Genomic DNA, 115,343 nt, shown 5'->3' with positions numbered 1-115,343 from the left:
CAGCGTGCGCGGTACGGCGGGAACCGGCAGGATCACATCGGGCACGTGGCGCGGGGACAGCCGGCGCTTGATGGCCGTGGTGATCCGTTCCCGCAGCCCGTCGTCGAGTGCCGTTCCCCCGGTGGTGACGACGAACAGCGGCATGAAGTACCCGCCGTCCTCCTGCTCGACGCCGACGACGAGGCTGTCGGCGATCTCCGGGAACTGCTCCACGACGGCGTAGATGTCGGCGGAGCCCATGCGTACGCCCATGCGATTGAGCGTGGAGTCCGAGCGGCCGGACACGACGACCGACAGGTCCGGATCGACGGTGACCCAGTCACCGTGCCGCCACACCCCGGGGTAGGTGTCGAAGTAACTGGCGCGGTAGCGCCGGCCATCGACGTCGTCGACGAAGTACAGGGGCATGGACGGCAGCGGGGCGGTCACCACCAGCTCGCCCCGCGCGCCGGTCGACGGCTGCCCCGAGTCGTCCCATGCCGCCAGCGCGACGCCCAGTGCGGGGCACTGGATCCGGCCCGTCCGGACCGGAAGCAGTGCGGAGCCGCCGGCGAGTACGGAGCAGATGTCGGTGCCGCCGCAGATGGACTGCACCCAGACACCGGGCGCGAGCCGGTCGTGGACCCAGCGCCAGGTGCTCGGCGCCATGGCGGATCCGGTCTGAAGGACGGAACGCAGCGGACGGAGGTCGAACTCGGCGGCGGGATGGGTGCCCGACTTCTCCACGGCCGCGAGGTAGGCCGCCCCGACCCCGACCATGGTCGCCCGCGTCCGTTCGGCGATCCGCCAGGCGCCGCCCACATCGGGGAACGTGGGACTGCCGTCGTAGAGGACGATCGTGCTCCCGTGCAGCAGGCCACCGACGAGGAAGTTCCACACCATCCAGCTCGTGGAGGTGATGAACAGGTACCGGTCCTCGGGGCGCAGGTCGGCGCCCAGGCCGAGCGCCTTGAGGAGTTCCACGACGATGCCGCCGTGGCCTTGCACGATCCCCTTGGGAACCCCTGTGGTCCCGGACGACCACAGGATCCACAGCGGATGGTCGAAGGGCACGTCGGCGGAGACGAGCGCCTCACCGGCCGCCGGCAGCGTCGACCAGACGTGCTGCTCGACATCCGGCCGGGTGGACCGGGCATCGGTCGGCGCCGGGAACAGATGATCCACGGTGAGAAGGTGACGGACGGTGGGAAGTCCGTCCAGGAGTTCGGCGACCGTGGGGCGCCGGTCGTACTCCTTGCCCCCGTAGCGGTACCCGTCCGCCGCCACGAGGACCGTGGGACGGGCCTGTCCCAGCCTGGCGAGGACGCTGGGAGTGCCGAAGTCCGGCGAACAGGCCGTCCACACGCCGCCGACGGCGGCGGTGGCCAGCAGAGCCACCACCGCCTGCGGGATGTTGGTCAGATACCCGGCGACACAGTCACCGGGCCCCACCCCCATCCGCCGCAGGGCCGCGGCGACGTCCGCGACCTCGCGGCGCAGCTGCTCCCACGAGATCTCGACGGGTGTGCCGCCCTCGGCCACGGCGACCAGCGCGGGACGTACGTCGGTGGCCTGGGCGAAGCACCGCTCGGCGAAGTTCAGCCGGGCGCCGGGGAACCAGGAGGCTCCCGGCATCGATGCGTCGCCCAGTACCTCGTCGTAGGCGGTGACGGCGTCGAGCCCGTAGAACTCCCATACCGCCGACCAGAATCCGGGCAGGTCGGTGGAGCTCCACCGCCACAGCTCGGCGTAGTCGGTGAAGCACAGCCCCCGGACCTCTCCCAGCCATTCCATGAAGACCGCGACGTTGGAGTCCTCGAGCTCGCGGCGACCGGGTGACCACAACAGGTCGGTGTCAGTGTTCATCGTCGCCTTTCCGGGGCAGCGCGCGGTGGACGGGAGTGCTACGGGACTACGGACTACGGGCTACGGGCTACGGGCTACGGGCTACGGGACTTCGGAACCTCGGAACCTCGGGACTACGAAGCGGGCCGTGGCGCCGTCGTATGGCACCAGCCCAGTTCGAGCGCCTCGACGAGTGCCTCGGACTGGGGCCACGGACCGTGCCCGGAGGCGGGGTTGAGGTGTCCGACGGGGCCGATCTCCACGAGACGGCTTCCCCAGTCCCGGGCGAGCTCGGCGACGCGCCCCAGGGATCCCAGCGGATCGTCCGAACTGGCCGCGACGATGCTGGGGAAGGGCAGCGGCTTCCGTGGCACCGGTGTCCATCCGTGCGTTGCCAGCTCGTCGGGAGCGGGGTAGCCGTCCGGCAGCGGCGTCTCGAAGTCCGGGGGTACGGCCAGCAGGGCGCCCCGGACGTCCGTGCCCCGGACGTCCGCGTCGTGGCACTGGGCCCAGTGCACCGTGGTCAAGACGCCCGCGCTGTGGGCGACGATGACGACCGGCCCGGTGATCCGCGCCATCACGTCGACCACGTTGGCGACCTGGGCGTCGCGGCTGAGCCGGTCGCGCACGAGCGGTGGAACGACGCGGACGGTGCGGCCCGCATGGCCGAGCCGCTCGGCCAGAATGGTCTGCCAGTGGTCCTCGACGTGTTCCCGCATGCCGGGAACGATCACGATCGTCGACTCCGCGTCGCCTGTCATGAAGCCGGCTCCGGTTCCTTGGGCTCCACCGTGTCGCCGGGAGCGCCCGGTGCGCCAGGTGTGATGGGTGCGGTGAGGCGGCGGAGATCGTGCTCGTACCGGCTGCGGCCGATCAGGAAGGCCGCGGTGGCCGCGATGGCCACGAGCGGGACGAGCTGGAGCGCGCCGAGCAGACCGAACCGGTCCGCGAGCATCCCCGTGACCGCCGGGCCGGGGGCCAGTCCGAGCAGGCTCTGGGCCAGCGTGAGCGTGGCGAACGCCGTCGCGGCGATGGCCGCGGGCGTCAGGTTCGCCACCATGGCGGCCCCCGGCCCGGCCGTTCCGGCGCACAGCAGGGTTCCGAGCCCCAGCACCAGCAGTTGCGCCGGGCCGGCCGGAAGACGGAACGCGGTCATCAGCAGCACGAGGGAGCCCACGCTGCAGCCGATGGCGACGGCCCACTTGCGGATCGGGGCGCGCCGGCTGATCCGGTCCGAGACGATGCCGCCGACGATCATGCCGACACCGATCACCAGAGCGAAGAGGCCCGCGGTCGCGCCGGCCTTCGCGGTCGGCATGTCGTAGGAGCGGTTGAAGTAGCTGGGCAGCCAGGCGATGAGCGCGCCCGCGATGAACAGCTGCAGACCGCTGCCGACGTAGGCACTGATCACCGAGACGGAGGAGAACAGCTTCGGCAGAAGTGCTCGGAGCTCGCCGCGCGTCCCGGCGTCCGCCGTGCCCGGCGCGGGGGCGGGGCCCGATCCGGGAGACAGGCGCTTCTCGGTGACCACGATCGCGTAGATGCCGGCGAGCACGAGGCCGAAGACGCCCATCACGCCGAACGCCCAGCGCCAGCCGTACGCCTGGGCCACGGCACCGCCGATGGATATGCCCAGGACCGAGCCGAAGGCCCCGCCGGCGATGAAGGCCCCGGAGAGGGTCGCCCGCAGGGCCCGCGGGAAGACGCTCAGGACCACGGCGATGCCGACACTGCCGTACGCGGCCTCACCGACACCGACCAGGAGCCGGCCGATGAACATCTGGCCGTAGGTCGCCGCCACCGCGCAGCCAAGGGTCGCCAGGCTCCACATCGTCGCCGCGAGGACCAGGGACTTCACCCTCCCCCATCGGTCGGCCAGCAGCGAGAGGGGGAACGTGAGCAGACCGACCATCAGTGCCACGATGCCGCTGAGGGAGCCCAGCCGGGCGTCGGAGAGCAGCCATTCGGCCTTCAGCATCGGGAAGACGGCGTTGAGCACCTGCCGGGACATGTAGTCCGAGAGCAGGAGTCCGAAACTCAGTGCAAAGACCACCCAGGCGTAGCGCCGGGAGACGGGCCACTCGGAGGAGCCGGAACCGGAACCGGAGCCGGTTCTCCCCGGAGCGGATTCCGCAGTGGTGAGAAACCCCATTGTCATCACCTCAACTGCTCTTGCTGGAAAGGGAACTTCGGATGGAGGGAGATGGAGGGAGAAGGTCAGAAGGGCCGGTCGCCGACGATCCCGGCGCGCTCCATCCTGCGGACGCCGGGCCAGTAGTCCTGGACGGCGTAGTGCTGGGTGGAGCGGTTGTCCCAGATGGCGACGCTGTTCTTCCGCCAGCGCCAGCGGACCTGGTACTCGGGGACCGCGGCCTGGCTGATCAGGTAGTTCAGCAGGTGGCTCGCGCCCGGTGCGTAGTCCTGGCCGAAGCGCACGTTCGCGGGCGTGTGGTAGTTGACGAAGTGCGTGGTGAAGGCGTTGACGAAGAGGATCTGCTCGCCGGTCTCCGGGTGGGTGCGCACCACCGGGTGCTCCGCGTCAGGGAACCGCGCCTTGAGCGCGTGACGCTGATCCTCGGGCATGACCGCGCCGAAGGTCGCCTCGATGCTGTGCCGGGCGCGCAGGTCCTGGATCTGCGCCCTGATGTGCTCCGGGAGGCGGCGGTAGGCCTCGGTCATGTTGACCCAGATCGTGTCGCCGCCCACGGGGGGAGACTCGACGCAGCGGAGTACGGCTCCCATGGACGGGTTCTCGCGCCAGGTGCCGTCGGTGTGGAGCGCGTTCTCGTAGTGCTCGGGCGCGCTGTCCAGGTCCTTGTAGATACGGACGAGGCCAGGGTGGTCCGGGTCGCTGCCGGCCACCGGGTGGTCCTCCAGCGCGCCGAAGCGTTCGGCGAAGGCGATGTGGTCGGCGCGGGTGATGTCCTGGTCGCGCAGGAAAAGGACCTTGTACTGCAGGAGCAGGCTCTTGATCTCGGCGAAGAGGTCGTCGTCACGAGCGGCGTCGGCGAGGCTCACGCCGGAGACCTCGGCTCCGATGGTGCAGGTCAGCGGCTCGACGTCGAGGGAGCTGCGGAGCGCGCCGGGGCGCGGTGGGGCGGGTGGGGCCGGGGGGAGTTCCTTCGGGCGGAGGGTGTCGGGCATGGTGCACTCCTGGGGTGAGGTGTGGCGGGGTGTGCTCGGAGGGCCGTCCTCGGAGGCCATGGAGGCCACGGAGGCCGCGGAGGCCATGGAGGCCACGGAGGCCGCGGAGGCCATGGAGGCCATGGAGGTCTCGGAAGCCTCGGAGACTCAGAGGACGAAGACGGACGATCCCGTGGTCCGTCCGGCTTCCAGATCGCGATGTGCCTGCGCCGCGTCCTCGAGGGAGTAGCGCTGGTTGATCTCGATCTTGATGCGTCCGGAAGCGACGTGGCCGAACAGCTCGCCGGCCAGGGCGTCCCGCTCCGCGGGGTCGGCGATGTAGTCGGCCAGCGCCGGTCGGGTCACGAACAGCGAGCCGTTCATGGCCAGTTGCATGGCGTCGATCGGTGGCACGGGACCGGAGGCCGTTCCGAAGCAGACCAGCAGGCCGCGGCGCGCCAGCGAGGCCAGTGAGCCGGCGAAGGTGTCCTTGCCGACGCTGTCCAGGACGACCGGCACCCCGGCGCCGTCGGTCAGCTCGCGCACCCGCTCGGCCACGTCCTCGCGCCGGTAGTGGATGATGTGCTCGCAGCCGTGTGCGCGTGCGAGCTCCGCCTTCTCCTCGCTGGACACCGTTCCGATCACGGTGATGCCGAGGAGTCTGGCCCACTGACTGACGATCAGGCCGACGCCACCCGCCGCCGCGTGGAGCAGCACGGTGTCGCCGGCCTTCAGCGGATGGATCCGGCGGAGCAGGTACGCCGAGGTGAGACCGCGCATGGTCATCGCGGCGGCGGTCTCGCAGCCGATCTCGTCCGGCAGCTTGATCAGGTGCGAGGCGGGCATGACCCGCTCCGTGCTGTACGCCCCCAGCGGGCTGCCGGTGTAGGTGACGCGATCGCCTTCGGCGACGTGCGTGACGCCCTCGCCGACGGCCTCGACCACACCGGAGGCCTCGACGCCGATTCCGTCGGGCAGCCGGACCGGGTAGAGACCGGTACGGAAGTACGTGTCGGCGAAGTTGAGTCCGACGGCGACGTGCCGGATGCGCACCTCGCCCGGACCCGGGTCGCCGACGGTGACCTTCTCCCAGGTCAGGACGTCGGGGCCACCGGTTTCGTAGAAGCGGACGGCGTGTGCCACAGGGGTGCTCCGATTGCTCGTGTACGGGGGCGTGCGTGTGGGGCTTTTTCGTGGGGCTCGGCTACGGGTACGGGCGCGGGCGCGGGTACGCGTACCGGCGTGGGCGGCCGGATCAGCTCGCGGCGTCGCGCAGCATGAAGCCGCGCTGCCCCGGCCGGCGGTTCGGGACCATGCCGAGACGGGCGAGGGTCTCGTCGGCGTCGGCGTAGTACTCGCCGATCTTGTAGATCTCCTTGGCCTCCGCGCCGGTCGCGATGTCGCGGCCGAGGGCGTTCGCGATCTGGACCATCTGCTCGACCTGCTCGACGGAGGACATCCGCTCGCCCTTGCGGCGCCACAGGTTGTCCTCGTTGCCCACCCGGACGTGCACGCCGAGGGCGATGGCGATCGCGTTCATCGGCGCCACGGCACGCATGGAGCTCTCGATGGTGAGGACGGCGCCGTCCGGAACGCGGCGCACGAACTCGATGAGGTCGGCGGGGTGCCGCCCGGCGAAACCGCCGCCGATCGCCACGTAGTTGAGGATCAGCGGGCCGGTGTAGATGCCGGCGCGGATGAGCCGCTCGACGGTCTCGAGCTGGGCGAGGGTGGCGAGCTGGAAGTGCGGCTGGATGCCGTTCCCGCGCAGGCGCTTGAGGTGCTCGAGGTAGAACTCGGGGCCGGCCTCGACGACCATGTCGCGGTAGGCCCGGTAGTAGTCCGGCTTCGCGATCGAGGTGCCCTCCAGATCGTCGTCGGTCATGATCTCGACGATGTTCATCTGGCTCGTGTTGATCGCGATGGTCACCTGGTCCGGCGCCGGGGTGAGGTCGGCCAGCAGGTGGCGGGTGTCGTAGGCGAGCCACTTGGCGTCGCCGCCCTCCCCTTCGGGGGCGAAGGAGATCGAGCCGCCGATCTGCAGGACCATGTCCGGCACGGCCTCGCGCAGCCGGGCAAGGAGCTCGTTGAACATGGACATCCGCTTGGAGCCCTTGCCGTCGAGCTCACGCACGTGGATGTGGAGCACCGTGGCGCCGGCGTTGTAGCAGTCGACGGCCGCCTGCACGTGCTCGTCCATGGTCAGGGGCAGGTCGTCGGCGTCGCCGGGCAGCCACTCCGGCCCGTACGGGGCGGCCTGGATGACCAGCTTCTCCTGGTTCTCGGGGAAGAGCGAGTCGTCGTGGAAGTGCACGGTCTTTCTCCTTCGCGTAGGGATGATCACCTGCCGCGGCCGTCGGCACCTGCGGTGTCGGAGCTGCCGGCGGCCGCGGCGGGAACTGGCGCGGGTGGGTCGGGGAGAACATCGGGCGCATGGGCCCGGCTGCGATCGGCTGGTCCGGAGGGGAGCGTCCTGCGGGGGAGCGGTGTGGCTCCCGTCCGGCAGCCGACCACCTTGAGCGGTGCAGCCAAGGTAGGGCCGGGTGAACACGGCTGCTTGACCCGTGGTGACGGGCGACTTGTCATTTGGGGACAGCGGGCCGACCCGGTGGGCGGTGCGAGGCGCCGCCGCCGCCCGCATCAGGCCCCGGGGCCGCGTCGGGGGCGGGGTCAGCCCCGGTCGGACTCCTGCTCCTGCTCCTGCTCCCGTTCCCGCTCCTGTTGGCGGCCCTGCCGCTTGCGCCACTCCCTCGGGCTGCACCCGAACTGCTCGCGGAACCACCGGGAGAACGCGCTCAGTGAAGAGAAGCCCAGGACATCGGAGATCTCCGTCAGTGACCGGCGCGGATTGGCCACGAACTGCTCCGCGAGCCGCATCCGGGTGGCGTTGAGCAGCGACGAGAACGTCTCTCCCGCGTGGGCCAGGTGACGGTGGACGGTGCGCCGGTCGACGCCGAGGCTGCGGGCGACCTGCTCGATCGAGCATCGGCCCGTGGACAGCAGCGCTTCGATGAGCTCGCGCACGCGGTCCACCTCCGAGGTGTCCCTGGGCACGGCGATGGCGTCGAAGTACTGCCGGGCGTAGTTCCGCAGCTGCGGGTCCGCCATCGCGTTGGGCGCGTCGAGATCGTCGGCGTAGAAGACGATTCCGTTGAACTCGCGGTCGAACTCAAGGCCGGGGCCGAACAGGCGGCGGTGCCTTCCGGAGTCCGCCGGAGCGCTGTGGGCGAACCACACGGAGACCGGTTGCCACCGCGGGTCGAGGAAGCCGCGCAGAATGCGGGCGAAGGCACCCACGGCCAGTTCCGTGGCCTGCCGGGCCGACGGCGCCGTCTCGCCGAGCCGGAGATCCACCTTGATCGTGGCCAGGCCGTTCCGCTCGGAGAGGCGCGCGTGCAGGAGCTCGTTGTACATGTGCTCGTGGCGGAGCAGCAGCCCCAGCGCACTGCGTACGTCGGGCTCCTCCCGGACGACCAGGCTGATGGGGCCGAGATTGGAGAAGCGGCGCAGCTCGGCCATGCGCAGGCCGAAGTCGTCGTGGTGCGAGGCGGCCGCGGAGAGCTCCAGGAGCCGGACGACGTCCGGGCCGGAGATCCACCGGTCCTGGACGGCGAGGTCCGCGGTGTCGAGACCCACGCGCTTCATCAGCGTGTGCGGGTCGACGCCGAGTGAGCGGCTCAGTTCGACAAAGCCGCTCAGCGCTGCGGTACGGACGAGGGGCCTCATGGGACGCTCCAGATGCGAGAGTCCCCAGAAGTTAAGTTTCCCGCCCCGTCACGTCAAGCATCGAGGGAGCGCGCACCCTAGCATCCGGGGCGTCGGCCAGTGCCTCTCCGCTCGGCCCGCTCTGCTGCTGGTCGACAACGCAAGCGCCACCTCGAATCCCGTGACCGCTGCCCGCACCGTACCGACGACTGAGCCGAGCCGAACAGAAGGAGACTGCCGACATGACCAACCTCGCCACGTTTCTGGTGAACTCCGCGGCGGCACGCCGCGATCAGATCGCGGTACGCCACGACGACACCACCCTGACGTACGGAGAACTGGACGACGCGAGCGCCAGGTTCGCCGCGGTGCTGCGGGACCGTGGTCTGCGGCCGGGCGACCGCGTCGCCATGACCATGCCCAACGTGCCGCTGTTTCCCGTCGTCTACTACGGGATCCTCCGGGCCGGGGGTGTGGTCGTGCCGATGAACCCCCTGCTCAAGGCCCGTGAGGTCGCCTATGTCCTGCGCGACTGCGGAGCGCGGGTCGCGGTGACGTTCCCGCTGTTCGCGGAGGAGGTCGCGAAGGCCGCCGCCGAGGTCGGGACCGAGTGCCTGGTGACGGAGCCCTCGGCGTTCCACGCCCTGCTGGCGGCGGCGGAGCCGCTGCCCGGCGCAGTCGAGCGGGCGGACGACGATCCCGCGCTGATCCTCTACACCTCGGGCACCACCGGCACGCCCAAGGGAGCCGAGCTGACACACCGCAACCTGGTCTCGAACACGGCCACCACCGCCGAGACGCTGCTCCACGTCGGCCCCGACGACGTCCTGTTCGGCGGTCTTCCGCTGTTCCACGCGTTCGGGCAGACCTGTGCGCTCAACACCGCCGTGGCCGCGGGGGCGACGCTGACCCTGCTGCCACGGTTCGATCCGCAGCGGGCGCTGGAGGTCATGCACCGTGACGGGGTCACCGTGTTCCTCGGCGTACCGACGATGTACTCCGCGCTGCTCCACGCCGAGTTGCCCGAGGGCTACGACGCCTCTTCGCTGCGGCTGGCCGTCTCCGGCGGCGCCGCGATCCCCGTGGAGGTGCTGCACGGATTCGAGCGGCGCTTCGGCGCGACGGTACTGGAGGGCTACGGGCTCTCGGAGACGTCGCCGGTGGCCGCCTTCAACCACCCGGACCGCCCGCGCAAGGCGGGCTCGATCGGGCAGCCCGTCCGCGGAGCCGAGATGATGCTCCTCGCCGAGGACGGCTCCGTGGCGGGGCCGGGCGAGGTCGGCGAGATCGCGATCCGCGGCGAGAACGTGATGAAGGGGTACTTCAACCGCCCCGAGGCGACCGCGGAAGCGATCCGCGACGGATGGTTCCACACCGGCGACCTGGCCCGCGTCGACGAAGAGGGTTTCTACTTCATCGTCGACCGCAAGAAGGACCTGATCATCCGCGGCGGCTACAACGTGTACCCACGGGAGATCGAGGAGGTCCTGTACGAGCACCCCGCCGTCGCCGAGGCCGCGGTCGTCGGCGTGCCGCACGACGTGCACGGTGAGGAGATCGCCGCGGTGATCACCCTCCGCGGCGGCGCCCGTGCGACGCCCGACGAGATCCGCGCGTACGTCAAGGAACGGGTGGCGGCGTACAAGTACCCGCGGATCGTCACCTTCACCGCCGAACTCCCCAAGGGCCCCACGGGAAAGATCCTCAAGCGCGAGATCACCGTCGACACCCCCTCCTGAGAACCTGCCGACCCACCGGCGGACCGCACCCCTCCCGGACGCGCTCCGCCGGGCGAGGCCGTGGCCCCACCCGGGAATCGCCCTCGCATTCACTGCCAACGGCGCGCCGGCGGTCCAGCTGCGCACCTACGCAGAGGAACGCGCACCGGAGCCCTCGTTCCCGTCTGGAGAGTGGCCGTCGGCACGCGGGGAGCGATGAGCAATGCTCTGCGTGTTCGCGCTCAGAGGGAGGAAAGATACTCCTCGCCCTTTTCCGTGATCCGCATGGCGTTGTCGATCACTGACCTGTTGGCGAGGCCGTCGCGATGCAGTCCCTTGAAGTGCGCTGTGATGTCGCGGGAGATGATGGCGTCGCCGAGTTTGTCGGTCAGCCAGGTGACGTCGGTGCTCTTCAGCGCGGGGACGCCCAGTTCCTTCGCCAGCTTGATGGCCCAGAGGAGCCGGTCGCGCTTGAGCTTCACCTGCTGGTAGGGCGGTACGCCGTCGATCGACGCCGGGATGTGGTCGACCTCGGCGAAGTCATCGGGCACGGGAATGGAGCGTGGTTTTCTCCGTGCCGCCGTTGCAGGTGCCTGTGATCTCCGCGTGCGCTTTCCTCGGTGGCCCGCGTAGCCGTCTTCAAGGAGGTTCCGCAAGGAGTCCGAGAGGTAGTACGCCCCCTTGGTCGTCCCCTCGTGAATCCAACCGGCCCGTACGGCCTTGTCGAAGTCGCGCGAGAAGTGCGTCGGTATGCGCTCGCGGGCCCGCTCGAAGAGTCTTCGAAGGTCTTGGTGGCCGAACGTCTCATGGCCTTCGACCAGCGTCAGGTACGCGGCGAAGGCAGTGATCTTCTCCGGGATGGTCTTGGCGCCGGAGGAGTCGAGCGCATGGCGAGGGCTCTCCAGGAGCGGCTGCCGCGTCGGCTCGTCGTTCGAGGGAAGCTCTCGGGTGCTCTCTTCTCTCGTCAGGGCGAGTTCTGGGAGCAGGCGGGGCGGCTCGGGGCCGGGAGTGGCGCGAACCAGTCCTGCGGGTGCCTGGATGATGGCGATTACTTGGGCGCCCTGAGCCACAGAGATGTCCTGTTCGAACGTGATGCGACCAGAGAGCGCCAGATGGACTTCATTGGGCATTTCGGTCATACGAAAAGGGTAACTCGCGGGGTGAATCTGGCACAGATCTGCCCCGAATCGGATATAGAGGTCCTCGGTGGACGTCTGGTGTTCTCTGTGTGTAGCCCTCTTTGTTCGATGGGTGGCGAGAACGCAAAGACCCGGGCCCTTTTGGCGCACATCATCGGGGTCTGTGTGCGCTCTGCGGCTGGAGCGAGTTGCGAGGGGGGCCGACCCGAGCCCAAGAGCGGGAAGACGGGTCTTACGTCGCCCGCTCGGACCGAAGGTGCGCCGAGGGACGTGGCGAGTACGCGCTGGAGGAGATCCCGCTGACCATGGAGGGGCTCGACGGCATCGACCTCAAGCCGGAGGAGATCGCTCACGTCCTACGAGGAGCCATCAGCGCCGGAAACCTCTGAGCCGAGGCATCGCTCTGAGCCTCCAGGTGCGTCAACCCGCCACCCAGGGCCGGCACTGAGATGAGCCGACCCTGGCGGCGTTCCGGCGTCAGCGAGCGGAGCCCGGACGGGACTCCTCGTCCTGCCCCGGCAGCAGCCGCAGGGCGAAGACCGAGCCGTCGGCGTGTACGGAGACGGGGCCGCCCCAGTCCTTGTCGAAAGCGAGGCGGGGACGGGTGTGCCGGCTGGCGTGGACGAGGGTGCGGTACTCCTTGATGTCACCACCGGAAAGGAGGTCGAAGAGGTCCACGGCCACGCCGGAGAACGCCTCGACGCGGGGGCCGTTGAGGCGGAAGACGTGGTCGGTGCCGGCGTACTCGGTGCCGAGGAGGGTGTGGGCAGCGTCCTGGACGCTCGTGCTGGCCGCGTGCTCGAAGCCTGTGAAGCGTTTGCGGCCCTGCCGGTCGGTCAGGTGGCGGGCGGTGGCCAGGCCGGAGCCGGTGAAGGCCATGAGGCCTGCCGCCGTGGTGTGGGCCAGGGACTCCTGGAACCAGGCGTAGTCCTTCGGTTGCACGTGGCAGCCCCGTACGGGCTCCGGCGCCACCAGGCCCTCGGCCGGCGGGTGGATGTCCGGCATCACGTTCGCCTGGACCGGTGGGGCGTTCAGGTTCGCCTCACGGCCCTCCGCCGGGAACAGCCGGCCGCCGCTGCCCGGTGCCTGCAGCGCGTGGACGGTCATGGTGCCCTCGTCCGTCGGGAGCTCCGTGCTGAACAGCAGGCTGGGAGTCTCGTTCCACGCCCCGATGTGGACCGCTTCGGCGTGGACCGAGGCGGAGGCCAGCTGGTCGGCGGAGGTGGCGGAGTTGCCGTGGTTGCCCTTGCAGGCGAGGGGGATGGCGAGGGACGGCTCGCCCGGGCGCCAGACCTCGGCGAAGTACGGGGGCCGATAGCGGTACTTCACCTTCTCGCCCTTGTCCCTGCTGGTGAGGGCCCAACCCGCGCGTAACGCCGTGTCGGCGGGGACGATCGTCACCGAATGGTCGGGGAAACGGCTGCGCAGCATGTGCTCGGCGAGGGTGAGGGCGAAGCCGACGCCGAGCTCGCCGGACTGCAGCGACTTGTAGTGGTCCGCGATGCGGTGGCCTTCGTCGGTGAGGCCGAGGAAGGAGTCGCGACCGCCGGCCAGGGCCTGGGTGTACTTGAGGGCGCCCCAGTGCTCCGCCAGCCCCCGTCCCGCACCGCGCCACGACAGGGCCGTGGCCCGGGCAAGGGTGTGGAGCACGTCCCAGAGGGTCACTTCGAACTGCCGGGGCAGCTCCGCACGCTGGATCGGGACAAGGTCGGGCTTCCTGCGGAGCGGCTCGTCCTCGTTTTCCTTCCGCTTCTCGTCGTCCGCCGCGATGGCGGCCTCCACCTTGCCGACGAGCGCGTCGTCGGAGTGGACGGAGATGTTCGAGGGCTGGGTCAGGTCCTGGAGCACTTCCTCGGTCGGCTTCAACAGCTCTCCCTCATGGTGTGCGCGGGCGATTCACCATCGGCTGGACCGTACGGAAGGGGACGGCGGCGCACGCAAGTGCGCACGGGCGCGTGACCTGGACTTCGGCCCGGACGTCGGACGGCGCCGGCAATGGCGGGGAGGCCCCCGTCGCCGGCCGGCTGCTCCTGTACGGGCTCGGGCCGGTGCCCTCGGTTCTCGTGGATCATGCATCGGCGCCCGCGGCGACGATGCCGCACGGTCCACTACGCCCGCTTCTTGCCCGAGGCCGGCGGCAAGGGGCGTGCGCAGTCGACGCGCTGCTCGGTGTGGTCCCCGAGTACGTCCCGGAGAACCTCACCTTGGCGTGAGTGAGCGGGGGCACAGCACACGCTGTGCTCCCGTAGTCGTTGGGCTGCCTGCCGGATTCAGCCAGTGAGGCTCTTGCGACGGACCCGTACCCCGTACGTCGTTCCCTCAGGTCCCCTGCTGCTGCCCCAGCCGACGCTGGTGGCGACGTCCCATCCCCTCTGTGCCTTCATCTGGGCGGCGAAGGTTCGGATGTTGTGGATCGTGCAGCCACAGTCCAGCGAGACATCGATACTCAGGTACGGGCTGCGAGGGTTGTCGTTTCCGTACGAGCTCTTCTCCCACCGCAGCTCGTGGACGTGTTCCTTGAGGCCGGTCCGCTCCTCGTCGTGGTTGATGCCGTGGGCCTTGGCGTACTCGTCCAGGTCGTCGATCACGAACAGGTGGCTGGTCCACTCACCGGGCCAGACCGCGAAGAGCCGCGAACTGCCTGCCAGGGCCCGTTCGTAGGCGGCTCGGTCAGCCCCGTGTGTCACCTGCCGTCTTCGTGGACCTCGATATAGCACGTCGTAGGCGCGGTGTACGGGAAGTCAGGGGATGGCCCGCAGGGATTCGTTCGACACTCTCGGTGACCACCGACTCTCAACCTTGCCTGTGGGATCGTTCCCGTGGTGGCCACAGAACTGCAGGCGGGGCAGCAAGCGTCCACTCCCCAGCGCCGCGCATTCTCCCCAGATTCTCCCCAGGGGTACGAAACGCCTTCTCCGGAATGTTCGCGCTTGTGAAGTTGATCAATTGGTCCTGGGGCTCTGCTACAGCCAGTCCCGCCGCTTGAAGATGAAGTACAGGCTCGTGCATACCGCCGCCATCAGAAGAATCGCGAACGGATAGCCGAAAGCCCAGTCCAGCTCCGGCATCGCGTCGAAGTTCATTCCGTAGATCGTTCCCACCAACGTGGGTGCGAAGAGAATCGCCGCCCAGGAGGAGATCTTCTTGATCTCCTCGTTCTGCTCGAAGCCCGCCTCCGCCAGTGCCCGCATCTCCGCGTTCTGCTGCTGCGTCACCAACGTCGCGTTCACCGTCAGGATCTCCGTCAGGGCCTGGCGGAAGCCGTCCACGCGTTCGCTCGTGTGGGTCACGTGGTCGGCCACGTCGCGGAGGTAGCGCTGGAGTTCCTCGTCCGTGCCGTACTTGGCGAAGCCGGCCATCAGGCCGTGGAGCATGCCGACCAGGGGGCGGGTCGCGCGTTGGAACTCGACCATTTCGCGGGAGAGTTCGTAGATGCGGCGGGAGACCGCGGGGTCGCCGCCGAAGACCTCGGTCTCGATCTCGTCGATGTCGTTCTGGACGCCCTCCACCACCGGGGCGTAGCCGTCGACGACCGCGTCGAGGATCGCGTACAGGACCGCCTCCGGGCCGAGCGCGAGGAGGTCCGGGTTCTCCTCCATGCGGTGGCGGACCGCCGAGAGGTCGGGGGCCGCTCCGTGGCGGACCGTGATCACGAAGTCCTGGCCCACGAAGATGTGGAGCTCGCCGAAGTCGACCTCCTCCTGGGCGTCGAGGTAGCGGGCCGCACGCAGGACCACGAAGAGGGTGTCGCCGTAACGTTCCAGCTTCGGGCGCTGATGGGCCTCGAGCGCATCCTCGATCGCCAGCTCGTGGAGGTCGAACTCGCGTGCCAGCGAGTGGAGTTCCGGCTCCGTCGGGCGGTGCAGGCCGATCCATGCCATGCCGGCCGGGTGCTCGCGCAGCTGGCGGAAGGTATCGGCCAGCGATTCGGGGGAGGCGACCCTGCGGCCGTCGCGGTAGAGCGTGGCCTGCACCACGCTCGGCCGGTCGGCCGGTACGGCGCCGGGTCCGGAGCGCTGTGGCTCCGGCGGTTCCGGCTGGCGGCGCCAGGCTGCGCGGGGGCGGCGCTCCGACATCGTGGGTCCATCTCCGTGGGCATGATCGGCATGATCGGCATGATCAGGATGATCAGGATGATCGGGACGATCAGGGCAGGTCAGGGTCTCCGGGCAGGATATACGGGGCGAATCACGGCAGCGCGCCGGCCCGTGGCGCGCTCGTACGCCACGGGGCGAATCACGGCAGCCCGTCGGCGCGTGGTACGCCCGTACCCGATTGCGGACCGTATCTGTCCGCAAGCCCGAGTAGCGTGCCGCGCATGGCCTCCAAGACGACGAACCCGGTCCTCCCCACCCGCGCCCTGGGCCGCGCCACGCTGGCCCGCCAGCTCCTCCTGGCCCCCGCCGCGATGTCCGCCAAGGACGCCGTCTCCCACCTTGTCGGGCTCCAGGCGCAGAACACCAAGCCGCCGTACTACGCCCTCGCCGCCCGGCTCGACGGCTTCCGGCCCGAGGATCTCTCCACGCTCATGGAGTCCCGCGAGGTCGCCCGGATCGTCACCATGCGCTCCACCATCCACACCCACACCGCCGAGGACGTGCTCACCCTGCGGCCCCTCGTCCAGGCCGCCCGGGACCGCGAGCTCAAGCTGTTCCGCAAGGGCCTCGCGGGCGTCGACCTCGACCGGCTCGGCGCGCTCTCCCGCGAGCTCGTCGAGGAGCGGCCCCGCACCCCCAAGGAGATCCGCGAGGCGCTGCTCGCCCACTGGCCCGACGCCGACCCGCAGGCCCTCAGCGTCGCCGCCCGCTGCCTGCTGCCGCTCGTCCAGGTCACCCCGCGCGGCCTGTGGCGCAGGAGCGGCCAGGTCTGCCTGACCACGGCCGAGACGTGGCTCGGCCGCGCCCCCGGACCCGTCCCCACCCCCGACGGCACCGTGCTCCGCTACCTCGCCGCCTTCGGCCCCGCCTCCGTCAAGGACATGCAGACCTGGTGCGGCCTCACCCGCCTCCGGGAGGCCTTCGAGCGCCTGCGGCCACGGCTCGTCACCTTCCAGGACGAGCACGGCGTCGAGCTCTTCGACCTGCCCGACGCCCCGCGCCCCGACGAGGACACCCCCGCCCCGCCGCGCTTCCTCCCCGAGTACGACAACCTCCTCCTCTCCCACGCCGACCGCACCCGTGTCGTGGCCGACGAGGCCCGGGTCCGGATGTGGACGGGGAACCAGGCGCACCGCGTCTTCCTGCTCGACGGCTCCCTCGCCGGGCTCTGGCGCCTGGACGAGGCCAAGGAGCGCACGACGATGACCATCCAGCCCTTCGGCCGTACGACCAGGGCCCAACGCGCCGAGCTGGAGGAGGAGGCGGAGCGCATGCTGCGGGTGATGGCTCCGCAGGGCGTTCCGTACGAGGTGGGGTTCGGGACCGTGGACGCGTGAACACCCCTGGGTCCTACGGCAGCACACCCGCCCTCCGCGCCGCGACCACCGCCTCCAGGCGCGTGTGCGCGCCCAGCTTCCGCATCGTGGAGCGGAGGTAGCCCTTCACCGTTTCCGGACGCAGCCCGAGGCGGTCCGCCACCCTCGCGTTCGTCGCTCCCGACGCCACCGCCGCCAGCACGTCCAGCTCGCGCGGTGTCAGTGCCACACCCGGCGCCACACTCAGCGCCACGCCCGGCGCCACACCCGGCGACTCACCCGGCGGGCGCTGCGGCCCGCCCGCGCCCGCCGACGCCGTCTCCAGGCGGCCGCACACCGCGAGCAGCCGATCCCGAAGCTCCGGGTCACCGACCCGGGGGGCCAGCTCCCGCAGCTCGCCGTGGGCCTCCCGGACCGCCTCCCACGACGGGCCCGGCTCCGGCACGTGCCGCCGCGCCTCGTCCCGTACCGCCAGGGCCTGCTCCACGTCCCGCGCCGCCGCGACCGCCGCGTCGAAGACGCGCTCGCCCAGCGGCAGCGCGTCCCGCAGCGCCCCGTACAGCACCCCCCGCACCTTCCGCCGTACGACGACGGGCACGGCGATCACCGAACGCAGCCCCTCCGCCGCCACCGGCCCGTCGTACTCGTGCGTGATGTGCCGCGCCGACGGATAGTCGACGACCGCGCAGGGCCGGGACAGGGCCAGGCACTTCCCGCCCAGGCCGCTGCCCGCCGAGATCGCGAGACCGCGCAGCGCCGGGGTCACCGCCCCGGTCAGCTCCGCGATCCGCAGCGGCCTGCCCTCGTGCAGGAGACCGCCGAAGGCGACCTCCAGGCCGGTGGCGCGGCGCAGCCGCAGCAGCGCCGCACGCAACTCCACCGCTTCCGTCTGCTCGGGCACGCGACTACTCCTTCACCCCCGAACGGGGGTAGTGAGACCTGGGTCACTGATTACACGATGGCGGGGACCGGTCCCGCAACGAGGAGGACACATGACGGCAACCACGGCGACGGAGAGGTTCCGGGCCGCCCGCGACTTCCTGCTCCAGCACCGCGAGGACTACGAGACGGCGTACGAGGGCTTCGCCTGGCCCCGCCCCGACCGGTTCAACTGGGCGCTCGAATGGTTCGACGTCATCGCGGCCGGCAACGACAGGACCGCCCTCCACATCGTCGAGGAGGACGGCAGCGAGACGAGGCTGAGCTTCGCCGAGATGTCCGCCCGCTCCAACCGGGCCGCCAACTGGCTGCGCGCCCAGGGCGTGCGCGCCGGGGACCGGATCATCGTCATGCTCGGCAACCAGAGCGAGCTGTGGGAGACCGCGCTCGCCGCCATGAAGCTGCGCGCCGTCGTCATCCCGGCCACCCCGCTCCTCGGCCCCGCCGACCTGCGCGACCGCGTCGAGCGCGGCCGCGCCCGGCATGTGATCGTGCGCGCCGAGGACACCGCCAAGTTCGACGACGTACCGGGGGAGTACACCCGGATCGCCGTCGGCGGAGCCGGCGTCGGCTGGCTCGCCTACGAGAAGGCGTACGGCGAGTCCGAGACCTTCGAGCCGGACGGCGTCACGCTCGCCGAGGACCCGCTGATGCTGTACTTCACCTCCGGCACGACCGCCCGCCCCAAGCTCGTCGAGCACACCCACACCTCGTACCCGGTCGGCCATCTCGCGACCATGTACTGGATCGGCCTCAAGCCCGGAGACGTGCATCTGAACATCTCCTCGCCGGGCTGGGCCAAGCACGCCTGGTCCAACCTCTTCGCCCCGTGGAACGCCGAGGCGACCGTCTTCATCCACAACTACACCCGCTTCGACCCGGCCCGCCTCATGGCCGAGATGGAGCGGAACGGCGTCACCAGCTTCTGCGCGCCGCCCACCGTGTGGCGGATGCTGATCCAGGCCGACCTCACCCAGCTGAAGAACCCGCCGCGCGAGGTCGTCGCGGCCGGCGAGCCGCTCAACCCCGAGGTCATCGAGTCCGTGCGCCGGGCCTGGGGCGTCACCATGCGGGACGGCTTCGGCCAGACCGAGACCGCCGTCCAGGTCTCCAACAGCCCCGGCCAGCGCCTCAAGGAGGGCTCCATGGGCCGGCCGAGCCCCGGCTTCCGGGTCACGCTCGTCGACCCGGTCAGCGGGCGCCCGGACGTCGAGGAGGGCGAGATCTGTCTCGACCTGTCCACCGACCCGGTGGGCCTGATGACCGGCTACCACGGCGACCCGGAGCGCACGGCCGAGGCGATGGCCGGCGGCTACTACCGCACCGGCGACATCGGCTCCCGCGACGCCGAGGGGTACATCACCTACATCGGGCGGAGCGACGACGTGTTCAAGAGCTCCGACTACAAGGTGTCCCCCTTCGAGCTGGAGAGCGCGCTGCTCGAACACGAGGCGGTGGCCGAGGCGGCCGTCGTCCCGGCCCCTGACCCGCTGCGGCTCGCCGTCCCGAAGGCGTACGTCGTCCTCGCGGACGGCTGGGAGCCGAACGCCGACACGGCGAGGGCGCTCTTCGCCCACTCGCGCGCGGTGCTCGCCCCGTACAAGCGGCTGCGGCGCATCGAGTTCGCCGAGCTGCCGAAGACGGTCTCGGGGAAGATCCGCCGGATCGAACTGCGCGAGCGCACGGCGAACGGCGAGGGCACGGAGTACGCGGAGGGCGACCTCTCATGACCCGCTCGGACATGACCCGCTCGGACATGACCCGCTCGGACACGACCCTCTCGGACATGACCCGCTCGGACACGACCGTCTCGGACGCGACACTCTCGTACGCGCACGGGGCAAGCCCCGTCGAACTGCTCGGCGACACCATCGGCGCCAACCTCGACCGCGCCGTCGCGGCATGGCCCGAGCGCGAGGCGCTCGTCGACGTCCCGACCGGCCGCCGCTGGACGTACGCCGAATTCGGCGCCGACGTCGAGAAGTTGGCCGGCGCACTGCTCGGCAGCGGGGTCGCCAAGGGTGACCGGGTGGGGATCTGGGCGGTGAACTGCGCCGAGTGGGTGCTCGTCCAGTACGCGACCGCCCGCATCGGCGCCATCATGGTCAACATCAACCCGGCCTACCGCGCCCACGAGTTGGAGTACGTGCTCCAGCAGGCCGGCGTCTCCCTGCTCTTCGCCTCCCTCGCGCACAAGACGAGCGACTACCGGGCGATGGTCGAGCACGTCCGCGGAAACTGCCCGGAGTTGCGGGAAGCCGTCTACATCGGGGATCCGAGCTGGGACGAGCTGATCTCCCGTACGGCGGGGGACCGGCGCCCGGCGGAGCTGTCCTGTGACGACCCCATCAACATCCAGTACACCTCGGGCACCACGGGCTTCCCCAAAGGAGCCACGCTCTCCCACCACAACATCCTCAACAACGGTTATTTCGTGGGCGAGATGATCGCCTACACCGAGCAGGACCGCATCTGCGTCCCGGTGCCCTTCTACCACTGCTTCGGCATGGTCATGGGCAATCTCGCCGCGACCTCGCACGGCGCCTGCATGGTCGTCCCGGCCCCCTCCTTCGACCCGGCGGCCACGCTCCGCGCCGTCGAGCAGGAGCGGTGCACCTCCCTGTACGGCGTACCGACCATGTTCATCGCGGAGTTGAACCTCCCCGACTTCGCCTCGTACGACCTCTCCACGCTTCGCACCGGCATCATGGCGGGCTCGCCCTGCCCGGTGGAGGTGATGAAGCGGGTGGTCGCCGAGATGAACATGGCGGAGGTGTCGATCTGTTACGGCATGACGGAGACCTCGCCCGTCTCCACGCAGACCCGGCGGGACGACGACCTCGAACGCCGTACGGGCACGGTGGGCCGGGTCATGCCGCACGTCGAGGTGAAGATCGTCGACCCGGTGGACGGGACCACGAAGCCCCGCGGTCAGGCCGGAGAGCTGTGCACCCGCGGCTACAGCGTGATGCTCGGGTACTGGAACGAGCCCGGGAAGACCGCCGAGGCCGTCGACGCGGGCCGCTGGATGCACACCGGTGATCTCGCGGTCATGCGGGAGGACGGTTACGTCCAGATCGTCGGCCGGATCAAGGACATGATCATCCGGGGCGGCGAGAACGTGTATCCGCGCGAGATCGAGGAGTTCCTCTACGGGTACGAGAAGATCGCCGACGTCCAGGTCGTCGGCGTCCCCGATGCCCGCTACGGGGAGGAGATCCTCGCCTGCGTGATCCCGCGCGACCCCGCGGACCCGCCGACCCTGGACGAGATCACGGCCTTCTGCCGGGAGCGGCTCGCCCACTACAAGATCCCGCGACGGGTCGAGATCGTGGGCGAGTTCCCGATGACGGTGAGCGGCAAGGTACGGAAGGTGGAGCTGCGCGAGCGTTACGCCACGGGGTAGACGCCGACCAGCTCGCGGCGCATGCAGACGCGGGGCCAGGTCGCCAGACCGTGGGCGGCCTCGTCCTGCTGGATGGCGCGCAGGCCGGAGGTCAGGTGCGGGTCGGACTCGGCGAGGGCGCGGAAACCGAGGCGCGTGTAGTACGGGGCGTTCCACGGAACCTCGGTGAAGGTGGTCAGGGTCAGCGCCGTCAGCCCGCGCCTCGCCGCGTCCGCGGCCAGGTGCTCGATGAGCGAGCGGCCGATGCCCCGGCGGGCGGCGGCCGGGTGCACCGACACCTGCTCGATGTGGGCGGCCCCGTCCACCGTGTCGGTCAGCAGGTACGCGACCGGGCGGTCGGCCTCGTCGGCGGCCACCCAGGCCCGGCCGGCCCGCCGGTAGGCGTCCAGGACGTCCAGCGGAAGGGGTTCGTCGTCGGCGATGACCGCCATGCCCAGGGAACGGAAAGGTTCGCCCGCGGCTCGCTCGATGTCCTGGAGCAGCGGGAGTTCGGCCGGTGCGGCCGCTCGGATGCGCATACGACGAGTATGGCGCGAGGTCAGTCCGAGCCGCCGCCCCCACCGCCCCCACCGCCCCCACCGCCGCTCCCGCCTCCGCCGCCGCCGCTCCCGCCTCCGCCGCCGTCCGCCAGGCCGTGGCCGCCGCCGTGGAACCAGCCTCGGCCGGTCGCGTAGCCGTCCTCACGGCCGCCCCGGCCCAGCAGCCCGCCGTCACGCGAGAAGCGGGGCAGGAACAGGGCGAGCGCGGGGTCACCGTAGAGAGCGACGTACAGCAGCACCAGATTGCCGTCCGTGACCTCGCGGCGATGGGCGGGCAGCGGGTGCCGCTCGCGCAGCCCGGCCAGCAGCCGGCGCGCGGCGCGGGTCGTCGGCGGCAGGAACAGCAGGGCGAGCGCGGCGCCGGCCGGCACGGCGCCGGCCCCGAGCGCGAGGGCGAGCTCCGTGCCGGAGGGGGCGGTGAGCACGAGACCGGTCGCCACCGTCGCCGCCGCGCAGACGAGCAGCACCCGCGCGGCCCGCAGACGCCCGTACGGGCGCAGCAGCCCCGCCCTGCCGAGCTCGGTCCGCAGCGCGTCGACGGCCCGCCGCGCCTTCGGCTGGGAGGCCAGCACCCGCAGACCCAGGGCCCGGCGCAGCGAGCTGTGCACCCCCAGCTGGACGGGGTCACGGGTCCGGCCCGGCCCGCCGTTGGCCCGAATCGTTCCCCTGCGCCCGGCGGCCACCGCGCCGCGCTGGTGCAACGCGACGAGCGCCACGACGACGACGGCCCGCCGCCCGCCCCGGAGCAACGCCAGTGCCTGCGGGGCGAGTTCGGTCCGCTCCGGGCTGCGGGTTCGCAACAGCGCGACCGCGCACAGCAGTTGCGCGCAGGACGCTCCGATGAACCACCACGTGTCCGCCCCCATGACGCTCCACCCCCCGAGGGTGTTGTGCCCGGGGGAGCGTGATCGTCACGCGTGAATGGCTGAATTCTGAGGTTCTTTTGAGGTGCGGGTCGTTCCCTAGAGCTTTCCCCACACCCGGACGACGCGGTGGCCGCCGAGCGCTGTGCCGAAGGCGTCGAGGAAGCGGGGGTCGAACTCGTCCCAGTCCCAGAACTCGAAACCGAGGTGTCCGAAGGCGTAGAAGTCGTCGGCCCAGGCCCAGGCGGTCAGATCGCCGTCCCGACCGCAGTGGGTGCGGGTGACTGCGGCCGCGCCCGTGTCGTGCCAGGCGGATATCGCCCTGTCGAAGGGCTCACGGGCGCCGTCCTCGATGTACTCCCAGTCCTCCGTGCAGAACCGGGTGCGCGTGGCACAGTGCGGGCACACCGCGTACTGGGCGTCGCCCTGCCCGCCGTGGAACACCGTGCGCCCGACCTCGATCCTCAGCCCGCCGCCGGGCTCCCAGTCCTCGACGGCGACGGCCGACGCCCATCGCGGGCCGGGCGGATGGCCGAGCGGCGCGCCGAGCACGCAGTCGGTGCGCTCGTCGCGCACGATGCCCTGCGCGACGAGCCAGTCGAGGGCGCGCGCGGCGAGCGCGGGCGCGTCCTCGGCGGTGGCGTCGAGGTCGACGACGGTCTGGAAGTGGCTGCCCATGCTCGTGACGGTGGAGGGCGCCACTGACAACCGCCCTGGGCGCACGCCCTAGGCGCCGGTGGTGATCAATTCGTCCGCCGGGGTGTTCACGGGCTGGGGCGTGCCGGTGAGGTCGAGGGTGAAGAGGGGGATGCCGAGCTCGTCGGCGCGGGAGCGGGCATCCGGGGTGTAGCCGGCGAGGGAGAAGAAGACGCTGGTCGCCGAGGTGCTGAGCCCGTTGAGCCAGAGACACTCGACCGCCCGCAGCGGGGTGGGGCGCGTGCTGGGGTCGACCTGGGCGACGAGGCCGGGGGCCCGCAGGTCGACGCCGGATGCCGACCGCTCCTCGGGCTGGACGACGTTCCGGAAGCCCAGCCAGCGCAGATACCCGGCGGACGCGGCGACCGCGTCGCGGGCGGTACGGATGGTCACGGGGCGGAACGAGGGCCGTGGGGGTGCCGGGGGCGGCGCGGTGGGTGGCAGCGGGATGTGCGTGGGGTAGCGCTCGGCGAAGGTCCGGCGCCCGGCGCTCGCGGGCGGCCCGGGGACCTGGTGCGCGTTGTCCGGTGCCCCGGCGCCATCGGCGAACCACCAGCCCGCCTCCGCGCCGTCACCGGACTGTGTGCCGGTCCCGCCCCCGCCCGGCCACCGGTCCGTGTCCGCCGCGGCCGCCGCGGAGCCCGAGCCGCGCCCCTGGTCGTCCGGGGCGGCCTCAGGTCCCGGCCCCGCCCCCGGCCCCGCGCCCGGCCCCGCGCCCGGCCCCGCGCCCGGCCCGGGCAGGTCGGGTGCCGGTGCCGGTGCAGGTGCCGACGCGGGTGCGGGTGCGGGTGCCGCGCTCGTACCGCCGTCGGACGGCCCCGGCCCCGCCTTCCGGACCGGTACGCGCAGGACCGTCCCGCACGCGCAGCCCAGCTCCGGGTGGGGCCACTCGTCCTCGCGGCCGCAGGAGACACAGCGGACCGTGACCCACTCGTCCGTCCAGTTGCGGTGCGTGACCGGCTCGCCCGTCGCCCCGGGGATCACCGGCGGCACGACCGGGGTGCCACAGGCGCACGGGAAGACCGGCGCCGCGTATGTCTGCGTACGGAGGCATTCCGGGCAGCGCACCGGTACCGACTCACCCACACCGAACCCCACGCCGAACCCCCTGTCTTCCCGACCCCATCGTCCACCAATCCGCCACGGGAGGGGAGGGACTTCGGCCAACGGCCGAGCCCACTCCCTTGACGGCCCTCGACCCCCCGACCTACATTGCTTCCGTATAGCAGAACAATACTTCCGCAATACGGAAACAGGCCGCCCGAGAGGGTGCCGCGCCTGATTCCGCCTGGCCGAAGCAGGAGCCCTCCCATGCCCCGTATGACCGCCGCCGCAGCGGCCGTTGAGATCCTCAAGCGCGAAGGCGTCACCAACGCGTTCGGCGTGCCCGGCGCGGCGATCAACCCCTTCTACCGCGAGCTCAAGAACGTGGGCGGCATCAGCCACACCCTCGCCCGCCACGTCGAGGGCGCCTCCCACATGGCCGAGGGCTACACCCGCGCCAAGGCCGGCAACATCGGTGTCTGCATCGGCACCTCCGGCCCCGCCGGCACCGACATGATCACCGGCCTGTACTCGGCCATCGCGGACTCGATCCCGATCCTGTGCATCACCGGCCAGGCCCCGGTCTCGAAGCTCCACAAGGAGGACTTCCAGGCCGTCGACATCGCCGCGATCGCCAAGCCGGTCACCAAGAAGGCCACCACGGTCCTCGAGGCCGCGCAGGTCCCGGGCGTCTTCCAGGAGGCCTTCCACCTGATGCGCTCCGGCCGTCCCGGCCCGGTCCTCATCGACCTGCCGATCGACGTCCAGCTGACCGAGATCGAGTTCGACCCGGAGACCTACGAGCCGCTGCCGGTCTACAAGCCGCAGGCCACCCGTGCCCAGGCCGAGAAGGCCCTCCGCTTCCTGCTGGAGTCCGAGCGCCCGCTGATCGTCGCCGGCGGCGGCATCATCAACGCCGACGCCACCGACCTCCTGGTCGAGTTCGCCGAGCTCACCAACATCCCGGTCATCTCCACCCTCATGGGCTGGGGCACCATCCCGGACGACCACGAGCTGGCCGCCGGCATGGTCGGTGTGCAGACCTCGCACCGCTACGGCAACGCGACCTTCCTCGAGTCGGACTTCGTCCTCGGCATCGGCAACCGCTGGGCCAACCGTCACACCGGGTACAACCTGGACGCCTACACCAAGGGCCGGAAGTTCGTCCACGTCGACATCGAGCCCACCCAGATCGGCAAGATCTTCGCCCCGGACTACGGCATCGCCTCCGACGCCAAGGCCGCCCTGGAGCTCTTCATCGAGATCGCCAAGGAGCTCAAGGCCGCGGGCGAGCTCCCGGACTTCACCGCCTGGGCCGCCTCCGCCCAGGAGCGCAAGGCCACGCTGCAGCGCCGTACGCACTTCGACAACATCCCCCTGAAGCCGCAGCGCGTCTACGAGGAGATGAACAAGGCGTTCGGTCCGGAGACCCGGTACGTCACCACCATCGGCCTCTCCCAGATCGCCGCCGCGCAGTTCCTGCACGTCTACCGCGCGCGCAACTGGATCAACTGCGGCCAGGCCGGCCCGCTCGGCTGGACCATCCCGGCCGCCATCGGCGCCGCCACCGCGGACCCGGAGACCCCGATCGTCGCGCTCTCCGGCGACTACGACTTCCAGTTCATGATCGAGGAGCTGGCGGTCGCCGCGCAGCACAAGGTCCCCTACGTCCACGTCCTGGTGAACAACGCCTACCTGGGCCTGATCCGTCAGGCGCAGGGCGGCCTGGGCATCAACTTCGAGGTCAACCTCGAGTTCGAGAACATCAACACCCCGGAGATCGGCGTCTACGGCGTCGACCACGTCAAGGTCGCCGAGGGGCTGGGCGTCAAGGCCATCCGCGTCACCGACCCGGACAAGCTGGGCGAGGCCTTCGAGGAGGCCAAGAAGCTGGCGCAGGAGTTCCAGGTCCCGGTCGTCGTCGAGGCCATCCTGGAGCGCATCACCAACATCGCGATGAGCAAGACGGTCGACATGAGCGACGTCACCGAGTTCGAGGAGCTCGCGACGGAGCCCGGCCACGCGCCGACGGCGATCAAGGCCCTGAAGGTCTGATCAGCCGCCCGAAGTGACGGCCCCCGCCCCGAGAGCACCGGAGCGGGGGCCGCTCTGTGCCCGTATCTGTGCCCGTACCAGAACGGCTCCCGCCTCCGTCCAGTCGTACAGGACCGATCTCCCCGCCCGCCGCCTGCGCACCAGCCGCGCGTCGAGCAGCACCTTCAGATGCCGCCCCACCGAGCCGAGACCCTGACCCGTCAACGCCACCAACTGGCTGGTGGACTTCGGGGATTCGAGCCGTACGAGCACCCCGGCCCGGGCCGTTCCCAGCAGCGCTCCCAGTGCCTCGGGGACGACCGGGCCCTCCATGTCGGCAAGGGCTCCCGCGCACGGGTACACGATCGCGTAGCGCTCCGTCCCCTCCCACGACACCCACCCCCGGCTCGGTGTCACCGGCACGAAGAGCAGCCGTGCCCCGGCGACCGATCTCGGCGGATGGTCACGGGTGTTGATCTGGAGCCGGCCGTCGCCGAGCCAGCGCATCTTCCCCGGGCACAGCTCGTCGAGGGCCGCCGCCCAGCCGCCCTGCGTCAACTGCGCCGTACGCGCCAGCACATCGGCCTCCAGGATCCGCCGGCGCCGCGGCCACGTCGGCAGGACCGTCTCCCGCCACACCCAGGTGAGCAACTCGGCCATCCGGCGCGGCAGATCGGTCGCCGAGCGCAACGGCTCGGGGACCGGCCCGCCGAGCGAGACCGACAGATCCGCCACCGCCACCGCGGGCGGGGTCTCCCGGATCCGGGTCAGCTCCTCCTCGAAGCTCTGCTCGCGCTCGCCGAGAGGGGTGGGGGTGACGAAGTCGGCGTTCCACGCGGTCCCGAGCGCGGCCCTGACCAGCAGCGCGTCGACCGGTTCGTCCGCCAGGCGTGCCCGGTAGGCGGGCAGATGGTCCGTCAGCCACGCGCTCTCGCCCGGGTGGGCGGTCTTCCTCAGGTCCAGGGTCTGCAGCGCGGCGGCCGCCTCGGCCAGCGGGGACAGCAGGAACCGGCTGCCCGCGAGCGCGTCCGCGTCGATCTGCCACCAGCCCATGTTTCGCCTCCCCGCGAAACGATAACGGCCGTGCCGCACGCGCTCGGAGACTCCCGCTCATGCGCCGCTACAAGGACCTTCTCCGCACGCCCGAGTTCACCCCGTTCTTTCTCACCTGCTCCGTCCAGGTCGCCGCCCAGACGGTGGCCGGCCTCGGACTGGCCACGCTCGTCTTCCGGCAGACCGGCTCCCCGCTCCTGTCCTCCCTCGCTCTCTTCGGGCCCGCGCTCGCCCAGCTCGTCGGCGCCGCCACCCTGCTCTCGGCCGCCGACCGGCTCCCGCCGCGCGCCGCACTCGCCGGCATCGCGCTGCTCCTCGCGCTGGGAAGCGCGGCGACGGCCGTCCCCGGGCTGCCCGTCTGGGCCGTCTTCGCGATCCTGCTCGCCCAGGGGCTCGCCGGCTCGGTGGGTGGTGGGGTGCGGTACGGCCTGCTCGGCGAGATCCTGCCCCGCGAGGGGTATCTGCTGGGCCGCTCGGTGATGAACATGGCGGTCGGCGTCTGCCAGATCGGCGGGTTCGCGGCCGGCGGTGTGCTGGTCGCCCTGCTGTCGCCCCGTGGCACGCTCCTGACCGGCTCCGCCCTGTACGTCGCCGCTGCCGCGCTCGCCCGGTGCGGGCTCACGGAGCGACCGCCGCGCGCCTCCGGCCGGGCCTCGGCCGCCGAGACCTGGCGCACGAACGCCCGCCTGTGGTCCTCCCGTGCCCGCCGCCGCGTGTACATCGCGCTGTGGGTGCCGAACGGGCTGATCGTCGGCTGCGAGTCGCTCTTCGTGCCGTACGACCCCGAGCACGCCGGACTGCTCTTCGCCTGTGGCGCGCTCGGGATGCTGGCGGGGGACACCGCGGTCGGCCGGTTCGTCCCGAGCAGGCTCCGCGGCCGGCTCGCAGCGCCGCTGCAGGCGCTGCTGGCAGCCCCGTTCCTGCTTTTCGCGCTGGATCCGGGGCTGCCCTTCGCGCTCGCGGCCGTCACGGTCTCCGCCGTCGGCTACGGCGCGAGCCTGCTGTACCAGGAGAGGCTCCTCGCCCTCGTACCGGACGAGACGAGCGGTCACGCGCTCGGGCTGCACACCTCGGGCATGCTCGCCCTCCAGGGCCTGAGCGCGGCCCTGGCCGGCGCCGTCGCCCAGCACACCTCGCCGCGTACGGCGATGGTGGCGCTGGCCGTCGCCTCGCTCGCCGTCACCGTGACGCTCGTCCTCACCGAGGGGCCTTCGAACGGACGACGACCGTCTCCTCGCAGGGACCGTCAGCGAACAGCTTGAGCGCCTCCATCTCGTCCTTGTCGACGCTCAGCCCCCAGCGCAGCTTGGTGCCCACCCACTCGGCGACGTAACGGCAGTACTGGGTGGAGGACGACGGCACCCAGTCGGCGGGGTCCCGGCCGGCCTTGTCCTTCTGGCTGCGGGCGGTGACGGCGACGAGCGTGCCGGCCGCGCCCTGGTCGTTGGCGTACTTCTCGCGTCGGGCGGCGGTCCAGCCGGAGGCGCCCGACCTCCAGGCCTCGTCGAGGGAGACGGCATGGTCGACGCGGAGCGCGGCCGGGTCGGTGACGGTCTGGCCGTCGTAGTACGAGGTCCAGCGGCCACCGGTCAGGACGCAGCCGGGGCCGGTCTTCGGGGCGTCGACGGCCTCCTCCAGGAGGACCTCGGCGCGGGTGTCGCAGCCGTCGGCGGGGTCGAGCCCGGCGTTCCAGTGGCGGAAGGCGGACACCTTGTAGCCGTCCGGGTCCTCGGACGCCTCCGTGAGGTCGGCGAGGGCGTCGGGGAAGAGGACGACGGCCGCCGACGCGGTGGGGGAGGGGACGGCGAGCGGGGACAGGATGAGCGCGAGCGGGGTCAGGCCCCGCACCAGGTTCTTGATCATGTACGAGTGGATAGTGACGGCGGAGGGGCGCACGGAGGGCGAATCACGGTGCGCTCGCCCGAGCGGGTGTGGATCTTCACCGCAGAAACGATGCGCTGTCCGTGGTGGGCCGCGGCACAAGGAAAGAGCGCGGAACCAGGGACCGTAAACCTGGTTCCGCGCTCTCGTCTGTGACCGCCCGACGGTGCGAGGCTGGCGCGACAGGACGTTCGCGCCGCCGGGCGGGGTCTTGGGGGAGGTTCGGGCGTTGGGACCGCGGCGGCGACGACGGGCTGCCCGGGATTCCTTCCTTCAGGTCAAGAAGGGTCCCGCTTCGCCCTTACCACCGCACTGGCTCGTCGCCGCCGCGGTCCTCACGCTGTCCGTTCCGCCGGCCACCCCTCATCCGGGCCGTCGGTCCGGACGGCGTACGGCAGCTGACCTCCCGTCAAGTGCCGTACGCGGTCTGGATACCGCCTCGGTCAGTCCTCGCGCAGGGCGCGGACGGCCTCGGCCACGCGCTTGCCGTAGTCCGCGTCGGCGGCGGCGAAGTGCGCGATGTTCTTCTCGATCACGTCCTCGCGGGAGACCTGGGACAGGCCACCGGCGATGTTGGCGATCAGACGGCCCTTCTCGTCCTCCGACATCAGGCGGTAGAGCTCACCGGCCTGGAAGAAGTGGTCGTCCTTGGCGTGCTCGGGCGCCGCGTGGGTGCCGGTCCAGCCGTGGATCGCCAGCGGGGCGGAGAGCGCCTCGTCGGTCTGCGAGGGACCGGCGTACGAGTTGGGCTCGTAGTTCTTGTCGTGGCGCGAGCCCTGACGGGTGGCCATGAAGCCGTCGCGGCCGTAGTTCTCGGCCACGGTCGCCTTCGGCGCGTTCACCGGCAGCTGGGTGTGGTTGACACCGAGGCGGTAGCGGTGGGCGTCCGCGTAGGCGAAGAGACGGCCCTGGAGCATCTTGTCCGGCGAAGGACCGATGCCCGGGACGAAGTTGTTCGGCGAGAACGCGGCCTGCTCGACCTCGGCGAAGACGTTGTCCGGGTTGCGGTCGAGGACCAGCCGGCCCACGCGCTGCAGCGGGTAGTCCGCGTGCGGCCACACCTTGGTGAGGTCGAACGGGTTGAAGCGGTAGTCCGCGGCCTCGGCGGCCGGCATGACCTGGACGTACAGGGTCCACGAGGGGTTCACACCGCGCTCGATGGCCTGCAGCAGGTCGGTCTGGTGCGAGTTCGCGTCCTGGCCGACGAGCTCGGCGGCCTGCTCGGCGGAGAGCGAGCGGATGCCCTGGTTCGTCTTGAAGTGGTACTTGACGAAGAAGGCCTCGCCCGCCTCGTTGGTCCACTGGTAGGTGTGCGAACCGTAGCCGTTCATGTGACGGTACGAGGCCGGGATGCCGCGGTCGCCCATGAGCCAGGTGATCTGGTGCGTGGCCTCGGGGGCGTGCGCCCAGAAGTCCCAGACGTTGTCCGGCTCCTGCTTGCCCGTGAAGGGGTCGCGCTTCTGGGAGTGGATGAAGTCGGGGAACTTGATCGGGTCCTTGATGAAGAACACCGGGGTGTTGTTGCCGACGAGGTCGTAGTTGCCCTCTTCGGTGTAGAACTTCAGCGCGAAGCCGCGCGGGTCGCGGACGGCGTCCGCGCCACCGAGCGAGTCCGCCACGGTGGAGAAGCGGATGAACGTCTCGGTCCGCTTGCCGACCTCGGAGAGGAAGGCGGCCTTGGTGAAGCTGGTGACGTCGTCCGTCACCTCGAAGTAGCCGTACGCACCGGAGCCACGGGCGTGCACCACGCGCTCCGGGATCCGCTCACGGTTGAAGCGCGCGAGCTTCTCCAGCAGGTGCTGGTCCTGGAGGAGGATGGGGCCACCGACGCCGGCGGTGGCGGAGTTCTGGTTGTCGGCGACGGGGGCGCCGGACTCGGTCGTAAGCACGCGCTTCGACATCGTGACCTTCCGTACGGGAGCTGCACTGCTGGGGGGTGGCTGGAGCGTAAGTACGCCACGAAGCCAGCGTCAACAGTTTGTTGAAAATGAAGTGTGGTGTTCCGGACGGCGACGACGCCTGGGCGCGACAGGACAGGTGTCAGCGCCGCCGCCGTCCGGAAATCTGGGGCCCCCTCGCAGGGGCGGAGGGTCAGACCTGCTGGCCGGAGAGGCGCTCGACGGCGCGCAGCAGGGCCGAGTGGTCCAGGCCGCCGTCGCCCTGCGCACGCAGGGAGGCGACGAGCTGGGCGACGACGGCACCGACCGGGAGGGCCGCGCCGACGTTGCGGGCGGCGTCGGTGACGATGCCCATGTCCTTGTGGTGCAGGTCGATCCGGAAGCCGGGCTTGAAGTCCCGGTTCAGGAAGTTGTCCTTCTTGCGGGTCAGGACCGTGGAGCCGGCCAGACCGCCGTTGAGGACGTCCAGGGCGGCCTGGAGGTTCACGCCGGACTTCTCCAGGAAGACCACGGCCTCGGCGCACGCCTGGATGTTGACGGCGACGATGAGCTGGTTGGCGGCCTTCACCGTCTGGCCGGAGCCGTGCGGGCCGCACAGGACGATGGTCTTGCCGAGGGCCTCGAGGATCGGCAGGGCCGCGTCGAAGTCGGCCTGCTCGCCACCCACCATGATCGACAGGACGGCCTCGATCGCGCCGGCCTCGCCGCCGGAGACCGGGGCGTCCAGGACGCGCAGGCCCTTCTCGGCGGCGTTCTTGGCCAGGTCGACGGAGGTCTGCGGGGTGATCGACGACATGTCGATGATCAGCGCACCCTGCTTGGCGTTCTCCAGGATGCCCTCGGGGCCGTAGGAGATGGCCTCGACCTGCGGGGAGGCGGGCACCATCGTGATGACGACGTCGGCGTCCTTCACGGCCTCGGCGATCGAGCCGGCCGCGGTGCCGCCGGCCGCCGCGAGGCGGTCCAGCTTGTCCTGCTCCAGGGTGAAGCCGGTGACGGAGTAGCCGGCCTTGATCAGGTTCTCGGACATGGGGGAGCCCATGATGCCGAGGCCGATCCACGCGATCGCCGGGCGGGTGGGCTGGGAGGAATCAGCGAGATTGCTCATGGTGAGGGTGCCTCTCGAAAACAGGTGGTACGGGGAGGAAGTCAGCGGGCCGCGCGGGCCTCGGCCGGGAGCCACTCGAAGGACGCGGCGGCGTCGGCGGCCTTGTACTCCAGGCCGACCCAGCCGTCGTAACCGGCCTTCCTGAGCTCGTCGAGCAGCTGCTCGAGCGGCAGGTCGCCGGTGCCCGGCGCGCCACGGCCGGGGTTGTCGGCGATCTGCACGTGACCGGTCTTGTCGGCGTACCGGGCGATGACCTCGCCGACGTTCTCGCCGTTCATCGACAGGTGGTAGATGTCGAGCAGGAACTTGGCGTTGCCGAGCCCGGTGGCCGCGTTGACCTTGTCGACGACCTCGATCGCGGAGGGGGCGCTCACCAGCGGGTAGAGCGGCGACTCCGGCTTGTTCAGGGTCTCGATCAGCAGGATCGCGCCGATCCGGTCGGCCGCGCGGGCCGCCAGGACCAGGTTCTCCAGGGCGAGGGCGTCCTGGATCTGCGGGTCGACGCCGTCCACGCGGTTGCCGTAGAGCGCGTTGAGCGCCTTGCAGCCGACCGAGGCGGCGAAGTCGGCCGCCACGTCGATGTTGGCGCGGAAGCGGTCCGACTCCTCGCCGGGCACGGAGAGCGCCCCGCGGTCGGGTCCCGGCAGCTGTCCGGCGTAGAAGTTCAGGCCCACCAGCTGGGTGCCGGCGTCCTCCAGGGCCCTCTTCAGAGCGTCGAGCTCACTCTGCTCGGGCGTGGCGGTGTCGATCCAGGGCCACCACAGCTCGACCGCGGTGAAGCCCGCCGCGGCGGCAGCCGCGGGGCGCTCCAGGAGCGGGAGTTCCGTGAAGAGGATCGACAGGTTCACATCGAAGCGCTGGTCCGTGTATCCCATGAGGGGCGGCGCTCCTTCCGTATTGCGGAAGTAAGTTTCTGTCTGACGGAATGCTGCACGCAGGGACGGCGAGGTGTCAAGAGGACCTCGCAGGTCCGGGGCTGCCGCCGCGCCGCTTCGGCCCAGTAGCGTGGGGCCATGGTGCGTTTGAGAGTGGAGTTCACGACCGAGCCGTTCGACCTGGACGAGGCGCCGGAACACGCGGTCGTGGCCCGAGAGGTCATCCAGTCGGCGGAGCTGGACGCCGTGGACGTCGGACCCTTCGGCAATACGGCGGAGGGGGGCGCCGACGAGGTGCTGACCGCCGTCGACGCGCTGCTGCGCAAGTCCCTGGCGGCCGGCGCGACCCGCGTCTCGCTCCAGGTGAACGTCATCGGTGCCGCGGGGGAGGGCGAGAAGTGACCGAACACCCTCTGATCGCCGCGGTGAAGCCTCTGGTCGACGCGATGGGCGCGGAAATACTGGGCCCGGAGCAGGCCGGCGCCGACGACGTCGTGCTCGCCTGGGAGGGCGAGGACGTGCTCGCCGTACGCCTGCCGCAGCTCTCGGACTCGCTGGACCACATTCTGGCCGCCATGGAGCGACGGCACGGGATGCCACTGTCCGAGCTGGACCGCAAGGCCAAGCAGGAGGCCGTCCGGATGCTCGAGGCGCGCGGTGCCTTCTCCGTGCGTCATGGGGTGGAGACGGTGGCGGGTGCACTGGGTGTCAGCCGTTTCACCGTCTACAACTACCTGAACAGGGAAACCGCCCTGAACAGGGAAAAGAACGCCAAGAACGGTTAGTTGATCATGAGTTGCCGGAAGCCGTCGTCCAGATGTCGGGACGACGGCTTTTGTGTGCCCGAGTTTTCAACAAAGTGTTGACGTGGTGTTGCGGAGGGCGTTAGCTATCCGCAGCCCGTCCGACGCACAGCGAAAAACAGCCACGGAGGCTTCCCGTGACTTCAGGTACGACACCGGGCCTCGCCCGGTTCAACACCTCGGCGGACAGCGAGGCTGTCGCCGCGCTCCACGAGGTGTGCTCCAGCTCGGCGTGGGGGAGCAAGGTTCTCGCCCAGCGCCCGTACGCCACCACCGAAGCCCTCTTCCTCGCCAGCGACGCCGCCATGGCCGAACTGACCGCGGAGGATCTGGCCGAGGCGATGGCGGGCCACCCGCCGATCGGTCGTCCGAAGGCCGGGGACCCGACCTCCTCCCGCGAGCAGAGCGGGATGGCCGGTGCCTCCGAGGAGCTCAAGGCCGAGATGCTCGAACTCAACCTGGCCTACCAGGACAAGTTCGGCCATGTCTTCCTGATCTGCGCCACCGGCAAGACCGGCGAGCAGATGCGCGACGCGGTCCGCGAGCGGATCGAGCACTCGCCCGAGCAGGAGCGGGAGACCGTCCGCACCGAACTGGGCAAGATCAACCGCATCCGCCTGACCCGTCTCGTAGAGGAAGAGAGCGCCGCATGAGCACCGACACCACGGCCTCGGTGTCCACGCACATCCTGGACACCAGCATCGGCCGCCCCGCCGAGGGCGTGGCCATCACGCTCGCGGCCCGCAGCGGCTTCGACGCGGAGTGGGTCGCGCTCGGTGGCTCCGCCACCGACGCGGACGGGCGCTGCAAGGACCTGCCGGCCCTGCCGGAGGGCACCACCCACGTACGTCTCGACTTCGAGACCGAGGCGTACTTCTCCAAGAAGCAAGCCGAGGCGCAGCAGGACGCCCCCCGCGTAAGGGACAGCGGTGCGTTCTTCCCGGAGGTGGCGATCACGTTCGCCGTCGAGCCGGGTGAGCACTACCACGTACCGCTGCTGCTCAACCCGTTCGGCTACTCCGTTTACCGAGGGAGCTAGCAGACATGCCCACGATTCTCGGCCAGAACCAGTACGGCAAAGCAGAGAACCGCGTCGTCAAGATCACGCGGGACGGCGACACCCACCACATCAAGGACCTGAACGTCTCCGTCGCCCTCTCCGGCGACCTCGACGACGTCCACCTCACCGGCTCCAACGCCCACTGCCTGCCCACCGACACGACCAAGAACACGGTCTTCGCCTTCGCCAAGGAGTACGGGATCGAGTCGGCCGAGCAGTTCGGCATCCACCTGGCGCGTCACTTCGTGACCAGCCAGGAGCCGATCCACCGGGCCCGGATCCGGATCGAGGAGTACGCCTGGGAGCGCATCGCCACCTCCGACGCCAACTCCAAGTTCATCGGCGCCGACGAGGTCAACCACTCCTTCGCCCGCAAGGGCCAGGAGACCCGCGTCACCCAGATCACGTACGACGGTGAGAAGTGGGAGGTCATCTCCGGCCTCAAGGACCTCATCGTCATGAACTCCACCAACTCGGAGTTCTGGGGCTACATCAAGGACCAGTACACGACGCTCCAGGAGGCGTACGACCGCATCCTGGCCACGCAGGTCTCCGGCCGCTGGCGGTTCAACTGGACCGACGACGAGCAGCGGATGCCCAACTGGGAGAAGTCCTACGAGCAGACCAGGAAGCACATGCTCCAGGCCTTCGCGGAGACGTACTCGTACTCGCTGCAGCAGACGCTGTACCAGATGGCCACGCGCATCATCAACCACCGCTCGGAGATCGACGAGGTCCGCTTCTCGCTCCCGAACAAGCACCACTTCCTGGTGGACCTGGAGCCCTTCGGGCTCAAGAACGACAACGAGGTCTACTACGCCGCCGACCGCATGTACGGCCTGATCGAGGCCACCGTGCTGCGTGACGGAGCCACGGCGCAGATCCCGGTCGACATGACCAACCTCTAAGCGACACCGTGTGGTCGCCCCCGCCCGCCCGCAGTCGGACGGGGGCCGCCACCACCGGAGGGCCGGCACCGGCGCCCTCGCTCGTCGCGGTCACCCTCCCTCTGTTCTTCCACCCCCTCGGCACCCGGAGCCGTCACACGGTCCCGGCACTCAAATCCTCCTAGGGTCCTGCCGTGCCCACACCACCCCAGAGGAATGAAGGAACCACCGCCATGGCAGCACCTTCGGCAGCAGCCCAGCGCATCGTCATCGAGAACTGCGCGATCGCGACCGTAGACGCCAACGACACCGAGTACGCCTCCGGGTACCTCGTCGTCGCCGACAACAAGATCGAGTCCATCGGAGCCGGCAAGGCGCCCGAAGGCCTGGAGAACGTGGTCCGCCGGATCGACGCCACCGGTCATCTGGTGACGCCCGGTCTGATCAACACCCACCACCACTTCTACCAGTGGATCACCCGGGGTCTGGCCACCGACCACAACCTCTTCAACTGGCTGGTCGCGCTCTACCCGACCTGGTCGCGCATCGACGAGTCGATGGTCCGCGTCGCCGCGCAGGGCTCCCTCGCGATGATGGCCCGCGGTGGTGTGACCACCGCGATGGACCACCACTACGTCTACCCGAAGGGCTCCGGCGACCTCTCCGGCGCCATCATCGGCGCGGCCAAGGACATGGGCGTCCGCTTCACCCTCGCCCGCGGCTCGATGGACATGAGCGAGAAGGACGGCTTCCTGCCGCCGGACTTCGCCGTCGAGACCACCGAGGGCGCGCTCGCCGCGACCGAGGAGACCGTCAAGAAGCACCACGACGCCTCCTTCGACGCGATGACCCAGGTCGCCGTCGCCCCCTGCTCCCCCTTCTCCATCTCCACCGAGCTCCTCCGGGAGGGCGCGGCGCTCGGCCGCCGCCTCGGTGTGCGCATGCACACCCACGGCTCGGAGACCGTGGAGGAGGAGAAGTTCTGCCACGAGCTGTTCGGCATGGGCCCGACCGACTACTTCGAGTCCACCGGCTACCTCGGCGAGGACGTGTGGATGGCGCACTGCGTCCACATGAACGACTCCGACATCGCCGCCTTCGCCCGTACCGGTACGGGCGTGGCGCACTGCCCCTCCTCCAACGCGCGTCTCGCCGCCGGCATCGCCCGGGTCCCGGACATGCTCAAGGCGGGCGTCCCGGTCGGCCTCGGCGTCGACGGCACCGCCTCCAACGAGTCGGGCGAGCTCCACACCGAGCTGCGCAACGCGCTCCTGGTCAACCGCCTCGGCGCCCACCGCGAGGCCGCGCTCAACGCCCGTCAGGCCCTGCGCCTCGGTACGTTCGGCGGCGCCCAGGTCCTCGGCCGGGCCGACTCGATCGGTTCGCTCGAGGCCGGCAAGCTCGCCGACTTCGTGCTCTGGAAGATCGACGGCCTCGGGCACTCCTCGATCGCCGACCCGGTGACCGCGATCGTCTTCGGCGCTGCCGCCCCGGTGACGGCCTCGTTCGTCAACGGCAAGCAGATCGTCGAGAACAACCGCCTGCTCTTCGCGGACGAGGAGCAGATCGCGCGCGACGCGCGCGCGGAGGCCCAGCGCCTGGCCCGCATCACGGCCCAGGGCTGACCTCCCCAAGGAGTCCGACCGAGGGGGACGGCCCTCGGTCGGTCGCCACGGACCCGAGCGGGGCCCGTGGCCGGCCGGACGGGGGGTGCCCGTACGAAAAGAGGTACGGCGCCCCCCGGACGGTCGACTGTGTCCACCCCTCCCAGGGCACACCCGTCGCGGACCCCCCAAGCCCGCGTGACGTCCCCCCACCCATGTCCTCATGAGCCGCACACCGTGAGGCGCTCGATCTGCACCACTTTGCACCACCTCCTTGACATCCTCGTCATCGCCGACGTGTAACCGACCGGAGGAACCGCCGTGGCCGCCACGCCCAGGGTTCGCAATGATGCACACGACGAAAGCGCCACCGACACGGAAGACCGGAAGCATCCGGTCGACGAGACGCTGCCGCCCCTGAAAATGTTCACCAGCGGCCTGCAGCACGTGGCCGCCATGTACGCGGGGGTGGTGGCCCCGCCCCTGATCGTCGGCGCGGCCGTCGGACTCTCCGGCACCGAACTGACCTTCCTCACCGGAGCCAGCCTCTTCACCGCCGGGCTCGCCACCTTCCTCCAGACGCTCGGCATCTGGAAGATCGGCGCCCGGCTGCCGTTCGTCAACGGCGTCACCTTCGCCGGTGTCGCGCCCATGCTCGCGATCGTCGACACCACCGACGACAAGGCCGACGCCCTCCCGGTCATCTTCGGCGCGATCATCGTCGCCGGCGTGCTCGGCTTCATAGCCGCCCCGTACTTCTCCAAGCTCGTCCGCTTCTTCCCGCCGGTCGTCACCGGCACCGTGATCACCCTCATCGGTGTCTCGCTCCTGCCCGTCGCCTTCGGCTGGGCCCAGGGCCCCAATCCGGCGGCGGAGGACTACGGTTCGACGACCTATCTGACCCTCGCCGCGATCACGCTCGTCGTCGTGCTCGTCCTGCGCCGCTTCACCCGCGGCTTCCTGAAGCAGATCGCCGTCCTCGTCGGCCTGGGTCTCGGCACCCTCATCGCGATCCCGTTCGGCGTCACGGACTTCAGCCCGGTGACCGAGGCGTCCGTCGTCGGCTTCCCGACGCCGTTCCACTTCGGCGCCCCGCAGTTCGCGCTCGCCGCGATCATCTCGATGTGTGTGGTCATGCTCGTCTCGATGACCGAGTCGACCGCCGACATGCTGGCGCTCGGCGAGATCGTCGAGCGGCCGGCCGACGAGAAGACGATCGCGGCCGGACTGCGCGCCGACACGCTCGGCTCGGCCCTCAGCCCGCTCTTCAACGGCTTCATGTGCAGCGCCTTCGCGCAGAACATCGGGCTCGTCGCGATGACGAAGATCCGCAGCCGGTTCGTGGTCGCCTGCGGTGGCGCCTTCCTGGTCCTGATGGGCCTCTCGCCGATCGCCGCCTCGCTGATCTCCGTCGTCCCCCGGCCGGTGCTCGGCGGCGCGGGCGTGGTCCTCTTCGGCTCGGTCGCGGCGAGCGGCATCCAGACCCTCGTCAAGGCCGGTCTGGAGAAGGACAACAACGTGCTGATCGTCGCGGTCTCGCTCGCCGTCGGCATCATCCCGATCACGGAGCCGGAGTTCTACCACGCCTTCCCGGAGACCGCGAAGATCATCCTGGACTCGGGCATCTCGACCGGCTGCGTCGCGGCGGTCCTGCTGAACCTGGTCTTCAACCACCTCGGCAGGCGCCGGGACGAGGACACGGTCACCGCGCCGATGGAGCCGGGCGAGGAGATCTCCGAGGCCCGCACGGCCAAGGCGGCGCACGTCCACTGAACGCGCCCCGTCCGTTCCCCGAGCCGGCCCCCGCGTACGACGCGGGGGCCGGCGTCGCGCGTCCGGTCGTGCTCGTCAACCCCAACACCTCCGTGACCACGACGGCGATGATGACCGCGCTCGCGCGGCGGACGCTCGGCCCGGCGGTCCCCGTCCACGGCCTGACCGTGGCACGCGGCCCCCGCATGCTGACCGACCCGGCGTCGCTCGCGGCCGCGGCCCCCGAAGTGCTCGCGACCGGCCGCCGGGCGCTGGCGACACGCGACTGCGCGGCCCTGATCGTGGCGGCGTTCGGCGACCCGGGGATCGACGAACTGCGCGCTCTGGCAAGGGTCCCGGTCGTGGGCATCGGCGAGGCCGCCCTCCTGGAGGCGTCCGCGGGAGGCCGTCCCTTCGGCATCGCGACGACGACACCCCTCCTCGCGGGCGCGATCGCGCGCCGGGTCGCCCACCTCGGCCTCGCCGACCGGTACACCGGCCTCCGCCTGACGGACGACGACCCCGAACTCCTCGCCCGCGACCCCGAGTCGCTGCGCGAGAGCCTGGCCCGGGCCGTCAGAGACTGCGTCGTACGGGACGGAGCGCGGGCGGTCGTCATCGGCGGCGGCCCTCTGGGCGAGGCGGCCGAGTCCCTCCGCGCCCGCTTCTCGACCCCGGTGATCGCACCGATCCCGGCTGCCTGCCGCAGACTCGCGGACCTCGGCGTGACGCGGGTCGCCTCCACCACCCCCTGACCGTCGCGCGGGCTACTTCGGGCGCCAGTCCGGCCGGCGCCCGCTCAGGCCGATCACCCGGTCGAGGAGGGGCGCCTCCTCCGGGACGGCGACGATCGGGCCGAAGAAGCCGTCCTCGCCAGGGGCCGCGTCCTCCGCAGGGCTCAACAGGGCCTCGGACACCGCCAGTTCCTCCTCGCTCACCTCGTACTCCTGACCCGTCGCCCGGGCCAGGTCCCAGCCGTGGATCAGCAGTTCGTCGAGCGCGACCCGCCCCATGACGGAAGCCGGCAGTTCGACCCCACCCGCCTGTGTGTCCCCCTCCCAGGCGCCCGGCTCGCGCCAGGCCGCCGCCAGCTCCTCCAGCGCCTTCGGCAGCGCGGTGCGCCAGTCGTCGTCCAGGACGGGCCGGACCGATGCCGGCGCCGTGGCGGTCGTCGGGCCGAAGTCCTTGCGGGCCGCGTCCCGGAAGGCCACGCTCAGATCGGCGACATGGGCGAGCAGCTCCCGTACCGCGTAGTCGGGACACGGGGTCGGGTCCCCGAGCCGCTCGTCGTCGATGTCCGCCGCGAGCCTCGCCATGCGCCGGGCGGCGGGCCCCAGATCGATCTCCGTCGTCTTCTCCATACAGAACAGACCGGCCGGCCCGCCGAAACTCATCGCGGGGCCTCACCTCTCGGCCCCGATCCGCCGTCGGCACTCCCGCGCGAGCGCCGGATACGCCTCGGCGATCGCCTCGTACAGCCGCCTGCTCAGCAGCCTTTCGGCCTCCGCCCGCCCCGTCGACCCGTACAGCCCGTCGAGCAGCGTCTCGTACCGCGACAGGGCGTGCCGCAGATAGCTCACCTGCCATCGCACCAGCGCCCCGGCCGCGACCCCGCCGGGGCTGCGGGCCCCGAGCAGATGGCGGTGGCGGACCGCGCGGCGCTCCAGTTCGGCCGCCGGGAGCCGGGGCACCGCGATCGGCTCCGCGTGGATCGCGGCCAGGACCGCCTCACGCCGGCGCTCCGCGCCCGCCTCCGCGGCGGAGGAGCGCCGCCCCGAGGCGGCCGCGCACTGCGTGAACTCCGGTGTCCGCTCCACCGCCTCCACCCGTGCCACGCGGTACAGCCGCACGGGCGCGAGCGACCAGCGCCGCGGATCGCGTCCCTGCACATCGGGCGCGCCCAGCAGGTCGCGCACCATCGCGTCGCTCCAGCCGCGCTCGCGCAGCCCGGCGAGCGTCACATAGGTCGTACGGTCCGTCATGATTCCCCCTGTTGTCGGTCACGGAGAGTGACGAATCCAGTGAAGCGCACCCCACTGACAGCGGCCCCCTTGCGGGTGTGCGGCCGCCGTGCCATACAGGTCTGGACCATTTCGACGGACGGAGGCATTCCTGTGCAACGCCCGCTCGCCGCAAGCGTGTTGACCGTTGTCGCCGTCTCGCTCGCGGGCTGCTCCCCGGCCGCCGCCAAGGACACCCGAAGCCCGACCGCCCCCACGGGCGTGACCGCCGCCTCCGGCAGCGCCCGCACCGTCCACGTCATGTGGAGCGCGGCCACCGACGACCGCGCCGTCACCGGCTACGAGGTCTACCAACAGGGCCGCAAGGTGAAGGACCTCCCCGCCACGACGCTCATGACCGACATCGTGAACCTCACGCCCGCCACGCCCTACACCTTCACCGTCCGCGCCCGCGACGCCGCCGGAAACCGCTCCCCGCACAGCGCCCCCGTCCCCGCGACGACGCTGGCCGCGACCGCCGAGGACCGCACGCCCCCGTCCACCCCGAAGAACCTGCGCGCCACCCCCGACGGCAGCCACGCGGCCACCCTGACCTGGACCCCCGCCCGCGACGACACCAGGGTCACCGCGTACGACATCCACCAGGCCGACGCCCGCGTCCACACCGTCCCCGGCACGGCCACCACCGCCCACATCACCGGCCTGCGCCCCGGCACGGTCTACTCCTTCACCGTCCGCGCCCGCGACGCCGCCGAGAACTCCTCCCCGGACAGCGACCCCGCCGACCTCACTACGACCCCGGCCCCGGGCGCCGCCCCCAACACCGCCCCCACGGACCTGAAGGTGACGTCCACCCAGGGCGAGGTCACCCTGACCTGGACCCCACCGAAGACCGGCGCCCCGGTCAAGGAGCACCAGCTCTTCCTCGACGACTCCCTCGCGACGACCATCGTCTGGGGCGCCGACCCCCCACCCGGCCGTGCCACCTACACCTTCACGGTCCCCACCACCCCCGGCACCCGCCACACCCTCAAACTCCGCGCCCGCCTCCCCGACGGCACCTGGGGCGACTTCTCGGCCCAGCGCACGATCGTGGTGAGCTAGGAGGGCTTCGTGCGGAGTTCTCGGCCTCAGATGAGCTCGCGCAACTTCGCCCTGGTCTGCTCGTCTGTGGAGTAGACGACTGTGCCGATCATGCCGCGCGTCAGCAGGACCTTGTAGGTGTTGCGGATGAGGAGATCGACATCGGCGTCAGGTGTAGATCGCTTGAAGGCCGGGTCCTTCGACTGCGTACGGTCCGTCACCCAGCCACCGTCCCGCCAGACCAGGTCGGGACCGAGGATGACCCCGCTCCAGTCGTACTCGAAGCCCTGGGCGGTGTAGACACAACCGACTTGTCCGAAGCCGGCGGGATCGGTGGCCCACAGGGCCGAGGGCGGCGCGCCGCCCACCGCGCGATCGCCGAAGACGTTCCACGGTCGCTCCCAGTCGCCAATGACCACGTCGGCGGGAAGAGGATGGCCTGGAGCCGTCTCCTTCGTCCATTTCCAGCAGTAGCCGGCAGACATGCGAGCGCCGTACCCCTGGTCCCTCTTGCTCTCGAGGAACGCCTCCATCTCGTCGGGAGTGTCAGCCACCATGAGCTGCATCTTGTCGTCCGGATCCCACACCACAGGCCCACCCGACGCCAGACCCAGAAGTCGCAGTACCCAGCGGAGGTAGGCGTCGCTGCCACCACACCGGAACTGGCTGTCCAGAGGAATGACCGTGCAGGACAGACCCTTTGCGGAGGCGGCCGCGCGGATCTGGTCGACGTTGCCCATCTCGCCCGGCCGAACGATCTGGTGCTCGTCGAGGAGGAACACCGGAACGCGGGCGGCGTCGATCAGTTCGTCCACCTGCGGCCGATCGCTTCGCTGGTTCGCAGGGGTGTAACGATTCGCCGATGTCTTGCGCATGCGATGAGCCTCGTCGCAGACGATGACGTCGAGTGCGTTGCGCTCAGCAGTCATGAAGCTGTTGAAGTACTTGAAGAGATCCTGCACTTCACGTTTCCGCGCGCCGGCGACCTTGCGCATCGTCTTCGTGAACGACTGGGATCCCGTCGCGTGCAGGGCCGGCCGTCCCTGGCGGTACAACTCGCCGAGCAGGGAGAGGGCGATGACGCTCTTGCCCGTCCCCGGTCCGCCGGTGACCACCACGACGTTCTTGCGGTCCGCCTGCGCGGCGTGGCGAACCGCGCGCATGACCGTTTCGTATGCAACCCGCTGTTCGTCCAAGAGTACGAACTGCTCACGCTCGCGGACCTCTTGAGCGGCGACGGCCATCAGTTGCTTGGAAGGGCCGATCTTGCCGGCGAGCAGCTCGTCGGCGGCAGCGGCGCCGCTGAAGGGTGCCAGCCGTGACTGGAGGAAAGTGATGAATTCGCCGCGGCGTTCTTCGCTGAACAGCCTCCCGCGCTCACTTATACCGACCTCCGTGAGCCCAGAGATGCCGAACTCGGTGGCGTTGTGGAGATACGCGGCTCCCGCTATGCGCTCGGGGTGATCACCGAGCGCTCCGTTGAACGAGACGAGGTAGTCGCAGTAGCCGCGCACCTGCTCGATGGGGTTGAGAACGGGGCGCGTGTAGGCATCGACGCGGCACAGGAGGGGTTCCTCGTCCTCAGGCTCCGCCTGACTCCACTGCTTGAGCTCGATGACGACGTAGGACGGCTCGCCCGTCCTCGGGTGCATGCCCGCCAGGACGGCGTCGGCTCTTTTGCTGGTCAGGGGCAGCCCGTACTCCAGGAGCACCGTCACATCGTGAAGTCCCGCTTCGAGCAGCACGCTCATCAAGGCGGGCAGGCTGCGTTCCCACGACCGCACCTCGGCCGCACTGGGCTGGTGCCCGTGGTCGTGCACGAACTGTTCCGTCAGTCGCAGGGACAGCGTTCCGTTCAGACCCTGAGCTGCGGCGTTGGAGGCGGTATCACGAAGCAAGGAGGGCTCCCAGGTGCGGCGATGTGAAGCGGGGCGGGTGAGCGCGCGGTATGTCGCGCGCCCACCCCTTCAGGCGGCTACCTGCGGCGCAGCGAGAAGGAGAAGAGGGCCCGCAGTACGGCGACGAGCTGCCTGAGGATCTGCGGGCGATCCGCAGAACTGGTGTCCGCCAGGGCCGCCTTGGCGACACTCCGGAACGTGGCACAGCCGACCGCGAAGCACGCGATGATGACGACCGCGACGCTGACGGCGACGACAGCGTCGAAGGGAGAGGAGAGCACGAACACACCTTTGAAATCGGGGTGCCGGAATTCCTGCGCGAGGGAAACGTTTCGCCTGAATTCGGGCACAGAAGTGACAGTCCTGCGGGCTGATGCAGGCAATGTTTCAGGCGAAGGGAATGATTCGCGCAACTCTGTCATCAAAGACGGATGCAGAAAGAGTGGAGGCAGAGGATGAGGGCCCCGGTATGTGTGCGGCTGAGCCTTGATGTGCAGGCATGCGCGCTCTCCTTACGGTGTGGAGGGCTTAGTCCGACTTCGACAGCCCGGTGGATTCCGTAATAGCCCGGAGATCTTAGCACGCTCCGCAGTATCCATGGCCAGAGATTTATGGAACGTGAGCCGCTCGCCGCGCGCATGCGTCAGGGTAGGGTCGGTGACCTGGAGACTTGCGCCGCATGGCGTACGGAATCACCACGGAGGTCGAACCGTGACGGCAGCTGGTACGCCGGCGGCGCCCAAGCCCGGGCCGCCGCGCAAGGGGCGTTGGTTCCAGCCTCGTCGGTCCACCCACACCTGGGAGCAGGAAGGACTCGACCACATCCGGCAGTTGATGCCGACGGCGGAGCCCTATCGTGCCTGGGCCACGTTCTCCTTCACCGCCGCCTCCGGGCGCACCAACGAGTGTGACCTCTTCATCGCGGTCCCGGGCGGTCTCTATCTCCTTGAGCTCAAGGGACACCCCGGCCGCGTCGTCAATCACGGAGACACCTGGCAGTTCCATGCAGACAGGGTGCGCACCCTCAGGAACCCGCTGCATCTGACCGACCTCAAGTGCAAAGAACTGAAGGGCCAGTTGGAGCGTGCTGCCCGGTCGATGGGAGTCGACCCGCGCAGTGTCCCCTTCATCAAGCCCGCGGTCTTCCTCCATGACTCCGGTCTGGTCAGCGGACTCGACGAGTTCCAGCGGATCAACGTCTACGGACGCAACGACGGCGCGAGTGGCCTCGGCAGAATCTGGGACGACCTGCTCGGCAAGCCTCCGGAGCGGGAGAGCTGGCGCATCACCCCGCAGTCCGCCCAACTCCTCGAGCAGTTGATGCAGAAGATCGGCATCAGCCACTCCACCGCCCATCTCCGTTTCGGAGACGACTGGAGGCTCGAGCCGAGTGTGCTCGATGCAGGCCCCGGCTGGGAGGACCGTCTCGCGGTTCGCGTCGACGGCCTTGTCCAGGAGGAAGGCCGGGTCCGGATATACCTCGTCGAGCAGATGGCCGGCGAGGCCGCCAGGCGGGCCGCGGACCGGGCCGCTCGGCGCGAGTACCAGGTGCTGCAGGGCATCACCCATCGAGGTATCGCCCAGGCCGCCCAGATCCACCAGCATCAGGGCGGGCCGGCGATCCTGTTCCGCCACCGCCACTCCGATCTGCGGCTCGACGCCTATCTGGCTGCGTACGGGGGCAAGCTCACCCCAGAGGTCCGGCTCGACCTGGTGCGCCAGCTTGCCGAGGCACTCCGCTACGCCCACAACCGGTCGCTCTATCACCGGGCATTGTCCGCACGCTCGGTGTACGTCTCGGCCAAGGAGGACGGCGCCGACCCTGGCGTGCGCATCACCGACTGGCAGACCGCCGCCCGTGACTTCGAGACCACGTCGATGCGCTCGATCGGAGACACACCGCTCGACGGAGGACTGATTGAAGACTCCGCCCAGGTCTATCTGGCACCGGAGACCGATCAGGAATTCGCTGACCCTGTCGATCTGGACCTCTTCGGGCTTGGCGCCGTCGCCTACCTGATCCTCACGGGAGAGGCGCCCGCACCGCAGCGCAGCGCCCTGATCGAAAGGCTGACCGCCGAGGGCGGACTGCATCCGTACGCCGTGGCCGACGGACTCTCGGACAGCCTTGACGCCCTGATCTACCGGGCCACCCGCGCCGAGGTCGTGGACCGGCTGCCGTCCGCCGACCGCTTCCTCGACCTTCTCGACGAAGCCGAGCAGCAGGCGGCGACTCCGGACCAGCCTGCGACCGTGGAGGCCGATCCCCTGACGGCTGTCCCGGGCCAGCCCGTGGACGAGGTCTGGACGGTCAAGCGGGTACTGGGAACCGGCGCCACCGCGCGGGCCCTGTTGGTCGAGCGAGTGATCGAGGAGCTCGCCGGGCCCGACGACAAGACCATCGTCCAGGAACGAGTCTTCAAGGTCGCGCTCGACCAGGACAAGGACTCCCGGCTGTACGCGGAGGCGAACGCACTCAAGACGGTGGGCGGGGGCCGAATCATCCGGCTGCTCGAGGAGCCGCGAGAGATCGCCGGCCATACCGTTCTGGAGCTCGAGTACGCGGGGGAGACCTCCCTGGGCGCGCGACTGCGCGGCGAAGGACGGCTTACCTACGATCAGTTGGAGCGGTACGGCAACGACCTGTTCATCGCGCTCGACCAGCTTGCCGCCAAGGGTGTTCGCCACCGCGACATCAAGCCGGACAACCTGGGTCTGCACAAGCGCGACGACGGCTCGTGGGAACTGTTGTTGTTCGACTTCTCGCTGGCTGATGCCTCCGAGCGGGACATCACCGCCGGAACCCGCGGCTACCTCGACCCGTTCCTCGGCAGCACCCGTCGCTCGCTCTACGACGATCACGCCGAGCGGTACGCGGCCGCCGTGACGCTGCACGAGATGGCCTCCGGCGAGCGGCCCATCTGGGGAGACGGTCAAAGCGATCCTCGCGTGAGCGAGGACGTGGAACTGTTCGTCGCTGCAGAGCTGTTCGAACCCGGACTGCGTGACGGACTCACCGCGTTCTTCCAGCGGGCCCTGCACCGCGATGTCGACCGTCGCTTCGACACCTTCAAGCAGATGGAGGACGCCTGGCGTCAGGTCTTCCGTGCCGCCGACTCCGCCAAGCCGGCCACCACCCCGGCCACCGTGGGCACCCTGACGGCAACCACGGAGGAAGCCCGGGAGACGGCAGCGGCGGCAGCAGAGTCGACCACAGCCTTGGACGCGGCCGGACTCTCCCCGCGAGCAGTCTCCGTCGCAAACGGGCTGGGCGCGGTGACAGTCGGCGAACTCCTCGACGTTCCTCCACACACCATCGCCCGTGCGCGAGGCGCGGGCACGCTTGTACGCAGGGAACTGAACCGGCGCCACAAGCAGTGGACTGCGATGCTCAAGCGCCCGGCTGTGACGTCGGAGCGCCGCGCAACTCCGCTGGAATCCGAGCTTTCTGCCACCCTGACCGCTGGGCCACAGGACGAAGCACGGCTGACTGCCTCCGAGTCGGTCGACTCCCTGGCGGCCCGACTCGCTCCAGGCCCTGCAAGGAAGGGCAACCTGCGCCCTGAGGTCGTAAGGCTGACTCTGGGGCTGCCCCGTGCCAGGGAGGAGGGAGGCGACCTCTCTCCTCTCGGCCCGTGGCCGCCGCAGACGCTGATCGCCAAGCATCTCGGCAGTAGCCAGCCCACCGTTTCCCGGCACCACGTCGCGGCGATCGAGGAGTGGTCCGCCACGGGGTGGATCACGCACATCCGTGACGAGCTGGTGCAGATTCTCGCCCAGGCGGGCCGTGTGATGACGGTCCAGGAAGCCGCGGCCGAGCTTCGCGTACGTCATGGCGCCGGCGAGGACACCACTGGCCGAACGCTGGCGAAGGCGCTCGCCGTCGTCCGTGCCGCGGCGGACGCCGAGGCACTGCAGCGAGGCAACGAGCGAGACCCGCGCCTCGAAGTGCTGCGCCGGGGGCCCCGCGTTCTTCTCGCCCTCGACTCCCTTCCCGGCACCGACGACCCCACCCCACAGGAGCTGGCCGACTACGCCGCGGCACTCGGTGCCGCCGCCGACCGGATGGCCGCCGAGGACCCACTGCCGGGCCGGGCCACGGTCGTACGGACCCTGCGCGAGGTACCTGCACCGGAGGGCATGACTCCGCTGGCCGACACCCGTCTGGTGGGGCTGGCGGCCGTGGTCTCGCAGGACGCCTCGGCATCGCCGCGCCTGGAGATCTACCCCACGGCGCTCGGCCTGGCCCGTGCCATTCGCATCTCCCAGGCTGTAGCCGGTGTCCGCCGCGAAGTCGGCATCTCCATCGCTGAGCTCATCGCCCGGGTCAAGGCACGCTTCCCCTCCCTGCCCCTACCGGACGCTCCCACGCACATCGAGATCGAGGATGCGCTTGTCGAGGCGGGATTCCCGCTGGAGTACGACACCGTCCGCAAACGCTTCTTCCCTGCGGCGGTCGAGGGGGCGCGCTGGACCAGCTCCACCTACACGCGTACGAGCGTGCTCGTCGCGGAAGCGCGTTCGGCGGTGGCCGCGGGCCGCGATCCGCAGGCCGTTGTGCGCGCCAGACTGACTGCGTCTGCCGAGCGCGGAGGCTTTCTCGCCCTCACGCTCAAGGGGGCGGCGCTGCCCGGCACGGCGGAAGCTCTGGCAGCGGAGTTCGGTGTGACTCCTGTTGATTTCAACGCCGAGTTCCTTGCGGTCTTCCGGGCACTGGCCGAAGAGCTGGGGACCGACTGGTCCAAGGTCCTGCGTGCGGATGCCGCCTTCACCAACGGTGGCGAGCTGAAGCCCGGCCTGCGCTCCTACGTGCAGCGGGTCACGGATCGACTGTCGGAGCAGTTCACCACACGCGCCGAGGAAGCCGGCCCCAGGGCGGTGCTCTTCTTCCACAACGCAAGCCTGTTGGCACGCTACTTCGACGGCGGCGGACACGACCTGTTGGTGAACCTCCAGCAGGCTGCGCGGCGCCCGGCGCAGCTCCCGCATGGGCTGTGGTGGCTTTGCCCCATGGAGGATCCGAAGCAGACGCCGTCGTTGGACGGACGCACGGTCGAAGTGGTCGACCGGGCCACCGAGTGGACGGTGCTCGACCCGCTGTTCCTGAAGGCACTCAAGAAGGGGGGCGCGGGCGACGCACGCTGAAGGTGCGTGTGGACGACAACAGGTTCATATCGAGTTGTGGATCTCCAGCGTGTTGGTGGATGCGGACTGATAAGCAGATATCTCCAGGGGGGTCTGGGAGTGTGGGCACCCCTGTGCGCTCTGCTCAGGAGGTACACCCCATATGCCCCATCAGCCCCAGACCGCGCGTACCGCTGCAAGCGACCCCGGTCTCGACCGGCTGAAGGCCGTGCTGGAAGGCTGGCGCCACTCGCTTCTCGACCTGAGTGGACGCAACCGGCTGCTGAACTTCCGTCATACGAGGACAGCGACGCTGGAGTTCGCATCACCCAGCCCTGCGACCCTCCTGAACGGACTCGCCGGGGGCTGGGACTTCGCCCCGGTCGAGTCGGACTCCGCAGAATCCGAGGATGACGGCATCGAGGTGCCGGCGCAGGGGCGCCAGACCGGCGTGGTGACCCAGAAGCCCACGCAAGCGGCGCTCGACAGTGCCCTGTACCACCTTCGGCAGAAGTCCGGCCAGACGTTCAACGACTACGGTCTGTGGGTGCTGTGGCTGGGCGTCGGCATGCTGGACTGGCGCGAAGCCGGGGCCGAAGAGGGCAGCTCCGCGCCGCTACTGCTCGTGCCGGTGGAGCTGCGCCGGGACAAGGACCGTCGCTACCGCCTCCACCCGGCCGACGGCCAGGACCGCATGCACAACCCCGCTCTCGCGGTGAAGCTCGAGCGTCTGGGAATCGACTGGAGCCGCGTCACCGGCACCGACGTCACCGACCTCTCCGCGGTGATCTCCGCGGCGCGCTCGGCCGCAGCCGGCCAAGCGGGCTGGAAGGTTCACGAGCGCGTGGTGCTCGGACTGTTCACCTCGCACCGGGAGGCCATGTACCAGGACCTTCAGCAGAACGAGGGTCGCATCCTCGGCCATCCGCTGGTGAGGGCCGTCGCCCTCGGTCCCGACGCGGGCCTGCCCGACAATCTCATCGGGTTCGAGCCTCCGGAGCTCGACAGAATCGACGAAATCCAGTTGCCCGAAGAGACGCCGCTCGTCCTCGACGCGGATGCCTCTCAACGGCAGTGCATCGCGGCCTCGCTCGACGGCCGTTCCTTCGTGGTGAGCGGCCCTCCCGGCACAGGCAAGAGCCAGACCATCACCAACATGATCGCCGCACTCATGCACGCGGGCCGCAGCGTGCTGTTCGTCAGCGAGAAGGCCGCGGCCCTCGATGTCGTACGCAACCGTCTGCGCAGCGTGGGCCTCGGCGACTTCGTCATGGCATTGCACAGCGGTGACACGAGCAAGAAGGCAGTGGCCACCGAACTCGCCCGGGTACTGACCACCGAAGCCCGAGCCACGGGCGCGGCCGACCACGAGCTGAAGCAGGCCCGTAAGCTGCGCGAAGAGCTTTCCGCCTACGCAGCGGCCATGAACCAGACCCGCGACCCTCTGCACCGCAGTCTGCACGACGTCCTGGGGCGACTGATCCAGCTGGAGATGGCCGGGACCCCGCAGCTGCCGCTGTCCGCACAGAGCGCCCGGACCATCGACAGGTTGAGCGCCGACGCGCTGCAGGAACTCGCCTCCGCCGCCGAAGCCATCAGCCGTGCCTGGCGACCGGCCGCGGAGGGGGATTCCTTCCCGTGGCGGGGGCTCGTCGGAAGCTCGGCATCCTCCGTGCTCTCCGAGGCTGCCGACGCCCTCGATGCCGTACGGACCGCGGCGTCACGTCGCCCGTTCGCCACGACACAGGACGAACCGGCCTCGGCACGCGAACTCCAGCAGATCGTACGAGCACTGCGGGACGGGCTTCCTGGGCAGGAGGGTGCGGCGGACGGAAGCCTGCCCGAGGACGTCTCCGACCAGCTTGCGCAGCTCGCGGATCTCTTCGGCGTACCGAAGCCGGATGGAGCCGAGGCCGCTTTCGCTCTCTGCGAGCTCGCCGACCTCACGAAGGCCTCCCATCGTCCGGCGCCGGGGTGGTTCGACGATGGCGTACGGAGCGCAGTGCACAGGGCCGCACAGGAACTGCGTCAGGCACTGAACGCCGAGGCCGAGGCGCGGGCGGCAGCGGAGGACGTCTTCGGCGAGCAGGTTCTGAGCGCTGTCGAACTGCCGGAACTCGTGGCCCGATTCGCCGATCAGCACAGCGGACTGCTGGCCCGATTCTCGGCCCAGTTCAAGGCCGACCGGGCCGCGGTGGCGGCACTGACACGCAGCGGAGCTTGGCACAAGACGCTCCCGGGCAGACTCGGACAGGCACTCAGCTGGCGTCACGCGGCACAGGAGGTACAGCGTCTCGCCGATGAGCACGCCGCCCTCCTCGGACGCTGGACACCGCGAACCCGGGAGGAGGCCGAGGACCTCCGCCGGGCCCTGGTGACAGCCGACCGTATCGCCGAACTGAGCAGCGGGGCCGCCCGACGCGAGCGGCTGACCGGCCAGCTGGCGGACGGATCCGACACCGACCCGTTGCCGGCGCTCCTGGCCGCGAACGTACGGAGCGCTCTGGCCACGTGGTGCACGATGGCGAGCCGCCGCGCCGAACGCTGGTCCGCATCCGTGACCGCACTCCTCGACCTCTTCGACGCGGCCAGGGGTGCCCAGCTCTCCCCGTCCCTGCTGGGCGGCTTCGACCAGGCGCACCAGCTCATCGATGTACTCCTCGCCGATCCGCATGGCCCGGAGGAATGGCAGGCGTACAGGGACGGTGTTGCCGTCCTCGCCCGCCATAACGCCGACGACCTTGTGGCGAACGCGGCCGAGCGAGGCATCGACCCGCAGCAGTTGCCCGACATCGTCGAGCAAGCGCTGCTCCGCTCCTGGGCCGACGGTGCCCTGGCGAGCGACGGCCGGCTCCGCGCCACACGCACCGAGGACCTCGACGCCCGGGTGGCAGACTTCCGCGCGGCAGACCGGCGTCTGATCGCGGCAGCAGGCGGAGCGGTGATCGAGCAGTGCAACAGGCGGCGCCCGCGCAACCTCGGTGGTGGCGGCAGCGCCGTCATCAAGCGTGAGGCGGAGAAGAAGACCCGGCACATGCCGGTGCGCGAGCTCCTGGGGCGCACGCGCGAGGTTGTTCAGTCGATCAAGCCCTGCTTTATGATGAGCCCGCTGACCGTCAGTCAGCATCTTCCTGCGGACTACACATTCGACGTCGTCATCTTCGACGAGGCGTCGCAGGTTCGCCCCAGCGACGCCATCAACTGCATTTACCGGGGGCGCAGCCTGATCGTCGCGGGAGACGACAAGCAGCTGCCGCCGACCTCGTTCTTCGACTCCTCGGTCGAGGACGAATCGGACGAGTACGCGGAGGACGTACCCGACTCGTTCGAGTCCCTGCTGCACGCCTGCAAGGCCGGGGCCATGCGGGAACTGTCCTTGCGCTGGCACTACCGCAGCCGTCACGAGAACCTGATCACCTTCAGCAACCGTGAGTTCTACGGGAACTCGATGGTGACTTTCCCCGGCTCGCTGGACAAGGGCAACGACGTCGGCGTCGCGTTCTTCGGAGCGGACGGCGTGTACGACAAAGGCAGCCGCCGCGACAACCGCGTCGAAGCGGACTTCGTCGCCACACGGGTCATGCATCACTTCGACACCCGCCCCGGCAAGACGCTCGGTGTCGTCGCCCTGTCCCAGGCGCAGGCCTCGGCCATCGACCAGGCCGTCCAGCAGGCCCGCCTCTCGCGCCCCGACCTGGAACACTGCTTCACGGAGGACCGTCTCGACGGCTTCTTCGTGAAGAACCTCGAATCGGTCCAGGGCGACGAGCGCGACGTGATGATCATGTCCGTCGGCTACGGCCCCGACGAGCACGGAACGCTTGGACTGAACTTCGGCCCGATCAACAAGGTCGGCGGCTGGCGCCGTCTGAACGTGGCGGTGACCCGTGCCCGCTACCGCATGGAGGTCGTGGCCTCCTTCCGCGGTACGCAGCTCAGGGACAGCGCCAATGTGAGCGTCCAGCACCTGAAGCGGTACCTGGAGTACGCGGAGCAGGGCCCTGCGGTCCTGGCCCGCGACGTCGTCCAGGCGGATGCGGAGCCGGACAGCCCCTTCGAGGAGTCCGTCCTCGAGGTGCTCCGCGGCTGGGGCTACCAGGTCCAGCCCCAGGTCGGCGTCGCCGGCTACCGCATCGACCTCGGCCTGCGCCACCCCGAGCTGCCGGGCGCGTACGCGCTGGGCATCGAGTGCGACGGCGCGATGTATCACTCCTCCAAGACCGCGCGCGATCGCGACCGGCTGCGGGAGCAGGTGCTCAATGGGCTGGGGTGGCGGCTCTACCGGATCTGGGGGACGGACTGGTACCGGGGGCGGGCGGCAGCAGAGCTGCGGCTGAGGGAGGCCGTCGAGCAGGCGATTGCGCAGGGACCGCTGGCTGCGTCGGCACCCAAGCCGACGCCGGTTGCCGGGGCGGGTGCCAGTGCGGCGGCCCACGAAGGTGGACGGGTAGTGACGGTGCCTGTCGGTGAGCCTCAGGTCGAGATCGAGTACGAGCGCGTACCGGTCGACACGGAGGTGGAGCGCGAGTGGGCCGCTCCGTACCGCCCGAGTCGGCTGACCGTGAGTTCCAGGTACGAGATGCACACGGCGGAGGCACGGCCGGCCCTGCGCAAGGTACTGGCGCAGATCATCGAGGCCGAGGGTCCGGTCCACCTGGACCTGCTGGTCCTGCGGGCGCGCGAGGCGTGGGGCGTGGGACGGGCGGGGAGCCGTATCCGGGACAACGTGGCCACGGTGGCGAGAGCCCTGGTGGGGGCGGGCCTTGCCACGTCCGACGGCGCCTTCTGCGACGCCACGGGGCGGGGCGGCCAGTACACACTGAAGGCGCGTCATCCTGAAGCTGGGGACGCACCGCGCAAGGTGACGTACATCGCCCCGGCGGAGCGACAGCTTGCGCTGTACGAGATTGCTGTGGAATGCCCCGGTATGTCGGAGGAGGAGCTGATCAAGCAGGTGTGCGACTTCTTCGGCTGGCGCCGGATGGGCAGCGAGATCCGCGAGTACCTCAAGGCGGACATCGCGGAGCTCTATCGGCAGCGCAGGCTCGAGGGCGGCCCGGAGCGGGTCGGCGCGGTCCGCTGAAGGCCGGGGCGGGACAGGTCTGGACATTCCTCCTGAGCTGGCAGGATGGACGGGCTGTAGGTAGGGGACGGGTTGTGGGTTACGGAGAGAAAGGCGCCGCCTCGTGGACAAGGCCGCACTGCTGAAGGACCTGCGCAAGCAGGTCACCGCGCTGGAGGACGACCTGCGGGCGCGGACGGACTCGGAGGACGAGTTCCGTGTGGCGCTCGAGCGCGAGTACGCGGCGGCGCGGGAGGCTCAGCGTACAGCCGCCACATACGGAGCGTGGCGGGACGAACGCGTGACGCAAGCGGCAGCGGCGTGGGCGCTCGCGACGGTGTTCGTCCGCTTCTGCGAGGACAACGGGCTCATCGCCGACCCGTACATCGCGGGCCCGGGCGAGCGGCTGGCAGACGCGGAGGACAGGCAGGCGGCGTTCTTCCGGGAACGTCCGGAGCTGAACGACCGGGACTGGCTGGTCGCCGGTTTCGAGGCGCTGGCCGACTCGCACGAGGCGGTGGCGGGGCTCTTCGACCGGGGGCACAACCCGCTGTGGGAGCTGACTCCGTCGTACGAGGCGGCGACGCGGCTGCTCGGGTTCTGGCGTGAGCGGGGCGCGGACGCCGAGATCGTTCATTCGTTTGTGGACGAGGACCTGGACACGCGGTTCCTGGGTGACCTGTACCAGGACCTGAGCGAGCACGCGCGGAAGACGTACGCGCTGCTGCAGACGCCGGAGTTCGTGGAGGAGTTCATCCTCGACCTGACGCTGGAGCCGGCGGTCGAGGAGTTCGGCCTCGACCCGGTGTGGAAGCACACGCCGAAGGGCTGGCAGGGGACTGATCCTGTTGCACGAGGGCTGCGGTGCATCGACCCGGCGTGCGGGTCGGGCCACTTCCTGCTGGGCATGTTCGGCCGCCTGCTGGAGAAGTGGCGGGCGGCGGAGCCGGGCACGGACGACTGGGAGCTGGTGCGGCGGTCGTTGGAGTCCGTGCACGGCTGCGACAAGAACCCGTTCGCGGTGGCGATCGCGCGGTTCCGGTTGTTGGTTGCGGCGCTGAAGGCTTGCGGGGAGCGGCGGCTGGCGGCGGCGCCTGCGTTTCCGATCAATGTGGCGGTGGGGGACTCGCTGCTGCATGGGCGGGGGGCGGAGTCCGTTACGGAGACCCTGGACACGTTGTTTGGGGGCGGGGACGAGGGGATGTTCGCGTACCGCACGGAGGACGTGGGGGAGTACGCGGAGCGGGTGGATTTGCTGGGGCGGGGGACGTACCACGTGGTGGTGGCGAATCCGCCGTACATCACCGTGAAGGACAAGCAGGAGAACGAGAATTATAAGAAGGCGTACGACGCGTGCTATCGGCAGTACGCGCTGTCTGTGCCGTTCGCTCAGCGGATCTTTGAGCTGGCGGTACGGGCGGGGGGTGATCGACGTGACGGCGGTTTCACGGGTCAGATCACAGCAAACTCCTTCATGAAGAGAGAGTTCGGGAAAAAGCTGGTTGAGGAGTTCTTCCCGAAGGTCGATCTGACGCACGTTATCGATACCTCAGGAGCCTACATCCCGGGTCATGGGACACCTACGGCGATTCTCGCTGGACGAAACCGTAACGGGTTGATGGTGGATCGGGTTCGGGCGATTCTTGGGGTGCGAGGGGAGTCGACTCAGCCCAAAGACCCGGCGGCGGCGCCTGTTTGGTCGGCAATTGTTGATCAGATCGATACGTGCAGCAGCGAGTCTGAGTGGGTAACTGCTGCTGACCTACTACGAGCAGATTTCTCAACGCACCCCTGGTCGCTTGCGGGCGGCGGAGCCTCGGAGGTTTTGTCCCTGCTGTCTGAGAGAGGGAGCCGACTGAGCAGCTCTATTGTCCGAATCGGGTTCTACGGTGACAGTCATGCGGATGAGGCGTTCACTCTGCCAGCCTTCGGGCCGCTCGGTCGAAGGGCCACGGACCTACGGGCGCGTGTTAGCCATCGTGGAGACCAGACCCGCGACTGGGGCTTCAAGGCGCACGACCTTTCCGTCATGCCGTATTCGGAAGAGAAAGACCTCCTTGTCGAGGAGCAGTTGGGTAGCTTCTTTATCAAGCACTTCTGGCCGCTGCGCACCGAATTGTGGATGCGAGGGACATTCGGCGGCAGTAACTATCGTGCTGACGGGCGTCACTGGTGGGAGTGGCATCAGCTTCCGAGGGATGAAGGATCCCATTCGTGGGCTATTCCTTTTGCTTTCGTTTCCACGCATAACTACTTCGTGCTCGAGCGGAACGGGGATATTCTGAATCGCTCCGCGCCAGTGATCAAGCTACCGACGGGGGCGACGGAGGAGCAGCACCTGGAGCTTTTGGGTGTGCTGAACTCGTCGACGGCTTGCTTCTGGCTTAAGCAGGTGAGCCATAGCAAGGGTCGGCCCGGTGCGGAGCGCGCAGATGCTGGTGAGCGTTGGGAGTTTCGATACGAGTTTACGGGGACCAAGTTGCAGGAGTTCCCGCTGCCAGCCGAGCTTCCCCTGGAACTTGGCCGTGTCCTTGATTCCCTTGCCCAGGAGTTGGCCACTCATGAGCCCTCCGCCGTGGCCCCCGGTGGGCCCACCCGCGCCGGGTTCGACAATGACCGCGGCGAGCAAGCGTCTATCCGTGCGCGGATGATTGCGATTCAAGAGGAGCTGGACTGGACGGTCTACGGCGCCTACAGCCTGCTCACCCCCGACGAAGTGACCCGCACAACTCTGACCAGCGCCGCTGGCGTACCCGAAGTCGCTCTTGGGGAGCGCGCATTCGAGATCGTGCTCGCTCGGAAGGTGGCGGCGGGCGAGGTAGAGACCGCCTGGTTTGAGCGGCACGGATCCACCCCGATCACCGAGATCCCCACTCACTGGCCCGACGAATACAAGGTCGTCGTCCAGGCCCGGATCGACATCATCAACTCCCGCAAGGACATCGCTCTCATCGAGCGCCCCGAATGCAAGCGCCGCTGGGGCTCCGACCCCTGGGAGAAGAAGGAGAAGGAAGCCCTCCGCACCTGGCTGCTCGACCGGTGCGAGGGCGAGGACCTCTGGTTCGCCCTCCGGGACGGGTTCCGCGCGCCCCGGACGCTCACCGTCTCCCAACTCGCTGACTCCCTCCGGCAGGACGCCGACGTGCGGGCCGTCGCCGAGCTGTACGCCGCCGATCACATGGGCAAGCGCGACGCCACCCTCGCGACCGTTCTCGCGGACGTGATCGCCAGCGAGCACGTCCCGTACCTCGCCGCCCTGCGCTACAAGGACTCCGGCCTGCGCAAGCGGGAGCAGTGGGAGCAGGTCTGGGACCTCCAGCGCGAGGAGGACAAGACCGGCGAGCGGCTCAACATCCCCGTGCCGCCGAAGTACGCCTCCGCCGACTTCCTCAAGCCGTCGTACTGGTCGCACCGCGGCAAGCTGGACGTCCCCAAGGAGCGGTTCATCTCTTACCCGGACGCGTCGCCCGACTCCGACCCGACCGTCCTGCTCGGCTGGGCCGGTTGGGATCACAAGGATCAGGTGCAGGCGCTGGTCAACCTGATCAATGACCGTACCGAGCAGGCTGGTTGGGACACCCCGCGACTCACCCCGCTCATCGCAGGCATCCAGGAGCTGATGCCCTGGGTCCACCAGTGGCACGGCGAACACGATGAGGAGTGGGGCGGCACGCCCTCCGAGGAGTACCAGGCGTACCTGGACGAGCAGCGCGCCAAGCATGGACTCTCGGCGGAGGACCTCACGGACTGGCGCCCGGAGAAGAAGACACGCGGTCGGGCGAAGAAGGCCGACTGAGGTCCGCGTACAGCCGCGTACAGACGAGGGCGCCCCGCCGACGGACCATTCCGTTGGCGGGGCGCCCTCGTGGTCAGGCTCAGCTCCGCGCGGCGAACCCCGCGAAGGCAGCCCATCCTTCAGGGGCCCAGGGACAGAACAGGCCCCGCCGTGTCTTTCGAGTCTCGGACGTGGACCGTGCCGGGGCTCGTCGCGACCTCTACGCAGTCGCCGCCTTCGGCACCGCTGTAGCTGCTCTTGAACCAAGCCAGTGCGGCAGCGGAATCACTGGTCACTTCGACGTTCATACCTCTCTCAGCAACTTCTGATGAAGGCCAGCGACTCACGAGGGACCTGCGCTCGGCTGATCCCATAACGAGCCGCGAGAGCACGGACCTCTTCTCGATCGGTCACCAGCGTGCTCTTGCCCTGCGCCTCCATGTAACCGACCTGATCACCACCCCGCCGGGTGAGCACGGTGAACGGCCCGTCCACGCCCGCGTTGTCCTCGAGATCCTGCGGCCTGATCTGGATCTCGACGTTTCGTTCCTCGCCGATGAGGAGGAGCAGCTCGAGCTGGCCACGCCGCACAGCTTTGCCGCCAAGGCGACGCCTGAGGACGTACTCCTCCATGACGAAGCTGAGCAGAGGCGCCGGCCGTCTATTGAAGATCTCCTGGCGAGCCAGCCGTGCGGCAACTCGCTGCTCGATCGTCTCTTCGTCCAGGAGCGGTCGACGCATGCGCAGGAGTGCGCGGGTGTGGTCCTCGGTCTGCAAGAGCCCCTTTACGACGTGGGTGTCGTACGCGCACAGCTCGACGGCCTCCGCCTCCAACCGCGCCGCATTCCGGAAGAACGCCGGATACTGCGCCCGCGCCACCTCCTCCTTGCTCGCCTTCAGCTCCCCGCCCGCACCCACCACCTCGTCCGCCTTGTCGATGAACTTTGGTGACGGAATCCGCCTCCCCTGTTCGAACGACGCGATTGTCGATGCCGAGTACCCGGTCCGCGCCCCCCAGCTCCGACCGTTCCATCCCCGCCCTCACCCGGCGCAGCTTCAACTGCTGCCCGAAGACGTGCAGGATGCCCGATCCGGAGTCGCCTCCACCCCCCGACCCTCCCGTACTCCGGTCACGGTTCGCGCCACGTACACCGCGCACACCGACACGTAAAGCCCGTACCCGTCAGTGCGTCACTCCTGGTCAAAGGTACGCACGCTCCGCAACCGTTCTCCTCATGAACCGAGCAATTACTCCTCCCGTGGTGGAACAACAACACCCGACCACCCCCTATGAGTTAGCCATGCAGTTCACCTCCGCCCCATGCGGCGCCCGGCTCGCACGTCGGCTCGTCTCGCACCGGCTCGACGGCTGGGGCCACCCCTTCACCTCCACCCCCAACGAGACCGTCACCCCTCATCGCGGCCGAGCTCACCGCCAACGCCGTTCGCCACGGTCATGTCCCCGGCCGGGACTTTCGGCTCCGTCTCCTCCTCGCTGCCAACACGCTCCGCATCGAGGTCATCGACACCCGCACCGAGAGGCAGCCCACGACCGACACCACCCGCACCCCGCCGTCCAGCGAAGAGTCGGGCCGCAGGCTGTACGTCGTCGCGCGAATCGCCGACAGCATCGGCTATGCGCTGCGCGCCGGCGCCCCGGAAAGACCGTCCGGGCGGAACTCGATTTGCCGGCACCGCCACCACCCAGTGCTTTCCGGTAAAGGCAAAAAGATCTGATGCGTTGTCACCCATCTCGCTAGCCTTGTTCCGTCACAGCGGGCCCAACTGGCCCGCCCGCACCACGTTTCAGGACGACCGTGAAGATCAAGCGCGTACGCATTGAGAACTTCTGCTGCCTGCACAAGGTGGACATCGCCTTCGACGAGATCACCTCGTTCATCGGCCCGACCGGCGTCGGCAAGTCCACCGTGCTCCGCGCACTCGATTGGTTCTTCAACGGCGAAAAGTCGGTCGCGCTCACCACCGACGACGTCCACTCGGCGGTGGCCGAGGGCGGTGAGCGTATCTCCGTCGAGGTCGAGTTCGACGGACTGACCGACTTCGACCGCGACGCCCTCGGTCGGTACGCCCCCGACGACGCCACCACCGTCAGCATCTGGCGAACCTGGGACAACGGCGACGACAAGATCACCGGTAAGGCCCTCGCGTATGCGCCTTTCGAGGAGATCCGGGGCGTGCCCGGCGGTGCGATGCCGAAGCGCAGGGCGTACAACGACCTTCAGGAGAGCACCCCTAGGCTCGGACTGCCGAAGGTCGGCAGCGAGAAGGCGATGAACGACGCCATGCTCGCCTGGGAGCGAGCCCACCGGAACCAGCTCACCGAGGCCGAGGTCGAGGACACTCACTTCTTCGGGTTCGCCGGGCAGAGCAAGCTCGCCCAACTGATCGACTTCGTCTTCGTCTCCGCGGACCTTCGCGCGTATGAGGAGGCGGACGACCAGAAGGCCTCTGCCATCGCCCGCATCCTCGACCATGCCGTCGACCGCACCGAGGCCGATGCTCAGCTCGGCGAGATTGAGGAGAACGCCCAGCTCGCCCGTCAGGCGGTCCACGACAACGTCTACGGGCCCGCCCTGAAGGACATCTCCGCTGCTCTCTCCGCCGAGGTCGCCAAGCTCACCACCGGGCGGCAGGTGATCGTGACCCCGGCCGTTCGGGCGCCGAGGCCGGCCAAGACCGCGTTCCAGGTCAGCATCAAGGACGGGGCCGCCGAGACCTCCGTATACCGGCAGGGGCACGGCTTCCAGCGGGCGCTGATCATCGCGGCGCTGAAGTACCTCGCGGATCGCCGGCGGCCGGAGGGTGGGACACGGACGCTGTGTCTGGCGGTCGAGGAGCCGGAGCTGTTCCAGCATCCGCCGCAGGCACGGACGTTCGCGAAGGTGCTCCGCGAGCTGGTGACCTCGTCTCCCGAGGGGCGTACGCAAGTGATGTACGCGACGCACAGCCCGGTCTTCATCGACCCGGTCGGCTACCACCAGGTCCGTCGGCTCACCCGCGACGCCGGGACCGAGCATCCGGTCACCCGAGTGAGGCAGGTGACGGAGGACGAGCTGTGCCGGTCGCTGGAGGGGCTGGTGAAGGAGGACGCGGTCCGGCGGCGTACTGGGGTCGCGATGGCAGGCTCGCTCGCGGAGGCGTTCTTCGCCCACGCGGCGGTGCTGGACGAGGGAACGACGGACGGCGCGCTGCTCGAGGGCTGTGCGGAGCGGAACGGGATCAACCTCGGGGCCGAGGGCATCACCTTCGTCGACGTGACCGGCAGGGACAACCTCCTGCTCAGCCACGCGATCCTCTCGGCGATGGGCGTGCCCTGTCATGTGGTCTTCGACGGTGACGCGCGCATGGAGGACCGTAAGCGCGAGTCGGTTCGGCACCTTGCGGTGGAGAAGCGGAGGGAGAAGGAGGCCGCCTTCGAGCAGCAAGCGCGCAAGATCTCGGGGAGCAACGCCGACCTGCTCGGCTACCTGGGGGAGTCCCGGTCACCGTGGCCGGGAACGGGTTCGGCCGACACGCACACGGTGTTCGAGGACAACCTGGAGACGTATCTCGGGGAGAGTTGGCACTCCTGGGGAGAGCGGAAGCAGCAACTGATCGACGCGGGCGAGGGTGCGTCGGACAAGAACGCGGCCACGTATCGGGAGGCGGCCCGCACTGCTGTGACGGACCCGCCGTACGTGCTCCAGGCGATGCTGGAGAACGTCAGGGGGATGGTCGGCTGACGCCTGGGCTCACTCGGCGTCGGACCCGGTGGAGCGCGCACACCGCGCGCTCCACCGGGTCCGGGTCGAGGGGGTGACCTCAGCCGCACGCCCGCGCCGACTTCTCCGTCACCACCACGTCCTCCAGCCGCACCGACAAGGGTTTGCCGCGCTGAGGGTCCCACAGCCAGACCCGGTCGCCGGACGGGCCGAACGTCAGCAGCGGACGGCCGGACGCAAGCGGTCCGTTGAAGACAGGGATGTCCTTGTTCAGCGGTTTCACACACACGAGGGCGCCCTGGACTCCGTAGTACGGGGCCGGGTTACGGCCGGATGCCGCGGCAGCCTGCGCACGGGAGGCCGCAACCTGCGCTCCGAGGAGACCTGCGGTCAGCGTCATACCCACGACGAAGAGGCTCATGAGCGGAACGCCGACCCGTACCATCCCCTGAGCGTTGACCCACTGGTGGTAGTGACGCATCCACCCGGCGAAAGACAGGACCAGCAGGGCGAGGCCGACGGCGATGCCGACCGGTTTGAGTGAAGTGGCGTACGACCAATACACCGACACATGGATCGCTTCCGACGGGATACCGAACCCGTACCTGAGATACATCGTGTGCAGCAGCCCTCCGAACCAGGGCAGGCTGAGCGCGAGAGCGGGGACCAATGCCGGCACTGCCCAGTTGGCGTTGCGGCTGAGCCAGGAATGCACGAACGCGTAGGCAAGGCCATAGAGGACCAGGGCGAGCATGGCGAGTCCGACCACGGCATACAAGGCCATGCGCGCGGCCTCGGCCGGCGTAGCGGGCGAGACGACGGAGAGTAGGTAGCCGGACGCCGCCAGCGGTCCCGCGGCGATCGCACCCCACGCGAGCTGCACGGCCAAGGGGCGGGCCTCACGGCGGCGGGTCAACTCACGGCCCACAGGCCATACCAGAGCGCACGAGATGAGGATCGGTGGGATGACGTATGGCCCGTCTGTGACGCCGGCGGCGAATCCACACGCAACTGCCGCGAGGAGGTAGGACAGCAAGGGCAGGACCACACGCCATGTCGGGACGGCAAGCTCAGGTGGTGGAGCGTCGAGGCCCCGGCCCTCCATGCCCACGGGGATGCGCAGTTGGAGAGCCTCGGAGTCGTAAGGGCGTCCGGTGAGTGCTCCGCGCCCCAAGCGCACAGCAACCGCCTCGAGAGACGGGTGTCCAGCCTGCTTGACGATGCGGACAGTCGTCACCATGCCGAACAACGTGCGCCATGCAAGGACGCGACTCCCGGAGCCTGGCTCCTCGGTACCTACGGCCGATGATGCCTGGCGACTGCGGTAGGCGTGAAACACCGTCCGATGGTCCACGGCCAGCTCGTGCTCGATCAGCGTCGCATCCACCACCCACATCCCCGCCTGGTGCCGCCGAGCCAGCCCTTCGATCTCCGAGACCGCCGCCTGCACCGCCCCGAACCGTGCCCCGTGCAGGCGCACCTCCACCAGCAGCCCCCGCCGCCCACTCCCCAGCGCGTCCCCTTCTCCGTCGCCGGGTACCCATGGCCGTACTGACCACCCCTGCGCCTCCAGCAACTGCGTCGACAGCCCCGTCTCGTCCGGGCTGTCAATCACCGCCACCAGCACCTCGACTCGCCGGTTGAACGGCTCAACAGGCAGCGGCGACAGCGTCGGAGCCGCGTCGTCCTGCTGCCCGCCGGAGCCAGCACCACCCCGCTGCCCCGGAATCGCCCTCCCCGTCGCGCGCCGAGACACCCACCCCGTACGTAACACTCCACACCTCCGTGATCAGACTTCACTCCAGGTCGGATTTGGCCGAGACAGCACTCCCGCATCACGGCCGACCCTGGGACCATGCCTCCTATGCCCCGGGCATGTACCGGGACAACGAGGGGAATGCGCAGCAGTATGGGGTACAAGGACAACCCGGAGGGTCGGACCACCGGGCGCGGGATCTTCGACTGCGACGGCGCTCACCGCACCCCGCTCAGGAGCGACTACGAGCGGGTCTTCCAGTCCGGCATGGTCGTCCTTGACACCAACGTGCTGCTCAACCTCTACCGCTCGAACGTCCGCACCCGGCAGGACACCTTCGCTGTCCTCTCCAAGCTCCGCGACCGACTCTGGGTCCCGCATCAGGTGCTCACCGAGTTCTGGCGCAACCGCGAGCTGAAGTCGATCCGCCATCACCACAGCACCCGGGCGAAGGAGACCTCGCTCGCCCTGGACAAGGCCCGCAGGTCCGCGCACGACGCCGTCGATCGGTGGATGAAGGACGTGCGGCTGAAGCAGGACGAGGGTGTCACCTTGCGTATCGACGCCGGGCTGAAGACCCTGGCCGAGGCGATCGACGGACTGCGGGAGATCATCGACGCGCAGGCCGAGCGGGACGCTCTGCTGGGCACGGCCGAGACGCACAGCGACCCCGTACTGGCCGAGCTGGAGCCGCTCCTGCAAGGCCGTATCGGGGAGCCGCTGCCGACCGACGAGTACGACAAAGCGGTCCAGGCAGCGCAGAAGCGAGCGGATGAAGAGATCCCTCCCGGATACGAGGACTTCAAGACGAAGCCGCCGGAGCGCGCGGCCGGCGACTATCTCCTCTGGGTGCAGCTCCTCAAGGAGGCGCAGAACCACGAAGGCGACGTACTGCTGGTCACCGGCGACGTCAAGAAGGACTGGTGGCACCCGAGGGACGGCGACATCCCCGCTCGCCCCCGAGCCGAGCTGTTGGTCGAGCTGCGCGAGCACGCGGGCGCACAGCTGTACATGCTGACCCCAGCCGAACTGCTCACCTGGGCTGAAGAGTTGCTCGACGGGCTCGATGTCGACAAGGACTCCGTCGACGATCTGGAACAGCTCCGTGAGGCAGACCGCGAAGACACGACGGTCGAGACCGGCTGGACCCGGCAGTCCCTCGGAACCTTCGTCGAGCACCTTCGTGTGCGCTACCCGGCGCACGCGAAGGTGATCATCGCAGCCGCGGCGAACGGCGGCTTCGTAGACCGGGCGACCGTGTACGACCTGGCCGGCTATCCCGACGACCGGCAGCTCAAGGGATTCACCCGGCCTATCAGCACCGTGGCGAGGGAGCTGGAAGACCAGGGTCTGCTGACGGGCGAGGAGTCCTTCCTGCTCCACACCATCTACGGCTCGGCGACGGAGCCCTCATGGGCCACTGGCTTCCGGATCCCGGACGAGGCGGTGCCGATCCTTCTCGAGACGTTCGTCGAGCCGGGGCGGTCGTCGCATCCTCCCAAGGGCGATGGTGACCCTGGCGACGGCTCGAGGCCTTCCGAGACCGAACGGCCGTAGGAACAGGCAGCAACTCTGGCGCCGCGGCTCCATCCCCAAGGCTGAAATTGCATCCTTGCCCCCGTCTCATCCCCATGTCACACAAGTGAGAGCGGATCGAGGGCGGGGGGAGAGCCGTGGGTGGGGACACAGAGAGCAACGGAAACAACCGAGCCGCCGCGACGCCGTCGCGCTGGGCGCGGGAGCGGTTCGGGAAGCGGGCGAGTGGGCTTGTCGCAGGGATCCCGAAGCGGCTCGCGCGTGCCCACCAGAGGGCGAGGGCCGTGCACGACAAGGCCGAGCTCAAGAAGCGCGGGCCGTATGGGAACGTCCTGGCCGAGGCCGTACTGGAAGAGCTCGCGGACGAAGCACTTGCCCTCGGGGGCACGGTCCGTGAGTTGCGCAGCTACGACTTTGCGGTCATCAACGGGTGGGCCCTCTTTCCCTTCAAGTATTCCGACCGGCCGATCCCTCTCGATCGTGCCCGGCTGCGGGCCGATGTTTCGGCTCAGCGAAAGCGCCTGCTGACAGCGCACGGTCCTGAACCACGGGAAGGGCTCTTCCCGCTGGAGGACGTTCCGACGACAGCGGAGTACGACAAACTCCACGAGGCATTCGAGGAGCTCGGACGCAGTACCAAGCTGGTCTCCGTCTTCTTCACCGCAGCCCGGGGGGAGGGTATCCACTCCATTCACTGGGGGGAGGCGCACCTCGAAGACGACCGGACCTTCACCTGGTCGTATGTGGAGCCTCTGCTTACGTACCCGGGGCAAGGGCGGGTGGTGATCAACTGATCATCACGGAAGTTCCCGTGTCCCCGCTGAGAGCCCCTGCGAGCTGGCAAGATATGGGGGACGAGCGCGCTGCGCGGACCATGTGAACCGCCGAGTGAGGGAACGAGAGCCACCGATGTCCACGAATGAACTCTTCCTGCGGGATGTCATCGACATCAAGGAAGACGTCCACGCCGGCGATTTCAAGGTGGAGCTCACCGGGGGCTTCACCGAGACCGACGCCCGGGTCGCGGAATACGTGGTCACCGACCAGCTGAAGCTGGCCTTCGGTAAAGCCCTCGGCATCGTCCGCGCTTCCGTCCGGGGCGGGAACTCGCACGCCGCCTACCTCCACGGATCCTTCGGTTCGGGTAAGAGCCACTTCCTGACCGTGCTCCACGCGGTGCTCAACAACGCGCCGTCCGCCCGAGCCAAGCCCCGGCTCCAGGAAGTCATCGCCGACCACGACGAGTGGCTTCGGGGCAAGCGATTCCTCATGGTGCCGTACCACCTTGTCGGCTCCACCGACCTGGACTCGGCTCTGCTCGGCGGGTACGTCGCCGAAGTGCGGCGCCTGCACCCGGGCGCCCCCACTCCTCCCGTCTACCGCGCTGACTCGATGCTCGCCGACGCGGCGAAGCTCCGGAGCAGCATCGGCCACGATGCTTTCGTGGCTCTGCTTCCCGCCGCCGGTGCCGCTCCCGGGACCTCAGACGGAGACCTCGACGATCTTGATGTGATCGACGGCTCGGGCGCGGCCTGGACCCCTGGCGATCTGGACGCGGCCTTTGCCGCGCCGGCAGGCGACGCCCGCCGGGACCGGCTGGTGTCGGCCCTGCTGACCGGGCCGATGTCCTCCTACGCGGAGGGCGCCCGAGGCGATGCCCAGGCGTTCCTGCCGCTGGAGAACGGCCTCGCCGTCATCAGCCGACATGCGAAGTCTCTCGGGTATGACGGTCTCGTCCTCTTCCTCGACGAGCTGATCCTTTGGCTCCAGGCGCACATGTCGAACCGAGAGAAGGTGAACTCCGAGGTCAGCAAGCTGGTCAAGCTGATCGAGTCCGGCGACAGTGCGCGTCCTGTCCCCATTGTGTCCTTCATCTCCCGCCAGCGTGACCTCTCGCAGCTTGTCGGCGCGGACGTCGTCGGTGCCGACGTGAAGAACCTAGAGCAGCAGGTCGAGTACCTGGCGGGCCGCTTCGACGTCGTGAGTCTCGAGGACCGCAACCTCCCGGAGATCATCAAGGAGCGCATTCTCAGGCCCAAGGACGAGCAGGCGCGGGCGGCTCTGGACGGGGCCTTCGGAGCCATCGAGTCCACCAGCTCGCAGGTCAAGGACGTTCTGCTCGACGCGCACGGCGCCACCCACGCCGACTGGGCGGACTTCCGGGCCGTCTACCCCCTCTCGCCCGCGCTCCTCAACGTCCTCGTGGCACTGTCCGGGGCGCTCCAACGAGAGCGGACCGGTCTCAAGCTGCTCCAGGAGATGCTGCGGCGGCGGCGCGCCGACTTCAAGCTGGGCGAGCTGATCCCCCTCGGTGACCTGTGGGACGTGCTCTCCGACGGCACCGGAGAGGCGTTCACCGACCGGCTCAAGAACGAGGCCGAGGCTGCGCACACCTTCCACAGCAAGGTGCGGGCGCATCTGCTGGAGAAGTACGGCTCGGAGGAGAACGAGAAGTTCATCGCCGACGACCGATTCATCAAGACTCTGCTGCTTGCCGCGCTCGCGCCCGACGTACCGGCCCTCAAGCGACTCACCGGCGGGCGCATCGCCGCGCTGAACCACGGCTCCATCCGTTCCCGTACCGTCGCCCCCGGCTCGCTGGTCGTGACGCGACTGCGGGAATTGCAGGCCGAGTTCGGCGAGATCCGGGCCGACGGCGACCAGGACCCCGTGTTCACCCTCCATCTGTCCGATCTGGACATCGAGCCGCTCCTCGACATGGTGGCCGACGAGGACCGCACCGGGGCCCGCCGTATCTGGGTCAAGGACCAGCTCTGGAAGGCACTCGGACTGAAGGACACCGGCGCCTTCGTCTGCGAGCACGACATGGTCTGGAAGGGCAGCCGGCGCACCGCCGAGTTCGTCTTCGAGAACGTCCGCGACACCGCGCAGCTGCCCGCCGAGCAGTTCCGCCCCGGCGTGGACGGCCGGGTACGGTTCATCCTCGACTACCCCTTCGACGACGGTCAGCACTTTCCCAACGACGACGCCCAGCGGGTCGAGCTGCTCCGCTCCGAAGGGCTCATGGCGCCCACCCTCGTCTGGCTGCCGTCCTTCTTCTCCGAGCAGAAGAACGCCCAGCTCGGACGGCTCATCAAGATCAACTACCTGCTTGAGCGCGACCGTCTCGACGACTACGCCGGGCATCTCGCCTCCGACGACCGCGTCCGTGTCCGGCATCAGCTGGCCGCCCAGCGCGACACCCTCACGTCGCAGTTGACCGCCACGCTCGCACAGCTCTACGGCATCGCCAAGGTCGACGAGAACAGCGTGTCCGCAGAGGTCAGCGAGGGGAAGCACATCCTCTCGCTGCTGCCCGAATACGGGCGGCCCCAGTTGCAGGGCGGCAAGTCCTTCATGGACAACCTGCAGCACCTGGCCGACGGAGTCTTCGACGCCCTGTATCCCAAGCACCCCGATTTCGACCGGGCCGGTGACCGCAAGCCCGTCACGCCTGCCGAGCTGAAGACCGCGCTCACCTGGATCACCCGGGCCATGGACGACGGCGGCCGTCGCATCGAGGTCGACAGCCACCACCTCAAGACCGTCAAGAAGATCGTCGAACCGCTGGAGCTCGGCCAGGTTCATGACGGCCCGCTCGTCCTGCGCAACGATTGGCGCGCGCGTATCAACCAGGTCGCCCACCAGCACCGGCCCGGCGCCGAGGACCTCTCCGTCGAGGAGATCCGCGAGTGGATCGCCAAGGACCACGGCTGGACCGGCCTCGACAAGAACGTCAGCAGCCTGATCATCGCCACGTATGCACTCCTCGACGACCGCGCCTGGATCTTCCACGGCGGCAGCCCTCTGACCCAGGCGCCGGAGCTGAACGACATTGGCGCCGGCCACGGTCTGCGCGCGCAGCAACTACCCACGGACGAGGAGTACGCGACCGCCCGGGAGAGGGCGGCGAAGATCTTCGGGGTGGCGGTCCAGCCCACCCTCTTCGCCCGGAACGTGAACAAGCTTCACACCGGCGTACGGGATAAGGTCAACCAGTACGAGCAGTCGGTCAACGGGGTCCGGACCTCGCTGAACCGGCACGCAGAAGCCCTGGGGCTCGAGCCGGACACCAGCGCACGGACGTCATCGGCGAAGGACGCTGCGGATCTGCTCGCTCGCCTCGGACGTCACCATGAGGCGACGGCGATGGTCAGGGAGCTGGCCCGTGCCTCGTACGCCACGACGGACGCGGTGCTGGCCTCTGCGATCACCTTCGCCCCGGATGTACTCAAGGCGCTCGACGACGCCGACTGGCAGCTTCTCGACAGCGTCCGTGGCTTCGCCGGTCGGCGGGATGGCGTCGGCGAGCGGGCGGAGCGTTTGATCGGGGAGATCGCCGAGGCTGCTGCCGCGAGTGAATTCGAGCGCTCGCTGGTCCCGGTCCTGGACTCCATCCGCGGCAAGGCTGTCGGTCTGGTCAAGGACGCCGCACGATTGGCTCAGGTGGCAGACCCTGTGTCGCCGACGCCTCCTGCCCAGGCGACCCCGGACGATGTGCACCTCACCCAGCACGGCACACCGCCTGTGTCGTCCACACGCTCGACGTCGGGACCTGTCCACACCGGGGGCATCGGGGGCACGGCCGGTTCCCGGACCGTGCGCCTGCAGCCGAGCCACATGGAGAACGCCCTGAGCAAGGCGATCGACAACCTTTGGGACGAGATCCTCGCCTGTTCCGCCGCCAACCCCGGGATGGCAGTCGAGATCACCTGGCAGGTCGTGCCACCGGAGGAGAGCGGACCTTCCGGCGACGAGGCGCTGTCCTGATGGCGGTACGGCCGCTCATCGACCGGAGAATCGTCGAAGCACTCCTCGAGACGGAGCTGCGTCGGGCCAAGGACCGTCGCCTCCTGCTGGTTCACGCCCGGTACGACAGCGCGGCGCCCACCGACTTCACGGCCCGGGTCGATGGTCGGCAGCGCCGGGTGAGGGTCACCGATCAGGACTCCGTCCTCGGAATCGTCGACGCCTGGCAGAGGCTCCTGTCCGAGCCCGAAGACGACAGACTGCTCGTGGTCGCGAGCGATGTGCCGGCCACCGCTCTTGGCTGGGACGTGCGTGCACACGCCGTCGGACGCCGCAGCCTCGCCGTCGACCGGGCCGAGATCGTCAAACAGCTCTTCGGGGCCGCCGACCTCGACCCTCGCATGTTTCGCGAGGCCTGGCTGCTCGACGCCCTGATCGAGGCCGAGCCCGCGGACGGCTGGCCGCGCGACGGATCCGTCCTCACGCGGGACGCCGCCGTACAGGCTCTCGTCGGTGAACGTCTGGGGCTGGGCCGCACGATGGGTGGGCACTCGCCCGATCTGGACACCAATGCGCTGCTCGCCTGGTCCCGGACCACTGCCGGCCCGGCGCGCTTCCGTGAACTGGCCGAATCGGAGCGTGACGGACTGACGGACTGGCTCAGCGGCGTGATCGGGTCGGCCGCACCCACCCTGCTCGCGCTCATCGCAGACGGCAGGGGGCAGGACGCCATGGCGCTCGGCGTTCTCGGCTCCGTACTGAGTGCGCCGGATGCTCCAGCTGGAACGAGTTTCGCGCTCGGGGGTCTGTTCGGTTCGACCCTGCGCTCGGTGGACGAACTTCCCCCGTTCACCTCCTCGGTGATCGGCACACTTGCCCGATGGATCGGCGAAGCCGAGGCCAACAGCGCTTCCGGCGCCGAGGCACGGCAGCGTGTCTACGCGGTACTCGACCGGGCCGACCAGCTTGCTGCCGAAGCCGGACTCGGGCAGGTACTACGCGTCGACCCCTTGCTGCCCTCCGGCCTCAGAGCCCGCTTGAGGGACCTGGCCACCGCTTTGGAAGCCTCGTCCGACGAAGCCGAGGCAGCGTTGGACCACGTCCTGGCTCATCAGCTGGCCCGTCTGCACCCGGCGAGCTGTAATGCCGCACGCATGGCGGTGCGCGTCGTGCGATGGCTCGACGGACCCGAGCCCATCGTGGCATCGGTGGGGCAAGCGGTCAGTGAGCATTTCGCGCAGTGGGGATGGGTCGACCGCGCGCTTGCGGTCCTCGCCGAGGGGGACCCGCTGGGCGAGTCGGCCGTGGGCCAGGCGTATCACCAGCTCATCGGCAAGGCTCGCGCCCGGCGCACGGTGATCGACGAGCACTTCGCCGCCCGGCTCGCGGGCTGGACCCTCGCTGCCTCGACACAGGCGCCGGCGGGCGCGCTTCTCATCGAAGACGTACTCACCACCTTGGCTGTGCCACTCGCCGGCGCGAACAAGACGCCAGTGGCGCCACTCGTGCTCGTACTGGACGGCATGAGCGCGGCCATAGCGGCGCAGCTCGGGGACGAGATCGACCGCCGCGTCTGGACGGAGATCGTCCCTGCACCGCAAGGGGGGCAAGCCGCACGGCGTCAGGCGGCCGTGTCCATGCTGCCGTCGGTCACCACCATCAGCCGGGCCTCGCTGCTGTCGGGCACGGCGACGAGCGGCAAGCAGCCAGCGGAGAGCAAGGGGTTCGCCGCCCTGTGGCAGCGGTACCGGCGCACGGGGACGCTCTTCCACAAGGGGCAGATCGGCGGTGTCGAAGGGCACCGCCTCGCCCCCGAGCTGCTGGAGGCGCTTGCCGGCGACGGCGTGGTGGGAGTCGTACTGAACACCATCGACGACGCGCTGGACCACGGACAGGAGGGTGAACGCACCACCTGGCGGCTCAAGGACATTAGCCACCTGCTGGATCTGCTCAACGCGGCCCGCGGCTATGGCCGTCCCGTCCTGCTCGTCTCCGACCATGGCCATGTCATCGACCGTTCGCCCAAGGGCCGCGGACCGATGAAGGCGACCGGCGTACAGAGCGCCCGCTGGCGCACGGGCACACCCGACGAGGGTGAGGTCGAGCTCAGCGGACCGCGCGTCCTGGCAGGCGACGGTGCCATCGTGGCGCCGTGGCGTGAGGACATCAGATACACGCCGCGCAAGGCCGGGTACCACGGCGGGGCCTCGATCGCCGAGGTGACCGTACCGCTGATCGCCTTGGTACCTTCACAGGAGCTGGTGCCGTCGGGATGGGTCGTAATGCCGCCCGAACAGAGCGTGCCGTCCTGGTGGGAACCCTGCACCGAGACTGCAGCGGACGTGGAGCCGGAGTCTTCGGCGAGCCGTCGGGGCCGCAAGCCGAAGGAAGTACAGGCAGGCGAGGGGCTCTTCGCAGCGGCCGACGTGTCAACGGAGACGGTGACGCTCGGCGGCAAGGTCGTGCGGACACAGCGGTATCAGACGCAGAAGGCGTTCGTACGCCGAGCACCGGATGCCAAGGCAGTGGCTGCGGTGATCGACGCGCTCGCCGAGGCCGGTGGGAAGCTGACCCCGGACGCGGTGGCAGCCGCCGCGACGGCTGCCACCGGCAGGTCGCAGCGGAACCCGGAAATCTTCGTCACTGTGGTGCAGCGCCTTCTCAACGTCGAAGGCTACGGCGTGATCAACCTGGTGGACGCGGGGCGAACCGTAGAACTGAACGTCCCGCTTCTGCGTGAGCAATTCGGAACGGAGCAGCCGTGACCGGCTTGACCGAGGTCAGCGCGGCCCGCCGCCGTGAAGTGGTGGACGCGCTGAGGCGCGGCACCGTGCCGCAGGCAGGGCTCGATCTGTTCGCGGTCGGGCTCGATCGCTTCACCGCCGCACTGGACGACGACATCCAGACAGTGGCGCGTGGCGGGTCGGCATTCCACGCCATCCGCGGCGAATACGGTTCCGGCAAGACGTTCTTCGCCCGCTGGCTGGCCGAGCGGGCCAAGCGCGCGGGTCTGGCCACCACGGAAGTGCAGATCTCCGAGACCGAAACACCCCTGCACCGCTTGGAGACGGTCTACCGACGCCTCACGGAACGGCTCACCACTGCCACCCATCAGCCCAGCGCGCTCAAGGCAGTTGTCGATTCGTGGTTCTACACCCTTGAGGAGGAGATCCTCGACGCCGGTGAGGTGGCGGACGACAACGAGAAGGCGCTCGCCGCGGCCGTCGACGAGCTGATGGAGCAGCGTCTTGGCGAAGTCGCCCGGACGACGCCCGCGTTCGCGGCGGCCCTGCGCGGCTATCGCGAGGCCCGTGCCGCAGGCGACAGCGCGACGGCCGAGGCGCTCATCGCCTGGCTGGGTGGCCAGAAGTCGGTCGCTGCCTCGGCCCGCAGAGCCGCGGGGGTCCGTGGAGACCTGGACCACTTCGGGGCTATGGGATTCCTGCAGGGACTGCTGACCGTGCTGCGCGACTGCGGCCATCCGGGACTTCTCGTGGTTCTCGACGAGATCGAGACTCTGCAGCGGGTGCGCGGCGACGTACGGGAGAAGGGGCTCAACGCCCTGCGGCAGCTGCTCGACGAGATCGACACCGGACGCTTCCCCGGCTTGTTCCTGGTGATCACAGGCACGCCCGCGTTCTACGACGGACAGCAGGGCGTCCAGCGGCTCGCCCCTCTCGCTCAACGCCTCGCCACCGACTTCACCACCGATCCTCGATTCGACTCCCCACGTGCGGTGCAACTACGCCTCGCCGGCTTCGACCTGCCGAGGCTGGGAGAACTCGGCCGCACTGTCCGCGACCTGTACGCGGGGGCGGCACGTAACCCGGAGCGGATCGCAGCACGCGTCGACGACGCGTACCTGACGGAGCTTGCCACGGCGGTCACGGGCGGTCTCGGCGGGAAAGTGGGGGTCGCCCCCCGACTGTTCCTGCGCAAGCTCGTCGCCGATGTCCTGGACCGTGTCGACGAGTTCGACGACTTTGAGCCGCGTCGGCACTATGCGCTCACCGTGTCCGGCGCCGAGCTCAACGAGGTCGAGAAGAATGCCGCCAGGGCCGATGCGGACGACATCGAACTGGACCTTCCGTGAGCGCGCTCGACGACCTCGATCCCGTTCTGACACACCACATCGTCAACTCCCTCGGGTGGCGGGCCCTTCGTCCGCTGCAGGAGGAGGCGATCGAGCCCCTGATGGCCGGCGAGGACGCGATTCTGCTGGCCCCCACTGCCGGGGGAAAGACCGAGGCTGCTTCGTTCCCCTTGCTGTCGCGAATGACCGCGGAGCGGTGGCAGAGCACCTCGGTCCTCTACGTGTGCCCCTTGAAAGCCCTGCTCAACAACCTGCTGCCGCGCCTGGAGACATACACGTCGTGGCTCGGGCGGACCGCTGCCCTGTGGCACGGCGACGTCACCGCAGGCAACCGCAAGCGCATTCTGAACAACCGACCCGACGTCCTGCTTACCACGCCTGAGTCCTTGGAAGCCATGCTGGTCAGCGCGAACGTCGACCACAAGGCGTTCTTCTCCGGGCTGCGGACCATCGTGGTCGACGAGGTGCACGCCTTCGCGGGAGACGACCGGGGATGGCACCTGCTCGCGCTCCTCGAGCGGCTGCAGAAGACCGTCGGGCGTCCGATCCAGCGCGTAGGGCTGTCAGCCACCGTAGGCAATCCGGCAGAACTCCTCCATTGGCTCCAGGGAACCGGGGCCGGTAGCCGCCCGGCACGAGTGGTCGCATCCCACCTCACTGCTCCGAGTGTCACGAGCACTGTGACGCAGTCGCCCCCCGGTGACGTCCAGCTCGACTATGTCGGTTCCGTCGACAACGCCGCCCGGGTGATCTCTTCCTTGCACCAGGGAGAGAAGCGGCTCGTCTTCTGCGAGTCGCGGCGACTCGTGGAGGAGCTGGGAGAAAAGCTGCGTCTCCGAGGAGTGACCACCTTCCTCTCCCACGCTTCGCTGTCGGTCGATGAGCGACGGCGCGCCGAGCAGGCGTTCGCGGAGGCGCGGGATTGTGTGATCGTCTCCACCAGCACACTGGAACTGGGCATCGACGTAGGCGACCTCGACCGGGTCATCCAGATCGACGCCCCGGCCACGGTCGCGTCCTTCCTTCAGCGGCTCGGCAGAACGGGGCGGAGGGCCGACACGACACGCAACTGTCTCTTCCTGGCGCTGACGGAAGACGGACTGCTGTCCGCGGCCGGAATGCTCCTGTTGTGGTCACGCGGCTGGGTGGAGCCGGTCGTCGCCCCACCCGAGCCGCGCCACATCGTCGCCCAGCAGCTCCTCGCGCTCTGTCTGCAGGAACACCAGGTCGGCGACCAGCTGTGGCGGGATTGGTGGAACGGACTTGGTCCCTTTGGACAGCCCGCCGAGCCGATTGTGAAGCACCTTGTGAACGAGGGCTACCTCGATCGGGACGGTGGCATGCTGTTCATCGGTCTGGAGGCAGAACGCCGTTTTGGGCATCGTCACTTCATGGGCCTCACGGCGGTCTTCACAGCCCCGCCCCAATTCACCGTGTTCCAGGGCCGCGTGGAGATCGGTCGCACCGACCCCGATCTCTTGACGGAGGAGGTCGAAGGGCCGCGGAAGCTCCTTCTTGCGGGTCGCAGCTGGGTGGTCACGTACATCGACTGGCGACGCAAACGGTGCTATGTGGAGTCGACGGACGGGGGCGGGAAGGCGAAGTGGAGTGGACTCGGGTTCAGCCGGGCGACGTCGTTCGAGCTGACCCGAGCGGTCCGCGAGGTGCTCCTCGGAACTGATCCACCGGTGAGCCTCACCAGGCGAGCCGTGGCCTCTCTCGCTGACGCGAGGGACCACTTCATGGAGGCCGTCCATCCGGGCGGAACACTGATCGTGCGTGGAAACGGTGGCTATGCGCGCTGGTGGACGTGGGCGGGTCACCGGGCCAATGCCACACTCGCTGCCTCACTCGGTGCGGTGGCCGCCCCTGCGCAGCGCATCAATGACTGCTGGGTTCGGCTCAGGGAAGACGTCAATCCGCAGATATGGAAGCAAGCTCTCGCAGACGCATCAGGACAGCTCTGTCTCCCTGAAGTGGACACCCGAGCGGTGAAGGGGCTGAAGTTCGGCGAGGCGCTTCCGGCCCGACTTGCGGAATCGACCCTCGCGATCCGCTTCTCCGACCTGGCGGGGGCGCAGACTGTCTTGGACGAACCGACGAGATTCGTTGCCGACCTCGGCACCTGACACGGCCGGCGACCTGCTGTCCCAAGAATTCACCACTCCGAGTGATCGAAGTCTGGAAATCCGCGTCCGCTGCCGCTCGGAACTACGCTGGGAAGAGTGGCTGGCACACTTCTGAGCAACACCGGGCTCGACGCGTTCCTCGACGGAACACCGGAGCTTCGCGACCCCCCGTCCGCACGCGCCGCCGATGCCGTTCTCGGGCTTCTGGCGCTGCGCGGGGCCGATCGGAGGAGCGGGCTGCCCGAGCCGACCGTGGAGCTTGTGCGGCATGTGCTGGTCAAGGACGTGCCGGCCTTCGTGTACGCGACGCCCGAGGAGCTGGCGGCCTATCCGGCGGTGCTCGTCGCGCTGACCGAGCGCGTGCGGGAGGCCGGGCGGCTCAACGGGAAGCGGCAGGCGCGGATCGTGGCCGCGATCGAGGAGGCCGTGCCCGACTTCGAGCGGGCCATGAAGGACCCCGCCAACCTCACCTGGCAGCGCTGGTACGCCTCGCTGCTGCGGGCCGACGGGACCGACCCCGCCGACCCCTCCGCCGTCCGGGCCTGGCTCGCCGCCCACGACGGGGTGCGGCCGCCCGACGGCCTGCGCAGCGCCGATCTGATGAACCGCAGCGAGCTCGCGGACATGGTGCTCGCCGAGGCGCTCACCAGCGCGTACGTACGGGAGGCGGAAGCACCCTCGTCCGCCGGGCCGCTGCTGTCCGACCACGACGTCTCGCACGGGGTGAGCCGGGCGGCGGGCGAACTGGTCGACCGGTGGACCGCCGAGGGCCTCTCCGGCGCGCTCGCCGGGCCGTACGCCCACCTCGCGCCCGGCCCGGACGCCTTCCCGCATCTCGTCCTCGCCGACACCCTCCTCGACGAACATCTCAACTACTACGGCGACTCCACCGTCCCGCTCCCGCCGCCGCCGGTGGAGGCCCGCGACCCCCAGCGCTCCGTCGAGGCCGGCGCGGACCTTCTCGCGGCGGCCGTCGAGGAGATGAAGAGCGAGTCCGGCGGGCTGTTCGACGGCGAGGCCGCCCACCTGCTGTACGCGCTCTACCAGCGGGGCTCCAGCGCCGAATCGGTCGCCCGCAGGGCCGCCGAGTTCGAGGACTGGCCGGTCGATCCCCGCCTGGAGGACGCGCCCGTACTCGTACCGGCCGAGGCCCCCGAGGAGTATCGGGTCCCGCCCCTCGCCGAGCTGTCCCGGCTCGTGGGCAGGGACGTCACGGAGGAGGAGCGGACCCGCCTCGAACCCCCCGCCCGGGCCATGGCCGACACCGTCGACCGACTGGCCGGGACCGGCATGGTCTTCCGCACCGGCGACGCCTTCGGCCTCACCCCGTGGGGCGTCGAGGTCCTCCACTACCTGCTCCGGGCGAGAGGGGTCGCGGCGCCCGACGCCGCGGAGGCCGCGGACTGGGACGCCGAGACCGTGCTCGCCGCCGCCGAGGGCTGGTCCGCCTCCGCCGCCACGCGCGTCCTGGCCGAATGGCTCCACGCGCGCGCGAACACCGTCGCGGCCTGGTCCCAGCTGCTCGCCGCCCTCGGGACCGTCAACGCCGGCACCTACGAGGCGGCCGGCACCCGCGCCCTCTTCGGGTTCCTCGACCCCGCCGCCGCGCCCGTCGAGGCCCTGTGCGGCGCTCTCGACGATCCCGTGATGGGGGCCTACGCCTACGGGGTCCTGCGCGCCCGGGGCGAGCCCGCGGACGAGAGCCGCGTGCCCCTGTCCGCCCGCGCCGTGCTGATCCTGGACCGGCTCTCCCGCCGCACGGCCGGGCGGCCGGACGGCCGTGCCGTCCTCGACTCCGCCGCCGAGGGCTGGCCGGGCGGCGCCGAGGCCCTGATCAACGAGATGGCGGCCGCCGACCCGTACCGCGCCGAGCGGACACTCGGCGGGCTCGGCATCACCGTCCCGGAGGCCCGGAAGCGGAAGGGGAAGGCGCGGGCACGGCGCCGGAGCCGGCCTGGGCGCCGCGCCCGCTGATCCCGTGGGGGAGGCGGTGAGACCGTTCAGGAGACGGTCGTCAGGTACATCCCGGAGGGCCCGGACCCCGCCGTGTTGCGGCAGCTGAAGTCTCCGCTCGGCCGCGCGTGGATCAGCGCGAGACAGCGGCCGAGCGCCAACTGGCCGTAGTAGTTGGGGTGCATGTTCTCCTGGATGGGTCCCTGGGTCTCGTTCTGGTCGATCCAGCGCGCCCACTCGCTGGTCGAAGCCGAGGCCGGCACCGTCGAGCTGACCTGCTTGCTGGCCTTCGCGCACACCTCGCGGCCCTGGAGCATGTCGCGCAGATCCATGAACTGCGCCCCCTTGGCCGCCGCGACACCCTTCAGCCGCCCGGCGAGCTGGGGGACGAGGGAGTCCCGCGCCCAGTCGGAGTCCAGGTTCCAGAACGGGCAGCCGCCCGTGTTCGTACGGGTCCAGCCGCTCTCTCCGTAGCGGTTGTCGGCGCTGCGCGGAATGGGGGACGGATACGACTGGAGCACGATCCGGTAGTCGGACGCGGCGTACCCGGCGCCGGACATCACCGCCCGGATCTCGTCGACGGACTTGCCGACGTCTCCCATCACGGCGTCGATCTTCGAGTCGACGACGACCTGCTGGTCGTCGTGGCAGTACGAGTACCAGACGATGTAGTCGGTCGCGCACTTCCTGACGATGTCGGCGAAGCCCAGGTCGTTGCCGCCGATCGACAGCACGATCGTGTCGACGTCGTACGAGGCCGCGACCGCGGCCAGCTGGTCGGCCTGCGGCGCCTCGCCCTTGTAGGCCACGCCGCCGTTCGCGGCGCGGAAGACGTTCTTGGTCGTCGCCCCGGAACAGGCCAGGTTGACCAGGGCGGAGGCGATCCCGCCGGCGCTCTTCACCTCGGCCGAGTCGGAGCGGTGGCAGCCGTTGGCGGCCGTGGCGCCGTAGACCCGGCTGGGATCGTATGCGCTTCCGGTCCACGCCCGGTCGGTTCCGTTGCGGCTGCCGCTCGTGGTCAGGCTGTTGCCCTGCCAGCGGCCGGCCTCACCGGAGATGTAGCTGTCGCCCATCGACACGACGGCGCTGGGCCCGGAGCCGTTGGCGGCGACGGCGGGGCTCGCCCCGCCGGCCAGCAGGCCGCCGAGCGCGAGGGGCAGGGTGAGCGTGGCGCCGAGAAGTCTTCGTACCGAGCGGTGCGGGGGAGTGGGCATGGCTGTGTTCTCCTGCGTCGGTGCAGAGGAGTGGGGGACAGCCGCCGGCCGGTGGCATGCGGAATCTGGCACGCCGTGGCTTGTTACCGCTAGGTAGGTGCGTGTTTCGGTTGCGTTACGTGCCCTGTGAAACGCACTGGATCGAAAATCGGCTCCGCCCCCGGTGCTGTGCGTTCACCGGGGGCGGAGCCTGTTCTCGGGGGTGGTGGTGCGGGTGCTGCTCGGCCGCTGTGCGGGTCAGCCGACCAGCTGGTCGTACGCGGGGAGGGTCAGGAAGTCCGCGTAGTCGGCGTCGAGGGAGACGTGGAGCAGGAGGTCGTGGGCCTGCTGCCACTTGCCGGCCGCGAAGGCCTCCTCGCCGATCTCCTCGCGGATCGCGGCCAGCTCCCGCGCCGCGACCTCGCGGGCCAGCTCGGGGGTGGCTCGCACGGTCGTGCCGCCGTGCTCGAACTCGACGCCCGCGTTGATCCACTGCCAGATCTGCGAGCGCGAGATCTCCGCCGTCGCCGCGTCCTCCATGAGGTTGAAGATGGCGACCGCGCCGAGGCCGCGCAGCCACGCCTCGATGTAGCGGATGCCGACCTGGACCGCGTTGCGCAGGCCCTCGTACGTCGGCTTCGCGTCGAGCGAGTCGATCGCGATCAGGTCGCCGGGCGCCACCGAGACGTCCTCGCGCAGCCGGTCCTTCTGGTTCGGCTTCTCGCCGAGGACCGCGTCGAAGGAGGCCATCGCGATCGGGACCAGGTCCGGGTGGGCGACCCAGGAGCCGTCGAAGCCGTCGCCCGCCTCGCGGTCCTTGTCCGCCTTGACCTTCTCGAAGGCGACCTTGTTGACCTCGGCGTCCTTGCGGGACGGGATGAACGCCGCCATGCCGCCGATCGCGTGCGCGCCGCGCTTGTGGCAGGTGCGGACGAGGAGTTCGGTGTACGCGCGCATGAACGGGGCGGTCATCGTCACCGCGTTGCGGTCCGGGAGCACGAACTTCTGCCCGCCGTCACGGAAGTTCTTGACGATGGAGAAGAGGTAGTCCCAGCGACCGGCGTTCAGGCCCGCCGCGTGCTCGCGGAGCTCGTAGAGGATCTCCTCCATCTCGTACGCGGCCGTGATCGTCTCGATCAGCACGGTGGCGCGGACGGTGCCCTGCGGGATGCCGACGTAGTCCTGCGCGTAGACGAAGATGTCGTTCCAGAGGCGGGCCTCCAGGTGCGACTCCGTCTTCGGGAGGTAGAAGTACGGGCCCTTGCCGAGCTCGATGAGCCGCTTGGCGTTGTGGAAGAAGTACAGGCCGAAGTCGACGAGCGCGCCGGGGACCGGGCGGCCCTCGAAGGTCAGGTGGCGCTCCTCCAGGTGCCAGCCGCGCGGCCGCATGACGACCGTGGCCAGCTGATCGGCCGGCTTCAGCGCGTACGACTTGCCCGACCTCGGGTCCGTGAAGTCGATCTTCCGGGTGTACGCGTCGATCAGGTTGACCTGGCCGAGGATCACGTTCTCCCAGGTCGGCGCCGAGGCGTCCTCGAAGTCGGCGAGCCAGACCTTCGCGCCCGAGTTCAGCGCGTTGATCGTCATCTTGCGGTCGGTCGGGCCGGTGATCTCGACGCGTCGGTCGTTCAGGGCCGCGGGCGCCGGCGCGACCCGCCAGGAGTTGTCCGCGCGGATCGACGCGGTCTCCGGAAGGAAGTCGAGGGTCGAGGTGCGGGCGATCTCGGCGCGGCGCTCCGCCCGGCGGGCGAGGAGCTCGTCCCGGCGCGGCGTGAACCGCCGGTGCAGCTCCGCCACGAAGGCGAGGGCCGCGTCGGTCAGCACCTCCTCCTGCCTCGGCAGGGGCTTGGCTTCGACGACGGCCAGGGGGGACGGCGCTGGTGCGGACATGAACTGTCACTTCCTTCAGCGGGCTTCACGGGCGGTGCCTTGCGGCCGATGGGCGTCGCGGTTAGGCACGCAGTGCCGCAGGCGCCGGGATGCGGCCGCGAGCGCCGTCAGGGGATCAGGCGCTTCTGAACAGTGGATACTAGTTTCCTCATAGTGGAAGTTCAATCGTTTGTTGATGTCGAGATTCTCCGGATCGACAGAACGTGGCGCTCAGTGCCACGGCCTTCACTCCAGGTGTGCCAGATCCGCCTCGGTGTCGATGTCATAGGGCTCGGCCACATCCGAACAGTCCACGAGCGTGATCGCATCCCGGTGCTTCCGCAGGTAGTCGCGCGCCCCCTGGTCGCCGACCGCACCCGCCGCGATCTCCGCCCAGCGGTCCGCGCCGAACAGCACCGGATGGCCGCGCTTCCCGTCGTACGAAGCCGCCGCGAGAACGTCGCGCGAGCGGTACGCCGACCGGACCCGCGCGACGGCCGCCGCACCGATCCCGGGCTGGTCCACCAGAGAGACCAGCGCCGCGTCCACCGGCAGCGCCTCGGCGGCGAGCGAGGCGAGACCGGCCCGCAGCGAGGACCCCATGCCCTGCGGCCACTCCGGGTTGTCGACCAGGACGCAGCCGGGCAGCCGGGCCCGCTCCCGTACGAGATCGGCCGAGGCGCCGAGCACCACATGGACCACCTCGCAGCCGCCCTCGCGCAGCACGCGCACCGCGTGCTCGACCAGCGGGCGGCCGCGGTGCGGGAGGAGCGCCTTGGGGCGGCCGCCGAGGCGCCGGCCGCCGCCCGCGGCGAGCAGAAGCCCGGCCACCAGCGGAGAGGTGTGCTGTGTATCCGTCATGAGGACTGCATACCGCATGACAACGAGCGACACGGACGCCTGAATTACGTCCACGGAGTGGCGCGCCGGGCGCGCGATGGCGTTAACTGGCTCGCGACTCCGGGCGCCCGACCACCGTTCGACGGGTCGGGCAGGTCATGGAGTTCGACGCACAGTGTCGTGCGAGGGGGAGAACTTTTGTTGCGAAGCGTTGGGCAGAGGCGTGTGACAACCGGCGGCGGCGAGGACCCGAGGGTGGCGCAGCTGCGTGCCGCCGTCTCCCGGCTCCGACGTGAACTCGCCGGCCACCGCGCCGACTTCACGGACCGCGGGATCGCCGAGGACGAACTCGCGGCGCTGGACGCGATGGCCGTCAGCGGGGTCCCGGAGGTACGGAGACTGCGCCGCTCCCTGCTGCTGATCGCCGGCTCGATCGGCTCCGTCAGCGCCCTCTCGAACGGCCTCGCGAGCGTCCGCCAGGCGGTGGAGCTCTTCGGCGAGCCCCCGCGCGAGGTCTGACCCCCGAAGCCCTGTCGGGTCGCCCTGCCCCCTACCGGCGAATCAGGCGTCTGGCCGTCGCCGTCGCCACCGCCGCCGTGCGGGAGTCGACGCCCAGCTTGGCGAAGATGTGCACCAGATGGGACTTCACCGTCGCCTGGCTCAGGAACAGCACCTTGCTGATCTGCTGGTTCGACAAGCCCTCGCCCACCAGCTGCAGCACCTCCAGCTCCCGCTTCGTCAGCGCCTCCGCCGGCGTCCGCATCCGGTCCATCAGCCGGTGCGCCACCGCCGGGGCCAGCGCCGACTGGCCCGCCGCCGCCGTGCGGACCGCCGCGGCCAGCTCCTCGGGCGGGGCGTCCTTGAGCAGATAGCCCGAGGCCCCCGCCTCGACCGCCGCGAGAATGTCCGCGTCCGTGTCGTACGTGGTCAGGACAAGGACCCGCGGCCCGCCCGGTACGGCCGTGATCGCCGCCGTGGCCTCCGAGCCGTGCATCCCCGCCCCGAACTGCAGGTCCATCAGCACCACGTCCACCCCGCCCGCCGCGGCCAGCTCCACCGCCAGTTCGACCGCCCGCTCGGCCGTGGCCGCCTCGCCGACCACGGCGAAGTCCGGCTCGGTGTCCAGGACCGCGCGCAGCCCGGCGCGTACCACCGGATGGTCGTCGGCCAGAAGAAGACGGATCGTCATGCGGGCACTCCAGCGGGAAGAGGGAGGGACACGGCGACGGCCGTCCCCTGACCGGGCGCGGACTCCACCGTGAACGTGCCGCCCAGCGACTCCGCCCGCGAGCGCATCGCCGGCAGCCCGAAACCGCCCTCCGCGGAGGGCGAGAGCAGCGCCGGGTCGAAGCCCTTGCCGTCGTCGACGACGTCCAGCGTCACCGAGGCGTCCATGAACGACAACGTGATCTCGGCGCGCGCCGCCGAGGCGTGCCGCACCGTGTTCGCGAGCGCCGACTGCGCGATCCGCAGCAGCGCCACCTCGTACGGGGTCGGCAGCTCCACCGGCGTCCCGCTCACCGAGAAGCGCACCCGCGGCGCGGTCCCCGTCGGCTCGCACAGCCGCTCGAGGGCCGCCGCGAGAGAACCGTGCTCCAGGTCCGGCGGCGACAGCGCCCGTACGAACCGCCGGGCCTCCGCCAGGTTGTCCTGGGCCGCCCGGCGCGCACGCTCGATGTGCCCGGCGGCCGGTGAGCCCTCCGGCAGCGCCCGCTCGGCGGCCCGCAGCAGCAGCTGGATCGAGGACAGCCCCTGCGCCAGCGTGTCGTGGATCTCCCGCGCGAGCCGCTCGCGCTCCGCGAGCGTGCCCGCGTGCCGCTCGGTCGCCGCCAGCTCCGCCCGGGTCGAGATCAGCTCCTCGACCATCCGCCGCCGCCGCTCGCTCTCCCGGTACAGCGCCTGGTAGCCGAGCACCGTCGCCACGGCCACGGCCGCGCCGAGCAGCGGCCCGACGAAGACGCCCGGATTGAGCGGCGCGCCGTGCCGTACGTACGAGAGGATCGCCGCGACCGCCGTCAGGCCGACCGCCGGCAGCGACCAGCGCACGGGCAGCAGATGCAGCTGGAGGAAGTACAGCGGGAACGCCACCCACAGCCCCTCCGGCGTCTGCCACAGCAGCGCGAGCCAGGACGCGCACAGCACGCCGAGCCACACCGCGGCGGCCCGCTGAGAGTCCCGTACGGAGGGCAGGAGGGACCCGGCCGCGTAGACCGCACCGGTCACCGCAGCGAGAGCCACCCCCGCTCCGGTGTCCGCCCGGAACGCCGCCAGGGCCAGCAGGCCCGCCATCAGCAGATGCAGGCAGAGGCGCAGCGCGCGCAGGGCGGGGGTGAGGGAACGCGGATCCATGATCTGTCCAGCGTAGGCCGGGGCAGACAATCCGGACTCAACCGAAAGTTTGATTGCGGAGCCATCCGTGGCGCGATGCCCGGGCCCGCACGGGACCAGCAGGCTGGTCACCATGTTCGTGGCATGGAGAGATCTGAGATTCGCCAAGGGGCGATTCACCCTGATGGGCACGGTGATCGTGCTGATCACACTGCTTGTCGGACTGCTGTCGGGCCTGACCGCCGGCCTGGCCCGCGAGAACGTCTCGGCGATCACGGGGCTGCCCGCGGACCGGCTGGCCTTCGCCGCCCCGCCCTCCGGCCAGTCCGTCTCCTTCACCAACTCCACGGTGACGGAGAGCCAGTGGCGGCAGTGGGCGGGGCGGCCGGGCATGACGAGCGCCCAGCCGCTCGGCATCCGTACGCTCAACGCGGCCGCCGGTGAGCGCACGGCCGCCGTCTCCGCCTTCGGTACGGAGCCGTCGGCCGGCCTCGCCCCGCAGAGCGGGAAGCTCGGGCCCGGCCGGGTCGTCCTTTCCGAGTCCGCGGCCGAGGAGCTGGGGGTCGGCGTGGGCGGGGCCGTACGCCTCGGGCCGCTGGAGGCCGACGTCGCGGCCGTCGCGGGCGACGCCTCCTACAGCCACACGCCCGTCGTCTGGACCTCGCTCGACGACTGGCAGAAGCTCGGGCACAACGGAACCACGCCCGAGGAGCAGGCCACCGTCATCGCCCTGAGGACGGGCGACGGCGGCGTGGACCTCGCGGCCGGGGACAAGGCGCTGGGGACCGAGTCGAGGACGATCGACGAGGCGCTCACCGCCATAGGGTCCTACCAGGCCGAGAACGGCTCGCTGCAGCTGATGCGGGGTTTCCTCTTCGTGATCTCCGCGCTCGTCATAGGAGCCTTCTTCACGGTCTGGACGATCCAGCGGAGCGGGGACGTGGCGGTGCTGAAGGCCCTGGGCGCCTCGACCCCGTACCTGCTGAAGGACGCGCTCGGGCAGGCGGTGCTGATGCTCGGCGCGGGCACGCTGCTCGGCACGGCCCTCGCCGTCGGGATCGGCGCGCTCGTCAGCGGCGGGGACGTGCCGTTCGTCCTGGAGCCGCTGACCGTGCTCGGCCCGGCCGCCGTGATCATCGTGCTCGGTGTCCTCGGCGCCGCTCTGTCCATCCGGCGGATCACCGCCGTCGACCCCCTGACCGCGCTCGGGAGCGCCCGATGACTCTGCTGCTCGACGACGTGACGCTGACGTACCCCGACGGCGACGGGCGGCTGACCGCCCTCGACGCGGTCTCCCTGGAGGTGCCGGCCGGCAGCCTCACGGCGGTCGTCGGACCCTCGGGATCCGGCAAGTCCAGCCTGCTGGCGGTGGCCGCGACACTGGTGACCCCGGACCGGGGGCGGGTCGTGGTGGCCGGTACGGAGACGGGGCGGCTGGATCCGGCGGGGAGGGCGGCGCTGCGGCGCGAGCGGATCGGGATCGTCTTCCAGCAGCCGAACCTGCTGCCGTCGCTGACGGCGGTGGAGCAGCTGCAGGTGATGGCGCATCTGTCGGGTGCCAAGCCGAAGGCGGTACGGGAGCGGGCCCTGGCCCTCCTCGACGCGGTCGGCCTCGCGGACCTGGCGGCCCGCCGCCCGCACCAGCTCTCCGGCGGTCAGCGTCAGCGCGTCAACATCGCGCGGGCCCTGATGAACGAACCGTCCGTCCTCCTGGTCGACGAGCCCACCAGCGCGCTGGACCACGAGCGGGGCGCGGCGATCGTGGAGCTGCTGGCGGGCCTGACGCGGGACCGCGGCACGGCGACGGTCCTGGTGACCCATGACCACACGCACCTGGCCCGCGCGTCCACGACGGTCCTGGTCCACGACGGCCACGTCTCGGAGCGCGCCCCGGTCTGACCGCCCACCCCGTGGTGCCCCCTGGTCCCGCCGGGCCGGTTCCCGCCACCCCCCCGTTGTGGGCATCTGTCCCGCTGGGGCGGGACGGGTGGGCACACGGGACGGCGCCCTTGCCGGGCCCAGGCTCCCGGTGCCTGCGGTGCCTGCGGGTGCGGCGCCGTCGTGGGTTGTGCCCACCCGTCCCGCCCAGCGGGACAGATGCCCACAACCCCGAGGGGTGAGGGTGGGCGCCGCCCCGGCGGGACGAAGGCCCGCAGGGCGTTACGCTCCGCCGTTGGCCGTCGTGTTCGCCAGGGCCGTCGAGAGGTCCTGGGCGACCTCCTGGAGGATCGGGACGATCTTCTCCGTCGCCGCCTCCGTCACCCGGCCCGCCGGGCCCGAGATCGAGATGGCCGCCGCGGTGGGGGAGTTGGGGACCGACACCGCGAGGCAGCGGACTCCTATCTCCTGCTCGTTGTCGTCGACCGCGTACCCCGCGTCCCGGACCGCCGCGAGCGCGTCCAGGAACCCCTCGGGCGTGGTGATCGTCTTCTCGGTCGCGGCCGGCATGCCCGTACGGGCGAGCAGCGCGCGCACCTCCTCCGCCGGGGTGTGGGCCAGGAGCGCCTTGCCCACACCCGTGGAGTGCGGAAGCACGCGCCGGCCGACCTCGGTGAACATGCGCATCGAGTGCTTGGACGGCACCTGCGCGACGTACACGATCTCGTCGCCGTCGAGCAGCGCCATGTTCGCGGTCTCGCCCGTCTCCTCGACGAGCCGCGCGAGGTACGGGCGCGCCCAGGTGCCAAGCAGTCGGGAGGCCGACTCGCCGAGACGGATCAGCCGCGGGCCGAGCGCGTACCGGCGGTTGGGCTGCTGGCGTACGTAGCCGCAGGCCACCAGCGTGCGCATCAGGCGGTGGATGGTGGGCAGCGGCAGTCCGCTGCTGGCGGAGAGCTCGCTCAGCCCGACCTCGCCGCCGGCGTCGGCCATCCGCTCCAGAAGATCGAAGGCGCGCTCAAGGGACTGGACGCCACCGCTCGCGGCGGCGGGCTTGGCGGCGTCGGTGGTGCTGGCGCTGGACGTCGGCACGTCAAGGTCCTTTCGGGGCAGGCGGGCAAGGCAGCAGCCTACCGGGCCGTCCGGTCGGACACACGGCCCCGGTCCCGGCGTCCGGGCCGGTCAGGGGGGTGTTTGTCCGGTGTCGGCGGCTGCCCGGCGGCGTCCGCCTCCTCCCCGCATGTGCGGAACTACGTTCTACTGTACGAAATTCCGATTCCACTTCATGGAAACGTCCAAGTGGACGCGTGGCGGCGCGCTCCGACCGGTCCATGCTGGAAGTGTGCCCTTGACGCCATGTCGTCCTGAGTGAAGACTCCTTCAACAGTTCGTTGAATTTCTGCTGGAAGGGGTACGGGTGGACGTCAACCTGGTACTGCGCTCGACACGCGTCATCACCCCCGAGGGGACGCGGCCCGCGTCGATCGCCGTCTCCGGCGGGACCATCGCCGCGGTACTGCCGTACGACGCGGAGGTACCGGCCGGTGCCCGTCTCGAGGACGTCGGCGACAACGTCGTGCTCCCCGGGCTCGTCGACACCCATGTCCATGTGAACGACCCCGGGCGGACCGAGTGGGAGGGCTTCTGGACCGCCACGCGCGCGGCCGCCGCCGGTGGCATCACCACCCTCCTCGACATGCCGCTGAACTCGCTCCCGCCCACCACCACGGTCGAGCACCTGCGGATCAAGCAGGAGGTCGCCCGCACCAAGGCGCACATCGACGTCGGCTTCTGGGGCGGCGCGCTGCCCGACAACGTCAAGGACCTGCGCCCCCTCCACGACGCCGGGGTCTTCGGCTTCAAGTGCTTCCTGTCGCCGTCCGGGGTGGACGAGTTCCCCGAGCTGGACCAGGAGCAGCTGGCGAACTCCCTCGCCGAGATCGCCGGCTTCGACGGCCTGATGATCGTGCACGCCGAGGACCCGCACCACCTGGCCGCCGCGCCCCAGATGAAGGGCGGTAAGGCCACCGAGTACGCGGCCTTCCTCGCCTCGCGGCCGCGCGACGCGGAGAACACCGCGATCGAGAACCTGATCAACCAGGCCCGCAGGCTGAACGCCCGCGTCCACGTCCTGCACCTGTCCTCCTCGGACGCGCTGCCGCTGATCGCCGCCGCCAAGGCCGAGGGCGTCAAGATCACGGTCGAGTCCTGCCCGCACTTCCTCACCCTCACCGCCGAGGAGGTCCCGGACGGCGCCACCGAGTTCAAGTGCTGCCCGCCGATCCGCGAGGCCGCCAACCAGGACGCCCTCTGGGAAGGCGTGGCCGACGGGACGATCGACTGCATCGTCTCCGACCACTCGCCCTCCACCGCCGACCTCAAGACCCCCGACTTCGCCTCCGCCTGGGGCGGTATCTCCTCCCTCCAGCTCGGCCTGCCCGCCATCTGGACCGAGGCCCGGCGCCGCGGCCGCACCCTGGAGGACGTCGCCCGCTGGATGTCCACCGCTCCGGCGCGCCTCGCGGGCCTGACGCGGAAGGGCGCGATCGAAACCGGCCGCGACGCCGACTTCGCGGTCCTCGACCCCGAGGCGACCTTCACCGTCGACCCGGCCGAGCTCGAGCACCGCAACCGCGTCACGGCGTACGCCGGCAAGACGCTGCACGGCGTCGTCACCTCCACCTGGCTGCGCGGAGAGCGCGTCGCCGACCACGGCACCCTCGCCGAGCCCTCCGGCCGCCTCCTCGAAAGGAACAACTGACGTGTCCGCCATACCCTCCTTCACCGGTGACGCGAGCCCGTACGGAGGCGGCGACCCGTACGCCGACTACCGCACCGCGGACTTCCCCTTCACGCAGTACGCCGACCTCGCCGACCGGCGTCTCGGCGCCGGTGTGATCGCCGCCAACGACGAGTTCTTCGCCGAGCGCGAGAACATGCTCAAGCCCGAGGCAGCCGAGTTCGACCCCGAGCACTTCGGCCACAAGGGCAAGATCATGGACGGCTGGGAGACCCGGCGCCGCCGCGGCGTCTCGGCCGAGCAGCCGCACCCGACCGAGGACGACCACGACTGGGCGCTCGTACGGCTCGGCGCCCCCGGCGTCGTACGCGGCATCGTCGTCGACACCGCGCACTTCCGCGGCAATTACCCGCAGGCCGTCTCGGTCGAGGCGACCTCGGTGGCCGGCTCCCCGTCGCCCGAGGAGCTTCTCGCCGACGACGTGAAGTGGACGACCCTCGTCCCGCGCACCGCGATCGGCGGCCACGCGGCGAACGGCTTCGCGGTCGACGTCGAGCAGCGCTTCACGCACCTGCGCGTCAACCAGCACCCGGACGGCGGCATCGCGCGCCTGCGCGTGTACGGCGAGGTCGCCCCGGACCCGGCCTGGCTGGGCGTGCTCGGCACCTTCGACCTCGCGGCGCTGGAGAACGGCGGCCAGGTCGAGGACGCCTCCGACCGCTTCTACTCCCCGGCGACCAACACCATCCAGCCGGGCCGCTCCCGCAAGATGGACGACGGCTGGGAGACCCGGCGCCGCCGCGACAAGGGCAACGACTGGATCCGCTACAGCCTGGTCGCCGAGTCGGAGATCCGCGCCGTCGAGATCGACACCGCCTACCTCAAGGGCAACAGCGCGGGCTGGGCGGCGCTGTCCGTGGCGGCCGAAGGCTCCGATGACTGGACCGAGATCCTGCCCCGGACCCGCCTCCAGCCGGACACCAACCACCGCTTCGTGCTCGACACGCCGGCGGTCGGCTCGCGCGTCCGGATCGACATCTACCCCGACGGCGGCATCTCCCGCCTCCGCCTCTTCGGCTCCCTGACCGAAGCGGGCTCGGCGCGGCTCACGGCCCGCCACCAGGAACTGGGCGGGTAACGACACCCCGCCCGGCACGCGAGGGCGCACCGACCCGACAGCACCGGTGCGCCCTCGCGCCTTTCCGGGCCCTGAGCGGCCCGGCCCCGCCCTGAGCGGCCCGGCCCCGCCCTGAGCGGCCCGGCCCCGCCTTGGGCCTACGGCCCAGGGCCACGTTCCGGGTCCGCGGCCCGTGCCCGCTCCGGGCCCGTGGCCCATCCCCGGTTCGGCGCCCGAGCCCCTGGGGCGGGGGCGGAGCGCCCGGCCCTTACGCCGCGTGGCCGCCGTCCACCGAGAACTCCGCGCCCGTCACGTACGCCGCGCCCGGACCCGCCAGGAACGCCACCATCGCCGCGACCTCCTGCGGGGTGCCGAAGCGGCCGAGGGCCGTCATGGCCGCCTGGCCCTGCGCGTACGGCCCGTCCGCCGGGTTCATGTCCGTGTCGACCGGCCCCGGGTGGACGATGTTCGCGGTGATGCCGCGCCCGCCCAGCTCCCGCGCGAGCGCCTTGTTCAGGCCGACCAGCGCCGCCTTGCTCAGCGTGTAGAGCGTGCCGCCGGGGCCCGGGACGCGGGTCGCCATGCAGGACCCGATCGTGATGATCCGCCCGCCCCGGTCCATGCGCGCGGCCGCCGCCTGGGCGGCGAGGAAGGCCGCCCGGACGTTGACCGCGAGGACCCGGTCGACGTCCGCGAGGGTCAGCGAGTCCAGCGGGGCGATCACCCCGACCCCGGCGTTGTTGACCAGCACGTCGAGCCGGCCGAGCGCGTCCGCCGCCCACTCCACCGCCCCCGCCGCGTCCCCGGCGTCCGCGGCGTCGGCCCGCAGGGGCAGGGCCTTGCGCCCGATCGCCTCGATCCGCCCGGCGACCTCGCGTGCCCGCTCCTCCCCTTCGACGTAGGTGAAGGCCACGTCCGCGCCCTCCTGGGCCAGCCGCAGTGCCGTGGCCGCGCCGATCCCGCGGCTGCCGCCCGTCACCAGAACCGCCTTGCCGTCCATCCCGTACCTACCTTCATGTGTAGTGGTTGCGGGTTCAATCAAAGTGGGCGGGCCGGCCGGACGCTGGCGGCAATCGGACACGGAGACCGGCATCGACGACCGACATCGATGAATTTCGCCGAGCGGTGGAGTCGAACCTTCTGAGACACGATGGACCGGGGGACACCCGGCCGAACCGAAGGGCAGCACCATGGGCACGCTCTCCCTCACCCAGTTCGTGACGCTCGACGGCGTCTACCAGGCCCCCGGTGGCCCGGACGAGGACACCACCGGCGGCTTCGAACACGGCGGCTGGTCCGTGCCGTACGGGGACGAGGATTTCGGCGCCTTCATGACCGAGGTCTTCGACAGGCCCGCCGCCTTCCTCCTCGGCCGCCGCACCTACGAGATCTTCGCGAGCTACTGGCCGAAGCAGACCGACCCCACCGACCCGATCGCCTCCAAGCTCAACGCCCTGCCCAAGTACGTCGCCTCGACCACCCTCGACAGGGCCGACTGGGCAGGCACCACGATCCTGAACGGCGACATCGCCAAGGAGGTCGCGGCCCTCAAGGACCGCACCGACGGCGAGGTGCAGATGCACGGGAGCGGAGGCCTCGCCAGGTCCCTGATGGCGCACGACCTCATCGACACGCTCCACCTGCTCGTCTTCCCCGTCGTCCTCGGCACGGGGTTCCGCCTCTTCGCCGACGGCGCCCGGCCCACCGCCTTCCGGCACGCCGCGGCCCGGACCACGGCCTCGGGCGTCGCCATCCACACGTACGAACTGGCGGGCCGCCCCGAGTACGGGAGCTACGCCTAGCAGAAAGGTGTAGCCACCACACGCTCGTCCCGGTACGGTGATCCTCCCGCGTGCGAGCCGCCGAAGTCTCCACCCCGTCCGACGAGTTGGAGCCGGCCCGCAATGTCGTCGATCGCCACTTCCGTACCCCTTCGCGCCCCGCGTCGCGCCTGGCTCACCGACCTCCCGGTGCTCCTCGTCGCCGTCGTCTGGGGCGCGAGCTATCTCGCGGCCAAGGGCATCACCACCACCCACACCGTCGTCGCCGTCCTCGTCCTGCGGTTCGCCGTCGTCCTGCCCGCCCTCGCCGTCGCCGGACGGCGGGGGCTGCGGGCGCTGAGCGCGGCCCAGTGGCGCGGCGCCGGCCTCCTCGGCCTGATCCTCAGCGGGATCTTCCTCCTGGAGACCTACGGCGTCGTCCACACCTCCGCCACCAACGCCGGCCTGATCATCAGCCTCACCATGATCTTCACCCCGCTCGCCGAAGCCGCCGTCCTCCGCACCAGGCCACCCCGCGCCTTCCTGGCCGCCGCCGGGCTCTCCGTGGCCGGCGTGGTGCTGCTCACCCAGGGCGGCGGCTTCACCACCCCCTCCCTAGGCGACCTGCTGATGCTGCTCGCCGCCCTCGCCCGTACCGTCCACGTCCTCGCGATGGCCCGGATCAAGGCCGTGCGGAGCGCCGACTCGCTCTCCCTCACCACCGTCCAACTCGGCTCCGCCGTCGCCGTCTTCGCCCTGCTCGCCGCGGCGCCCGGCACCGGCGAGTCCCCTTGGTCGGTGGCGCTCGGCTTCGGCCCGCGAGAATGGGCCGGACTGCTCTTCCTCTCCGTCTTCTGCACGCTCTTCGCCTTCTTCGTGCAGATGTGGGCCGTCCGCCGCACCTCCCCCTCCCGCGTCAGCCTCCTCCTCGGCACGGAACCGCTGTGGGCCGCGGCCGCCGGCATCGCCCTGGCCGGGGACCGTCCTGGCCTGCTCGGCATCGCGGGAGCCGTCCTGGTCCTCGCGGGGACGACGTGGGGGCGCCGCGCCGCCGACGAGGGCGCACGGTAGGTCCGTGGCCCACGCGTTCACTCCCGTACGTCTAAGCCTTCTCCACCCGGTCCGAGACCACCAGGATCACGAAGCCCAGGACCGCGATCACTATGTTCGCGAAGAGCTCGCGGCCCTCCAGGAACCACACGTTCTCCGTCACGAGCCGGGTGAAGCCCATGAAGGGGAACCAGCCCGTCAGCTCGCGCAGCACACCCGCGACTCCGCCGATCAGGACGACCACACCCACGATCTCCAGCAACTTCTTCATGGACCGATCATGATCCGTTCCGCCCGGCGTCCGCGTCGGCCGCTCGTCCATGGCGGGTGCTACCAAAGTCTCTCGTCGCGCGACTTCGGTAGCCGGACCGTCTCCACGACCGGCCCCGCGCCCCTCGCGTGCGTAATTTGGAATCCATGACACGTACGGACCGCCACGCCTGGCTGCTTCCCTCGGCCATGGCCGACACCCCGGCCGACGGCCCACCGGGCCGGCGGCCGCGCCGTACCGTACGCGACTGGGTCGTCGACACCACACTGTTCCTCGTCGCCGCATTCCTCGGACTGCTCGCCGCCGACACCAGCGCCAAGTACAACAGCGACGCCGTCGTCGCGGCCGACCAGATCGTCGGCGCCGCCGCCTGCTGCGCGCTCTGGCTGCGCCGCCGCCGGCCCGCGGCCGTCGCGATCGTGATCTCCCTCGTCAGCGTGGTCGCGCCCGTCGCCGGTGGAGCCCTCCTCGTCAGCCTCTTCGGCGTCGCCGTACGGCGGCCCTTCCGCGAGGTCGCGTCCATCGGCGCCCTCGCGGTGGCCGCTTCCACCGCCCAGGCCTTCCTGCGGCCCGACCCCGAGATCAACGTCGGGCTCGGGATCGCCATCGGCTTCATCCTGATCCTGTTGATGACCGCCTGGGGCATGCTCGTACGCTCCCGGCGCCAGCTCGTCGAGGCGCTGCGCGAACGGGCCCGCCGCGCCGAGGCCGAGGCCGAGCTGCGCGCCGAGCAGGCCCAGCGGCTGGCCCGGGAGGCCATCGCCCGCGAGATGCACGACGTCCTCGCCCACCGGCTCACCCTGCTCAGCGTGCACGCCGGAGCCCTGGAGTTCCGGCCCGACGCACCGCCCGCGCAGGTCGCCCGCGCCGCCGGGGTCATCCGGGACAGCGCCCACGAGGCGCTCCAGGACCTCCGCGAGATCATCGGCGTCCTGCGCGCGCCCGGCGAAGGCGCCGAGGGCGACCGGCCCCAGCCCACCCTCGCCACCCTCGACGCGCTGGTCGCCGAGTCCCGCGACGCCGGGACCAAGGTCGTCCTCGACTCCGGCGTGGAGGATCCGGCAGCCGTCCCCGCCGCCACCGGCCGCACCGTCTACCGCATCGCCCAGGAAGGCCTCACCAACGTCCGCAAGCACGCCCCCGGCACCGACGTCACCCTCACCCTGCGCGGCCGCCCCGGCGACGGACTGACGATCGAGGTCCACAACCCGGCCCCCACCGGACCCGTCCCGCACGTGCCAGGCTCCGGGCAGGGCCTCATCGGGCTCACCGAGCGCGCCACCCTCGCCGGCGGGCGCCTCGAACACGGCCCGGCACCCGACGGGGGATTCGCCCTGCGCGCCTGGCTACCGTGGCCCGCATGACCATCCGCCTGCTCGTCGTCGACGACGACCCCCTGGTCCGCACGGGCCTCACCTTCATGCTCGGCGGCGCCGAGGACATCGAGATCGTCGGCGAGGGCGGCGACGGCCGGGACGTCCCCGAACTCGTCGCCCGGCTCGCCCCCGACGTCGTCCTGATGGACATCCGGATGCCCCACGTCGACGGCCTCACCGCCACCGAACGGCTGCGCGCCCGCCCCGACGCCCCCGAGGTCCTCGTCCTCACCACCTTCCACGCCGACGAGCAGGTCCTGCGCGCCCTGCGCGCCGGCGCGGCGGGCTTCGTCCTCAAGGACACGCCGCCCGCCGAGATCGTCGCCTCCGTGCGCCGGGTCGCGTCCGGCGACCCCGTGCTCTCCCCGGCCGTCACCCGCCAGCTGATGACCCATGTCGCCGGGCGGCAGGAACAGCCCCGGCGCGCCACCGCCGCCGACCGCATCGCCGAACTCGCCCAGCGCGAAAGGGAGGTCGCGGTCGCCGTCGGCCACGGGCAGTCCAACGCCGAGATCGCCGCCGCCCTTTACATGAGCGTGCCGACGGTCAAGACACACGTGTCACGGATTCTCGCCAAACTCGGCCTCAACAACCGCGTCCAGATCGCGCTCCTCGTCCACGACGCGGGACTACTGGAGAACGAGGACGGCGCCTAGGCTGGCCCGATGTCCGTCATCGATCTGGGGGAGTACGGCGCGGACTTCACCGCGAACCCCTATCCGTACTACGCGAAGATGCGCGAAGCCGGTCCCGTCCACCACGTACGCACCGCGGACGGCGACCGGCTGTGGCTGGTCGTCGGTTACGAGGAGGCACGCGCGGCCCTGGCCGACCCGAGGCTGTCCAAGTCACCGTCCGTCCTCGGCATGACCATGATGGACGAGCGGCTCATCGGACCGAATCTGCTCGTCCTCGACCCGCCCGACCACACCCGGCTGCGCAAACTGGTCGGGGGCCAGTTCACCGGCCGGCGGGTGGAGAGCCTGCGCCCGCGCGTCCAGCGGCTCACCGGCGAACTCGCCGACGCGATGGCGCCGTCAGGCCACGCCGACCTGATCGACTCCTTCGCCTTCCCGCTGCCCATCATCGTCATCTGTGAACTCCTCGGCATCCCGGCGGCCGACCGCGACACCTTCCGGGCCTGGTCCAACGAGATCGTCGCCCCGACCGGCGCCGGCCCCGAGGCGGCGGCGATCGAGGGCCTCGCCGCCTATCTCGACACACTCATCGAGGACAAACGCGCCTCCGCCCCCACCGACGACCTGCTCTCCGACCTGATCACCGCCCGCGCCGAGGACGGCGACCGGCTCTCCCTGGCCGAGTTGCGCGGCCTCGCGTACCTCCTGCTCCTCGCCGGCCACGAGACCACCGTCAACCTCATCTCCAACGCCGTACGGGTGTTGCTCACCCACCGTGACCAACTCGCCGCCCTTCGCGCCGACTTCGGCCTGCTCGACGCCGTCGTGGAGGAGACGCTGCGCTGGGAGGGGCCGGTGGAGAACGCGACCTTCCGGTTCACCCGGGAGCCCGTACGGATCGGGCCGACGCTCATCCCCGCGTACGAACCGGTCCTCGTCTCCCTCGCCTCAGGTGGCCGCGACCCCGAGCGCTTCCCCGACCCCGACCGCTTCGACCTCCGCAGGGACCCGCGCGGCCATCTCGCCTTCGGGCACGGCATCCACTACTGCCTGGGCGCCCCGCTCGCCCGCATGGAGGCCCGCATCGCCCTGCGGACACTCCTCGAACGCTTCCCCGGCCTGGAACTCGACCCCGACGGCGGCACGTTGGACTGGCTGCCCGGCTTGCTCATGCGCGGCGTGCGCCGCCTTCCCGTCAGATGGTGAACCCATGACCGCTCCCTCGCACGACCTCGACCTCGACCTCGCGCGGAAGGTGCTCGACGCCCAGCCGTTCAGCCGGCTCGTCGGCGCCCGGATCACCGCCTTCGGCGACGGCGGGGCGACCCTGGAGGTGGACCTCCGCGAGGAGCTCCAGCAGCAGAACGGCTTCGCGCACGGCGGCGTGCTCTCGTACGCGGCCGACAACGCGCTCACCTTCGCGGCCGGCACCGCGCTGGGCGCGGCCGTCCTGACCGCCGGCTTCTCCATCCAGTACGTCCGCCCCGCGAAGGGCAGCACGCTGATCGCCCGCGCGAGTGTGGTCCACGCGGGACGCCGGCAGGCCGTCGTCCGGTGCGACCTGCTGACCGTCGACGCGGAGGGTGTGGAGACCCTGTGCGCCGTCGCCCAAGGCACGGTGCTGTCAGCCGGAGTGTGACGGGATCTCGTCCAGCGCGACCGGGCGGTGCTCACGCCGTGAACGCTCGCAGGCCTCGGCGATCCGGAGCGCCTCCAGCGCCTCGCGGCCGTCGCACGGGTTGGGCGCCTCGCCCCGCACCAGCCGGACGAACGCGTCCAGCTCGGCCTCGTACGCGGGGGCGAACCGCTCCAGGAACCCGGGCCAGGGCTTGACCGGGGCGGCGGGACCGGACGGCTCCACCGAGGTGAGCGGGGTGCGGTCGTCCAGGCCCACGGCGATCTGGTCCCGCTCGCCGGCCAGCTCCATCCGTACGTCGTAACCGGCCCCGTTGCACCGGGTCGCCGTCGCCGTCGCCAGCGTGCCGTCGTCCAGGGTGAGCACCGCCGCCGCCGTGTCCAGGTCGCCGGCCTCGCGGAACATCGCCGGGCCGGTGTCCGAGCCGGTGGCGTACACCTCGGCCACCTCCCGCCCGGTCACCCACCGCAGGATGTCGAAGTCGTGCACCAGACAGTCCCGGAAGAGCCCGCCGGAGAGCGGCAGATACGCGGCGGGCGGCGGCGCGGGGTCGGAGGTGGCCGCCCGTACGGTGTGCAGGCGGCCGAGCCGTCCGGTCCGCACCGCCTCGCGGGCGGCGGCGTACCCCGCGTCGAAGCGGCGCATGAAGCCGAGCTGGAGCTCGGTGCCCGCGGCCTCGGCGGCCCGCAGCGCGCCGAGCGTGCCGGGCACGTCCAGGGCGATGGGCTTCTCGCAGAAGGCGGGCAGCCCGGCCGCCGCGGCGCGGGCGATCAGTTCGGCGTGGGACGCGGTGGCGGAGGCGATGACGACGGCGTCGAGGGCGTGGTCGAACAGGGCGTCGTCGTCCGGCGCGGCCGTCGCGCCGATCGCCCCGGCGACCCGCGCCGCCCGGGTGGCGTCCATGTCCGCCACGATCAGTGATTCGACCTCCGGATGGCGGGCGAGCACGCCCGCGTGGAAGGCCCCGATACGTCCCGTTCCGATCAGTCCGATGCGCATGGCCCCCAAGGTGGTGCCGGACGGAGACGCTGTCAAGGATTTGTCAGGACAATCGGACTTCACAACTTCCCGTCATCATCTCCTCGGGCTACGCTCCCGTCCGTGTCCAAGCAGTCGTCGTCCGCCGCCCTCCCGCCCCTCTCCGTGGACCGCACCAGCCCGGTCCCGCTCTACTACCAGCTCGCCCAGCAGCTGGAGGCGGCCATCGAGAACGGGGCCCTGCCCCCCGGCAGCCTGCTCGGCAACGAGATCGACCTCGCCACCCGCCTGGGCCTGTCCCGCCCCACCGTCCGCCAGGCCATCCAGTCCCTGGTGGACAAGGGCCTCCTGGTGCGCCGCCGGGGCGTCGGCACCCAGGTCCTCCACAGCCAGGTCAAGCGCCCGCTGGAGCTGAGCAGCCTCTACGACGACCTGGAGGCGGCCGGCCAGCGACCCGCCACCCGGGTCCTCGTCGACCGCGTCGAACCCGCCACCGCCCGGGTCGCCGCCGCCCTCGGCGTACCGGAGGGCAGCGACGTGCGGTACGTGGAGCGGCTGCGAGCCGCGCACGACGAGCCGATGGCGTACCTGCGCAACCATCTGCCGGCCGGACTGCTCGACCTGGACGCCGGACGGCTGGAGACCACCGGCCTCTACCGCCTGATGCGCGGCGCCGGTATCACTCTGCACAGCGCCCGCCAGACGGTCGGCGCGCGGGCCGCCACGGCCGCAGAGGCGGAGCTGCTCGCCGAGAAGGAGGGAGCACCCCTGCTCACGATGGAACGCACCACCTTCGACGACACGGGGCGGGCCGTCGAGTTCGGATCCCACCTCTACCGGGCCTCGCGCTACTCCTTCGATTTCCAGCTCATGGTCCGCCCGTAGCCCTACATCCGCCCCGCGAAGATCGGCGCGACCCCCATGACCGATACTGCAATGCACGCAGAAGGACACAAAGGAGGGCACGGCCTCGTGACCAGGCTTCGGACAGGAGGGGTACGCGCCGCAGTCGGCGCCGTGCTCGCGGTGGCGCTCACCGCCGCACTCACCGGGTGCAGCAGCACCGGCGGCAAGCGCGCCGAGGACGCCCGCAAGGCGGCCGCGGCCCAGGGCAGGGCGGCCGTGGACACGCCCGAGTGGACCTTCGCGATGGTGACCCACTCCGGCGACGGCGACACCTTCTGGGACATCGTCCAGAACGGCGCCGAGCAGGCCGCCGCCAAGGACAACATCAACTTCCTCTACGCCCACAGCGACGAGGCGCAGCAGCAGGCGCAGCTCATCGACTCGTACATCGCCAAGGGCGTCGACGGGCTCATCGTCACCCTCGCCAAGCCCGACGCGATGAAGACGGCCGTCGAGAAGGCCGTCAAGGCCGGCATACCGGTGATCACCGTCAACTCGGGCGCCGAGCAGTCCAAGGCCTTCGGCGCGCTCACCCACATCGGCCAGGACGAGACCGTCGCGGGCGAGGCCGTCGGCGAGGAGCTCGACGAGCGAGGGAAGAAGAAGGCCCTGTGCGTCCTGCACGAGCAGGGCAACGTCGGCCACGAGCAGCGCTGCTCCGGGGCGAAGAAGACCTTCGGCGGCGAACTGCAGAACCTGTACGTCGACGGCACCAACATGCCCGACGTCCAGGCCTCCATCCTCGCCAAGCTTCAGTCCGACCCGGCGATCGACGCCGTCGTCACCCTCGGCGCGCCCTTCGCCGACGCCGCCGCCCAGGCGAAGAAGACCGCGGGCAGCGAGGCCGAGATCGACACCTTCGACCTCAACGCCAAGGTGGCGAGCGGGCTTTCCGCCGGCACCCTGGGCTTCGCCGTCGACCAGCAGCCCTACCTCCAGGGCTACGAGGCCGTCGACCTGCTCTGGCTGTACCGGTACAACGCCGACGTCCTCGGCGGCGGAAAGCCGGTCCTCACCGGCCCCCAGATCATCACCAAGGACGACGCCGCCGCGCTGAAGGGCTACACGGAGCGGGGTACCCGATGAGTACCCTCGCCCCGAACGAGCTCGATCACGTCGACGAACGGCTGCTGCGGACCTCCCCGCTGAAGAAGCTGCTCGCCCGGCCCGAACTCGGCTCGATCGTCGGCGCGGCCGCCGTCTTCGTCTTCTTCTCGCTCGTCGCCGACAGCTTCCTGCGCGCCTCCAGCCTGGGCACCGTCCTGTACGCGGCCTCCACGATCGGCATCATGGCGGTGCCCGTCGCGCTGCTGATGATCGGCGGCGAGTTCGACCTGTCGGCCGGTGTGATGGTCACCAGCTCGGCGCTGATCTCGTCGATGTTCAGCTACCAGATGACCGCGAACGTCTGGGTCGGCGTCGGCGTCTCGCTGCTCGTCACCCTCGCCATCGGCTTCTTCAACGGCTTCATGCTGACCCGCACCAAACTGCCGAGCTTCATCATCACCCTCGGCACGTTCCTGATGCTGACGGGTCTGAACCTCGGCTTCACCAAGCTGATCAGCGGCACGGTCTCCACCAAGTCGATCGCCGACATGGAGGGCTTCCCCTCCGCCAGGAAGCTCTTCGCCTCCCAGTGGACCGTCGGCGGCGTCGAACTCAAGGTCACCATCCTGTGGTGGGTCGGCCTGGTCGCGCTCGCCACCTGGATCCTGCTGCGCACCCGCGCCGGCAACTGGATCTTCGCCGTCGGCGGCGGCGCCGACGCGGCCCGCGCGGTGGGCGTCCCGGTCTCCCGGACGAAGATCGGCCTCTACATGGGTGTCGCCTTCTGCGCCTGGATCTCCGGCCAGCACCTGCTCTTCTCCTTCGACGTCGTCCAGTCAGGCGAGGGCGTCGGCAACGAGCTGATCTACATCATCGCGGCGGTGATCGGCGGCTGCCTGATCACCGGCGGCTACGGCTCCGCCATCGGCTCGGCGGTCGGCGCGTTCATCTTCGGCATGACCGGCAAGGGCATCGTGTACGCGGAGTGGAACCCGGACTGGTTCACGTTCTTCCTGGGTGCGATGCTCCTGCTCGCGACCCTCCTGAACGCCTGGATCCGCAAGCGCGTGGAGGCAACCACATGACCGCCCAGGCTCTGGTCGAGCTCGACGACGTCAGCAAGTTCTACGGCAACATCCGCGCCCTCGAAGGGGTCTCCCTGGAGGTCCACGCGGGTGAGATCACCTGTGTCCTCGGTGACAACGGCGCCGGCAAGTCCACCCTCATCAAGATCATCGCGGGCCTGCACCAGCACGACGCGGGCACCTTCCGCATCGAGGGCGAGGACGTCGTCCTGGCCGGTCCGCGCGAGGCCCTGGACCTCGGCATCGCCACCGTCTACCAGGACCTGGCCGTCGTCCCCCTGATGCCGGTCTGGCGCAACTTCTTCCTCGGCTCCGAGCCCACCAAGGGCTCGGGCCCCTTCAAGCGCCTCGACGTCGAGTTCATGCGCGAGACGACCCGCACCGAGCTGCTGCGCATGGGCATCGACCTGCGCGACGTCGACCAGCCCATCGGCACCCTCTCCGGCGGTGAGCGCCAGTGCGTGGCCATCGCCCGCGCCGTCCACTTCGGCGCCAAGGTCCTGGTCCTGGACGAGCCGACCGCCGCCCTCGGCGTGAAGCAGTCCGGAGTGGTCCTGAAGTACGTGGCCGCCGCCCGTGACCAGGGCCTCGGAGTGGTCCTCATCACCCACAACCCGCACCACGCCTATCTCGTCGGCGACCGGTTCGTCCTCCTCAAGCGCGGTGTCATGTCGGGCAGCCACACCAAGTCCGGCCCGAACGCGGTCACCCTGGACGAGTTGACCCGGCAGATGGCGGGCGGCAGCGAGCTGGAGGACCTCCGCCACGAGCTGGAGCGCCCCGCCTTGTCGTAACAGCCCCCCGACACCGCACCTGGCAGAATCGAGCCGATGAGTACCTACCGCGACCTGACGCAGCGCGGGGCCGCCCGGGGCGCCGCGCTGCGGACCGTCGGCACCCGAGAGCGGCGCTCCCACCTGACCGCGCCCCGGGTGCCCACCGTCGGCATCGACATCGGCGGTACGAAGGTGATGGCCGGGGTCGTCGACGCGGACGGCACCATCCTGGAGAAGGTCCGCACCGAGACCCCGGACAAGTCCAAGAGCCCCAAGGTCGTCGAGGACACCATCGTCGAGCTGGTCCTCGACCTCTCCGACCGGCACGACGTGCACGCCGTCGGCATCGGCGCGGCCGGCTGGGTCGACGCCGATCGCGCCACGGTCCTCTTCGCCCCGCACCTCGCCTGGCGCAACGAACCGCTGCGCGACGCGCTGCAGTCCCGGCTCGCCGTCCCCGTCATGGTCGACAACGACGCCAACACCGCCGCCTGGGCCGAGTGGCGCTTCGGCGCCGGACGCGGCGAGGACCACCTCGTCATGATCACGCTCGGCACCGGTATCGGCGGCGCGATCCTCGAGGACGGCCGGGTCAAGCGCGGCAAGTACGGAGTGGCCGGCGAGTTCGGCCATATGCAGGTCGTCCCCGGCGGACACCGCTGCCCGTGCGGCAACCGCGGCTGCTGGGAGCAGTACAGCTCCGGCAACGCCCTGGTCCGCGAGGCCCGCGAACTGGCCGCCGCCGACTCCCCGGTCGCGTACAACATCATCGAGCGGGTCAAGGGCAACATCCCCGACATCACCGGGCCGCTCATCACCGAGCTCGCCCGTGAGGGCGACGCCATGTGCGTCGAGTTGTTCCAGGACATCGGCCAGTGGCTCGGCGTCGGCATCGCCAACCTCGCCGCCGCCCTCGACCCCTCCTGCTTCGTGATCGGCGGGGGCGTCAGCGCCGCCGACGACCTGCTCATCGGCCCGGCGCGCGACGCCTTCCGGCGTCACCTCACGGGCCGCGGCTACCGCCCCGAGGCCCGGATCACCAAGGCACAGCTCGGCCCCGAGGCCGGCATGGTCGGCGCCGCCGACCTCGCCCGGCTCGTCGCCCGCCGCTTCCGCCGGGCCAACCGCCGCCGCGTCGAGCGCTACGAGCGGTACGAACGCTACGCCCAGGCCCTGCGGGGCGGCACCGAAGGACGCACCCCCCGCACCACCCAGGATCCGGATTCATGACCGTTCCCACCCAGACCACCGCTCCCGAGCAGGAGACCAAGCTGCCGGAGGACCGGCGGCACATGATCCGCCGCCGCTGGCTGACGGCGGTCATCATCGTCCTGCTCGTCGGCATCCCGGCCGGCTATCTGGCGATCTCCGCCGGGCAGAGCCGGGACAGCGGCCGTGACAAGGAACGCGAGTCCTCGGCCACCGGGCTGCGCGACAGCACGCCCTCGCTGATGAAGCGCCGCATCTTCGAGGTCCCCATCCCCCCGGGCAGCACCGGGGTCGCCTACTACGAGACCAGCAACTGGAAGACGAGCCGGCTGTACGTCCAGTTCACGACGAGCGCCGGCCGGCTCGACGGCTTCCTGCACCAGGTCGGCTCCAGCCGCTCCCAGCTGGTCCCCGGCAAGGTCACCGTCAGCGAACGCGACGCCGACATCGTCGGCTGGAACTTCCCGGCGGGCCAGGACTGGTCGGGCACCACCGTCGTCCGCGACAAGCCGCGGCCCGGCGCGGACATCACCGTCGACCTCACCGACCCGGCCGCCCCGAAGGTGTACGTGGTGTCCACCACCACCCCCTGACCGGAGGCCAAAGCTCCGCTCATTACCCTGGAGCGAGTGAGCCAGACGCAGACGCCCCCGCCGCAGCCGACCCCCACGACCCTGCAGTACCGGATCGACGGCCCCGACGACGCACCCGTCCTGGTCGTCGGCCCCTCGCTCGGCACCACCTGGCACATGTGGGACCGGCAGATACCCGAGCTGACCCGCCAGTGGCGCATCGTCCGCTTCGACCTGCCGGGCCACGGCGGCGCCCCCGCCCGCCCCTTCACCTCCGTCGCCGAGCTCGGCGACCGGCTGCTCGCCACCCTCGACGAACTGGGCGTCCAGCGCTTCGGCTACGCGGGCTGCTCCATCGGCGGCGCGGTCGGCCTCGACCTCGCGCTGCGGGCGCCCCACCGGGTCGCCTCGCTCGCCCTGGTGGCCACCTCGCCCTGGTTCGGCAGCGCCGACGAGTTCCGCCAGCGCGGCGTGATCGTCCGCACCAACGGCCTCGAGCCCATGGCCCGTACCGCCCCCGAACAGTGGTTCACCCCCGGCTTCGCCGCCGCCCAGCCCGCGATCGTCGAGTGGGCCGTGCAGATGGTCCGTACGACCGACCCCGGCTGCTACATCGGCGCCTGCGAGGCGCTCGCCGTCTTCGACGTCCGCGAGGCCCTCGGCCGCATCGGCGTCCCCGCCCTCGTCCTCGTCGGCTCCGAGGACCGGATCACCGGCCCCGCCGAGGCCCGCACCCTGGTCGCCGGGATCGCCGACGCCCGGCTCGCCGTCGTCCCGGGCGCCTCGCACCTCGCCCCCGTCGAGCAGCCCGCCGCCGTCACCGAGCTGCTGACCGAGCACTTCGCCGGGATCGTGCACGACACGCAGAGCGCCCTGCCCGCCCCGCCGATGCCGCCCGTCTCCGCCCCCGTCGTGCCGGTCGCCGAGATCGCCCCCGCCGGTCCGGAGCCCGAGCCCACCGGCGCCGGGCGCCCCGACCCGTACGAGCAGGGCCTCACGCTGCGCCGCGAGATCCTCGGCGACGCCCATGTCGACCAGGCCCTGGCCGACGAGTCCGGCGCCGACCTGCAGGCCCTCGTCACCCGCTACGCCTGGGGCGAGGTCTGGAACCGGGACGGCCTGGACCGCCGCACCCGCAGCTGCGTCACCCTGACGGCCCTCATCGCCGGCGGCCACCTGGACGCGCTCGCCGACCACACGCGAGCCGCCCTGCGCAACGGACTGACCCCCGACGAGATCAGGGAAGTCGTGCTCCAGACCTCGGTCTACTGCGGGATGCCGGCCGCCGAGAGCGCCCTGCGCGTCATCGGCAGGGTGATCAAGGAACAGACCACGCCCCAGGCGTAGGCTGGCCGTTCATTCACGTCCGGCACGTCCTGCCCGCGCGAGGTGGAGTCCTGTGAAGCTGACGAAGAAGTCGCACGCCTGCATCCGTCTGGAGAAGGACGGGCGGACGCTCGTCATCGACCCGGGCATGTTCAGCGAGGAGGACTCCGCCCTCGGCGCGGACGCCGTGCTCGTCACCCACGAGCATCCGGACCACTTCGACGAGAACCGGCTGCGGGCCGGCCTGGAGTCCAACCCGGCCGCCGAGATCTGGACGCTGCGGAGCGTCGCGGACAAGATCTCGGCGGCCTTCCCCGGCCGCGTCCACACCGTCGGCCACGGCGACACCTTCAGCGCGGCCGGCTTCGACGTCCAGGTGCACGGCGAGCTCCACGCGGTGATCCACCCGGACATCCCCCGGATCACCAACATCGGCTTCCTGGTGGACGGCGCCCTCTTCCACCCCGGCGACGCGCTGACCGTCCCCGAGCAGCCCGTGGACACGCTGATGCTCCCGGTGATGGCCCCCTGGAACAAGATCTCCGAGGTCATCGACTACGTACGCGAGATCAAGCCGCGCCGGGCCTTCGACATCCACGACGCGCTGCTCACCGACCTCGCCCGGCCGATCTACGACCGCCAGATCGGCGCGCTCGGCGGTACGGACCACGGCCGGCTGACCCCGGGAGACTCCACCGAGCTGTGAGGACGATGACTGTCACACCCCGCCGCTAGGCTTGCGCTCATGCGCATCGCGACCTGGAACGTCAATTCGATCACCGCCCGGCTGCCCCGTCTCCTGGCCTGGCTGGAGAGCAGCGGCACGGACGTGCTCTGCATCCAGGAGACCAAGTGCACCGCCGAGCAGTTCCCCGCCGACGAGCTGCGTGAGCTGGGGTACGAGTCGGTGGTGAACGCCACCGGACGGTGGAACGGCGTGGCCCTGCTCTCCAAGGTCGGCCTGGAGGACGTCGTCACGGGCCTGCCCGGCGGGCCCGACTACGAGGGTCTGCAGGAGCCCCGGGCGATCTCCGCGACCTGCGGGCCGGTCCGCGTCTGGTCGGTGTACGTGCCCAACGGCCGCGAGGTCGCCCACGAGCACTACGCGTACAAGCTCCGCTGGCTGGAGGCGCTCCAGGCGGCCGTCGCCGAGGACGCGGCGGGGGAGCGGCCCTTCGCCGTCCTCGGCGACTACAACATCGCGCCGACCGACGACGACGTCTGGGACATCGGCGTCTTCGAGGGCGCCACGCACGTCACCGCGCCCGAGCGTGCCGCGCTCGCCGGTCTGCGCGAGACGGGCCTCACGGACGTGGTCCCGCGCCCCCTCAAGTACGACCACCCCTTCACGTACTGGGACTACCGCCAGCTCTGCTTCCCGAAGAACAAGGGCATGCGCATCGACCTGGTGTACGGCAACAAGCCGTTCGCCGACGCGGTCAAGGACAGCTACGTCGACCGCGAGGAGCGCAAGGGCAAGGGCGCGTCCGACCACGCCCCGGTCGTCGTCGACCTCGACGCCTGAGGCCCGGCGCCTCGAGTCCGGCGCCCGTCCTCCCGTACCGGACGATCTCCGCGCGCCGGGTGGTGCCACGGGAGGGTGCGATGCGACGCTGGTCGGATGAACATCCCGTTCCTGGACAACTGGCGCAAGCGGCCCGAGGCCGATCATTCCCCGCTGGCCGCGGCCTTCGACCGCGACCCCGAAGGAGTGGGTGAGCTGCTCGCCGAGTGCGAGCTGCTGCGCGCCAGGGCCCAGGAGTCCGGGGTGACCCTCGACGACACCCCCCGCTCGCTGGCCGCGATCGACCAGCTTCCGCCGCGCTGGCGTGACGATCCGGAGGAGCTGCCGTGGGTGGGCAACGACGCCGGGCTCTACCTCGGCACGGTCATCGTGCGGAACGTGCCGGGCGCGAGCTGGCAGATCTGGCCGAGCGGCCAGCCGGTGGTCCGGCTGGCCTCGGGACGTGAGATCAACGTGGTCGAGGCCGGGCTCGACTGGGCCACGAGTGGATCGCCCGAGCTCTCCCAGGTGTACGCCGAGGCCGCCGAGTTCTGAGCAGCCCGGCGGCCACTCCAATGCAGTAAATACGGCTAATACCGATTTCGTGTGTGTCGGGCGTGAAGTCCCCTTTTGTGGTGGATAGTTAGGGCTGACCGACACAGCCGAGAAGGGGGCAGGGGCGCAGCCGGTGATCACTTCTCCCGTAGCGGCACCGACACGTAGGACGGGTCGGCCGACGGGGAGGAGAAGGTCAGCTGCGCGCCGGTCGGGTTGTGCTCGATGTAGAGCGGGTCGACCGTGTCGACGACCAGGGCGAGACGGTGGCCCGCCGGCACGTCGTAGGCCGTGGAGAACAGCTCCAGGTCCACCGTGAACGGGGTGCCGGGCGTCCGGCCGTGGAAGGTGTAGGGGGCGTTGCTGACCAGCTTGCCGAGGCCGAGCGGGCCCACGTCGTAGAGGTACGCGACGAGCGTGCCGCTCTCCTTGGTGGAGGTGACCGTGGTGTGCAGCTTCGCCGTACCGCGTACGCGCTGGGCCGTGGCGTACCGCTCGGACTGCCACACCCCGGCGAAGGCGCGGGGGAGCAGGGGGATCGAGGCGACCGGCGGGGTCTGGAGGAACTGGTCCAGGACGTTGGAGAGCAGCACGATGCCGCCGTTGGCGCCGGAGTCGACGTTCGCCCAGATCCTCTGGGAGTCGCCGAGGGCGATCTTCCGCTCGTTCGCGCCCACCGACTTCCAGTCCGCATAGCCCTCGTATCCGCCGCTGGAGCGCGGCTTGAGCTGGACGGGCTGCTCGCGGTCGATGCCGTTGTCGGCGCCCTTGAGGTACCGGTCGAACCAGCGGTGGGCGTTGGTCCAGGTGTCGTTGGGCAGCCCGAACAGGCCGGTGGCCTCGGCGGTGGCGTGGTCGCCGGGGCGGAACTCCAGACGCTTGGGGCCCTGGAGCTTCTCGTAGAAGGAGGCGTACTGGTTGGGCGGGAAGATGGTGTCGCCCCAGGCGTTGCCGAGCATGATGGCGGCGCCGTTGGCGTTGATCCGGTCGAGGTAGGTGGCAGCGGAGCGCTTCTCGCCCCAGGCGATCATCTCCTCTTCCTTGTCCAGGTTCGAGCCGAGGAAGTCCTTGAGGGTCTGCTGGAGTTCGGGTCCGGGACGGCCGGTGAGGTAGCCGGCGCCGCCGAGCAGGGCCGCGGCCTGGAGGTGCTGGGTGCGGCCGCTGTAGATGGACTCGATGAGGTCGGCCCAGCCGCTCAGCGCTGCGACGGCCTTGATCCGCTTGTCGTGCGCGGCGGCGAGCAGACTGATCCCGGCGCCGTAACTCACCCCCGCCATGCCGACCTTCGCCGGATCGGCCGGGGTGTTCGCGAGCGCCCAGTCGATGACCTTGGAGGCGTCGGCGATGTCCTTCGGCCCCGCGGTCTCGATCTCGCCGCCGGACTGCCAGAAGCCGCGGGAGTTGTAACTCACCACGACGTAGCCGGAGTCGGCGAGCTTGCGGGCCTGGGCGAGGTACTCGATCTGCGGCATGGCCCAGCTGGTGGGCAGCACGATCACGGGGTAGCGGGCCGAACCGTCGGCTCCGGCGGGGGTGACGACATTGGCCTTGAGCACGGTGCCGCCGTCGCCGGCGATGTCGACGAAACGGATTCCGCCGTCGGTGGCGTCCGTGGCGTCGGTGGCGTGGGCGGCGGGGGCGAGCCCGAGGGCCGTCCCGGCCACCAGGGCGGCCGAGACGGCGAAGACCAAAGGTGTGCGCACGGGTCACTCCTCACTCGTGTCACTGGTGGGGACAGTGAAAGTGACCCGACGGTAACCGGAGTGGCTTACCGAAGGTAACTGGTCGGTAAGTTACGCGAGGGTAACGATTATTGGACGGCGTGTCAGCGAAGGGCGCTCCTGGACTGCCACTGGGCCCAGGACAGATTCCACTCGCCGTAGCCGTTGTTCAGGGCCTGCGTCCCCTTGGCGTCCGAGCCGGTGATCTCGAAGGGGTCGCCCACCTGCACACGGTCGTACACGGTCCGCGCGTCGGCGTCGCTCATCCCGACGCAGCCCGAGCTCTTGTTGGCACGGCCGAAATAGGCCGCGTTCCAGGGCGCCGCGTGGGCGTACATGCCCGACCAGGTCAGCCGCATCGAGTAGTCGACCATCTTGTCGTAGGCGTCGCCGAGACCCACCGTCTCGGAGCGCATGTTGATCGTGCCCTCCTTGGACATCAGGACGGTCCTCCCGCGCCAGGACCCCTTCTCGCCACCGGGCGTACCCGCCGACATCGGCACGTCCTGGACCACCTGCCCGTCCCGGAGCAGCGTCAGCCGGTGGCTGTCGAGGTCGACCTTGACCAGCTGGTTCCTGCCGATCGAGAACGTGGTGGTGTAGTCGCGGACGAACCAGCCGCCGGATCCGGAGTCGACGCCGCTGAGCTGCGCGTCCAGGGTGACCTTCGTACCGGACCGCCAGTACTCCTTCGGCCGCCAGTCGACCCGGTCCTTGCCGGACCAGTCCTGCATCCAGCCCCACGATCCCTCGGTCCGGTTCGACGTCGTGACCTTGAGATGCCTCTCGACCTCGGCCTTGTTCTTCACCGGGTGGTCGAACACGATCGACAGCGGCTGGCCGATGCCGACGGTGGTGTTCTTGCCCGGGGCCAGCGTCAGCTTGTTGACCTTCTCGGGAGCGGCCGTCGTGAACGCGGCCTTCGCGCTCCCGCCGGCCGTGTCCCGCGCCTCGACGGCATACGCGGTCCCCGGTGTCGCCTTGCGCGAGGACGTCCAGCGCTTCCCGTCCGCGGACACCTGCCCCTCCAGCCGCCCGCCCTTGGAATCGGTCACGGTGACCTCCCGGAGGGCCCCCTCGGCGAGCGATACGGTGACCGGCTCACCGGCCCTGGCCTGCTCGCCGGAGAGGTTCACGGATATCCGCATCGGCGGCGCCCCTTGCTCGCCGCCGCCACCCTTCCCGCCCGCGGCCACGGCACCCCCGGAACACGCGGTGAGAGCGGCGAGTGCGAGGGCCGCGGCGGGGGCGGCGAGCAGGGTGGTGCGCGGGCGTATGCGGTTCAAGGGGGCAACCTCCGTGGTGATCTCTCTTGCCGAGAGAGAGGGTGTCGGGAGGGGGGAGGTTGCGAAAATCCGACTCATTTCGGTGATGTCGGATGTGAGATGGGCGATAGTTCGACGACCATGCGGAAGTCGTCGTGGGCCTCGCCGTACTGGTGGGCGGCGAGCAGGAACATCGAGCGGTCGGTCAGGGCCTGGGCGTGCGCGTGTGTACCCGGGCCGAGGCGGCGGGCGAGTGCCACGCCTTCGTCGAAAAGCGGCCGGAGCGGTTTCAGGATGAGGTGGGTGCGGCGCTCCTGGAGGAGCGCCGAGCGGATGGTCAGCCTGCGGTGGGCGGCGACCAGGTCAGGGAGGCAGCCCGCCTCTTCGAGCCCTGCGACCTCCTCTTCGAGGGCGGGGATGTCGTCGATGTAGGCCTGCCTCACGTCGGGCGACCAATCGTGGTGGTGCGTACCGAACGGCGGGGCCGGTGCGTCCGGGGACGCGGCCGGCTCCGCCGACCGGCCCGACAGGGCGAACAGGGTGATCCACCAGGAGAGGATGTTGCTCCAGCTCTTGCGCTCCCCCGTCTCCGCCAGCTCGGTGAGGAGGACGAGGGCCTCCTGCCGGGCCGCTCGGGCCTCTGCCGTGCGCCCGGCGGCGTCGAACATCCGGGCGTGGTGGACCAGTTCCCACGTCAGGATCGCCAGCGAGGTGTCGCCGGCCTCCGCCTCCTTCCGGGTGGCGGCCACGAGGTCCGCGAAGGCGTCCAGGGCCTCGTCGTGCAGTCCGGCGGCGTCCAGTTCGGCCGCCCATTCGACCATGCTCCAGAAGGAGACACCGGGCGAGATCCCGGGGGAGCCGTCCAGCCGTCGAGCCCGGAGCCCTCTCCCGCAGATCTCCGCCGCCTCCCGATGGCGCCCCTCCTCGGCCAGTACGCTGGCCAGCCGCCCGTGCCCGTACAAGGGACTCGTCACCTGCCCCCGCTCGAAGCCCTGTCGCCCGGCCTCGGCCATCTCCTCGCACACCGCGAGCCCTTCCGCCCGCCGCCCGACGGCGAACAGCGCGCGCTCGTAGACGCCCAGGACACGCACGAGCACCTCGGTCCTGTTCGGCTCGCCGGCGTCGATGCGCCGGGCGGCGTCCGCCGCCTCGGCACACAGCGCGAGCTGCTGCTCCGGAAGGTCCCGCAACTGCCTGCTGTAGCTCCACGAGACCAGCGCCCGGGTCAACTTCGGCAGATAGGCCGACGGACTCACCCGCGCGAGCACCCGGTAGGCCTCGACCTCCCGAGCGAGGCTCGGCCGGTCCGATCCGAGCAGCATCGTCCGTGCCCGCAGCACCGCATCCTGATCGACGTTCTCGGAGTGATTCATGACGGTGATTCTGAGAGCCGGAGAACAGGCCGGACAAGGCTGTCGAGCTGTGCGATCAGTCCTACGAAAATGGCCGCTGACCTGTCATGATGGGTACGTCTTCACCCCTCGGCGACCCGATCGGCAGTCTGGAAATCCGGACGCGGGCGGCCCAAGCTGGGCCCGTGGAGAAATCGAGCGACGTACCGGATGTCTTCGACCCGCGGATCTACGCCGCCGGGATCCCGCACGAGTCCTACTCCGAGCTGCGCGACCGGCGGCCCGTGGCCTGGCAGGAGGAGTACGAAGTCCTCGGCTGGCCCCCCGGCCCCGGGTTCTGGGCCGTGACCCGGCACGCGGACGTCGTACGGGTGCTCAAGGACTCCACCACCTACTCCTCGCACCTCGGCGCCACCCAGATCCGTGATCCGGACCCGGCCGATCTGCCCTTCATCCGGCGGATGATGCTCAATCAGGACCCGCCCGAGCACGGGAGGTTGAGGCGACTCGTCAGCCGCGCCTTCACCCCCGGGCGGATCGAGCGGTTCGGCGACACCGCGCGCCGGCGCGCCGGGGAGCTGCTGCGGGCCGCCCTGGAGACGGGTCCCGAGGTCGATCTCGTCACCGCCGTCACCGACGACTACGCGCTGCTCAACCTGACCGATCTGCTCGGCGTGCCCGCGAGCGACCGGGGCCTCCTGCTCGCGTGGACCGAGCGGGTCATCGCCTACCAGGACCCGGACGAGCCGCCCGTCCTCGACGAGCGGGGGCGGCCGGTCAACCCCCGCTCACCCGCCATGCTCGCCGAGATGTTCGCCTACGCACGCGAGCTCGCCGCACACAAGCGCACACACCCCGCCGACGACATCATGACCGCGCTCGCCACCTCCGAACTCCGGCCCGCCGAGCTGGAGATGTTCTTCTTCCTGCTGACCGTCGCGGGCAACGACACCGTACGCAGCGCCGCCCCCGGCGGACTGCTCGCGCTCGCCGAACACCCCGACGAACGCCGCCGGCTGTGGGACGGGACGCTCGCCGTGGACCGTGCCGTCGAGGAGCTCCTGCGCCGGCACCCGCCCGTGCTCTCCTTCCGCCGCACGGCCACCCGCGCCACCGAACTCGCCGGGCAGCCGATCGCCGCCGGAGACAAGGTCGTCGTCTTCCACGCCTCCGCCAACCACGACGAGCGGGTCTTCACCGACCCCCAGCGGCTCGACCTGAGCCGCACCCCGAATCCGCACGTCTCCTTCGGGGAGGGCCCGCACGTCTGCCTCGGCGCGCACTTCGCCCGGCTTCAACTACGCGTACTGCACGAGGAGGTACGGGACGCCCTCACGGACCTCACCCTCGCCGCTCCGCCCCGACGGCTCGTCTCCAACTTCATCAACGGCGTCAAGTCCCTGCCGGTTCGGCTTCGGTAGCGGGTGCGGCGGTCCGCGCGGCCCGTGTGACATCGGCGACCAGCTCCACGACATCGGGGCCGTACGCCTGCGAGTTGACCACCTTGAGGAGCAGGACGAAGGGTCCCGAGCCGTACTTCCGCGCCAGCTTCTCGTGGCGCCGGGCCAGATAGCGGGTCGCGGCCTGGTTGCAGACCGCGGACTGGCCGCAGAAGAGGAACACCGGCCGGCCGCCCTCACCGCCGGTGAGCCGGGCGAGGACGACGTACTCGGTGACCCCGACCACCCCCTTGTAGACCTCGCCGTCGACCGTGAACATGCCCCGGTCCGACGCCGGTTCCGACTCCACGTTCATCGTCAGGCCCGGCAGCAGGGACGACAGATGCGCGGCCATCCGGCGATTGGAGTACGGGCCGCCGACACAGAACTCCGTACGGTCCCCGAGCCCCCGCCGCGCCTCGTCGTGCTGGACTATCTCCGGCCGCGCCCCGCAGTCCTTGATGAGGGCGGAGAGTTCGAGCAGGGCGGACACGTCGACGTTGTGGACCGCCCTCTCGCTGCCCGCGTTGCGGTTCACCACCAGCAGGCACTCGGATCCGTCACGGAGCCCGAAGAACGCCTGCTTGCGCCGGAGGCCGCGACGCCACAGACAGGTGCGGGTCAGCCAGCCCAGCGAGGCGCTGACCCCGGTCGCGAGGACCCCCAGCACGACATTGCGCAGGTCTTCATTCATGGGCGCGCATGCTAGCGGGGGAGCGGCCTTGTGTTCGAGGCGGTCCTGACGAGGAGGGCGGAAGGAAGTTACCCTGCGCGGACGGTCGTTGACTGGAGGTAGGGATGCGTCGTTCCGTGCTGCGGAATGGGTCGGTTCTCGTCGTCGCCGCGACATGGCTCTCGGTGGGGGCCGCGGCCCCGCCGAGTCCGGCGTCGCACGAGCCCCCGGTCAAGACACCTGTCGCCGTCGGGTACGGCGGAGCCGTCGCCAGTGTCGACGCCGACGCCTCCGCCGCCGGCATCGAGGTGCTCCGCAAGGGCGGCAACGCCGTCGACGCGGCCGTCGCCGTGGCCGCGGCCCTCGGCGTCACCGAGCCGTACTCCGCGGGCATCGGTGGCGGCGGCTACTTCGTCCACTACGACGCGAAGAGCCGTACGGTCCACACGATCGACGGCCGCGAGACCGCCCCGCGATCGGCGGACGCGAACCTCTTCGTGGAGAACGGCAAGCCCATCCCCTTCGAGGAGGGCATGACCAGCGGCCGCGGTGTCGGCACCCCCGGCACCCCCGCCACCTGGGAGGCCGCCCTCGACGTCTGGGGCACCAAACCGCTGCGCACCCTCCTCGAACCGGCCGGCCGCCTCGCCCGCGAGGGATTCACCGTCGACGCCACCTTCCGCGCCCAGACGGCCGCCAACGAGGCCCGCTTCCGGGACTTCCCGGCCTCCTCCGAGCTGTTCCTGCCCGGCGGACAACTGCCCGTGGTGGGCTCCACGTTCACGAACCCCGACCTGGCCCGGACGTACGACAAGCTGGCCCGGGAGGGCGTCGGCGCGCTCTACCGGGGCCCCCTCGCCCGGGACATCGTGAACACCGTCCGCAAGCCCCCGGTCCGGGAAGGCGCCACACGGGTGGTCCGCTCCGGTGATCTGACGGAGCGTGACCTCGCCGCGTACGAGACGGTGGACAGAAAGCCCACGAAGCTCTCCTACCGGGGACTGACGGTGTACGGCATGGCGCCCTCGTCGTCGGGCGGCACGACCGTCGGTGAGGCGCTGAACATCCTGGAGGGGACCGATCTCTCGGCCGCCTCGCAGAGCGCGTATCTGCACCGCTTCATCGAGGCGAGCCGGATCGCCTTCGCCGACCGGGGCCGCTGGGTCGGCGACCCGGCCTTCGAGGACGTGCCCACACGCGAGCTGCTCTCGCAGCGGTACGCGGACTCCCGCGCGTGCCTGATCCGCGACGACGCCGTGCTGACCAGCCCGCTCGCCCCGGGCGACCCGCGCGATCCGGCGGCCTGCGCGAGCGGGGGGACGGCGGCGCCGACCACGTACGAGGGTGAGAACACCACGCACCTGACGGTCGCCGACAAGTGGGGCAACGTCGTCGCGTACACGCTCACGATCGAGTCGACGGGCGGCAGCGGGATCACGGTTCCGGGGCGCGGGTTCCTGCTCAACAACGAGCTGACCGACTTCTCCTTCGCCCCGGCGAACCCGGCCGTCCACGACCCGAACCTGCCGGGCCCGGGCAAGCGGCCCCGGTCCTCGATGTCCCCGACGATCGTGCTCGACGGACACGGCCGGCCGGTGCTCGCACTCGGGTCGCCGGGCGGAGCCACCATCATCACGACCGTCCTCCAGACGTTCGTCGGGGTCGTGGACCGCGGCCTTCCGCTCGTCGACGCGATCGCGGCGCCGCGCGCCAGCCAGCGCAACCAGGCGACGACGGAGCTGGAGCCGGGGCTGTGGAACAGCCCCCTGCGCGCCGAGCTCGAAGCCATCGGTCACGGCTTCCGGCAGAACCCGGAGATCGGCGCGGCGACCGGCGTGCAGCGACTGCCGGACGGCCGGTGGGTCGCCGCGGCGGAGACCGTGCGGCGGGGCGGCGGCTCGGCGATGGTGGTGCGGCCGGCGCCGTAGCGCCCTCGGCCGCTACAACGCGGTGAGGATCCGAGGGCCGTCGTCGGTGATGGCCACCGTGTGTTCCGCATGGGCCGCGCGGGAGCCGTCCATCGTACGGATCGTC

General features: G+C 70.3%; 91 protein-coding genes and 1 pseudogene (2 of these 92 cut by a window edge). 50 read left to right on the top strand and 42 right to left on the bottom strand.

Annotated elements, in window-relative coordinates; all coding sequences use genetic code 11:
- From FDM97_RS23705 to FDM97_RS23675, 7 genes are all read right to left on the bottom strand, one after another.
- A protein-coding gene (locus FDM97_RS23705; RefSeq protein WP_137992511.1) for an acetoacetate--CoA ligase crosses the window boundary here: on the bottom strand, window positions 1–1,845 show its 5' portion. Its footprint begins 150 nt before the window's first position; 1,845 of the gene's 1,995 nt are visible here — the first part of the coding sequence; it begins with the start codon at window positions 1,843–1,845; its stop codon lies off the left edge, out of view.
- Window positions 1,846–1,958: 113 nt separating this feature from the next.
- A complete protein-coding gene (locus FDM97_RS23700; protein WP_137992510.1) occupies window positions 1,959–2,585 on the bottom strand; it encodes an RBBP9/YdeN family alpha/beta hydrolase in 627 nt (208 codons plus the stop codon).
- Entirely contained in the window at window positions 2,582–3,976 is a 1,395-nt protein-coding gene (locus FDM97_RS23695; RefSeq protein WP_137992509.1) for an MFS transporter, read from the bottom strand. The genes FDM97_RS23700 and FDM97_RS23695 overlap by 4 nt, the downstream gene beginning before the upstream one ends.
- Before the next feature lie 65 nt (window positions 3,977–4,041).
- A complete protein-coding gene (locus FDM97_RS23690; RefSeq protein ID WP_254705735.1) occupies window positions 4,042–5,082 on the bottom strand; it encodes a TauD/TfdA dioxygenase family protein in 1,041 nt (346 codons plus the stop codon).
- A gap of 33 nt (window positions 5,083–5,115) precedes the next feature.
- Window positions 5,116–6,090, bottom strand: coding sequence for a quinone oxidoreductase family protein (locus FDM97_RS23685; RefSeq protein ID WP_137992508.1), 975 nt, complete (start codon window positions 6,088–6,090; stop codon window positions 5,116–5,118).
- Between the two features lie 112 nt (window positions 6,091–6,202).
- The gene (locus tag FDM97_RS23680; RefSeq protein WP_137992507.1) at window positions 6,203–7,261 is read right to left on the bottom strand and encodes a beta-keto acid cleavage family enzyme; all 1,059 of its coding nucleotides are present in this window, start codon (window positions 7,259–7,261) and stop codon (window positions 6,203–6,205) included.
- A gap of 356 nt (window positions 7,262–7,617) precedes the next feature.
- Entirely contained in the window at window positions 7,618–8,673 is a 1,056-nt protein-coding gene (locus FDM97_RS23675; RefSeq protein ID WP_137992506.1) for an AraC family transcriptional regulator, read from the bottom strand.
- A 221-nt stretch (window positions 8,674–8,894) separates the two neighbouring features.
- On the opposite strand from FDM97_RS23675, the gene FDM97_RS23670 reads away from it, so the two are divergent.
- Window positions 8,895–10,391: a long-chain-fatty-acid--CoA ligase gene (locus FDM97_RS23670; RefSeq protein WP_137992505.1), complete on the top strand. Its 1,497-nt coding sequence runs from the start codon at window positions 8,895–8,897 to the stop codon at window positions 10,389–10,391.
- Between the two features lie 221 nt (window positions 10,392–10,612).
- Here the strand turns inward: FDM97_RS23670 and FDM97_RS23665 are convergent, their stop codons facing one another.
- From FDM97_RS23665 to FDM97_RS23645, 4 genes are all read right to left on the bottom strand, one after another.
- A complete protein-coding gene (locus FDM97_RS23665; protein ID WP_137992504.1) occupies window positions 10,613–11,509 on the bottom strand; it encodes a hypothetical protein in 897 nt (298 codons plus the stop codon).
- 477 nt (window positions 11,510–11,986) lie between these two features.
- Entirely contained in the window at window positions 11,987–13,375 is a 1,389-nt protein-coding gene (locus FDM97_RS23655; RefSeq protein WP_137992503.1) for a hypothetical protein, read from the bottom strand.
- Between the two features lie 404 nt (window positions 13,376–13,779).
- Window positions 13,780–14,196, bottom strand: coding sequence for a hypothetical protein (locus FDM97_RS23650; RefSeq protein ID WP_254705734.1), 417 nt, complete (start codon window positions 14,194–14,196; stop codon window positions 13,780–13,782).
- Between the two features lie 276 nt (window positions 14,197–14,472).
- Window positions 14,473–15,585 (bottom strand): magnesium and cobalt transport protein CorA, encoded by a 1,113-nt coding sequence (locus tag FDM97_RS23645; protein WP_137992502.1) that lies wholly within the window; start codon window positions 15,583–15,585, stop codon window positions 14,473–14,475.
- A 242-nt stretch (window positions 15,586–15,827) separates the two neighbouring features.
- Between FDM97_RS23645 and FDM97_RS23640 the strand changes: the two genes are divergently transcribed.
- Window positions 15,828–16,943, top strand: coding sequence for a winged helix DNA-binding domain-containing protein (locus tag FDM97_RS23640; RefSeq protein WP_137992501.1), 1,116 nt, complete (start codon window positions 15,828–15,830; stop codon window positions 16,941–16,943).
- Window positions 16,944–16,956: 13 nt separating this feature from the next.
- On the opposite strand, the gene FDM97_RS23635 is transcribed toward FDM97_RS23640, so the two are convergent.
- Window positions 16,957–17,823: a helix-turn-helix transcriptional regulator gene (locus FDM97_RS23635; RefSeq protein ID WP_137992500.1), complete on the bottom strand. Its 867-nt coding sequence runs from the start codon at window positions 17,821–17,823 to the stop codon at window positions 16,957–16,959.
- A 91-nt stretch (window positions 17,824–17,914) separates the two neighbouring features.
- Between FDM97_RS23635 and FDM97_RS23630 the strand changes: the two genes are divergently transcribed.
- Together FDM97_RS23630 and FDM97_RS23625 are read left to right on the top strand one after the other, a co-directional pair.
- Window positions 17,915–19,591, top strand: coding sequence for an AMP-binding protein (locus FDM97_RS23630; RefSeq protein ID WP_137992499.1), 1,677 nt, complete (start codon window positions 17,915–17,917; stop codon window positions 19,589–19,591).
- Between the two features lie 56 nt (window positions 19,592–19,647).
- Window positions 19,648–21,267, top strand: a complete 1,620-nt coding sequence (locus tag FDM97_RS23625; protein ID WP_137994988.1) for an AMP-binding protein — start codon at window positions 19,648–19,650, stop codon at window positions 21,265–21,267.
- Here FDM97_RS23625 and FDM97_RS23620 read toward each other — a convergent pair.
- The 4 genes from FDM97_RS23620 to FDM97_RS23605 all read right to left on the bottom strand — a co-directional run bounded on the left by FDM97_RS23620 (window position 21,252) and on the right by FDM97_RS23605 (window position 24,451).
- Window positions 21,252–21,785 (bottom strand): GNAT family N-acetyltransferase, encoded by a 534-nt coding sequence (locus FDM97_RS23620; RefSeq protein ID WP_137992498.1) that lies wholly within the window; start codon window positions 21,783–21,785, stop codon window positions 21,252–21,254. The two genes, FDM97_RS23625 and FDM97_RS23620, sit on opposite strands and share 16 nt — an antisense overlap.
- 20 nt (window positions 21,786–21,805) lie before the next feature.
- A complete protein-coding gene (locus FDM97_RS23615) occupies window positions 21,806–22,672 on the bottom strand; it encodes a TIGR04222 domain-containing membrane protein (RefSeq protein ID WP_137992497.1) in 867 nt (288 codons plus the stop codon).
- Window positions 22,673–22,768: 96 nt separating this feature from the next.
- A complete protein-coding gene (locus FDM97_RS23610) occupies window positions 22,769–23,347 on the bottom strand; it encodes a hypothetical protein (RefSeq protein ID WP_137992496.1) in 579 nt (192 codons plus the stop codon).
- Between the two features lie 48 nt (window positions 23,348–23,395).
- A complete protein-coding gene (locus FDM97_RS23605) occupies window positions 23,396–24,451 on the bottom strand; it encodes a hypothetical protein (protein WP_432816238.1) in 1,056 nt (351 codons plus the stop codon).
- Window positions 24,452–24,676: 225 nt separating this feature from the next.
- Here FDM97_RS23605 and gcl point away from each other — a divergent pair, with 225 nt between their 5' ends.
- Complete coding sequence (gene gcl, locus FDM97_RS23600; RefSeq protein WP_137992495.1) at window positions 24,677–26,464, top strand: glyoxylate carboligase; 1,788 nt, start codon at window positions 24,677–24,679, stop codon at window positions 26,462–26,464.
- Here gcl and FDM97_RS23595 read toward each other — a convergent pair whose 3' ends face one another.
- Window positions 26,465–27,496, bottom strand: coding sequence for an ArsR family transcriptional regulator (locus FDM97_RS23595; protein ID WP_137992494.1), 1,032 nt, complete (start codon window positions 27,494–27,496; stop codon window positions 26,465–26,467).
- 59 nt (window positions 27,497–27,555) lie between these two features.
- Here FDM97_RS23595 and FDM97_RS23590 point away from each other — a divergent pair, with 59 nt between their 5' ends.
- Window positions 27,556–28,758, top strand: a complete 1,203-nt coding sequence (locus FDM97_RS23590; RefSeq protein ID WP_137992493.1) for an MFS transporter — start codon at window positions 27,556–27,558, stop codon at window positions 28,756–28,758.
- Here the strand turns inward: FDM97_RS23590 and FDM97_RS23585 are convergent.
- The 4 genes from FDM97_RS23585 to FDM97_RS23570 form a co-directional block, all read right to left on the bottom strand.
- On the bottom strand, window positions 28,694–29,359 hold the full coding sequence (locus tag FDM97_RS23585; protein WP_137992492.1) for an HNH endonuclease family protein: 666 nt from the start codon (window positions 29,357–29,359) through the stop codon (window positions 28,694–28,696). The two genes, FDM97_RS23590 and FDM97_RS23585, sit on opposite strands and share 65 nt — an antisense overlap.
- 461 nt (window positions 29,360–29,820) lie before the next feature.
- Window positions 29,821–31,278 (bottom strand): catalase, encoded by a 1,458-nt coding sequence (locus FDM97_RS23580; protein WP_137992491.1) that lies wholly within the window; start codon window positions 31,276–31,278, stop codon window positions 29,821–29,823.
- A gap of 190 nt (window positions 31,279–31,468) precedes the next feature.
- Window positions 31,469–32,383 (bottom strand): 2-hydroxy-3-oxopropionate reductase, encoded by a 915-nt coding sequence (locus FDM97_RS23575; RefSeq protein WP_137992490.1) that lies wholly within the window; start codon window positions 32,381–32,383, stop codon window positions 31,469–31,471.
- Window positions 32,384–32,424: 41 nt separating this feature from the next.
- Window positions 32,425–33,258 carry a TIM barrel protein gene (locus tag FDM97_RS23570; protein WP_137992489.1) on the bottom strand — a complete coding sequence of 278 codons (834 nt, stop codon included), beginning with the start codon at window positions 33,256–33,258 and terminating at the stop codon, window positions 32,425–32,427.
- Between the two features lie 141 nt (window positions 33,259–33,399).
- Between FDM97_RS23570 and FDM97_RS23565 the strand changes: the two genes are divergently transcribed.
- The 8 genes from FDM97_RS23565 (at window position 33,400) to FDM97_RS23530 (ending at window position 40,119) form a co-directional block, all read left to right on the top strand.
- Window positions 33,400–33,660 carry a YkoF family thiamine-binding protein gene (locus FDM97_RS23565; RefSeq protein ID WP_175439424.1) on the top strand — a complete coding sequence of 87 codons (261 nt, stop codon included), beginning with the start codon at window positions 33,400–33,402 and terminating at the stop codon, window positions 33,658–33,660.
- A gap of 44 nt (window positions 33,661–33,704) precedes the next feature.
- Complete coding sequence (locus FDM97_RS23560; RefSeq protein ID WP_137994985.1) at window positions 33,705–34,043, top strand: helix-turn-helix domain-containing protein; 339 nt, start codon at window positions 33,705–33,707, stop codon at window positions 34,041–34,043.
- A gap of 155 nt (window positions 34,044–34,198) precedes the next feature.
- Complete coding sequence (uraD, locus tag FDM97_RS23555) at window positions 34,199–34,714, top strand: 2-oxo-4-hydroxy-4-carboxy-5-ureidoimidazoline decarboxylase (protein ID WP_137992488.1); 516 nt, start codon at window positions 34,199–34,201, stop codon at window positions 34,712–34,714.
- Window positions 34,711–35,100, top strand: coding sequence for a hydroxyisourate hydrolase (gene uraH / locus FDM97_RS23550; protein WP_137992487.1), 390 nt, complete (start codon window positions 34,711–34,713; stop codon window positions 35,098–35,100). Before uraD ends, uraH begins: the two co-directional genes overlap by 4 nt.
- 5 nt (window positions 35,101–35,105) lie before the next feature.
- Window positions 35,106–36,029 carry a factor-independent urate hydroxylase gene (pucL, locus tag FDM97_RS23545; protein ID WP_137992486.1) on the top strand — a complete coding sequence of 308 codons (924 nt, stop codon included), beginning with the start codon at window positions 35,106–35,108 and terminating at the stop codon, window positions 36,027–36,029.
- A 212-nt stretch (window positions 36,030–36,241) separates the two neighbouring features.
- Window positions 36,242–37,633 (top strand): 8-oxoguanine deaminase, encoded by a 1,392-nt coding sequence (locus FDM97_RS23540; protein ID WP_137992485.1) that lies wholly within the window; start codon window positions 36,242–36,244, stop codon window positions 37,631–37,633.
- A gap of 300 nt (window positions 37,634–37,933) precedes the next feature.
- On the top strand, window positions 37,934–39,385 hold the full coding sequence (locus tag FDM97_RS23535; protein WP_137992484.1) for a nucleobase:cation symporter-2 family protein: 1,452 nt from the start codon (window positions 37,934–37,936) through the stop codon (window positions 39,383–39,385).
- Between the two features lie 68 nt (window positions 39,386–39,453).
- Window positions 39,454–40,119 carry an aspartate/glutamate racemase family protein gene (locus FDM97_RS23530; protein WP_254705733.1) on the top strand — a complete coding sequence of 222 codons (666 nt, stop codon included), beginning with the start codon at window positions 39,454–39,456 and terminating at the stop codon, window positions 40,117–40,119.
- 12 nt (window positions 40,120–40,131) lie between these two features.
- Here the strand turns inward: FDM97_RS23530 and FDM97_RS23525 are convergent, their stop codons facing one another.
- Both FDM97_RS23525 and FDM97_RS23520 read right to left on the bottom strand, forming a co-directional pair.
- On the bottom strand, window positions 40,132–40,758 hold the full coding sequence (locus FDM97_RS23525) for a TIGR03086 family metal-binding protein (RefSeq protein WP_254705732.1): 627 nt from the start codon (window positions 40,756–40,758) through the stop codon (window positions 40,132–40,134).
- Between the two features lie 9 nt (window positions 40,759–40,767).
- Entirely contained in the window at window positions 40,768–41,346 is a 579-nt protein-coding gene (locus tag FDM97_RS23520) for a hypothetical protein (RefSeq protein ID WP_137992483.1), read from the bottom strand.
- 132 nt (window positions 41,347–41,478) lie between these two features.
- Between FDM97_RS23520 and FDM97_RS23515 the strand changes: the two genes are divergently transcribed.
- On the top strand, window positions 41,479–42,429 hold the full coding sequence (locus FDM97_RS23515) for a fibronectin type III domain-containing protein (protein WP_137992482.1): 951 nt from the start codon (window positions 41,479–41,481) through the stop codon (window positions 42,427–42,429).
- A 26-nt stretch (window positions 42,430–42,455) separates the two neighbouring features.
- Here FDM97_RS23515 and FDM97_RS23510 read toward each other — a convergent pair whose 3' ends face one another.
- Window positions 42,456–44,306, bottom strand: coding sequence for a DUF2075 domain-containing protein (locus FDM97_RS23510; protein ID WP_137992481.1), 1,851 nt, complete (start codon window positions 44,304–44,306; stop codon window positions 42,456–42,458).
- Window positions 44,307–44,383: 77 nt separating this feature from the next.
- Window positions 44,384–44,587 carry a hypothetical protein gene (locus FDM97_RS23505; RefSeq protein ID WP_137992480.1) on the bottom strand — a complete coding sequence of 68 codons (204 nt, stop codon included), beginning with the start codon at window positions 44,585–44,587 and terminating at the stop codon, window positions 44,384–44,386.
- 430 nt (window positions 44,588–45,017) lie between these two features.
- On the opposite strand from FDM97_RS23505, the gene pglW reads away from it, so the two are divergent.
- From pglW to pglX, 3 genes are all read left to right on the top strand, one after another.
- Window positions 45,018–49,451, top strand: a complete 4,434-nt coding sequence (pglW, locus tag FDM97_RS23500; protein ID WP_254705730.1) for a BREX system serine/threonine kinase PglW — start codon at window positions 45,018–45,020, stop codon at window positions 49,449–49,451.
- A gap of 142 nt (window positions 49,452–49,593) precedes the next feature.
- Entirely contained in the window at window positions 49,594–54,513 is a 4,920-nt protein-coding gene (locus tag FDM97_RS23495) for a DUF3320 domain-containing protein (protein ID WP_137992478.1), read from the top strand.
- A gap of 103 nt (window positions 54,514–54,616) precedes the next feature.
- On the top strand, window positions 54,617–58,288 hold the full coding sequence (gene pglX / locus FDM97_RS23490; RefSeq protein ID WP_137992477.1) for a BREX-2 system adenine-specific DNA-methyltransferase PglX: 3,672 nt from the start codon (window positions 54,617–54,619) through the stop codon (window positions 58,286–58,288).
- Between the two features lie 119 nt (window positions 58,289–58,407).
- Here pglX and FDM97_RS23485 read toward each other — a convergent pair whose 3' ends face one another.
- Both FDM97_RS23485 and FDM97_RS23480 read right to left on the bottom strand, forming a co-directional pair.
- The gene (locus tag FDM97_RS23485; protein ID WP_137992476.1) at window positions 58,408–58,575 is read right to left on the bottom strand and encodes a DUF397 domain-containing protein; all 168 of its coding nucleotides are present in this window, start codon (window positions 58,573–58,575) and stop codon (window positions 58,408–58,410) included.
- A 7-nt stretch (window positions 58,576–58,582) separates the two neighbouring features.
- Window positions 58,583–59,426 (bottom strand): annotated as a pseudogene (locus FDM97_RS23480) (helix-turn-helix domain-containing protein).
- 257 nt (window positions 59,427–59,683) lie between these two features.
- Here FDM97_RS23480 and FDM97_RS23475 point away from each other — a divergent pair.
- The gene (locus FDM97_RS23475) at window positions 59,684–60,004 is read left to right on the top strand and encodes an ATP-binding protein (protein WP_349775401.1); all 321 of its coding nucleotides are present in this window, start codon (window positions 59,684–59,686) and stop codon (window positions 60,002–60,004) included.
- Window positions 60,005–60,084: 80 nt separating this feature from the next.
- Window positions 60,085–62,010 (top strand): ATP-dependent nuclease, encoded by a 1,926-nt coding sequence (locus tag FDM97_RS23470; RefSeq protein ID WP_137992475.1) that lies wholly within the window; start codon window positions 60,085–60,087, stop codon window positions 62,008–62,010.
- A gap of 79 nt (window positions 62,011–62,089) precedes the next feature.
- Here FDM97_RS23470 and FDM97_RS23465 read toward each other — a convergent pair whose 3' ends face one another.
- On the bottom strand, window positions 62,090–63,745 hold the full coding sequence (locus tag FDM97_RS23465) for a hypothetical protein (protein ID WP_175439214.1): 1,656 nt from the start codon (window positions 63,743–63,745) through the stop codon (window positions 62,090–62,092).
- Window positions 63,746–63,886: 141 nt separating this feature from the next.
- Between FDM97_RS23465 and FDM97_RS23460 the strand changes: the two genes are divergently transcribed.
- The 7 genes from FDM97_RS23460 to FDM97_RS23430 all read left to right on the top strand — a co-directional run bounded on the left by FDM97_RS23460 (window position 63,887) and on the right by FDM97_RS23430 (window position 78,226).
- Window positions 63,887–65,302, top strand: a complete 1,416-nt coding sequence (locus FDM97_RS23460; RefSeq protein ID WP_137992473.1) for a PIN-like domain-containing protein — start codon at window positions 63,887–63,889, stop codon at window positions 65,300–65,302.
- Window positions 65,303–65,565: 263 nt separating this feature from the next.
- Entirely contained in the window at window positions 65,566–66,075 is a 510-nt protein-coding gene (locus FDM97_RS23455; RefSeq protein ID WP_254705729.1) for a hypothetical protein, read from the top strand.
- A 115-nt stretch (window positions 66,076–66,190) separates the two neighbouring features.
- Window positions 66,191–70,051: a PglY protein gene (locus tag FDM97_RS23450; RefSeq protein ID WP_137992471.1), complete on the top strand. Its 3,861-nt coding sequence runs from the start codon at window positions 66,191–66,193 to the stop codon at window positions 70,049–70,051.
- A complete protein-coding gene (gene pglZ / locus FDM97_RS23445) occupies window positions 70,051–72,795 on the top strand; it encodes a BREX-2 system phosphatase PglZ (RefSeq protein ID WP_137992470.1) in 2,745 nt (914 codons plus the stop codon). The genes FDM97_RS23450 and pglZ overlap by 1 nt, the downstream gene beginning before the upstream one ends.
- Window positions 72,792–74,123, top strand: a complete 1,332-nt coding sequence (gene brxD / locus FDM97_RS23440; RefSeq protein ID WP_137992469.1) for a BREX system ATP-binding protein BrxD — start codon at window positions 72,792–72,794, stop codon at window positions 74,121–74,123. The genes pglZ and brxD overlap by 4 nt, the downstream gene beginning before the upstream one ends.
- Window positions 74,120–76,252, top strand: a complete 2,133-nt coding sequence (locus tag FDM97_RS23435; RefSeq protein ID WP_137992468.1) for a DEAD/DEAH box helicase — start codon at window positions 74,120–74,122, stop codon at window positions 76,250–76,252. The genes brxD and FDM97_RS23435 overlap by 4 nt, the downstream gene beginning before the upstream one ends.
- Window positions 76,253–76,348: 96 nt before the next feature.
- Entirely contained in the window at window positions 76,349–78,226 is a 1,878-nt protein-coding gene (locus tag FDM97_RS23430) for a hypothetical protein (protein ID WP_175439213.1), read from the top strand.
- 26 nt (window positions 78,227–78,252) lie between these two features.
- Here FDM97_RS23430 and FDM97_RS23425 read toward each other — a convergent pair whose 3' ends face one another.
- The 3 genes from FDM97_RS23425 to FDM97_RS23415 form a co-directional block, all read right to left on the bottom strand.
- Window positions 78,253–79,419, bottom strand: a complete 1,167-nt coding sequence (locus FDM97_RS23425; RefSeq protein ID WP_137992467.1) for a GDSL-type esterase/lipase family protein — start codon at window positions 79,417–79,419, stop codon at window positions 78,253–78,255.
- Between the two features lie 237 nt (window positions 79,420–79,656).
- Window positions 79,657–81,288, bottom strand: a complete 1,632-nt coding sequence (aceB, locus tag FDM97_RS23420; protein WP_137992466.1) for a malate synthase A — start codon at window positions 81,286–81,288, stop codon at window positions 79,657–79,659.
- A gap of 225 nt (window positions 81,289–81,513) precedes the next feature.
- On the bottom strand, window positions 81,514–82,128 hold the full coding sequence (locus tag FDM97_RS23415) for a nucleotidyltransferase family protein (protein WP_254705728.1): 615 nt from the start codon (window positions 82,126–82,128) through the stop codon (window positions 81,514–81,516).
- Window positions 82,129–82,305: 177 nt separating this feature from the next.
- Between FDM97_RS23415 and FDM97_RS23410 the strand changes: the two genes are divergently transcribed.
- Window positions 82,306–82,626 (top strand): DUF5955 family protein, encoded by a 321-nt coding sequence (locus FDM97_RS23410; protein WP_137992464.1) that lies wholly within the window; start codon window positions 82,306–82,308, stop codon window positions 82,624–82,626.
- Between the two features lie 31 nt (window positions 82,627–82,657).
- Here the strand turns inward: FDM97_RS23410 and FDM97_RS23405 are convergent, their stop codons facing one another.
- Both FDM97_RS23405 and FDM97_RS23400 read right to left on the bottom strand, forming a co-directional pair.
- Window positions 82,658–83,296 (bottom strand): response regulator, encoded by a 639-nt coding sequence (locus FDM97_RS23405; protein WP_137992463.1) that lies wholly within the window; start codon window positions 83,294–83,296, stop codon window positions 82,658–82,660.
- The gene (locus FDM97_RS23400) at window positions 83,293–84,456 is read right to left on the bottom strand and encodes a sensor histidine kinase (protein WP_137992462.1); all 1,164 of its coding nucleotides are present in this window, start codon (window positions 84,454–84,456) and stop codon (window positions 83,293–83,295) included. The genes FDM97_RS23405 and FDM97_RS23400 overlap by 4 nt, the downstream gene beginning before the upstream one ends.
- A gap of 112 nt (window positions 84,457–84,568) precedes the next feature.
- Here FDM97_RS23400 and FDM97_RS23395 point away from each other — a divergent pair, with 112 nt between their 5' ends.
- Both FDM97_RS23395 and FDM97_RS23390 read left to right on the top strand, forming a co-directional pair.
- A complete protein-coding gene (locus FDM97_RS23395; protein WP_137992461.1) occupies window positions 84,569–85,657 on the top strand; it encodes an ABC transporter permease in 1,089 nt (362 codons plus the stop codon).
- Window positions 85,654–86,334, top strand: coding sequence for an ABC transporter ATP-binding protein (locus FDM97_RS23390; RefSeq protein WP_137992460.1), 681 nt, complete (start codon window positions 85,654–85,656; stop codon window positions 86,332–86,334). Before FDM97_RS23395 ends, FDM97_RS23390 begins: the two co-directional genes overlap by 4 nt.
- 261 nt (window positions 86,335–86,595) lie before the next feature.
- Here the strand turns inward: FDM97_RS23390 and FDM97_RS23385 are convergent, their stop codons facing one another.
- Entirely contained in the window at window positions 86,596–87,405 is an 810-nt protein-coding gene (locus tag FDM97_RS23385) for an IclR family transcriptional regulator (protein ID WP_137992459.1), read from the bottom strand.
- A 325-nt stretch (window positions 87,406–87,730) separates the two neighbouring features.
- Here FDM97_RS23385 and allB point away from each other — a divergent pair, with 325 nt between their 5' ends.
- Both allB and alc read left to right on the top strand, forming a co-directional pair.
- A complete protein-coding gene (gene allB, locus FDM97_RS23380; protein ID WP_137992458.1) occupies window positions 87,731–89,074 on the top strand; it encodes an allantoinase AllB in 1,344 nt (447 codons plus the stop codon).
- 1 nt (window position 89,075) lies between these two features.
- Window positions 89,076–90,191 (top strand): allantoicase, encoded by a 1,116-nt coding sequence (gene alc / locus FDM97_RS23375; RefSeq protein WP_137992457.1) that lies wholly within the window; start codon window positions 89,076–89,078, stop codon window positions 90,189–90,191.
- Between the two features lie 247 nt (window positions 90,192–90,438).
- Here the strand turns inward: alc and FDM97_RS23370 are convergent, their stop codons facing one another.
- Window positions 90,439–91,170, bottom strand: coding sequence for an SDR family NAD(P)-dependent oxidoreductase (locus FDM97_RS23370; protein ID WP_137992456.1), 732 nt, complete (start codon window positions 91,168–91,170; stop codon window positions 90,439–90,441).
- A 190-nt stretch (window positions 91,171–91,360) separates the two neighbouring features.
- Here FDM97_RS23370 and FDM97_RS23365 point away from each other — a divergent pair, with 190 nt between their 5' ends.
- Both FDM97_RS23365 and FDM97_RS23360 read left to right on the top strand, forming a co-directional pair.
- Window positions 91,361–91,972: a dihydrofolate reductase family protein gene (locus tag FDM97_RS23365; protein WP_137992455.1), complete on the top strand. Its 612-nt coding sequence runs from the start codon at window positions 91,361–91,363 to the stop codon at window positions 91,970–91,972.
- 102 nt (window positions 91,973–92,074) lie between these two features.
- Window positions 92,075–93,001, top strand: coding sequence for a DMT family transporter (locus FDM97_RS23360; protein WP_137992454.1), 927 nt, complete (start codon window positions 92,075–92,077; stop codon window positions 92,999–93,001).
- Between the two features lie 31 nt (window positions 93,002–93,032).
- Here FDM97_RS23360 and FDM97_RS23355 read toward each other — a convergent pair whose 3' ends face one another.
- Window positions 93,033–93,251, bottom strand: coding sequence for a hypothetical protein (locus FDM97_RS23355; RefSeq protein ID WP_137992453.1), 219 nt, complete (start codon window positions 93,249–93,251; stop codon window positions 93,033–93,035).
- A gap of 146 nt (window positions 93,252–93,397) precedes the next feature.
- Between FDM97_RS23355 and FDM97_RS23350 the strand changes: the two genes are divergently transcribed.
- Genes FDM97_RS23350 through FDM97_RS23335 form a run of 4 tightly spaced genes read left to right on the top strand, consistent with a single transcriptional unit; the run spans window position 93,398 to window position 96,904 of the window.
- A complete protein-coding gene (locus tag FDM97_RS23350) occupies window positions 93,398–94,615 on the top strand; it encodes a sensor histidine kinase (RefSeq protein ID WP_137992452.1) in 1,218 nt (405 codons plus the stop codon).
- Window positions 94,612–95,283 (top strand): response regulator, encoded by a 672-nt coding sequence (locus tag FDM97_RS23345; RefSeq protein WP_137992451.1) that lies wholly within the window; start codon window positions 94,612–94,614, stop codon window positions 95,281–95,283. Before FDM97_RS23350 ends, FDM97_RS23345 begins: the two co-directional genes overlap by 4 nt.
- Window positions 95,284–95,292: 9 nt before the next feature.
- Window positions 95,293–96,471 (top strand): cytochrome P450 family protein, encoded by a 1,179-nt coding sequence (locus FDM97_RS23340; protein ID WP_137992450.1) that lies wholly within the window; start codon window positions 95,293–95,295, stop codon window positions 96,469–96,471.
- 4 nt (window positions 96,472–96,475) lie between these two features.
- Entirely contained in the window at window positions 96,476–96,904 is a 429-nt protein-coding gene (locus tag FDM97_RS23335; protein ID WP_137992449.1) for a PaaI family thioesterase, read from the top strand.
- On the opposite strand, the gene FDM97_RS23330 is transcribed toward FDM97_RS23335, so the two are convergent.
- Window positions 96,890–97,900, bottom strand: coding sequence for a Gfo/Idh/MocA family oxidoreductase (locus FDM97_RS23330; RefSeq protein WP_137992448.1), 1,011 nt, complete (start codon window positions 97,898–97,900; stop codon window positions 96,890–96,892). The genes FDM97_RS23335 and FDM97_RS23330 overlap by 15 nt on opposite strands.
- Before the next feature lie 144 nt (window positions 97,901–98,044).
- Here FDM97_RS23330 and FDM97_RS23325 point away from each other — a divergent pair, with 144 nt between their 5' ends.
- From FDM97_RS23325 to FDM97_RS23280, 10 genes are all read left to right on the top strand, one after another.
- Window positions 98,045–98,764, top strand: coding sequence for a GntR family transcriptional regulator (locus FDM97_RS23325; RefSeq protein ID WP_137994982.1), 720 nt, complete (start codon window positions 98,045–98,047; stop codon window positions 98,762–98,764).
- 87 nt (window positions 98,765–98,851) lie between these two features.
- A complete protein-coding gene (locus FDM97_RS23320; protein ID WP_137992447.1) occupies window positions 98,852–99,871 on the top strand; it encodes a sugar ABC transporter substrate-binding protein in 1,020 nt (339 codons plus the stop codon).
- Window positions 99,868–100,917 (top strand): ABC transporter permease, encoded by a 1,050-nt coding sequence (locus FDM97_RS23315; RefSeq protein ID WP_137992446.1) that lies wholly within the window; start codon window positions 99,868–99,870, stop codon window positions 100,915–100,917. The genes FDM97_RS23320 and FDM97_RS23315 overlap by 4 nt, the downstream gene beginning before the upstream one ends.
- Window positions 100,914–101,711 carry an ATP-binding cassette domain-containing protein gene (locus FDM97_RS23310; protein ID WP_137992445.1) on the top strand — a complete coding sequence of 266 codons (798 nt, stop codon included), beginning with the start codon at window positions 100,914–100,916 and terminating at the stop codon, window positions 101,709–101,711. The genes FDM97_RS23315 and FDM97_RS23310 overlap by 4 nt, the downstream gene beginning before the upstream one ends.
- A 36-nt stretch (window positions 101,712–101,747) precedes the next feature.
- Window positions 101,748–102,923 carry an ROK family glucokinase gene (locus tag FDM97_RS23305; RefSeq protein WP_137992444.1) on the top strand — a complete coding sequence of 392 codons (1,176 nt, stop codon included), beginning with the start codon at window positions 101,748–101,750 and terminating at the stop codon, window positions 102,921–102,923.
- Window positions 102,920–103,495 carry a hypothetical protein gene (locus FDM97_RS23300; protein ID WP_175439212.1) on the top strand — a complete coding sequence of 192 codons (576 nt, stop codon included), beginning with the start codon at window positions 102,920–102,922 and terminating at the stop codon, window positions 103,493–103,495. Before FDM97_RS23305 ends, FDM97_RS23300 begins: the two co-directional genes overlap by 4 nt.
- Before the next feature lie 27 nt (window positions 103,496–103,522).
- Window positions 103,523–104,821: a bifunctional 3-oxoadipate enol-lactonase/4-carboxymuconolactone decarboxylase PcaDC gene (pcaDC, locus tag FDM97_RS23295; protein WP_137992443.1), complete on the top strand. Its 1,299-nt coding sequence runs from the start codon at window positions 103,523–103,525 to the stop codon at window positions 104,819–104,821.
- 52 nt (window positions 104,822–104,873) lie between these two features.
- Window positions 104,874–105,506, top strand: coding sequence for an MBL fold metallo-hydrolase (locus FDM97_RS23290; protein ID WP_137992442.1), 633 nt, complete (start codon window positions 104,874–104,876; stop codon window positions 105,504–105,506).
- 39 nt (window positions 105,507–105,545) lie between these two features.
- A complete protein-coding gene (locus FDM97_RS23285; protein WP_137992441.1) occupies window positions 105,546–106,325 on the top strand; it encodes an exodeoxyribonuclease III in 780 nt (259 codons plus the stop codon).
- 96 nt (window positions 106,326–106,421) lie between these two features.
- A complete protein-coding gene (locus FDM97_RS23280) occupies window positions 106,422–106,859 on the top strand; it encodes a DUF6278 family protein (RefSeq protein ID WP_137992440.1) in 438 nt (145 codons plus the stop codon).
- A 137-nt stretch (window positions 106,860–106,996) separates the two neighbouring features.
- Here FDM97_RS23280 and FDM97_RS23275 read toward each other — a convergent pair whose 3' ends face one another.
- The 3 genes from FDM97_RS23275 to FDM97_RS23265 form a co-directional block, all read right to left on the bottom strand.
- Window positions 106,997–108,562: a CocE/NonD family hydrolase gene (locus FDM97_RS23275; protein ID WP_137992439.1), complete on the bottom strand. Its 1,566-nt coding sequence runs from the start codon at window positions 108,560–108,562 to the stop codon at window positions 106,997–106,999.
- A 122-nt stretch (window positions 108,563–108,684) separates the two neighbouring features.
- The gene (locus FDM97_RS23270; protein WP_137992438.1) at window positions 108,685–109,944 is read right to left on the bottom strand and encodes a L,D-transpeptidase; all 1,260 of its coding nucleotides are present in this window, start codon (window positions 109,942–109,944) and stop codon (window positions 108,685–108,687) included.
- Window positions 109,941–111,218 carry a hypothetical protein gene (locus FDM97_RS23265; protein ID WP_137992437.1) on the bottom strand — a complete coding sequence of 426 codons (1,278 nt, stop codon included), beginning with the start codon at window positions 111,216–111,218 and terminating at the stop codon, window positions 109,941–109,943. Before FDM97_RS23265 ends, FDM97_RS23270 begins: the two co-directional genes overlap by 4 nt.
- A 164-nt stretch (window positions 111,219–111,382) precedes the next feature.
- On the opposite strand from FDM97_RS23265, the gene FDM97_RS23260 reads away from it, so the two are divergent.
- Complete coding sequence (locus FDM97_RS23260) at window positions 111,383–112,618, top strand: cytochrome P450 (RefSeq protein ID WP_254705725.1); 1,236 nt, start codon at window positions 111,383–111,385, stop codon at window positions 112,616–112,618.
- Here the strand turns inward: FDM97_RS23260 and FDM97_RS23255 are convergent.
- Window positions 112,590–113,330: a hypothetical protein gene (locus tag FDM97_RS23255; protein WP_137992436.1), complete on the bottom strand. Its 741-nt coding sequence runs from the start codon at window positions 113,328–113,330 to the stop codon at window positions 112,590–112,592. The genes FDM97_RS23260 and FDM97_RS23255 overlap by 29 nt on opposite strands.
- 104 nt (window positions 113,331–113,434) lie before the next feature.
- On the opposite strand from FDM97_RS23255, the gene ggt reads away from it, so the two are divergent.
- Window positions 113,435–115,237, top strand: coding sequence for a gamma-glutamyltransferase (ggt, locus tag FDM97_RS23250; protein WP_137992435.1), 1,803 nt, complete (start codon window positions 113,435–113,437; stop codon window positions 115,235–115,237).
- A gap of 12 nt (window positions 115,238–115,249) precedes the next feature.
- On the opposite strand, the gene map is transcribed toward ggt, so the two are convergent.
- A protein-coding gene (gene map / locus FDM97_RS23245; protein ID WP_137992434.1) for a type I methionyl aminopeptidase crosses the window boundary here: on the bottom strand, window positions 115,250–115,343 show its 3' end. 674 nt of this gene lie beyond the right edge of the window; the window shows 94 of its 768 coding nt (coding positions 675–768); the start codon falls outside the window, past its right edge; the stop codon is at window positions 115,250–115,252.

Source organism: Streptomyces vilmorinianum (assembly GCF_005517195.1).
Taxonomy (GTDB): Bacteria; Actinomycetota; Actinomycetes; order Streptomycetales; family Streptomycetaceae; genus Streptomyces; species Streptomyces vilmorinianum.
The sequence above is the reverse complement of the archived record's forward strand: the minus strand, read 5'-3'. Positions and strand labels throughout refer to the sequence as shown.

Bases quoted from the DNA above. Each gene is read 5' to 3' on its own strand.
- aceB (WP_137992466.1), bottom strand. From the start codon at position 81,288: ATGTCCGCACCAGCGCCGTCCCCCCTGGCCGTCGTCGAAGCCAAGCCC.
- FDM97_RS23280 (WP_137992440.1), top strand. From the start codon at position 106,422: ATGAACATCCCGTTCCTGGACAACTGGCGCAAGCGGCCCGAGGCCGAT.
- FDM97_RS23270 (WP_137992438.1), bottom strand. From the start codon at position 109,944: ATGAGTCGGATTTTCGCAACCTCCCCCCTCCCGACACCCTCTCTCTCG.
- FDM97_RS23355 (WP_137992453.1), bottom strand. From the start codon at position 93,251: ATGAAGAAGTTGCTGGAGATCGTGGGTGTGGTCGTCCTGATCGGCGGA.
- pglZ (WP_137992470.1), top strand. From the start codon at position 70,051: ATGGCGGTACGGCCGCTCATCGACCGGAGAATCGTCGAAGCACTCCTC.
- FDM97_RS23360 (WP_137992454.1), top strand. From the start codon at position 92,075: ATGTCGTCGATCGCCACTTCCGTACCCCTTCGCGCCCCGCGTCGCGCC.
- FDM97_RS23265 (WP_137992437.1), bottom strand. From the start codon at position 111,218: ATGAATCACTCCGAGAACGTCGATCAGGATGCGGTGCTGCGGGCACGG.
- FDM97_RS23520 (WP_137992483.1), bottom strand. From the start codon at position 41,346: ATGACGGACCGTACGACCTATGTGACGCTCGCCGGGCTGCGCGAGCGC.
- FDM97_RS23255 (WP_137992436.1), bottom strand. From the start codon at position 113,330: ATGAATGAAGACCTGCGCAATGTCGTGCTGGGGGTCCTCGCGACCGGG.
- FDM97_RS23425 (WP_137992467.1), bottom strand. From the start codon at position 79,419: ATGCCCACTCCCCCGCACCGCTCGGTACGAAGACTTCTCGGCGCCACG.
- FDM97_RS23285 (WP_137992441.1), top strand. From the start codon at position 105,546: ATGCGCATCGCGACCTGGAACGTCAATTCGATCACCGCCCGGCTGCCC.
- FDM97_RS23405 (WP_137992463.1), bottom strand. From the start codon at position 83,296: ATGACGATCCGTCTTCTTCTGGCCGACGACCATCCGGTGGTACGCGCC.
- FDM97_RS23670 (WP_137992505.1), top strand. From the start codon at position 8,895: ATGACCAACCTCGCCACGTTTCTGGTGAACTCCGCGGCGGCACGCCGC.
- FDM97_RS23370 (WP_137992456.1), bottom strand. From the start codon at position 91,170: ATGGACGGCAAGGCGGTTCTGGTGACGGGCGGCAGCCGCGGGATCGGC.
- FDM97_RS23415 (WP_254705728.1), bottom strand. From the start codon at position 82,128: ATGACGGATACACAGCACACCTCTCCGCTGGTGGCCGGGCTTCTGCTC.
- FDM97_RS23630 (WP_137992499.1), top strand. From the start codon at position 17,915: ATGACGGCAACCACGGCGACGGAGAGGTTCCGGGCCGCCCGCGACTTC.
- gcl (WP_137992495.1), top strand. From the start codon at position 24,677: ATGCCCCGTATGACCGCCGCCGCAGCGGCCGTTGAGATCCTCAAGCGC.
- FDM97_RS23525 (WP_254705732.1), bottom strand. From the start codon at position 40,758: ATGAGTTTCGGCGGGCCGGCCGGTCTGTTCTGTATGGAGAAGACGACG.
- FDM97_RS23460 (WP_137992473.1), top strand. From the start codon at position 63,887: ATGCGCAGCAGTATGGGGTACAAGGACAACCCGGAGGGTCGGACCACC.
- FDM97_RS23345 (WP_137992451.1), top strand. From the start codon at position 94,612: ATGACCATCCGCCTGCTCGTCGTCGACGACGACCCCCTGGTCCGCACG.
- FDM97_RS23665 (WP_137992504.1), bottom strand. From the start codon at position 11,509: ATGACCGAAATGCCCAATGAAGTCCATCTGGCGCTCTCTGGTCGCATC.
- FDM97_RS23540 (WP_137992485.1), top strand. From the start codon at position 36,242: ATGGCAGCACCTTCGGCAGCAGCCCAGCGCATCGTCATCGAGAACTGC.
- FDM97_RS23570 (WP_137992489.1), bottom strand. From the start codon at position 33,258: ATGGGATACACGGACCAGCGCTTCGATGTGAACCTGTCGATCCTCTTC.
- FDM97_RS23400 (WP_137992462.1), bottom strand. From the start codon at position 84,456: ATGGATCCGCGTTCCCTCACCCCCGCCCTGCGCGCGCTGCGCCTCTGC.
- FDM97_RS23695 (WP_137992509.1), bottom strand. From the start codon at position 3,976: ATGGGGTTTCTCACCACTGCGGAATCCGCTCCGGGGAGAACCGGCTCC.
- FDM97_RS23305 (WP_137992444.1), top strand. From the start codon at position 101,748: ATGAGTACCTACCGCGACCTGACGCAGCGCGGGGCCGCCCGGGGCGCC.
- FDM97_RS23365 (WP_137992455.1), top strand. From the start codon at position 91,361: ATGGGCACGCTCTCCCTCACCCAGTTCGTGACGCTCGACGGCGTCTAC.
- FDM97_RS23645 (WP_137992502.1), bottom strand. From the start codon at position 15,585: ATGTCGGAGCGCCGCCCCCGCGCAGCCTGGCGCCGCCAGCCGGAACCG.
- FDM97_RS23590 (WP_137992493.1), top strand. From the start codon at position 27,556: ATGCGCCGCTACAAGGACCTTCTCCGCACGCCCGAGTTCACCCCGTTC.
- FDM97_RS23335 (WP_137992449.1), top strand. From the start codon at position 96,476: ATGACCGCTCCCTCGCACGACCTCGACCTCGACCTCGCGCGGAAGGTG.
- FDM97_RS23310 (WP_137992445.1), top strand. From the start codon at position 100,914: ATGACCGCCCAGGCTCTGGTCGAGCTCGACGACGTCAGCAAGTTCTAC.
- FDM97_RS23690 (WP_254705735.1), bottom strand. From the start codon at position 5,082: ATGGCCTCCGCGGCCTCCGTGGCCTCCATGGCCTCCGCGGCCTCCGTG.
- pucL (WP_137992486.1), top strand. From the start codon at position 35,106: ATGCCCACGATTCTCGGCCAGAACCAGTACGGCAAAGCAGAGAACCGC.
- FDM97_RS23575 (WP_137992490.1), bottom strand. From the start codon at position 32,383: ATGAGCAATCTCGCTGATTCCTCCCAGCCCACCCGCCCGGCGATCGCG.
- FDM97_RS23485 (WP_137992476.1), bottom strand. From the start codon at position 58,575: ATGAACGTCGAAGTGACCAGTGATTCCGCTGCCGCACTGGCTTGGTTC.
- FDM97_RS23700 (WP_137992510.1), bottom strand. From the start codon at position 2,585: ATGACAGGCGACGCGGAGTCGACGATCGTGATCGTTCCCGGCATGCGG.
- FDM97_RS23450 (WP_137992471.1), top strand. From the start codon at position 66,191: ATGTCCACGAATGAACTCTTCCTGCGGGATGTCATCGACATCAAGGAA.
- ggt (WP_137992435.1), top strand. From the start codon at position 113,435: ATGCGTCGTTCCGTGCTGCGGAATGGGTCGGTTCTCGTCGTCGCCGCG.
- FDM97_RS23615 (WP_137992497.1), bottom strand. From the start codon at position 22,672: ATGGGGGCGGACACGTGGTGGTTCATCGGAGCGTCCTGCGCGCAACTG.
- FDM97_RS23585 (WP_137992492.1), bottom strand. From the start codon at position 29,359: ATGATCAAGAACCTGGTGCGGGGCCTGACCCCGCTCGCGCTCATCCTG.
- FDM97_RS23315 (WP_137992446.1), top strand. From the start codon at position 99,868: ATGAGTACCCTCGCCCCGAACGAGCTCGATCACGTCGACGAACGGCTG.
- FDM97_RS23495 (WP_137992478.1), top strand. From the start codon at position 49,594: ATGCCCCATCAGCCCCAGACCGCGCGTACCGCTGCAAGCGACCCCGGT.
- FDM97_RS23350 (WP_137992452.1), top strand. From the start codon at position 93,398: ATGACACGTACGGACCGCCACGCCTGGCTGCTTCCCTCGGCCATGGCC.
- FDM97_RS23640 (WP_137992501.1), top strand. From the start codon at position 15,828: ATGGCCTCCAAGACGACGAACCCGGTCCTCCCCACCCGCGCCCTGGGC.
- FDM97_RS23390 (WP_137992460.1), top strand. From the start codon at position 85,654: ATGACTCTGCTGCTCGACGACGTGACGCTGACGTACCCCGACGGCGAC.
- FDM97_RS23610 (WP_137992496.1), bottom strand. From the start codon at position 23,347: ATGGGCAGCCACTTCCAGACCGTCGTCGACCTCGACGCCACCGCCGAG.
- FDM97_RS23620 (WP_137992498.1), bottom strand. From the start codon at position 21,785: ATGCGCATCCGAGCGGCCGCACCGGCCGAACTCCCGCTGCTCCAGGAC.
- FDM97_RS23560 (WP_137994985.1), top strand. From the start codon at position 33,705: ATGGGCGCGGAAATACTGGGCCCGGAGCAGGCCGGCGCCGACGACGTC.
- FDM97_RS23580 (WP_137992491.1), bottom strand. From the start codon at position 31,278: ATGTCGAAGCGCGTGCTTACGACCGAGTCCGGCGCCCCCGTCGCCGAC.
- FDM97_RS23675 (WP_137992506.1), bottom strand. From the start codon at position 8,673: ATGAGGCCCCTCGTCCGTACCGCAGCGCTGAGCGGCTTTGTCGAACTG.
- FDM97_RS23625 (WP_137994988.1), top strand. From the start codon at position 19,648: ATGACCCGCTCGGACACGACCGTCTCGGACGCGACACTCTCGTACGCG.
- FDM97_RS23340 (WP_137992450.1), top strand. From the start codon at position 95,293: ATGTCCGTCATCGATCTGGGGGAGTACGGCGCGGACTTCACCGCGAAC.
- FDM97_RS23300 (WP_175439212.1), top strand. From the start codon at position 102,920: ATGACCGTTCCCACCCAGACCACCGCTCCCGAGCAGGAGACCAAGCTG.
- FDM97_RS23395 (WP_137992461.1), top strand. From the start codon at position 84,569: ATGTTCGTGGCATGGAGAGATCTGAGATTCGCCAAGGGGCGATTCACC.
- FDM97_RS23595 (WP_137992494.1), bottom strand. From the start codon at position 27,496: ATGGGCTGGTGGCAGATCGACGCGGACGCGCTCGCGGGCAGCCGGTTC.
- uraH (WP_137992487.1), top strand. From the start codon at position 34,711: ATGAGCACCGACACCACGGCCTCGGTGTCCACGCACATCCTGGACACC.
- FDM97_RS23330 (WP_137992448.1), bottom strand. From the start codon at position 97,900: ATGCGCATCGGACTGATCGGAACGGGACGTATCGGGGCCTTCCACGCG.